Source organism: Turicibacter sp. TJ11, from assembly GCF_021497505.1.
Classification (GTDB): Bacteria; Bacillota_I; Bacilli_A; order MOL361; family Turicibacteraceae; genus Turicibacter.
This window is the reverse complement of record NZ_CP069349.1, coordinates 1,570,344-1,685,686: the sequence shown is the minus strand read 5'-3', so window position 1 is coordinate 1,685,686 and position 115,343 is coordinate 1,570,344. Positions and strand designations below refer to the sequence as shown.

Below are 115,343 nucleotides of genomic sequence, written 5' to 3'. Positions count from 1 at the left end.
ATATGTAATTAGCGCCACCCAATGCAGCAGTGTCACTGCGAAAATGAATGAAAATGAAATTTGAGTAGATGTAGCTACCTGCGCGAGACTGTAACGAGGCTTTTACGCATTAATAGAAAGTAACCAAAGTGCTATTTGAGATTTTAGTAGGACTATATGCAGACAAACTAAGAAAAGAAATGAGCTTATCAAGATAATAACTGATAATAAAAAAGTATTTTTTCTTAATGCTTGCTACCACCGATGTAAGGGTTCATCAACAAATCCTGTGTGAAATGGATATCCTCCATTTATAACTGTGGAAGCATTAAATGGTAAGTAGATGATATAGAAAAAGCGTTGATTCTTTTAAGATTCAACGCTTTTTTAATTTTTTAGTAAAAAATTAGCATTAAATACATTTTTATGTTGTTAATAAATTTTGAATGGAATTTTTTGTCTAAATGATTCATATGATTATTATCAGATACATCTAAATTATTTTCATTGAGGAGGGAGATAATGGATTTTGAGTTTATTAGGACGTATGCACCGATGTATGTAGAGGCTGCTAAGTTAACCATTAGTATTGCTTTTTTTGGAATTCTATTATCTACTTTTTGGGGATTTATTTGTTGTGTCATTCGATATTATAAGATTCCGGTTTTGAATAGAGTGATTGGTGTTTATATTGAGCTTTCAAGAAATACTCCTCTATTAATTCGAGGCCACTGAAAAAGGAGCTTATTATTTTATAAAATAATAAGCTCCTTTTTCTTTATTCTCTATCATATCCATTTTTTGTATGAGATCCAATAAACCTATCTGAAAGATAGCTTGTTTTTCTGTCACTAACTTCACTATTCTCTTCGTATTAACGACAAAAGCTGTTAAATAGGCTTGGATTTTCATGCCGAAAAGTCTCGCGAATTTACATGTTTGAAATCCGTGAGACTGTTTTAACTCGGCATTTTTCGCCTCAATTTTATAACGTTGTTTTTTCCTATCCTTAAATTCATTTGTCTTCTGATAGTCGATGGCTTTTTGATGAATGTCCGATTTAAGGGTCACAGAATAGGTTTTCGACTTAGCCCCTGGTCGATAACATCCATCTCTTAAAGGACAATGCTTACATTTTTCTATCTCAAAGTAATACGTTAAACTTTGATTCTTTTTTTGATTTTTCTTTCCTGTACGGGCTTTTCTGACACTTAAATGTCCAGCTGGACATCTCATTTGTCCCGCATCTTTATTATATTCAAATCCTTCAACTTCTCGTTTTCCACCATTTAAGACGATGGGATTTAACGGCGTTACAGCCGTTATATTTTCTTGCTCCATGTACCCTAAGTTCTCTTTACTTGAATAGGCGGCATCCGCTAAGACTTCTTTCACTTCTATCCCGTTCTTTTTTGATTTTTCAACCAATGTTTTTAAATACTTTCCATCACTGACTTCACCCGTGGTCACTTCAATCGCTGTCATGAGACGCTCCTCCGTGATGGCTAGATGTGTCTTATATCCGGCAAACGCCTCAGTTTTAGATTTATAACCCATTTTAGCTTCTGGATCTGAGACAGAAAGAATGGCTTGGTAGGTTCCATTTTTTAGGATGTCTGACGCTTTTTCTCTCGCTTCTTGAATCTGTCTATTTTTATCTTGATAGCGATGAGAAAACTCTATTAATTCTTGAGTATAAATGACCTCTTCTTCAAGTGAAGCAGTGGAATGAAGCTTTGGAGGAACATGATCCTTCACCTCAGGAACGTAACGATAAAGTTGTTTTCGGATATTTTTAGAAACATCTCTTAAATTCTCAATGGGAGTTTTAACTTTATACTGACTTCGTGTATGTGTGGCATCCAGGATCAGTGTCTTTGATGGAATTAAGTTCTTTTGAATCGCTTGGTTAATCACTTCACCTAATAAATTCTCTAAGATATCCTCCTGATTTAATCTCAGTTTTCTGAACTTAGTTAAGGAAGACGGATGCATGAGTGGATCTTCGGGTCTAAATTCAAAAAGTATTTATAAGCCATATTGACTTGAGCCTCTTGAATGACACGCTCATCCGACAGATTGTAAAGCATTTTAAGGAATAATAACTTAAACATGACTTCAGGAGAATAGGCAGGACGTCCATAATCAATGGAATAACGATCACTTAGTAACGGTGTGACAAATGAAAAATCAATCTGTTCCTCAATTAAACGTAAGGGATGATTTTTGGGAACGATTTTATCGTATAAGGGATGTCCTTGAGAAAGATTTAAGGATAATTGTTCAAAGTCTTTAATCATGATGAGCCTCCAAAAATGTCATTAGTCAAGTCATTATATCACAAATGATAAAAAAACACTGAAACCCTTCAGGCTTCAGTGTTTTCCTTTTTTTGTGAGTTGTTTTTCAGTGCCCTCATTAATTCAGTTGTTTTTCTTATATTTCGGGTTGCCGAAGCTAGGAATCTTTTTAAGTTCTGAAGCATGCGGGGTATTAGGATTAACTTTTTTAGGTGGAAGTTATATGGCTGAGGCCTTTCGTAGTGGGCTTGAAGCTATTCCAATAAGTCAAACAGAATCAGGATTAAGTTTAGGATTAACAAAATGGCAAGTCTTACGATATATTATTATTCCACAAGCTGCTGTTATTGCTTTACCTGCTTTTAGTGCTAATGTCATTTTTTTAATTAAAGAAACATCAGTTTTTAGTGTTGTTGCACTCGGAGATTTAATGTATGTGGCTAAAGGGTTAATTGGTTTATATTACAAAACCGACGAAGCTTTATTCATGTTAGTTATCTCCTATTTACTCATACTGCTACCTATTTCTTTGATTTTAGGTTTGATCGAAAGGAAGGTGCGTTATGCAGGATTGGGGAATTAGCGTTTTATTTGAAGGAAGAAATTTTATTCGTTTATTAGAAGGATTAGGTGTGACATTAGAAATTTCGTTACTTTCTGTTTTAGTTTCAATGATTTTAGGAACTGGGATGGGCGTTTTGATGAGTATAAATTCTAAAGTCATTAGATTCATTTGTCGAATTTACTTAAATATCGTTCGAATTATTCCACAACTTGTGTTACTTTTTTTAGCTTATTTCGGTTTAAGTAAATCATTTGGTGTGAACTTATCTGGTGAATTAGCAGCTGTTTTAGTTTTTTCTTTCTGGGGAATTGCTGAAATGGGGGATCTCGTCCGAGGGGCATTAAACTCGATTCCTAAGCATCAATACGAAACAGGACTTGCTGTTGGATTAAGTCGAAGACAGCTTTATCAGTATATTATCATTCCACAGACTATTAGACGTTTATTGCCACAGACCATTAATTTAATCACTCGAATTATTAAAACGACATCATTGATTGTTTTAATTGGAGTAGTAGAGGTGGTGAAAGTGGGACAACAAATTATTGAAGCCTCTCGATTAACAGTCCCAAGTGCGGCGTTGTGGATTTATGGTGTTATTTTTATTCTTTATTTTATCATCTGTTATCCAATTTCGTTGTTAGCGATGAAATTAGAGAAATGGTGGGAGGTGTAGAAAAAATGTTGAGTGAAACTATCTTAAAATTAGATCATGTGACTAAACGATATGATGAAAATATCATTTTTTCGGATTTATCATTAGAAGTGAAAAAAGGAGAAGTTGTTGTTATTTTAGGACCATCTGGTTGTGGAAAAAGCACTTTGCTTCGATGTATTAATGGACTTGAACAAATTCAAGAAGGAGATATTTTACTAGAAGATGAACGAATTAGTTATGAGAGTCATAATATGTCTTTAATTAGACAAAAAATTGGAATGGTCTTTCAAAGTTATGAACTATTTCCTCATATGGATGTCCTACATAATATTCTTCTTGGACCAACAAAAGCTCAAGGACGCAATAAAGAAGAAGTGATGAAAGAAGCAGAGCAGTTGTTAGCTCGTGTTGGATTGTTAGATAAGAAAAAGGCTTATCCACGCCAGTTATCAGGTGGACAAAAGCAGCGAGTTGCGATTGTTCGTGCGCTTTGTATGAAACCAGAAATTTTATTGTTTGACGAAATAACAGCCGCTCTTGATCCAGAAATGGTTCGGGAAGTTTTAGATGTTGTTCTTTCACTAGCTAAAGAGGGAAGTACCATGGTTATTGTGACTCATGAAATAGGATTTGCTCGTGCGATTGCCGATCGAATTATCTTTTTAGATGAAGGAAAAATTGTGGAGGAAAGTGATCCAGAAACTTTTTTTACAAATCCAAAAACAAAAAGGGCTCAGCAGTTTTTAAATTTATTTAAGTTTGAATAGAAGGGATAAATAAAAATGAAAAAAGGTTTAGTATGTTTAATGAGTTTGTTACTGACATTAGTGTTTGTGGCTTGTCAAACGTCTTCAGTTAGTGATAGTCAGTCTCAAGCAAGAACAGTTGAAGAGATTAAAGAAAGTGGTAAGATTGTGATTGGAGTATTTAGCGACAAAAAACCATTTGGATATGTCGATTCTAATGGAGATTATCAAGGATATGATGTCTATTTTGGAAATCGCATCGCTAAAGATTTAGGAGTAGAAGTAGAGTATGTTCCGGTAGAGGCAGCGAGTCGAGTGGAATACTTAGTTTCTAATAAAGTGGACATTATTTTAGCAAACTTTACTGTTACTGAAGAAAGAAAGGAAAAAGTAGATTTTACACTTCCTTATATGAAAGTCGCTTTAGGTGTAGTTTCTCCTGAAAGTCAACTAATAACAGATGTTGAACAGTTAAATGGAAAAACACTCATTGTCAGTAAAGGAACAACTGCTGAAACATATTTTACAGAAAATTACCCAGACGTTAACTTATTGAAATTTGATCAATATAGTGAAGCTTATAACGCTTTATTAGATGGTCGTGGTGATGCTCTTTCAACAGATAATACAGAAGTGTTAGCATGGGCACTTGAGAACGAAGGTTTTAAAGTTGGAATTGAATCGTTAGGCAATGTCGATACAATTGCTGCAGCAGTTCAAAAGGGAAACCAGGATTTATTAGATTGGATCAATCATGAAATTGTTGAGTTAGGTAAAGAAGATTTCTTCCATGCTGCTTATGAAGAAACATTAGCTCCTGTTTATGGAGAAGCAGCAACGCCTGATAATATTGTTATTGAAAGTGGTATTTTAGAATAAAATGATGATCATAAAAATCCCTTGCATCATAAAGGGATTTTTATTTTTTACTTTTAGAAAAAGAATAAAATCATTTTAAAATACGATAAATTTTAAAACCTAAAATATGGTATAATTTAGGTGATAGTCATGATATGGGATGGTTAGAATGAAAGAGATTAGTAGTTTAAATTTAGAGTTAATCAGAGTATATAATAAGCTTTTGAATAAAGAGTTATCATGTGATGAAGTTGTTTCACTCATTAAGGGAATGAAGTATCAGGGGAAATTTTCATTTGAAGAATTAGAACAATTTATTGCTTTTATTCAAAGTAAAGAATTATATCAAATCGGTGGGCGACTTTTGAACTTTTGTGGATTTGATGCGATAGAAGCATTGAGTCGAGAAAAAAGCTTAGAGTATTTTGAAAAAGGTTTAAAATTATTAGAACAAGTTCAAGATCATCTTGGGATTATCTCTAATTATAGTGGGATGATGTGCACGTATTTTGGACTAGGGATGTATGATGAAAGTTTGAACTTTGGAATGAAGGCATTACGCTTAGCTGAGAAAAGTAAAAATCCATATTTAACGATTCAAGTCTTAGCGAATATTGCAGTTAATTATTTAGAACTTGGCTATGACCTAAATGCAAAACAAGCGTTAGAGGCTATTCGAAAGTTAGATCGTCCAAGTGATGAGTCACATCAAGTGGTGCTAGATATACTAGAAGCTCGATTATATTTAGCCGATAATCATCTAGATGGGGCTATGACATTTATCCAAAAAGCGTTAGATCATTCTTTAAATTTAGAATATCGTTTATTAATTTGTGAATGTTATCGTATTAGAGGAATTATTAACTATCGACTAGAAGATTATGAACAATCGTATATAGATTTTGGTAACGCCATTCACATTGCTAAAAGCAGCGAGCTATTAGAACAATTAGTTCTGACTTATTATGAATGGGGAAAAGTAGAGTATGAACTTAGTCGTTATCAATTAGCAGAAGAACATTTGCTAAAAGCACATCAGTACAGTCAGCAGTTACAAGCACCGCTTCTATACAGTAAGATTTGTAAATCATTAGTTGAACTTTATAAACAGTTAGAGAATTATAAAAAAGCTTTAGATTACTACGAGATTAATTCTAATTTTGAACATCAAATGGAGTTAAAACGTTCAGAAATTTGGAGTAAACGCTTAGCCAAAGAAAAGATCATTAGTGAAGCCAAAGTATTAAAATCATTATATGATGAATTACAGATGATTTCAGAAATTGGTCGTTCTTTCACACAAAAACTGGATTCTAAAAAAATTATTATGCGTGTACAAAAAGAACTTTCAAAACTGATGGATACAACTTTTTTAGTAGTGACACAATTTGATGAATCTAATTACCATTGCCATCATGAGTACTTTGTTTCTATTGTGACAAATGGATTACTAGAGTCAAAGGTCGTGACTAGTAAAGAGGAAAAAAGCTTAGGTGCTTATTGTTTAACTCATCAAAAAGACTTGATTATTTATGATTTTGATAAAGAGTATGAAGCTTATGATTTAAGAAGAAATGTGAGTTTAGATCATAAAGGGGTACGTTCTTTATTATGTTGTCCGCTACTGATTCAAGATAAAGTAACGGGCTACATCAGTGTCCAATCTTATGAAGTGAATCAGTATACCCTACAAGATTTAAGTAAGTTAAGTCTGCTAGCTTCTTATATCGCTATTGCGTTAGAAAATGCTCGATTATATAAACAAACAAATTACTTAGCTCGTTATGATGGTTTGACTCATATTTACAATCGAATGGAAGTATTGAAAAAGGGGCAACAGCTATTTGATCAAAATGATCACACAAAGAAACTAAGTGTCATTATGTTTGATGTGGATTACTTTAAAAAAGTTAACGATACATTTGGTCATCAAGCAGGAGATGAGGTCATTGAAAAAGTCGGTTGTTTATTAAATAAGTATAAAAATAAACAGATGATAGCAGGACGTTATGGGGGAGAAGAGTTTATTGTCTTTTTAGTTAACCAATCCGAGGAGTCAGTTCTGAAATTAGTCGAAGTGCTTAGTGATGAATTACAAAACATTCAATTTAGTTTCTCAGATACATCATCCGTTCCATATCAGATAACAGCAAGTTTTGGAGTTTATCATTATCATTTAGAAGAAGATAAATTAGAACAAGGAATTGCTTTGGCGGATGAAGCTTTGTATCACTCTAAAATAAACGGTCGAAATCAGGTAACGATTTATCAAGTCAGCAGTGACTGATCAATTTAAGATGATTAAGCGTTATATATAAGTCCAGATAAGTTTTTCATATCGGAAAACTTTTAAGCCCTACTAACGGTAGATACATTTTCTTAGAAAATGGTAGGTGACCTGTGCCCTACTAAAGGAGGAGACATGCTGCGCATGGCAGGTGACCCCTGGACGATAGTCTGCCTCAGTATTAAAGTAATTGTTCAACTAAGACTGACATACAATGATGAAATACATTTCTGTTTCTATATAGATAAGATTAAATGAATAGGTGCGTATTAAAGCGTAACTATTTCACAGCAAAAGCTCATGTTACTTAAAAGTTAGATGGATTATAAGAGTTTTATTTGGATTGACAAAGATTAGAAAGGATGATAATTTAAGTTATATAGTATTGAAAACTAAGTTAATTGGAGTGATTAACTTTATTATATGGAGGGGTAGTATGATTAAGGTTGTATCCGATTCATCAACGTTATATTCAGTCAATGAGGCAAAACAAAATCATTTAGATGTTCGTCCATTATTTATTACAGTTAATAATAAAAGTTATAAAGAACTAGAAGAGATTACAACAGAACAATTAGTTCATTTGATTGAAGAAGGAGCTGTTCCAACAACGTCGCAACCAGCGATTGGGGATGTTGTGGAAATGTATGAACAATATCCAAATGATGAAATCATCAATATTACGTTAGCCGATGGATTATCTGGAGCCTATCAATCCGCTTGTATGGCAAAATCAATGGTCGATCACGAAGAAAATATTACGGTGATTAACTCAAGAACACTTTGTGGACCTCAACGTTATCTGGTAGACGTTGCCGTGAAGTTAGCACAGGCAGGAAAAACAAAAGATGAAATTGTCAATGAAATTGAAGCATTAATTGAGACATCGACTTCATTTTTAATTCCTAAAGATTTTGACTATTTAGTTCGTGGAGGACGTTTATCGCCATTAGCCGGAAAAATTGGAGGATTAGTAAAAATCGTTCCTATTTTAACGTTAGCAGAAGACGGAACACGTTTAGATAAGTTCGCGACTAAGCGTACGTTTAAAAAAGCGATTCAGTCTATTTGCGAAGCATTAATAGAAAAAGGTGTAAATGAAGACTATAAGATTTATATTACACATGCTTTTGATGAACAGTTGGCAACTGATGCGAAAGAGATTATAATTAAAAAGATAGAGAATGCTGATACGGAATTGATGTTACTGACACCTGCTTTTACGACACAAGGTGGACCAGGATGTATCTCAATTCAAGTCATTAAAAAGCATGATCTATTAAAATAATTGAAAGTTAGGAATATTTATGGATTATAAAGAGATTTTAGAATTTCATTGTCCACGCTTTGATGAACTACCGACTATTCCTTTATATAAAGATCAAGTCATTGCTTATGTGGAAGAGGTACTTAAACCTCTTAATTTAAATTCAGAAGAAAAGCTACTAACTCCAACGATGTTAAATAATTATGTTAAACAAAAAGTGGTTTCTCCACCAGTTGGGCGTCGCTATACAGAAAAACACCTAGCGTACTTGATTGTTGTTTGTTTATTTAAACAAGTCTATAGTTTAACTGAAGTTTGTGAGATGATTAAAATTCAAGTGGATTTATATTCAACAAAAGAAGCGTATGATTTTTTCTGTGTTGAATTAGAGAAAGCACTCGAATATGTATTTAGTGATCGTCAATCCTTACAACCGAATTCTGCGAAAAACATTACATTTGAAACTGAATTTTTACGATCGGCTGTCATGTCAGTTGCACATAAATTATTTATTCAACGATATTTACTTGAAAAAAGAAATCTAACAAACTAAATGTCAATAAAAATGCCTACTCCCAAAGATTAGGCATTTTTTACTTCACGCTTGTAACCTCATATTCTTCAAATCGATATTTTTGATTCATTGGATTGACTTTACCTTCAGGAACTTCTTCCACAAACATCTCGTAAGGTCTAACAAAAAGTCCACATTCACCATATAATGCGCGATAAAGAACCATGTTTTCTTGAGTTTCTGAATGCTTAACAAAATCTTCAACAAGATATAAATCACCTTTAAAGTGTCTAAAAATCTTTCCTTTTGAGTTTGTAATATCTCTCATTTTAAGATACCTCCTTAAGTACTATTTATTATATCTTAAAAAGATCACTACATTGAGATAAATTTAAAAATAATAAGAAAATCCCTAATCGTATTGGACCAGGGATTTTTTAATTAGTATAATTCAATAAATTTTAAGACAAAGTCACTCGAGTTTTTTGCTGCTAATGGTAAGATTTCTTCATCATGTAAAACTCCTTTAAGTTATAAATTGACGATGGTCCTCAATCATGGTCTCTTTAGTTATAACAGTAATTTCTATAAATATTAACAAACTATTACAAAAACAGACGATTTAATAAGATTTAAAAGAACATAAAAAATAGACCTAGTTTAGACTAGATCTATTTTGATGACTGGCGTGATCGATAGATATCATTTTCAACTTCGATGAATACGTTTGCGATCACTTCATATGTTTTAGCCCATGCCTCCATGATTTCATCGGTTGCTGCTTCACCTAAAACTTCTTTAATAGCTGCTAATAAATGTTTTCCTACGATTGGATAGTGTTCTTCTTTGACACCGCAGTCACAGTGACGAACAGCGATTCGATTAACAACAGGCATCATTGCACCTAAGTTATCAACATTCTGTGCAGCTGCTAATACTGTCATCGCTAACGCTTTTGGTTGTTCACCTGATTTTTGTTTTGACATATCAAATAAAGGAGCTACCTCTGGATTTTGTTCAAACATATTTTTATAAAAAGTGGTTGTGATATCTAAACCGTGTGCCTTTAAGGCAGGGACTGTACTTTTAATCACTTTAATTGTTTGTTGATCTAACATGAATATCTCTCCCTAATAATGAGTTGTTTTATTTACATGTTTAGAATAACATCAATATTTTAAATGTTCAAATGAAATGCACATTTAAAAGTTAATGGTGGATAAGAATTGTTTTATTAGCAAAAATAATCTTTTAATGAAACATAAGATGTGATTCATTTTTTCTGACACCTTTTTGATGGAGGATATTTATCTGTTTTAATATAGTGTATAATGAATTTAAAGGTGGTGTAACGATGCAATTATCTAAGTTTAGTGATTATAGTTTTCGTGCGTTAATTTATTTAGCCAAGCATACGGATCAGTTGTGCACAGTAGAAGAATTAGCAACTGCATTAAATACATCAGAACATCATATGAAAAAAGTCATTCATCAGTTAGCAAAAACTGAATATATCACCTCGATTAAAGGTCGAGGAGGGGGATTAAAGCTTAGCAAAAATCCATCCGATATTAACTTAGGAGAGGTTTTGAAAATGACCGAGGATCATATGAATCTGATTGAGTGCTTTAATCATTCACAAAGTTGTCCCTTGTTATCATCTGGATGTAAACTTAAACGGATTGCATCAAAGGCACTTCATCAATTCATTCACGAATTCTCTCAACATACATTAGATGACTTATTATAAAGAAGAACTCTAGGAATCATGTGATTTCCTAGAGTTCTTTTGCATATCTGAAAAGATTTTTTTGTATACTTTATCGATGAATCAAATTCGAGGTGAAAAAATGTATAAAAAATATTTAACGTTAGCTTTAAATCAACAACATAAGGTGAGTTGTCAATTACCTTTAGTGAAGGATAAGTGCCAAATTGAAGTTAAAATACTTTTAGAAGAAAAATTACTCGATTTATCAGGATTAGACGTAGAGATTAAAACTGCTCTGTTGCAAGATAAAAAAATTTTAAAATCATATGAAGTCATGCCTTCAAAAATTGGGCATCTTTCGATAGAACTGATGAATAATGATTTAGAACTTGATGTTAAAGTGCCGTGTCAATTAAACATTTATGATCAGGATAAGTTATTAGGTAGTGCCTTATTTGATTTAGTCTTTTTCGAACCAGCAGTAAAGAATACTCGAAAAAAAGAATCCGTTCATGTCAAAACAGTACCAACTGCTTCACAAGTGAGAATGATTGCTCATCGAGGACTGAGTTTATTAGCACCTGAAAATACATTGCCTGCTTATGAATTAGCAGGAAAATACGGATACTATGGGGCTGAATGTGATATTCATGAAACAAAGGACAAAGAATTTATTTTATTACATGACGACTTGTTAAATCGGACGACAACAGGTAGCGGGAAGCCGGAACATTACACACTTGAGGAATTGAAGGCCTTGTTAGTCAATGAAGGACATCAAATCAAGAATTATCCACATTTAAAGATTCCAACATTACAAGAGTTTTTAATGGTTTGTAAAAGATCAGGACTTGTTCCCGTTATTGAAATTAAAGATATGAAATCTGATTCTGTGAGTCATTTATTAAAAATCATTCGACAGTTTGAAAATTTAAGTCACGTCATCATCATTTCTTTTTCAAAAGAAATTGTCACCGAAGTTCGAAAGCAAAGTGATGAGATTCAAATTCAGTGGTTAGCTGATCTAACATCTGAAAATATCGATTATTGTGCCAACTATCAAATGGGCATCGATAGTTCTAAAAAGAAAGTGTCTAAGGAAATGATTGATTATGCTCACTCAAAAGGAGTCATGGTCAATACGTGGACTGTTGATTCTGGTGAACAGATGCAAGATTTAATTAAGATGGGCGTTGATTTTATTAGTACAAACATTTTGATGCATCGTCATTTACTCAGAAGTAGTGGGAAAGTTAAGAGTTACATACTAGACAATCGTGTGAGTTATCTAGCTTGTTTACATCCAAGTATTAATAAGGATGGGGACAATCGATGGAAGTGGCATAAAAGTGGAATTTTAGAGATTAAAGGTAATCATGAGGCAAAGAAAATACTACAGCTGAAATTACCTGCGATGAACATAGGGGATGTGGTAAGTGTCTCATTCTTTTATCGATACATAGGTGGGGACGAAGTGTCAGTTGCATTAGAATATATTGAATCCGATGGAATTTCTTTAATTGAGCGTCGAATGAACACAGAATCAGTGGATGATTGGCGATTTTTTGAGAGTCAGTTGATTGTCTTAAACGATGTGACGGGAATGAAAGATTACTATAATCTTTTAATCGGATCTTGGCAAATGAGTTCGTCACATTTCATGATTCGAGATGTCCGAGTTAAAGTGGATTATATGTAAAAATAAAGTTCCAAAAACAGAAGATGATTATATTTGACTGGAAGCTCATAATTTATCTTTGAAGATATATAGAAAGCGAAAAAATTTAAAAGATGATGTAGCAAGCGTAGTTGATTGATGTAAGTGTTGAAGAGTGAATCTTTAACACTTTTTTTGTTTTTGAAACTTAAAAATTTGATTTCGTTTTAATTTATTTTTATTTAAAAAAGACATTTTTTGATAAAAAATTACAAAATATACAGGAAAATACATTAATAATTATAAAATTTTGGTATAATATTCTTGGTTATCAAGGTTATTTTCATATATAACGCAAATATGGTGCGTAAGTTTCTACCCGATTTCCGTAAAAAATTGGACTATGAGAAGAGATAGATCAGGCCATTCGTTCTATCGCAAGGAGGTAACTACATGAAGAAAAATTCGGCTTATGTTTTAATGGTTCCAGGATTCGTCCTACTATTGTTATTTTTAATGTTGCCATTATGTTCAATCTTATGGCCAACAATCTTTACTAACGGATTATCTTTAAATCAGTATATTTCATTCTTCCAGGATGAGTACTATTTAGAGATTTTCTATCGAACGCTGAAAATCTCCTTGATTTCTACCTTGGTTTGTACACTATTTGGAGTGCCGACCGCATATTTTATTTCTCGTTGTTCAACAAAATGGAAGGGTTTATTAATTGCTATTTCAATCTTCCCATTATTAACGAACTCCGTTGTTCGTAGTTTTGCTTGGATTAATATCCTAGGTAAAAATGGGGTTATTAATAATGCATTAATGAGCTTAGGTATTATTGAACAGCCAATTAGTATGCTTTATACTGAGTTTGCTGTCTTAGTCGGAACAATTTATTTATTCTTACCAATTATGATTATTACTTTAGTGGGAGTAATGGATAATATTGATAACGATATGATGGAGGCAGCTGAAAGCTTAGGAGCTAATCGTTTAACAGCTTTTATAAAGGTTGTTTTGCCGATGAGTGTTCCAGGAATGATTACAGGAGCAGTTCTTGTTTTTACTGGATCATTAACAGCATACACAACGCCACAGCTTTTAGGTGGTAACAAAGCATTAGTTTTACCAACTTTAATCTATCAACGTGCCATGGCCTTAAATGATTGGACAGGTGCAAGTGTAATTGCAGCGATTATGATCGTAGCGACACTTATTGTTATGAAGGGATTAAACTTCGTAGCTGCAAGAATAGATAAGCGAGGTGAACTAGATGCGTAAACATAAAATGTTAACATTAATTTCAATGTTCGTTTTTGCTTTTCTGTTTTTTCCATTAGTTATTATTACAGTCACAGCTTTTGGAACAGAAAATACGATTTCATTTCCGATTAAAGGATTTACTTTTGATTGGTTCGTTAAAGCATTAACGTCAAAAACATTTATGGATTCTTTCTATTTAAGTTTTAAACTAGCGTTTATATCAACTTTAATTGCGTTAGTCATTGGAATTCCTGCTGCTTATGGGATGTCACGTTACTCAGTTAGAGGAAAGAAGTTATTAAAAAATTTTTTCTTATCTCCAACAATTGTTCCTGGAATTGTTATTGGATACGCCTTATTCCAGTTCTTAGTGATTAAACTTCAATTACCAGTTTTTCAAGGGTTATTATTTGGACACTTCTTAGTTGTATTACCTTATATTATCCGAATCGTTGGGGCATCACTAGAGCAATTTGACTTCTCAATTGAAGAAGTTGCTTGGAGTTTAGGATGTAACAAGATCCAAACATTCTTCAAGATTGTTTTACCAAACATCTCAAGTGGAATTATTTCGAGTTTCTTATTAGCTTTCATTAATTCATTTAATAATATTCCAGTTTCTATGTTCTTAACAGGACCGGGTATTTCAACTTTACCAACGGCTTTGATGAACTATATTGAATATTATTATGACCCAACGGTATCAGCTGTTTCAGTCTTACTAATGGTGGCAACAATTATTATTATGTTTATTGTAGAAAAAACACTTGGAATTAATTCATTGGCAAAATAGGAGGAGACACCATGGCATTCGTAGAATTAAACGATATTCGCGTCACTTATGATGGAAAAAATGATATTTTAAAAGGATTAAACTTACAGATGCAAGAAGGTGAATTAGTGTCTTTACTTGGTCCAAGTGGATGTGGTAAGACAACAACTTTACGCGTCATTGCAGGTTTTATTGATATAGCAGATGGGGACTTCTTAGTTGATGATGATAATTTTACTAAGATTCCAGTTCATAAACGTAATTTCGGTTTAGTTTTCCAAAGTTATGCCTTATTTCCGCACTTAACTGTAAAAGATAACGTAGCTTTTGGATTGAAGCTTCGTAAAATGGACAAAAAACAAATCGAAGAAAAAGTTGATCACATGTTAGAAGTCTGTGGATTATTAGAGTATAAAGATCGCTTACCTAAACAATTATCAGGTGGACAACGTCAACGTGTTGCATTAGCCCGTGCTTTAGTCATCGAGCCTAAACTATTATTGCTCGATGAACCATTAAGTAACTTAGATGCAAAACTTCGCATTCAAATGCGTGTTGAGATTAAACGAATTCAAAAAGCATTAGGAATTACAACAGTCTTTGTTACACATGATCAAGAGGAGTGCTTTGCAATTTCTGATCGTGTGGCTGTCATGAATAAAGGGATTATTGAACAATATGATACACCTGAAAATATTTATGCTAGACCAAAAACAGAGTTTGTTGCTCGTTTTATTGGCTTTGAAAACTTTATTCCGATGAAGCACCAAGAAGGTAACACATTCTTAAGTGAGAATTTAATATTTACGGTATCAGAATTACCTGAAACGACAACAACACTTGGAACAATTCGCCCAGATGATATCGAGATTGTTAAGGAACAAAAAGAAAACTGTTTAACAGGTGTCGTTCAAGTTCGTACGTTCTTAGGGAAGAGCTATCAGTATGAAGTTCAAACAAAAGTCGGAAAAATTGTTGTAAATCATGATGGAGCAGATGTTTATGAGATTAATGATGAATTAACCTTACATCTTCCGCCTAACAAAATCGTTTTAGTTTAAACAAGTAAAGAGGAGAATGAAAAGTATGAAAAAGGCATGGAAATTAGCATTAGGAGCTGCAATGGCACTAGCACTTGTAACTGGATGTTCAGGAAATGAAACAGAAGGTTCAGGGAAAAAACAATTAGTTGTTTCAACGTGGGGATTAAGTCAAGATGTATGGGAACAAGAAGTTAAAATTCCATTTGAAGAAAAATTTGATTGTGAATTAGTATTAGAAATTGGTGGAACGAATGAACGTTACACTAAATTAGCTAATAATCCAAATGCTTCAGTTGATATCGTTGAGTTATCACAATCAGCAGCAGCTAATGGATATGAAGCTGGATTATTTGAATCAATCGATTATTCAAAAATTCCAAACGCTACTTCATTAATTGAGCCAGCAGCAAAATTAGCTGAAGACGGATTTGGAGCTGCTTATACAGTAAACAGTATTGGGATTATTTATAACCCAGATGCTGTTGGATTTGAAATTAATGACTGGTCTGATTTATGGAATCCAGCATTAGAAGGTAAAATTTCAATCCCAGATATTACAACAACATTTGGACCAGCAATGGTTTATGTAGCTAACGATTTTGCAAATGGAGATATTGAAGCAGATCAAGGTGAAGCTGCATTTAAAGCATTAGAAGAATTAAAATCAAATATTGTTAAGACATATGCAAAGTCAAGTGACTTAGCTAATATGTTTGCTTCAGGTGAAATTGCAGTTGCAGTTGTTGGAGATTTTGGAATCCCTACTATTGAGCAAGCACAACCCAATGTAAAATTCGTTGTTCCTGCATCAGGAACGTATGCTAACTTCAACACAGTTGATATTAATAAAAATTCTCAGAATAAAGAATTAGCTTATGAATATGTGAACTGGCGTTTAAGCCAAGAGCTACAAAGTACAACAGCAGTTAGCTTAAATGAAGCACCAACTAATAAAGATGTTGTCTTAACTGAAGATGTAGCACAAAATAAAACTTATGGTGAAGTAGCAGAGAATGCTAAAGTAATAAACTATTCATTTGTTAATCCATTATTAAATAATTGGATTGATCAATGGAACCGTATTGTTAACCGTTAATTAAAGCGGAGGATTCAATATGGGTATGATCATAAAAAATATTTCAGTCTATCAAACATTTACTCAACAATTTGAAATAAAAGATGTATTAATTGAGAATGGACGTTTCGCTTATATTGCTGATTCATTATCGATAACAAATGAATCAGTAGTTATGGATGGAACAGGAAAATGGATGATTCCAGGCTTAATTGATATTCATATACATATTGAAAGTTCTATGACTTTACCTTCACGCTTTTCCGAAGCAGTTTTACCTCATGGGGTTACGACGGTGGTTGCTGACCCTCATGAGGTTGCAAATGTGTTTGGAATTGAAGGAGTTCAATCATTTTTATCCAATGCGACCGCATTGGATATTTTTTATGGCATTCCTTCTTCAGTCCCTTCAACGTCACCTCAGTTAGAAACAACAGGTGGATTCATAGGAGTCAATGAAGTGAAAACACTTCTTAAAAATCCAATGATTTTATGTCTTGGGGAAGTAATGAACTTTCAACATTTATGTAAAGAAGAAACATCAATGATTAAGGATATTATTAAAGCTTGCCAAGAACTAAAGCCCTTTTTACCAATTGAAGGTCATTGTCCAAAAATTACTGGTCGAGATTTAGCTGATTTTATTGCAGCAGGTGTCACCGCTGATCATACGCAACAAACTCCGGAGAGTATTGTAGAAAAAATTAAAAGTGGGATGTTTTTAGAAATTCAAAAGAAGTCTATGACGAAAGAAACGATTCAAACGCTAATCAATCATCATTTTTATGACTATTTTGCTTTTGTGACAGATGATGTGATGGTTGATCAACTCCTCAAAGGACACTTAAATGAACTGATTAAATTAGCTGTTTCATTAGGGATGTCAGTCGAAAAAGCCATTTATTGTTCCACTTATACGCCTGCTAGACGGATGCATTTAGAGGATAGAGGAATGATTGCTCCTGGGCGTTTAGCTGACTTTATTGTTTTAAGTGATTTAAATCAGTTTACGATTCATTCTGTTTATAAAAAGGGTGAGTGTGTCTGGGGTGAAGATTTCACCTATAAAGAAAAGCACGATCAAATATTTCCCTCCTATTTTTATGAATCAATTAAGTGTAAAAAGGCAACAATTGAAGATTTCAAAATTAAAGTGTCTGGAAAAAAAGCAATCTGTAATGTCATTCAAATACAACCCCATTCAACATTTACTAAACATATCCAAAAAGAAGTTATTATTAAAAAGGGACAACTTGATTATAAGTCGGCTAATCTTTGTTTATTAACGATTTATGAGCGTTATGGAAAAAATAATAATATAGCACATGCTTTATTAGATGCACCTATTCATCAGCGTGGAGCTATTGCAACATCTTGCGCACATGATCATCACAATGTCATGGTGATGGGGAATCATGCAGAGGATATGATGCTAGCTCAACAAACGATTTGTGAGATGCAAGGAGGCTATGTCGTTGTACAGAACGGATGCGTAGTTGCTAAAGCATTTCTAGAAATAGGTGGGATTATCAGTGCTCAACCGATTCAAGTATTAGCTCAACAATTAAAAGAAGTTCGAGTTGCAATGCAACAATTAGGTTATCAACATGATAATGAAATTATGTCTTTTTCAACATTATCTCTTCCGGTTTCGCCTGAATTAAAAGTCACCGATGTTGGAATGATTAATACAAAAACACAAGAAATAATTCCATTAATTGCGGAGGTATATGATGAAAACTTTAATTAAAAATGCTTGGATTTTAACAATGGATCAGGCGTTATCAACCTATCCACAAGGAATGTTAATGATGGAAGATGATCAAATTACTTATGTGGGTGATTATGATGCTTTATTAGCAGAAGATGCGGATGAAGTGATTGATGCGATGGGAGGCCTACTGATTCCAGGAATGGTTAATACACATGCGCACGTTTCAATGATTCCTTTTCGATCATTAGGAGATGACTGTCCGGATCGACTTCGCCGTTACTTATTTCCGCTCGAAATTGAATGTATGAATGCATCATTAGTTTATGAAGCAGCACGTTATGGTATTTTAGAGATGCAACGTAGTGGTGTAACGACGTTTTTAGATATGTACTACTTTGAAGAGGAAGTGGCACGTGCATGCGATGAGATGCAAATGCGCGGAGTTCTTGGAGAGACGGTTATTAACTTTCCAACATGTGATTGTGAAGAAGCATATGGTGGCCTTGACTATAGTGAGAATTTTATTCGTAACTGGAAATCACATGAATTAGTGACACCAATCATTGCACCTCATGCAACGAATACAAATGACGCTTCTGCATTAAAGGCGGCCCACGAAATTGCCAAGACATACGATACGTTAATTTCTATGCATGTCGCTGAAATGGATTATGAAATGAAGGAATTTCGTGAAAATTATAATATGACACCAGTGGAATATTTAGATTCAATTGGTGTGTTGAGTGATCGCTTAGTAGCTGCGCATTGTATTCATGTCAATGAACATGATATGAAGTTAATGGCCGCACGTGGAACAAGTGTAGCACATTGTGTAGGATCGAATATGAAAGCTGGAAAAGGGATTTCACCTATTAAAGAAATGGTGCAGCATGGAATTACAGTTGGACTTGGAACGGATGGGCCAAGTAGTGGAAATACACTGGATTTATTTACTCAAATGAAAACAACAGTTTATGCTCAAAAAACACATTATAAAGATCGGTCATTATTTAAAGCAGAAGAAATTTTAAAGTTAGCGACGATTGAAGGAGCGAAAGTGTTAAAGATGGATGAAAAAATTGGCTCATTAGAAGTTGGTAAAAAAGCGGATCTTGTTTTGATTGAAACAAACTCGGTAAATATGTTCCCAATTTATGATCCATATTCAGCCATTGTATATAGTGCAAATGCTTCAAATGTGGATAGTGTCTGGATTAATGGGGTACGTGTGTTAAAGGAAAAGCAATCTATTTTTAATCAACAGGAGATTAAAGAAGCATTAATGCAAGAAATGAAAATTTTCAAACAACGTGCAATTGAACGTTCAAAAGAATTATAGTTATTGAAAAAGGAGCTTATTATTTTAAAATAATAAGCTCCTTTTTCATTGTCCTCGTTAATCCTCTTTTTAATATATAATAGATGACCTTGCTAACTGAATGATTCGTGTTCTCATTAATAAATATCATTAAAGATTTAGAGTGTAGATAGTTCTTCGTGATTATAGCTGGTTGATGAGTAATTGGCGATGAAATACTTCTTCATATAAAGTGGATAAGTGATTAATTTTGTTGATATAAAGATGAGGAATGGGGTGAGAGAGTTGGATATTGATTGTATCTGAACTGATTTTAAGTTCATCAAATTCATGGATGAGTGCAATTAATTCGTTTGCTAGTTGAAGAATGAGTGCATATTGTTTACATTTCATTAAATCTTCGTCTGTTAAAAGATTAGCATGTTCGTTTTTTATGTTAAAGCGATCAAGAAGTTTAATGGAATAAGCAGCCATTAGTTGCTCTTTCGGTTCAAGTCCGTTAATTTGAAGATTCATCAACAAGTGAAACGTATGTTTATTGATGTTTTGTGCAGAAATAACCTGACCGATTTGATGCAGTTTACTTATTACTTTTAAAGTACTTAAAGAAGAGTGATCGTTTATACCGAGTTGATTAGCAATTGTTAATGTCGACTGCTTAAGTCGATCATTGTAATGTTCATCTAACTTAAAATGAATGAGTAAGTTACAAATAGAATAGTCTAACACAGAATGAGCAGGGAGTTGAAGATTTTTAAATAATAGTCCTTGTCGAATTCCGTACCGGTTAATGATGAGTTCTTTAGAGTCAATGTATCGCATCAGTGATTGAACAGTCATGAGGCAGCCTAAAACAATATCAGCACGTTCCTTTGACATCCCTTTAATCGTTAAACGATCTTTAAGTGGCAAAGGAGCGAGGAGTTCATAGACGGTATTTATATTTTTATTGGATAGTTTATAGTGATGTTGAAGTTTAATCGTATCGCCAGTTGATTGGCGATAGATTTTACTAATCATTCGTACTGTTCCGCCAATCCCAACAATCGGTAGATGAATGGCTTCTTTTAACCAAGGAATCTGCTGATAAGAAGATTGAATAAATTCATTGAAAGTGTCTTCTTTTTCTTTAGTAATTTCCTCTGATAAATTAAATTGTTTACTCGTCGCAATAGCACCTAGTGGAAGACTGACAGCATGTATTAATTTCTTATTTTTCACTAAAACAATTTCCATGCTTGATCCACCAATATCAATTTGAAGGTAATCAGACAAATCAATGGTATGAAGGGTTGCGAGGTAACCATAATACGCCTCGGTTTCTCCAGGAAGAAGTTCAACCGAAATTTGAAGTTGGTTTTGGATACGAGCCAGGAGTTCAGTAGCATTTTTGAGACGACGAGTCGCTTCTGTTGCAATGGCTAGAATTTGATCCACGCGATGATAATCACTTAAATGTTTAAAGTAACTTAAAATATCAAGTAATTGTTTGCTTCCTTCTTCAGTTAACGTTTGATCAGGACTTAAAAATTGACTGATACGAAAAGGGACTTTTTCCTCTTTAATAATATCGTAGTAACGGTCCGAATACAGTGTTGCAATTAAAACTTTAATTGAGTTTGAACCTATGTCGATAATGCTCAATCTTTTCAATCAAATCACACCTTTATCTTTTGATTATGAGTGATATTATTTGATTCTGATTTCAAAATTAATCTTAATCACTCGTTTTGTAGCTGTATTTTATTAGTTAATATGAGTTTTAGTTTATGAATTTTTTAAATCCTAATAAAACTAATCTTTTTTAAAATTTCTCTACATGTGTTAGAAATAAATCTATCTTGTAAAAAATCATGATGACGCTAAGAACTTTTTCTCTAGAAAATTTATCTAGGCTTATATATATAATATAGCAAAAGAGCATAGAATATTAGAAAAGACCGATATGATTTTAATGAAATCAAAAAAAGACGAATGTTTTAACAAAAAGTTAATAAAAATATTACAGAAGATTAATTCATTTGAAGTCGATAATATGATTAAAAATAGGTAGATAGAATAGGGAGAAATAGAGGATGAAGTCGTTAGATCAACCAAGTCATTTTTTTAATCGAGAATTAAGTTTAATCGAGTTTAATCAACGAGTATTAGATCAGGGAAAGAATCATGCGAATCCATTACTGGAGCGTGCCAAGTTTTTATCCATTGTTAGCTCTAATTTAGATGAGTTTTTTATGGTTAGAGTTGCAGGTTTATATGATTTATGTCAAGCGGAACTCAATTCGTTAGATATTTCAGGACGTACGCCGATTCAACGAATGAAAGAATCGTTGTTTAAGACAAGAACACTAGTTAGTGACCTGTATGAGACATATGATCAATTACTAGAGGAATTAAAGACTCATGACATCGAGCTAGTGAAGTATGAGCAGTTAGATGAAAAAACCAAAGGTTATATGGATTATTACTATCAAACGCAGATTTATCCAGTTTTAACTCCAATGGTCATTGATCAAGCACGTCCGTTTCCGTTAATTTTAGATAAGACGTTAAATATTGGACTGTTACTCATAGGTAAACAAGATTATGAACAAGTTTTTGCAACCATTCAAGTTCCATCTGTGTTACCACGAATCGTTCGTGTTCCTACAAAAACAGGATCAGTTCATATTTTACTTGAGGATTTAATTAAACCAAAGTTATCTGAACTCTTTAGCAGTCATGATGTTTTACATAGTTGCTGTTATCGGATTACTAAAAATGCGGCGATGCATGTGGATGAAGAAGAAGCAGAAGACTTATTAGAAACGATTGAAGAATCATTAAAACAAAGAAAATGGGGAGAAGTCATTCGTCTTGAAATTGAATCACAAGCTCCAAGAGAAGTGGTGACGATTCTAGAAGAAGAATTAGAAATAGAAGATGAATATACGTTTCGTGTTCATGGCCCAGTCGATCTCACTTTTTTATCAAAGCTTGCAAGTATTGAAGGTTACGAAGAGTTAAAATTTAAACGTAAGATTCCAAATTCTATTTCAGAATTAAAGGAGCGAGTGATCTTTGATGTCTTAAAAGAAAAGGATATCTTGCTACACCATCCTTTTCAATCATTTGATCCGATTGTAAAAATGGTCCAACAGGCAGCAGATGATCCGAAAGTTTTAGCGATTAAACAAACCTTATATCGTGTGAGCGGAAACTCTCCAATTGTTGAAGCTTTAGCACGTGCCGCAGAAAACGGAAAGCAAGTGACTGTTTTAGTTGAATTAAAAGCGAGATTTGATGAAGAAAATAATATTCATTGGGCACGAAAACTTGAAAAGTCAGGTTGTCATGTGATTTATGGTGTCATTGGCTTAAAAACACACTGTAAAATATTATTAATCGTTCGTAAAGAAAAAGAGGGATTAAGACGTTACGTTCATTTTGGTACAGGGAATTATAATGATGTTACAGCTAATTTTTATACAGATATGGGGATTTTAACATCAGATTATCAATTTGGTGAAGATGCATCGATCTTATTTAACATGCTATCTGGCTACGCGTCGGCTGATCGAATGAAGAAGTTAACGATTGCTCCTCATAAACTGCGTTTAAAGTTTGAAATGCTCATTGATCGAGAAATTAAACATGCTAAAGCGGGAAAAAAGGCACATATTATTGCTAAGATGAATGGATTATATGATAAACAACTCATTACGAAATTGTACGAAGCATCAGCGGCAGGCGTTAAAATTGAATTAATTGTTAGAGGAGTTTGTTGCTTACGTCCACAACTTAAAGGAGTTAGTGATCATATTACAGTACGAAGTATTGTTGGACGATTGCTCGAGCATAGTCGCATTTATTATTTTTATAATGATGGAGATGAGGAGTTTTATATTTCAAGTGCTGATTGGATGTATCGTAATTTAAGTCGACGCGTAGAAACGATGGGAATTGTTGAAGATGAAACCATTAAAGAAAAGATGAAACAAATTTTAGAGATTTATTTAAGTGATAATACGAATGCGTACGAACTACAATCAGATGGAAGTTACAAACTTGTCGCACCGCGTAAACCTGTGATGAATGCTCAATTAGAAATGTGGCAACTCATGAAGGATGATTCAAATAAATTAAAAATTTGTGACGTTTTAGTTCCCATCTCAAGATAAACGTAAGTTTAGGACATCTCTTATGAGAGATAATATTTAAGTTAGACTAGTGGTCGATTCATTTTACTTTAAGATGTCTGAGTAACAATTCGATCATTTGTTTTTAAAAATCGTGTTAGAAATGAATAAATACATATAAAAAAAGCATCGATGATTGAGGAAATGATCGATGCTTTTTTCTGTTCATATTACCTCTTTTTTCTGAATACAGTGATAATAGATGATAGTGAAATGGGGGGATTCGTTTGGAGTGGTTAAAAGTTAAAGATTCAGAAGAACTAAAACAATTAGGAACTTTTAATGAAGTTAGAAGGCAAATTAAGCTTGATGGGGGAAAACATATTCATATTACCGGTCGTAGTTGGAACGAACTAATAGAGGCTATTAGTAGTTTTAAACAAAAACTTGAAACATTAAAAGTAAATGAACATCCATCAGTTGAAGTGAGTAAAGAACGAGTTAATGATCGTGTTAATGACAGTGATTACTTTACTAGTCTTGCTAGTGAGTATATTTTTTATTTAACAGAGTTAGATGGACAGTTACGAATGAATAAACTGAATATTAAAAGTACGCATTTCAGTGATCAACGTCAAGCTAAATCATGGCGAGATAAAATTTCTAAAGTGATTCACCCCGATCTTTGTCATCATCAAAAGGCAAGTGAAGCGATGGCTCAACTGAATGATTTATATAATCAAATGGTTGGGAGGGATTAATTATTACTGTGAAAAATGAGCTTATACCATACCGACAAGGAAAGGATTTAAACTATACAGAACCAGTGCTTGAAAATCAAATTACCCAAAAAGTTAAATCAGAATTACAACGAGCCTGGCGAGATAGTATCCTCATTGATGAAAAAGGATGGATGTGGGTTAAAAAGAACAAATTACACAGTATTATACGAACTAATAAAGCAAATGCACAGTTTTTAGTTATGAGATTATCGAGTGAATTTAAGTGTAACTTTAACGGAGAGCTTTATATCAGAGGATATAAAGTATTAGAACTATTAGCCAAAACAATTGAAGAAAATGGAGCGGGAAAAAAGGGACTGAATTTAGAAGCCTCTAAGAAATTTTATGATGCGATTAATACTTGTGAAAGTGTAAGATTACAACGATTAGAATATGACTACACGTTAAATGAGGCACGTAAAAAATTAAAAAAGAAGCGCCGTACGAAATATAAACTCACGCATGATGAATTAACAGGAGAGCCACTTATTATTAGAAGTTGTGAATTTTCGCATATTCGGAGTCAAGCCATGTATCGTGAACTATCGGATCATATTGATAATGGCTTAATTGTGAATAAGGAAACTCATCGACTGATTACTGAACGTGGAATTAATGACGAAAATGAGTTATTATCATTTTGCAAAGAACAAGGATGGAAAACAGATTGGTATGATGCCTATATCCACAAATTTAAGTGAGGAATACAATCTTTTTTATAACGTAAACTTTTACTTAAATGACTCTTAAAAAGATCAAAACCAGTAAGTAGGAAGAGTTATAAACTCTAAGTAGAGGTGTTACCCTGATAAGATGAATTGAATATGATATGAGAAGTAGAGAAGATGTTCTAATAGATATATATAATAAGTAGAAATTTTATGTAATTATAAAGATATATCTTACGGAATAATCTTCCATATGCTAGAATAAGCGTAAATTTTATAATATAGAGGAGAGATAAAGTTTATGGACCCCGAGCCGACGAGTTTAATTTCACAATTTATTTTGATTTTCGTATTAACCGCGTTAAATGCATTCTTTGCTTCAGCAGAGATGGCGATTGTTTCAGTCAATCGAAATCGAATGAAAATGTTAGCAGATGATGGAAATAAGAGAGCAACCTTACTTGTTCAGTTATTAGAAGAACCAAATAAGTTTTTATCAACGATTCAAGTAGGGATTACGTTAGCAGGATTTTTCTCAAGTGCATCAGCAGCAACTGGCGTTTCAGAGGTGGTAGGATATTACCTATCACAAATTGGAGTTCCTTATGCACAGTCAGTTGCACTTGTTGTGATTACCTTGCTGTTATCTTATTTTACGCTCGTTTTTGGTGAGTTAGTGCCAAAGCGAATTGCTTTACAAAAATCAGAACAGATTGCGATGTTATCGGTCAGACCGATTGTCTTTGTTTCTAAACTAACGAAACCATTTGTTAAATTGTTATCTTTATCAACCAACTTATTACTTCATTTACTCGGGATCAATGATTCTGACTTAGAAGAAAAAGTATCACGTGAAGAAATTAAATCACTTGTAGATGCAGGAGAAGAGCATGGTGTGATTAATCAAATTGAAAAAGAAATGATTAATAGTATCTTTGATTTTGATGATAAGCTAGCTAAAGAAGTCATGACTCCGCGAACGGAAGTCTACATGATTAATATCGAGCAAAAGCTATGTATTAATGAATTGTTAGATGAGAAATATTCACGTATTCCGGTTTATGAAGGTGATATTGATAACATTATAGGTGTTTTATACCTTAAAGACTTTTTTAATGAAGCTTACAAGGTAGGATTTGAGAAAGTTGACATTAGAAAACTCCTTCATACTCCTTCTTTTGTACCTGAATGTAAAAATATTGATCAATTATTTAAAGAGTTACAAAAGTCAAAAAATCATTTAGCTGTCTTAATTGATGAATATGGTGGATTTTCAGGAATTGTGACGATTGAAGATCTTATCGAGGAAGTCATGGGGGATATTAATGACGAATACGATGAAGATGATCCTGCTATTAAAAAAGTAGACAATACGACTTATCTTGTTAATGGATTAATTACCATTAAAGAATTAAACGATAAACTAAATCTAAAAATCGATGAAGAAACAGATGATTATGATACATTAGGTGGGTTTTTAATTAATCAAATAGACTATATTCCTAATGAATCAGAAGAGTGCATGGTTGAAGTTGAAGATGTTTTATTTAAAGTAGAAGGTATCAAAGATAAACGAATTGAAAAAGTAAAAATTTGTTTTAATAAACTTGAGTAGATAAGCTAAAAGACTGTATTAATTAGGATGCAGTCTTTTTTCAGTACGCTAACTAAAAGAGAATACATTGACTAGCTCTAAAGTTTTTTGACGCTAAAACAATAATCTGAATTGATTGGCTTATTTGTAAACAATAAAGATGTCTTGATTTTTTGTTTATCTTTTGAAAGGTTGACGTATGATATAACAAGTCACGATTTTAAAAGATAAATGTATTGATTTTTTATTTGAGTTTGTTATAATAGTCGGAACAGCATTGGTTAACAATAAGATTAAGATTTTAATGAATGAATCATTAGTGAATCAAACGATAAAAATGGAGGGATAACATGACGAAAATTGCAGCATTTTTTGATATTGATGGAACGATTTATCGTGAAGGACTCATTACAGAAGTCTTTAAAAAGATTATCAAATATGAATTAATTGAAGAAGACGTTTGGCATAACGAGGTAAAACCAGTTTATTTAAAATGGGATCGCCGAGAAGGTGATTATGATGAATATTTATTAAAAATGGTAGATGCTTATAAACAAGCGATTTTAGGCGTTAGTAAAGAGCATATTGATCATGTCGCACAAAAAGTGATTAATCAAAAAGGTGATCGTATTTATACGTTTACACGTGAACGAATGAAGTGGCATAAAGAACAAGGTCACATTGTCATTGCGATATCAGGTTCGCCAATGGAGTTAGTTAGTAAAATGGCGATGAAGTATAAGATGGATGACTTTAGAGGAACGATTTATGAAACAGACGAATTAGGTCGTTATAATGGAAATGTGATTCCAATGTGGGATTCGGTTAGTAAACAAAAGGCGATTAATGAACTTCAATCAAAGTATGATATTGATTTAAGCCAAAGTTATGCATATGGAGATACGACAGGAGACTTAACGATGTTTCATGCCGTAGGGACACCTTTTGCGATTAATCCAACAAAAGAGTTAATTACAAAACTCATGGAAGATGAAACATTAAAGGAAAAAATTAATGTCATCGTTGAACGTAAAGATGTTAAATATAAACTAGATATGAACCATATTGAATTAATCTAATCAAAAAGCCTCCTAACTTAGGAGGCTTTTTAATTTTACATCATAACAATTATTCGTGAATGATGATGACTTCAAATGGTTGAAGGATAAAATCATGATAAATATCTTGGTTACTATCGATAAGCTGATACGTAGTTGGAAGAGCTGAAAGAGTGACTTCATGATGATTAAAGTTTTGCAAAAATAAATAGCCATCACGATACGTCACAATGACTCCTTCAGGAAGAGGGATGTCTAGTGGACGGTAAATTTTTGTTTCTTTTAAAAGTTGTGTATAAAATTCATCATAAAAATCATCTTCAAATCTTGTGGCAATATAATACGCGTGTCCTTCTTTAAAGGAGTTAACCGTTAGGGCAGGCTTATTTTGATAAAAATCTTCGTTATAAGTCATAAGAGTTTGAGCCGTACTTGGAATGATTAAATCACATAACTGTGAGCATGTATAAGTTTTGTCTTTTGTTAACCATGAAGATGTCGTTGGTGAAGCACTATTTGTTTCACCATCAAATAAACCATCAATTTCTTCACTTCGAAGACCTAAAACGTCCATTAATCCATGAGGTGTTCCTTCTAAATAGCAAAGATCCGTTTCATTCACAATTCCTGACCAATAAGTCGTGACTAATGTTCCTCCTGCCTCAACGAAGGCTTTTAGTTTTTGTTCAAAGTTGTTGCGAAGTAAGTACATCATTGGAGCAATGACGATTTGGTAAGAAGAAATATCACTGTTCATATCGATAAAATCAATCGAAGTACCGAGCTTCCAAAGGGCTTTATAATGTTGTTGAACGGTTTCTTTATAATGCATTCCAATATTACGAGGACCTTGCATATCATCAATAGCCCAACGATTTTCCCAATCAAAAAGAATAGCAACTTGTGCTTGATTACATGTTTTTGTTAAAGGTGATAGTTGCTCAAGTCGAATTCCTAGCTCAGAGACTTCACGAAAAACGCGCGTATCAGATTTTCCGTAATGATCGATAACGGCACCATGAAATTTTTCAGAGGCTCCACGACTTTTACGCCATTGAAAATATTGAACAGAATTTGAACCATGAGCAATTGCTTGCATAGAAGAAAGCATATGCATGCCTGGTTTTTTTAATTTAGCGACATTTTGCCAGTTCGTCATACTTGGCGTACTTTCCATTAATAAAAAAGGTTTATTTTTAATAGAACGCATTAAGTCATGCATCATGGCTGTATCACAGCCAATGTCTAAATCGGTTGTCCCAGCTTTATGCCAAACAGGATAAGAATCCCAAGAAACAACATCAATTAAATCTTTCGTGTCAAAGTAATTAATGCCATAGAAGTAATACATCATATTGATGGTAACAGGAAGATGAGGATTGTAAGATTTCACACTTTCCTTTTCCCATTTAACAAAATCAAGGGTTTGATGGCTGACAAAACGATACCAATCTAAATTAAGTCCATGTAACATCATCTCTCCATGTAAAGCGGGACTTTCAATTTGATCCCATGAGGTATATCGATGACTCCAAAACGTTGTCCACCAAGCTTGATTTAAGGCATCAAGTGTTTGGTACTTATCTTTTAACCACTGACGAAAAGCTTCCTGACAAAGTGGACAGTGGCATTCTCCCCCGTATTCATTAGAAAGATGCCATAAGATAACTCCTGGATGATTGGCAAAACGTTTAGCTAACTCACCGTTAATTTGTGCGACTTTATCACGATAAATCGGTGAGGTATAGCAGTGATTATGACGAAGTCCAAACAAGTTACGAACGCGATTTTTCTCAACACGTAAGACTTCAGGATATTTTTGAGCTAACCAAGGTGGACGAGCGCCACTTGGCGTTGAAAGAATCGTGTAAATTCCATGATCAAAAAGATTATTAATGACTGATTCTAGCCATTCAAACTGATAAACTCCTTCTTCTGGTTCAAGCATCGACCAGGAGAACATTCCTATACTCACTACATTACAATGAGCTTCTTTCATTAACTCAATATCTTTAGCTAAAATATCTGGGCGATCGAGCCATTGCTCAGGATTATAATCTGCCCCATGTAACAGATCAGCAACTCTTAACTCATTAAATTCCATTTTTAAGTCCCCCTCATGTAAAACATACAACTTCATCTTAACAGATGAAAGCGATTAATTAAAGCGAGTTTTGGTAATATATTCTATTTATGAGTGAATATGATCTATCAGTTCAAATAAAACTTATTGAGAACAGCTATTTAAGCCCGGGAGAAGTCTAAGTTTTAAAAATTTTACTCATTTATAAGCCATCAACACATATTATTTACTAAAGATTATTAGAAAAAATAGAGATTGATGATGTTGATTTGAGTGAATGGGCGATTTATCGAATGACTAATGAAATAATAGTTAGCATCAGTTTAATCATGAATGTTTTGGATTTATTTGGTATAATTAAAATGAGATGTAGTCATTCATTAATGAATTGAAATGGAGTGATTAGATGAGGGAATTAAAAGAAGTTTTATATTCAGAAATAGAAGATTTTCGTGAGATGGGGCATCAGTTTGTAAATGGTGAGTTAAGTGTGATGAAGTTTAAACATGCTTCAGGTGGTTTTGGTGTTTATGCTCATCGTAATAAAGAAGACATGATGATTCGATTACGTATTCCTTCAGGTGTTTTAACGTTAGAAGACATGAAGGTGATTGATCATTTATCCAAAAAATATGGTGTAGAACGTATTCACTTAACAACACGTCAGGCCATTCAGTTACACGGGTTATCGATTGATGAAATCTGTGATTTAATGAAAGAGGCGCTCGATCATGATTTGTATACACGTGGAGCGGGGGGCGATTTTCCACGTAATGTCGCCATCTCTCCTTTATCTGGAGTTGATCCAAATGAAGCTTTTGACGTAACACCTTATGCATTAGCGACAGGAAATTACTTTTTAAAACAAATTTATAAATATAAGTTACCAAGAAAATTGAAAGTATCTTTTTCATGTAGTGATGCAGATGAGGCACACTGCCGTGTTCAAGATTTAGGTTTTTTAGCAGTGACCAAAGATGGAAAACAATACTTTCAAGTTTATTTAGGAGGAGGTCTTGGTCAAAATCCTCGTCTTGCTCTTAAATATGAGCCACTCATTAAACCAAGTGACGTGCTGTACTATGTGGAGGCAATGGTTCAACTATTTATGGCTGAAGGCGATTATGAGAATCGCAATAAAGCGCGTGTTCGTTATATTGTTGAAAAACTCGGAGAAAAAGAAACATTAGCAGCTTATCAAAAATATGTGGATCAGTTAAGGGAAAAAGGTGGTTTAGAGTTAACAGAAATCACAAATTCAACCATCACTAAAACGGCTGAGCCTGAATTACTAGAACATCCACGTTTGTTTGCTCAAAAACAATCAGGATTGTATAGTGTTTATTTACAACCAGTGGGGGGACAACTGGAGTTAGTAGACTTTGAAAAATTAATTTCATTTATTGAGTCAGTTGAAGGTATAGAAGTTCGTTTAGCGATGGAAGAGGGAATGTGTTTTAGAAACTTAACGGCAAAAGAAGCTAAACAATTTTTACAGTTAACGGATGAGATGAGTGGTAACACAAGATTAGAACAAAGTATTTCTTGTATTGGAGTTCCAACATGTCAAGTTGGTTTATGTAATAGTCAATCAACCTTACGTGAGATTTTACAATATTTTAAAGATAGAAATTATAATAAAGATATTTTACCGCGAGTCTTTTTATCAGGATGTCATAATTCATGTGGTGTCCATCAAATTGGATCGATTGGATTTACTGGTAAAAAGAAAAAAGTGGACGGAACTTTGGCTGAATGCTTTACGTTTAGTGTTGGGGGAAAAATTAGTGCTGATGAAACGGTATTAGGACATAGTTATGGGGAAATGTTAGCAACACAAATTCCTGAATTTTTATATGAATTAGCACAAGATATCGAAAAGTCAAATCTTGATTTTGAAGATTATAGAGTTAAAGAAGAAGCAGCCTTTCATGCACTTGTAGAAAAATATCTTGTTTAAGTAAACTCCATACTAATCTACTGATCATTAAAAGTAATCTTATAAACGATATTAAAAAAGGTAAGCCGGCATCATTCTAGAATAATCTAGAGTGTTGCCGGCTTTTATTTTATATAGCTCAGAAGGAGTTAAACACAAGACAAAAGAATAGAACTTAGTAAAATGCATAATCTATCGATAGATATACGCATAAAACATAAGAGAAAAATGATTCACTTTTTTCAACCAACACCGAGTACTTTAGTTTGGAATTACTAAAGTAAAGAATGATAAATTTGTGAGATTTAGATTTATTTTTAATCAGTGATTAAAGGAGGTAGCTGTTAAAAGACGATGATAACAGCGAAATAAAATGGGAAATATGTTAGTAGAAGCCTTATCTACTTTAACCCGAACAAAATGCTGGGTTAGAAAAGATATTTTATTATTAGAATTTACAGTTTCAAATGCTTGTATTATTAGTGGACTTGGTAAACAAAAAGATCAATGGGTTTTAGTCGATACAGGACTTGAAAATTCAGGTGATTTTATTCGTCATGTTGTGGAAGATGAACTAGGTTTGGGAAAAAAGCCAGAAGCTATTATCTTAACACACGGGCATTTTGATCACGTCGGATCCGTATTTGAACTAGCTACTCACTGGGATGTTCCAGTTTATATTCATCCACTAGAACTGCCTTATGTAACAGGAAAAAAAGATTATCCACTAGCAGATACTGAAGTGGATGATGGATGGATTGCTAAACTTTCTAAAAGTTTTCCACATACAAGTATCGATTTAGGAGATCGTGTTCATCCATTGCCAGAAGACGGGACGATTCCCCATTTACCTGAATGGCGCTTTATTTTAGTTCCGGGACATACAGAAGGACAAATTGCTTTATTTAGAGAGCGCGATGGAGTGTTAATTGCATCAGATGCTTTTACAACGGTCAAACAAGAATCTTTGATGTCAGTGTTATCTCAGCATGAAACAGTAAGTGGCCCTCCTAAATATTTTACAACGAACTGGGAAGAGGCTAAAAAATCCATCCAAAAAATTATTGATTTAAATCCACAACTAGCAATTGTTAGTCATGGTCAGCCTATTGAGGGAGAGGAATTAAGAAATCGTCTTCAAGAATTAATGAATCATTTTGATGAGGTAGCTAAACCACATCATAAAAAGACGGTTGAATAAATGAAAAAAGATTAAGTTCGTCGGAGCTTAATCTTTTTGTTTATTAAGATTATTAAAAAAACAAAGAACAAGAGCTACGAGGAATGATGATGCCAATGATAGAATTTATAAAAAACATAAATAAGAAAGAAAAAGAAATATAAATGAAGAATGTTAAATAAAGAAGAGGCAAAGAAACTAAAGTAAGAAAAGAGATATAAAATAAACAGACTTAAACTAATAAAAATATCCATCCGCTTATATTTAAAAACATGAAATGATTCTGTCACATCACTTTCTGATTTAATAACGAGATAAAAAACGAATAATTGATTCACAAGAATCAACGTATTTAAAATAGTCGTTAATAAGAAAGGTGAAGTCGGAGCATTTCCAACTTGTAATATTTCAAATAAAAAAAGTCCAATCATTAATTGGCTAGCAAATGTTAACGTAAAGCTTTGATATTTTTCATTTATTAAAAATAAAGCATAGGTGATCAGTAAATAACTACAAAGATGAATGATTAAGTCTAAGTGAACGATTCTAAGTGAAAAAAACATTAAGATAGTACCGATCAATAAGTAAAGATAGGCTTTTTTCATTTTCATTCCTCCTAAAATCTATCAAGAGATTATGTGTAAAAATATGAAAATATAAAAGTGAGCTAGTGAAGTTAAGTCTGAAAATCTGAAAGGTAAGGGGATAGATGATTAACTTTTTTTGATGAGATTCTATAGTCATTTATCCAAAACATTAATGAATGGACTTTATTTTTCATAGATGTGAGCAGATTTATCATAAATAACGTCTTAAACTCATAGAATAAATTAAAAGAATCATAGATAAGTCTACTGTGACTTTCATAGTAATCACGTGTTAAAATACATCAAACACTTGCTAGAACAACATTTGAAAAGCAAATCAAAAACAACTCATGTAGTATTTGTTTAAAAGAGTTTTGATTCATTTTTGATCACTCCTTTTTAGTTGATGCTATAAAAGACTGAGCGTTCATTAATACTAAGATATACAAACGTAAAAAAACAGTGTCTAGATATAATAAAAATTTTTTTGGAGTAACTATTTTAAGTTAAATCTGCTGAAATCTTTAAGCAATTATGCCTATTCATTCGTTTGATCGGCTATATCAGAAGAATCTCTTTAAGGTGGTTAATAAAAAGGTGTATCTATTTTAATCTTTTAAACATACTATGGTCTCAGGGACCTCTAGCGATTTTAAAAAAATCTAATCGACAATAAAAAATGTACGTTATTATTGTTTAGGTTTGATAATGATTCTTAAAGTTAAAAGTTTTTCACTATTTGTTTTGTCAGTTTAGCTTAATTTTTAACGATGTAAGAGTTGTGTTAATACTTAACTGTTCATTTTTAAATCACTGAGGTTTATTCTGAACAGGTGTCATGGATTTTGATTTTTATAGATCATGAGAACGAAATAATGATAAGTAATTTTGAAAAAATAAAAGATAGATATTTATGGATATCAATGAATATGGAAGATGGTGAGTTCATCGTGGAAAGTATATATCAGTATTATAGTCAGGGAATATGGAAGAAGAGTGAATCTGGTGAAACAGTTGAGATTCAGTCTCCTTATTTAAAAAAGACGATTGGCTTTGTTCAAGCTTTAACACAAGAAGAAGTCGATCAGTGTATTCAGGGGGCAAAAGAAGCACAGAAAAGTTGGGCGAAAAAGAGTATTTATGAGCGTGCTCATTACTTACAGGCATGGGCTGATGAGTTGTTGAAAATGAAAGAGGAATTAGCAACAACTGTGATGCAAGAGGTCGGTAAGGCTTATCAAGATGCAGTCAAAGAAGTGGAGCGAACTGTTGATTTAATTCGTTACACAGTTGACGAGGCGATTCATTCAAGGGGTCAAAGCTTAAATGGTGAGAACTTTCCTGGTGGAAGTCGTTCAAAACTTGCAGTTGTAGAACGAGTACCCCTTGGAGTCATTCTTGCGATTTCACCGTTTAACTATCCTGTCAATTTAGCAGCAGCTAAGTTAGCGCCTGCCCTAATTACAGGAAACAGTGTGATTTTCAAACCTGCGACACAAGGATCAATCAGTGGAATTAAAATGATTGAAGCATTAGCAAAAACAAATCTTCCAGCAGGTGTATTAAACTTAGTGACAGGAAAAGGTTCAGTTATTGGAGATTATTTAGTTGAACATAAAGATATTTCAATGGTGACGTTTACGGGTGGAACAGTAACAGGTGAGCGAATTGCACAAAAAGCAAAAATGATTCCGCTCGTCATGGAATTAGGAGGAAAAGACCCAGCGATTGTCTGTGAAGATGCTAACTTAAAGCTTGCTAGTAAACAGATTGTTTCAGGTGCCTACTCTTATTCAGGACAACGCTGTACAGCTATTAAACGTGTTTTAGTTCATGATTCCGTAGCAGATGAACTACTATCATTAATTAAGTTAGAAGTTGAAAAATTATCAGTTGGTTCCCCAGAAGAAAATGCGACGATCGTTCCTTTAATCGATCAGCAGGCGGCAGATTTTGTTCAAGGGTTAATTGATGATGCTTTACAAAAGGGTGCAACGTTAGTACTCGGTGGTGAACGTAAAGACAATCTGATTTATCCAACGATACTAGATCACGTTACGAAAGAGATGCGTATTGCGTGGGAAGAGCCATTTGGACCTGTTTTACCAATTATTCGTATTTCTTCTTTAGAAGAAGGAATTGACATTGCAAATGCTTCTGAATATGGACTACAGGCTAGTGTCTTTACTCAAAATATTGATCAAGCTTTAACAATTGCTCGAAAACTTGAAACAGGATCAGTGCAAATTAATGGTCGAACGGAAAGAGGACCTGATCATTTTCCTTTTATAGGAGTGAAAAAGTCAGGACTAGGTATTCAAGGAGTCCGTCGTAGTATTGATTCAATGACGCGCGAAAAAGTAATTGTTTTAAATATTAACGAATAACAAAAAAGAGTTTCATTCGATGATCGAATGGAACTCTTTTTATATTTATTTTTGTTTCATAGAGAAAATACAAATCAAACTTCCTGATAAGAAGAACGAAAAGATTAGATAAAATGCCTTTTGTGGGTCGTAAGTCGTTTGATAGGAATTAGCATCGTGTATGATGATTTGGGTTGAAAGCATCGTTGCAAGTGGATACGCCAATAAAATCAATAAAATCCCCATGATAAAAATGAATCCTTGTTTATGTTTGGTTATAAAAGTTTTAATTCTTTTAAAATAGACCACGTCAGTTAATTTATTATTCATTATAAAATCCCCCCTATGAGTTTTATGGGTATTATATCCTATTAGATAGTGTTTAACAACTAGTTGCTATATCATCAAGCAGGTGTCTCTTAACGTTGTAGTCATCATATTTTTCATTAATGGATAAGCCTATTTAAGAGGAGATCTTTCATTCAACTTCTAATAAAGTTCATGACGAGGAATTAGCCGTTAGCTAGTTTATTTCTACTCAATATAATGACTTAAATTCATGCATCACTTAAAAGAAAGGGGTTTAATTTTATTTTTAATTCTATGAAACGTTACAGATGCATATGTTTTAATTGAATTTTAAGAAAGAATACTTGCTAAAAAATGGATATAACTTATAATAATTTTATAATTGAAAGATTAAAAATGAATAAGAAAAGAGGATAGGCGAAAATAGCATCAATGAGAAGGGGGAGAAGCAGAAATACTGCGAATAAGATGGGGAAAAATATACTTCATATAGGGGTTGATATTGGATCAACAACGATTAAAGTCGTGATCTTAGATGATCAGCAAAACATAGTATTTAGTGACTATCAACGCCATTTTGCAGATATTTTAAAGACGCTGAATAAAATATTAGATGAGGCAAAATCAGTGATTCAATCTCACCCATTTACGATGATGATGACAGGTTCAGGGGGAATGTCATTAGCCAAACATTTAGATGTGTCATTTATTCAAGAAGTGGTGGCTTCAACTAAAGTCACGAAGCTTTATTATAAGGAAGTAGATGTCGCCATTGAGCTTGGAGGCGAAGATGCTAAAATCACTTACTTTAAAGATGGCATCGAACAGCGAATGAATGGAACTTGTGCGGGAGGAACAGGTGCTTTTATTGATCAAATGGCATCGTTACTACAAGTTGATACGATTGGTTTGAATGAGCTAGCGAAGAATTATCAAACGATATACCCGATTGCAGCGAGATGTGGAGTGTTCGCTAAAACGGATGTCCAACCCCTTCTAAATGAGGGAGTGGCTAAAGAAGATATTGCCGTTTCTGTCTTACAAGCTGTCGTGATCCAGACGATTAGTGGTCTTGCCTGTGGAAGACCAATTAAAGGAAACGTTGCTTTTTTAGGAGGTCCACTTTATTTCTTATCAGAACTGCGTCAACGATTCATTGAGACGCTTCAACTCAGTGAATCCCAAGTCGTTTTTCCACAACATTCTCAGCTTTATGTGGCACTAGGAGCTGCCTTATCAAGTGTGAATGAAAAAATTCTTGATTTTTCAGAGTTGATGGATCGTTTCAATGCTATAAAGTCAATTGAGGTTGAAGAATCTAACCGATTACAGCCGTTATTTCAGACAAGAGAAGATTACGATGGATTTAAAGCACGTCATCAATCATCATCTGTTTCTCGTGGGAAACTTAAGGGCTATAAAGGGAATTGTTTTTTAGGAATAGACGCAGGTTCAACGACCACAAAAGTTGCGCTCATTGATGAAGCGGGACAGTTGTTGTTCACCCATTATGGAAGTAATCAAGGAAGCCCACTTCAATCAAGTATTTCAGTACTGAAAGAACTTTATCAACAGCTTCCTAAAGGCGCTAAAATTGTAAAATCAACGGTCACTGGTTATGGAGAAGCCTTATTAAAAGCCGCATTAAAAGTAGATATTGGTGAAATTGAAACGATTGCTCATTATAAAGCTGCTGATTACTTTTGTCCGGGTGTAGATACCATTTTAGATATTGGTGGACAGGATATGAAATGCTTGAAAATTAAAGAAGGAAATATTGAAAGTATTTTATTAAATGAAGCCTGTTCCGCTGGGTGTGGTTCTTTTTTAGATACCTTTGCTAAATCGATGAATTTAACGATTGAAGAGTTTGCAAAGTCTGCTATTATGGCTAAGCGTCCGGTTGATTTAGGCTCGCGTTGTACCGTTTTTATGAACTCACGTGTCAAGCAAGCTCAAAAAGAGGGGGCTGAAGTAGGAGATATTTCAGCAGGTCTATCTTATTCCGTCATAAAAAATGCTTTATTTAAAGTGATCAAATTCCGTCATCCGAACGAATTAGGTGAAAAGATTGTGGTTCAGGGAGGAACTTTTTACAATGATGCGGTTCTTCGAGCTTTTGAGCTATTGTCAGAGCGTGAAGTGATCCGTCCCGATATTTCGGGAATGATGGGAGCTTTTGGAGCTGCTTTAATTGCAAGAGAACGTTATGTTCAAGGAGAGCATTCAAGTTTATTAGATGCCCCGGCACTTGAAGTTTTTGAAATGAAAACAAAAGGAACGCGTTGTGGACTTTGTAATAATAGGTGTTTACTCACCGTTCATAAGTTCTTAGACGGGGAAACGTTTATTTCAGGTAATCGTTGTGAAAAAGGAGTAGGAAAATCAAATGGCGATCAAGCGTTACCTAATTTAGTTCGATATAAATATAATCGTTTATTTAACTATAAACCACTAGCAACGAAAGATGCTAAGCGTGGACGTGTCGGAATTCCTCGCGTGCTTAATATGTATGAAAACTATCCTTTTTGGTTTACCTTTTTTACGAATCTACAATTTGAGGTCGTTCTTTCTGATCGATCTTCTAAGGCGATTTATGAAAAAGGGATCGAAACGATTCCCTCAGAATCTGTTTGTTATCCCGCTAAATTGGTTCACGGTCATATGATGAACTTAGTTGAGAAGAATGTGGATTTTATTTTTTATCCATCCCTCACTTATTCTAAAAAAGAAGATCCAAAAGCTAATAATCACTACAACTGTCCAATTGTTATTTCTTATCCAGAGGTCATTAAAAATAATATGGATGAACTGTATGAAAAACAAGTGAAGTATTATCATCCATTTTTACCGTTTGATCATAAAGATAAATTAGCGAAACGACTGTATGATGTGCTAGAGCATTTAGAGATATCTTGGCAAGAAATATACGATAGTGTGAATAAAGCTTGGCGTGAGCTAGAATCATTTAAAGAAGACATTCGTATTAATGGAGAACAAACGCTTCTTTATATGCGATCACATCATTTAAAAGGAATTGTTTTAGCCGGACGTCCTTATCATGTCGATCCTCATATTAATCATGGGATTCCAGAGATGATTAATTCGCTAGGACTTGTCGTTTTGACAGAGGACAGTGTTGCCCACTTAGGAGAGGTTAAGCGACCCCTTCGTGTGGTTGATCAATGGGTTTATCATACTCGACTTTATCAGGCGGCAAGCTTTGTTTCCAAACAAGATGATTTAGAACTAGTTCAATTAAATTCTTTTGGCTGTGGTCTTGATGCGATTACGACAGATCAAGTTCATGATATCTTAGCCAGTCAGTCCAAGATTTATACGACATTAAAAATTGATGAGGGAAGTAATCTAGGTGCAGCCCGCATTCGACTTCGTTCTTTAAAGGCAACCATGTTAGAACGAGAGAAACATCAGTTTGAAAGACATGAAGTTGATAAAGCTTATCATTCCATTGAGTTTACAAAAGAGATGAAACCAAACTATACCCTTTTAGCTCCACAAATGTCACCGATTCATTTTAATCTAGTCCAAGAAGCTTTTCGATACTCAGGTTATCAAGTTGATGTTTTACCAGCAATTGATCATGAAGCGATTAATGAAGGATTAAAATATGTGAATAATGATGCTTGTTATCCAGCTATTTTAGTTGTCGGTCAGATGATAAGCGCCTTAAAATCAGGTAAATATGATGTCAATCAAACAGCTCTTTTAATCACTCAAACAGGTGGTGGATGTCGTGCCACTAATTACATCGGATTTTTACGAAAAGCACTTCAAGATGCTGGCCTAGAACAAGTGCCTGTTATTTCACTTAGCGCGCAAGGATTTGAAAAAAATGAAGGGTTTAAAATCTCCTATCCTTTATTAAATCGAGCGATGCAAGCTTTAGTATATGGGGATTTATTAATGAATCTCCTATATCGAACACGGCCTTATGAAATTGAAAAAGGGGCTGCCAATCAGCTTTACCAAACGTGGGAACAAACGTGTAAAGATGCTTTAAGAAAAGCAAGTCACGGATCATTTAAAGCTAATATTAAAAAGATGGTTCATGACTTTGATCAATTACCACTTTCTAATGTTTTAAAACCACGCGTTGGAGTCGTGGGAGAAATTTTGGTGAAGTTTCATCCAACTGCAAATAATCACGTCGTTCAAGTGATAGAAGATGAAGGAGCTGAAGCCGTTGTACCAGGATTAGTCGATTTCTTACTTTATTGTGCCTATGATACCGACTCTAAGTTATTACTGAGTAGTAAAGTGTCTAAAATCATCGGAGAATCTGTCATTCAAATCATTGAGTGGTATCGTAAACCCATGAAAGAGGCATTAGAGAAAAGTTCCCGCTTCACGTCACCTAAAGGAATTCATGAAATCGCAAAAGGAGCACAACAGTTTGTTTCTTTAGGTCATAAAACGGGTGAGGGGTGGTTATTAACAGGTGAGATGGTTGAACTCATTGAAATGGATGTTAAAAATATCATCTGTATGCAACCGTTTGCTTGCTTACCTAATCACGTCACTGGAAAAGGTGTGATTAAATCTCTTAAGAAGGCATATAAAGAAACGAATATTGTAGCGATTGATTATGATCCTGGAGCGAGTGAAGTCAATCAATTAAATCGAATTAAATTGATGGTTTCGGCAGCCTTTGAGAATATGCCAATTGAAACCGAATTTGAAGTGTATCCGAAAGTAAAAAAAGAAAGACAAGAAGTCAAGGGACTGGTTACAACTTAATTAGAGATAAGTGAGTAACGTTACAATAAAATGATGAAAATTTAATAAACGGGATAATGAAGATTTATCATCAAATCGATGAATTCATGATCGTTTAGATGATCGACAAGAAAGTAGTTAGCATGTTAAGTGTAATTTGATTTCTCTATTGAAGTCACTATTGATTTTGATTAAATCAAAGCGACGAGGCTTATTAAAAGATATAGCGTCTTTTAGTAAGTCTTTTTAACATTGAAAGGAAGTGTATGATGTTGAGGTTTGATACTGAGATGATTTGTTAAAAGCAAGTGATGGAGAAGTTACTAGGGAGGATTAAGTATGCTTAAGTTCAATAAATTACAGCCGACACAATATGTTGTGTTAGGATTTTTCTTGGTTATTTTAACAGGATCGATTTTATTAGTGTTACCTTTTATGCACATGAAAGGTGCTCACGTCAGTTATATTGATGCCTTATTTACAGCCACAAGTGCCGTTAGTGTGACGGGACTCATTGCTGTTGATACAGCCGAACATTTTAATGTGTTAGGACGAATCATCATTGCGTTATTAATTCAAATTGGTGGATTAGGAGTAACGTCAGTAGGAGCAGCGTTTATTTTAATGATGCATAAGAAATTTGGTTTACATCATCGTCTTCTTTTAATGGAAGGTATGAATTTTAGATCACTAAGTGGTGTGGTGCGATTAGTTAAATATGTATTGAAATTTACTTTAATTGTCGAATTGATTGGGATGATGCTTAGTTTTATTGTTTTTTCAAGAGATTATCCCTTTTGGTCAGCTTTAGGAATTAGCGCCTTTCATTCTGTCGCAGCCTTTAATAATGCAGGTTTTGATATTTTAGGAGGGGGACAAAATTTAATTCCTTATCGTGAAAGTATTTTATTAAATTTAACAACAGCAGGATTAATTATTATTGCGGGACTTGGGTATGTGACGACAGTAGAAATTTATGTGAAACGAAATTTTAAAAAGCTAAGCATGAACACAAAAATCGTTGTTATTATGACATTAACATTATTAATCGTAGGAACAATTCTATTAAAAATCACAGAAGGATTTAGTTGGATGGATGCCTTTTTCCACAGTGTTTCCGCTCGTACCGCAGGTTTTTGTACTGTTCCAATTGGAAGTTTTACACATGCTGGATTACTTGTCTTATCTGTTTTAATGTTTATTGGAGCATCACCAGGATCAACAGGTGGGGGAATTAAAACAACGACCTTTTTTACCATTATTCGAAGTATTAGAGGGATTGCGACGAATACACCTGTCACCGCTTTTAAACGTCGAATTCCAGCTGACAGTATTATTAAAGCCTTTAGTATTTTTACTTTAGCGATTATGGTCATTACAACGAGTACGCTTTTAATTTTGATGGCCGAACCGAAATTAACGTTTATTGAAGTATTTGTTGAGGTCGTTTCAGCAGCGGGAACCGTAGGTCTTTCAGCAGGAATTACTTCAGGATTAAGTGTTTTTAGTAAATTGGTGTTATGTCTCACGATGTTTATTGGTCGACTAGGACCACTAAGTATTGCCTGTATTTGGGCTTATCAAAAAGCAGCTCCAAAATTTAATTATCCAGAGGAACGAGTGACGATTGGATAGATGATAAGATCATGGGGGAATGATTTGAGAGTGACTTTTTAGAAATGGTAGAGGGGTTCTTTAGAATAGATAGATGAACTAGTTTCGTATCAAGAAAAAAGGTTTAGTAGGGAGAAGAGGTATGTTTTATTTAAATAGATTAAGGCCGGTACAGTATGTAGCGATTATCTTTTTATTAGTCATTTTAATGGGATCATTGATTTTATTCTTGCCTCTTACTCATCTAGAGGGAAAAGAGGTAACGTACATGGATGCTTTATTTACCTCGATTAGTGCGGTTTGTGTGACCGGACTCGTCGTGGTAGATATCTCGGAACACTTTAATTTATTTGGACGAATCGCGATTGCCATGCTAATTCAAATTGGTGGATTAGGGGTGACGTCAGTAGGGGCGATGTTTATTTTAATTGCTCAACGAAAATTTGGTGTATATCAGCGATTATTATTAATGGAAGGGATGAACTTTAATTCATTAAGTGGAAGTGTTCGATTCATTAAATATGTGTTAAAGTTTACGCTAGTGATTGAACTAATTGGATTTGTTTTAAGTTTCATCGTCTTTGTTCAAGATTATCCGTTTTGGAAGGCACTAGAGATTAGCTCTTTTCACTCGGTGTCTACCTTTAATAACTCAGGATTAGATATTTTAGATGAGTCACATAGCTTATTAACGTATCGGAATAATCTGTTGTTGTATGTTACAACCATTAGTTTGAGTTTAATTGGTGGATTTGGCTTTGTTCCTATTATTGAGATTTATTCTAAACGTCAATTTAAAAGATTTAGCTTAGATACAAAAGTGATCATTCTAATGACTAGTTTATTACTCATAGTAGGAAGCTTTCTTTTAATGATCACCGAGCATTTTAATTTATTAGATGCATTTTTTTATAGTGTTTCAGCTTGTACGGCCGGAATTACAACAATCCCTCTAAATCAATTTTCATCGGCTAGTTTATTACTTTTAATGATTATGATGTTTATTGGATCCTCACCAGGTTCAACAGGTGGTGGAATTAAAACAACAACTTTTTTTACGATTATTACAAGTATTAAAGGAATTGCAACCAATACTCCTGTCACAGCATTTAAGCGAAGAATTCCAATAGATAGCATTATTAAGGCGTTTAGTATTTTTTGTTTAGTGATTAGTATTAACGTAGTGAGTACCGTGGCTATTTTACTTTTAGAGTCTGAATTTAGTTTTACTGAAGTAGTATTTGAAGTGGTTTCCGCCACAGCAACTATTGGATTATCATTAGGGATTACGTCTAAGTTAAGTGATTTAAGTCAACTCATTTTAGGAATCACGATGTTTATAGGACGATTGGGGCCACTAAGTATTGCGTGTATTTGGTCTTATCAAAAAATGGGACCGCGATTTAATTATCCAGAGGAACGAGTGACGATTGGTTAGATGAATGATCCTCTTAAAATAGAAAAAACGTTAATATGAACGAATTGATTCAAAATGACACTGAATAGATAAGTATAACTTTAAAGCATCGAGTCAAACTACTAAAAAGGAGTGTGGCTCGATGCTTTTATATTTTTTATTTAATTTCTTTTTATATGGACTGATTGGCTGGGTCATTGAAGAATTTTATTGTTTAGTCATGACGGGACATTTTCAAGAAGATGGCTTTTTATACGGACCGTTTAAACCGATGTATGCGATTGCCATGTCATTACTAATTTTGATTCAAGAGACATTGAATTTACCAACTGTATTACTCATCGTTTTATGTGCGATTATTCCAACGACAGTAGAGTACCTATCAGGTTTATTAACGAGACATGTTTTTCATGTTGATTATTGGAATTATTATGATTTAAAGTATAATATTCAAGGATTAATTTGTCTTCAATTTTCATGTTACTGGACGATTCTAACTTATATCGGGATTCGCTTTGTGCAACCTATGATCAAATCTCATGTTTATCTTCCTTTTGTTTTAATTTGGAGGATAATCATTCCTTTTTTAGTTCTTGCTTTTTTAATCGATGAAGGATTAACAATTAGAAAACATGTTATAATGAATCAAACTAAGAAATGAGGAATGAGAGATGGCACTTGTTGAACATACCCTACCACCAATTTATGATGAAAATTCTAGAGTTTTAATTTTAGGAACGATGCCCTCACCCAAATCAAGAGAAGATGGCTTTTATTATGGTCATCCACAAAATAGATTTTGGAACATATTAGCCGATCTTTTTAATGAAAAATCGTTAATAACAAAAGAAGAGAAACTGATGTTTTTACATCGACATCATTTAGCACTTTGGGACGTTTTAAAAAGCTGTGAGATTGAGGGTGCAGACGATTCGAGTATTAAACAGCCAGTTCCTAATGATCTAGATATAATTTTAAAAGAGGCTAAGATTGAAGCGATTTTTACAACAGGTAAAAAAGCGACCGATCTTTATATGAAATATATTTATCCAAAAACTAATCTTCCGGCGATTGGCCTGCCGTCTACGAGCCCCGCTAATCGTCGGATTTCTTATGAACAATTAAAAGAGTCATACGCTAAGATTTTAGATTATCTTCCTATAAAAAACTAATTCACTTATTTGATAAAAGAAAAAGGAGCCAATTGGCTCCTTTTTAAATTTTTACATTAACGGCGCAAACACTCGTAAGAAGGCGTATAAGATTTTATGATGCCAAGGAATTGCCTTTAAATCTTCATGAGTGATTTGTTTTGAAACGGTTAATGTTTCAAGATAGTCATCTCGAACGGATAATACGCTTTTTGTTTGATATAACCAAGCACCGCATTCATAGTGTAAATATAAACTACGATAATCTAAGTTAATCGTTCCCACCACGGCATATTCATCATCTACGACAAAGGTCTTAGCGTGAATAAATCCAGGGGTATATTCATAAATTTCAACGCCACTGTCAATTAAAGCACGATAATTAGCACGTGTAACGGCATGAACATACCACTTATCTTCATGATGCGGTGTTAAGATTTTGACTTTAACTCCTCGTTTAGCTGCGTGAGAAAGAGCTGTAATCATTTCATTATCTAAAATTAAATAAGGAGTTGTAATATAAACGTAATCTTTTGAATGATTGATTAAGTTCATATAAACGGTCTCACCAACTGATTCACTATCTAGGGGACTATCCGTAAATGGCTGAACGAATCCATCGCTTTGGATTGGCTCATTTAAGTAGACGTATGGACGATATTGTTCATAATCTTCGTTTGTATGACGTAGGTAATCCCACATCGTTAAAAACATCACCGTAAAACTCCAAACCGCATCGCCTTTAATCACTAAGGCTGTATCCTTCCAATGACCGAACTTGTTGATTGCATTAATATATTCATCCGCTAAATTAATTCCTCCCGTAAAAGCGGTATGCCCATCAATAATACAGATTTTACGATGATCACGATTATTCATTCGAATGGTTAATAAAGGAATGAATGGATTAAAGACACAACATTTAATCCCCATGGCTTCTAATTGTTTGGAGTAATTTTGAGGAAGTAAAAATAAACAACCAAAGTCATCATAAATCACTCGAACATCAACACCTTCAGCAGCTTTTTCCTTCAAAATCTCTAAAATCGTATTCCACATGATACCTTCTTCAATAATGAAATATTCAAGGAAAATATAATGCTTCGCACGTTTTAACTCTTGAATTAAACGTTCAAATTTACGCTCACCTAAATTCAAATACTCACTGCTTGTGTTTTGATAAATAGGACATAGTCCAAAATCTCTAATATAGCGTGATTGATTAGCCGCTCGTTTATCGATAGACTCTAGTTCATTGATGATGGTCGGTGTTTGATTTAAACTTTGCTTTAGTTTTTGATTAATCGGTTGCATTTCATTTAAAAACTTTTTCTTTGTTTGATCACTTCCAAATAAAAGATAAAACAGACCTCCGAAGATTGGAAATAATAAAATAGGAATAATCCAAGCAATCTTATACGCTGGATTAAGTCGATTGTTTAGTAAGTACATCACGACAGAAAAACTTAGTAAAATACAAAAAGCATAAAAATAAACAAAATATTCTTGGAACATAAAGATAACTAAAATTAAGATCAGCGCTTGTAAAGCGATTAACATTCCGCAAAAGCCAATTCGTCCAAAAAGAATTCTTAGTGTTTTTTTCAAAATGTATAACTCTCCTTTAATCACAATGTTACCAAATAATGAAACATATTATAACAAAATCCGACTTCTTGGTAAACTAAAATTCAAACGATAACGTTGCCACCTCTCACTTTTTTACGTTAAAATAAAATCATAAGAAAAGCGGGGGAATTTATGAAAATTATAACGGAACTTAATGAACTAAAACAAATGAAAAAGTTAACCCAAACGGAACAGCATATTGTTGATTATATTTTAACGTACCCAGAAGAGATTGAAAAAATATCATCTCGTCAATTAGCGGAATTAACCTATACTTCTCCAGCAACGGTTGTCCGAATTTGTCAAAAACTTGGATTTAGTGGCTATTCTGAGTTTAAAATTAATTACTTAAAAGAAGTTCATCAAACACCATTAATGAGTCAACTAGCTCGAAATCATTCCATTACAAGTGAAGATTCACTACATAGCCTGATGAATAAAGTTGCTGCTTTAGAAATTAATGCGATTGAACAAACGAAAAAGGCCATTAATCTTGATCAACTCAAACGGGTAGCTCAACTCTTAAAAGAAGCTACGTGTATTAACTTTTATGCGTTTGATCATAATTTGCACTTAGCTAAGATGGCGAGTTCTCATTTTTTATATGCGGGAAAACAAGCCGTTGTTCATGACGGTTCTAATGCTCAGTTTATGCAAGCTTTTGTTGCGGTAGAAGGTCATGTTGCCATTATTATTTCAAGAACAGGAGAAAATCCTGTTTTATATCGCATTGCCAAGCTGTTAATGAAGCGAAATATTCCCATTATTGTTTTAACACAATCCCGTCACTCGAAATTAGCCAAATTAAGTACAGAATATTTATATCTTTATAACGTTCACCGATTTACGGACATGGGACCGATTTTATTTCAAACGTCAGCTCAATATTTATTTGATTTGTTATTTGCGATTTTATTTTCTCAAAACTTTGAAAATAGTGTCAAACAAAATGAAAGCTATGAACAGATGAGCGAGTATTATCAATGTAGAGAACAATATGAGTTGTAACATTGTTTCAAAATAAGAAGTCATTTTCTTTTGATTTTTGAGACGTTCAATCAAAAAGACGAAGAACTATTGAGGCTTGATTTTGATTATGATATAAAAAAATCATCAATCAAAAAGAGGAGAGTTAACTATGACAAAACGTTTCCCAGATGGCTTCTTATGGGGTGGAGCAACTGCTGCTAATCAATGCGAAGGAGCATATAATGAAGATGGAAAAGGCTTATCAACACAAGATGTTGCACCAAGAGGAATTGTTGGACCGATCACGGAAGTTCCAACAGAAGAGAATATGAAGTTAGTCGGGATTGATTTTTATCATCGCTACAAAGAAGATATTAAGTTATTTGCAGAAATGGGATTTAAAGTGTTTCGATTATCGATTGCTTGGTCACGCATTTTTCCAAATGGAGATGAATCAACACCGAATGAAGTGGGATTACAATTTTATGATGATGTATTCGATGAACTTGCTAAGTATGACATTGAACCGTTAGTTACGATTTCTCATTACGAAACGCCGTTACACTTATCAAAAAAATATGATGGTTGGGTCAGTCGAGATCTCATTCAGTTTTATGAAAACTATGTTCGAACGATTTTTACTCGCTATAAAGATAAGGTAAAATACTGGTTAACATTTAATGAGATTAACTCTGTTTTACACGCTCCGTTTTTAAGTGGTGGAATTTATACCGATAAAGAAAAGCTATCCAAACAAGACTTATATCAAGCCGTTCATCATGAGTTAGTCGCAAGTGCATTAGCTGTAAAAATTGGTCATGAAATTAATCCGGAATTTAAAATTGGTTGTATGGTTTTAAGTATGCCAACTTATCCATTAACACCAAATCCAGATGATATCATTGCGGTTATGAAGGCTGAACATATGAACTATTTCTTCTCAGATGTTCATGTTCGTGGGTCTTATCCAGGTTATATGAAACGTTATTTCCGGGAAAACAATATTCACATTAAATTTGCTGAAGGTGATGAAGAAATCTTAAAGCATACCGTTGATTTTATTTCATTTAGTTATTATATGAGTATTTGTGAAACGGCAGATGAAGAGAAAAAAGTTAAAGGATCTGGAAATATTATGGGAGGTGTTCCAAATCCAACTCTAAAAGCATCAGAGTGGGGATGGCAAATCGATCCTCAAGGATTAAGATACGTTTTAAATCAGTATTGGGATCGTTATCAAAAACCATTATTCATTGTTGAAAATGGATTAGGTGCAGTGGATGAATTAGTGGAAGATGAATTTGGAAATAAAACAGTCATCGATGATTATCGTATTAACTATTTAAAAGATCATCTTTTACAAGTTAAAGAAGCGATTGAAGATGGTGTTGAAGTAATGGGATATACGTCATGGGGATGTATTGACTTAGTCAGTGCTTCAACAGCAGAGTTGAAAAAACGATACGGTTACATTTATGTGGATCGTCATGATGATGGATCAGGAACACTCAAACGCTATAAGAAAAAATCATTCTACTGGTACAAAGAAGTTATTGGTACAAATGGTGAAAGTTTATCTGAATAAAGATTTAAGTCCTCTTTGCGAAGAGGACTTTTTTCATTCTAACTTGAGGGGGTGTCGTGTATAATAATAGTAAAGAAAGAGGTGTGAGTCATGAAGTGGTTTAAAAGTTTTATGGAAGATCGAACAGGTGTCGATCACTTATCATTAGCCCTTTTAATCGTATCGTTAATTATTTCATTAATTGGGAATTTGTTAGGTTGGAGTTGGTTAGCTTGGTTTTCTCTCATTCCTTTAGTGCTGTTTTATTTTCGTAGTTTTTCTAAAAATAAATTAAAGCGTCATCAAGAAAATGTGTTGTTTTTAAAGTACTGGTATCCGATTCAGACGAAGTGGGTGAATCAATATCGAATGTTCAAAGCAAAACGTCAATATCGTTATTTTAAATGTAAAGAGTGCGGACAATCGTTACGTGTTCCACGAAAGAAAGGAAAAATTGAAATTACGTGTCCAAAGTGTCGTCATACATTTATTAAAAAAACTTAACTTAGCTGTTGCACCGATGTGCACAGCTTTTTTTTGATTTTACTGAAGTCTATAAATGTAGAAACTTAGGCTATCTTTTAGGAATAAAAGAAAAATTTTATCATAAAGTGATAGAGTTAAAAATGATGATTAGAGTGCTGATCAGTAGGTAATAAGACATCACGTCATTAACTAGTTATTATATATGAGTAAATGCACATATATTCAAGCTAAACGATAATGGTTATCATTTGTATGAAAATATGCTACAATAGACATAACATAATTAAGGACAACTTTTGTAGGAGGAATTTTAATGGGAAATGTTAGACGTATTTTATTTACGATTATGAGTTTATTATTCGTTTTAGTTGGATGTGAGAGTGATTCATCAATGAAAAGTGAGTCAGAAAAACTACAAATTATCACGACTTTATTTCCACAGTATGACTTTGCTCGCGTCATTGCAGGAGATAAAGCAGACGTTACCTTATTATTACCACCAGGAATGGAAGCCCATTCTTATGAACCAACGCCAGCAGATATGATTAAAATTAATAAAGCTGATTTATTTATTTATACAGGTGAATCAATGGAACAATGGGCGCATACGATGATTGAAAGTATTGATAGTGATTCTGTCTATGTATTAGATGTTTCAAATGATGTTTCGTTTTTAGCCCCTAATCAGACAGAAGAGTGTGAAGAGCATGAACACGATCATGATGAAGAAGATGAACACGGTCACGAGGAAGAAGAGGGACATTATCATGCTTATGATCCGCATATTTGGACAAGTCCTAAAAATGCGATGATCATGGTGAATAATATTTTAGAAGCATTATGTGAGATTGATCCGGAAAATTCCACTTATTATGAAGAAAATGCGACAAATTATTTATCAGAATTAGAGGAATTAGATGATGAATTTGAAGAAGTGGTAGACAATGCTAAACGAGATACGATTTATCATGGGGGACGCTTTGCGATGCAATATTTAGCAAATGAATACGATATTGATTATGTAGCGGCTCCATTTGAAGCGGAACCAAGTGCTGCTTTAGTTGCACAAATGATCAGTAACATTAAAGAACAACAAATCCCAGCTATTTATTATGAAGAACTTGTAGACCCTAAGATTGCACAAATGATCAGTGACGAAACAGGCGCACAAATGTTATTATTACATTCATGTCACAATGTTTCAAAAGAAGACTTTGATCAAGGTGTAACTTATTTATCATTAATGAAACAAAATGTTGAAAATTTAAGAATAGGACTGAATTAATATGAGTATTTTATCTTGTCAACAACTTAATGTTTCATATGATCAAACGGAAGCATTAAAAGACATTACATTTGAATTAAATGAAGGCGATTATTTATGTATTATTGGGGATAATGGATCAGGAAAAAGTACGTTAATGAAATCAATTCTAGGATTAGTCACGCCTAAATCAGGAAGTATTCAATATGGTCATCAACTAAGAAGTCATGATATTGGGTACCTTCCTCAACAGACCGTTGTTCAGCGAGATTTTCCCGCTTCTGTATTTGAAGTTGTGTTATCAGGATGTTTAAATAAACGTGGGTGGCGTCCCTTTTATTCATCAAAAGAAAAAAAACGTGCGCTTGAAAATCTACGTAAATTAAAGATTGAGCATTTAAAAAACAAATGTTATCGTGACTTATCAGGAGGTCAACAGCAACGAGTACTAATTGCTCGTGCTTTATGTGCCTCAGAGAAGATTTTATTATTAGATGAACCGGTGACAGGACTTGATCCGGTGACAACTGAAAATCTTTATCAAATCATTGAAGAGTTAAATAAAGAATATAAAATGAGTATTATTATGGTGACTCATGATATGAATAGTGGACTAACGCATGCAACAAAAATTTTAAGATTAAATAAAGAAGTGGTGTTTTATGGAACCCCAGAAGAATATTTATGTTATACCAATGCGTGTGAGCATGTAGGAGGGGTGACGCATGTTTAATATTTGGCAAGAAATGTTTTCTTATAGTTTTATGGTTCGTGCGATTGTTGTTGGAAGTGCAGTTTCCTTATGTGCGGCATTGCTTGGTGTGAGTTTAGTTTTAAAGCGTTATTCGATGATTGGTGATGGATTATCACATGTTGGATTTGGAGCTCTTTCGATTGCCTTTGCGATGAATTTAGCTCCATTAAATGTTGCGGTTCCTGTGGTGGTGATTGCGGCGTTTTTCTTATTACGAATTTCTCAAAATAGTAAAATTAAAGGTGATGCCGCTATTGCTTTAATTTCAAGTACTTCTATTGCCATTGGGGTCACGGTAACGTCATTAACCAGTGGATTGAATGCTGATATTAATAGTTACATGTTTGGAAGTATTTTAGCGATGACACCAGGGGATGTCAAAATTAGTGTCATTTTATCTATCCTTGTATTTGCTTTATTTGTTATTTTTTATGATCGTATTTTTGCAACGACATTTGATGAAACCTTTGCAAAAGCAACAGGGGTGAAAGTTGAACTTTATAATATGTTAATCGCCTTTTTAACGGCAATCACCATTGTTCTTGGGATGCGAATTATGGGAACGATGCTGATTTCAAGTTTAATTATCTTCCCAGCCTTAACATCGATGCGTGTGTTTAATAGTTTTAAACATGTGATTATTTCATCAGGAATTATCTCAGTGGCTTGCTTCTTTGTTGGAATGACCGTTTCTTTTTTATATGCCACTCCAGCAGGGGCCAGTGTGGTTATTGTGAATGCCATCATGTTTATCATCTTTTCGATTATTGGCCAAGTGATTAAACGACATTAAATTTTTATTCACAGCGGGGGAATCCGATGTTAGCATCATTAATGGAATATTATCCTTTTTTAAAAGGACTAGATGAAAAAGCTCTTTCAATCATTGAGTCACATTTAGTTTCAAAGCAAGTTGCTGCAGGTGAGATTCTTATTAATAGCGAATAAGCTTGTTGGAGCTTTTCTATTCTCACTCAGTTATAGTTGGTTAGCTGACCAAGGCTTTTTTAAGTGTGTAAGTTAGGTAAATTGACACTTTTTCATTTATCAGATGGTTATCCATTTGTTTTGAAATTGGATATGTAGGACTAGCTGCGATGGGAGTCATTTTTATGACAGTTGTAATGATTTTACCGATCAAAGGCATTGAAAGAAAATAAGCAAAAAAGATAGTCGTAGATTCTTTTTACGACTATCTTTTTGTTATTTAAAACAGCAGATTTAAGTGGTAAAGATGATAAGGGAGAAGCTTCAGATTGTGTTAGAATAAACCTATTTTTTATTTAATAAAATATAGAGTAGAGGAGGCAATTAAAATAAAAAAAACAGAAAAAAGATTAAAAGTAAAGCAGTAAATGTTTTCAATTTTAATGAAAATAATCTAGGAAATTTACATTAAAACTTTGCTTGAATTATGCTAAAAATTTTAGTACGATGTATATACTAAATCTGCATCTTTTGTGTTTTTTCGATGAAATGCGACTGACAAAAGGTGGAGATTTTTATTCGTAAAGGGGTGATACTGTGCGAGAAGTGATTAAACGTGATGGCAGCCATGTTGCATTTGATGAATCCAAAATTTATCAAGCAATTTTAAAGGCAATGAAATATGGAAGTGGAGTAATCGATAAGGAAATCGCAGAGAAGATTGCCCATGAAATTAATTTAACTTTTGAACATTTACAAACAACGCCGACGATTTTTCAAATCGAGACGTATGTTTATTTAAAGTTGATTGAGAACGGTCATGAATTAACAGCCAAGGCCTATGAAGGGTATCGTGCGATTCAACAGTTTAAGCGTGAAACAAATACAACAGACGATAGTATTTTAAGTTTAATTGATTTAAGTAATGAAGAAGTTATGAATGAAAATTCAAATAAAAATCCAATGATGGCTTCTACTCAGCGTGATTTAATTGCGGGTGAGGTATCAAAGGATATTACACGACGTAAGAAATTACCGGCACGTATTGTGCAGGCCCATGATGAAGGGGTTTTACATTTTCATGATATGGATTATTTCATGCAGTCGATCTTTAATTGCTGTTTAATTAATATTAAAGATATGCTAGATAACGGAACGGTTATTAATAAGCGAATGATTGAAAGTCCAAAAAGTTTTCAAGTTGCTTGTACGGTGATGACGCAAATTATTGCCCAAGTCGCAAGTAGTCAATACGGTGGACAATCGATTGATATTCGTCATCTTGGAAAATACCTTCGTCGTAGTAAGATGAAGTACTATGATTTATTAAAAGATTGCGTTTCATCGCCACAAGAGTTAGATCAAGCGGTTCAAAAATTAATGAATAAAGAATTAGCATCAGGTGTGCAAACCATTCAATACCAAATTAATACATTAATGACAACAAACGGTTAATGACGGCCGCCTTAATTAGGAATAATTAAGTGAACAGGTGGTGAACCTACAAATGTAGGGTGTGTTTCCAAAAAAAGCTGAAAGTCGCGGTTATCCTACTCGTAAAAGTCGAAGTAACTTGTCGTTGGCAATGCTTTGTGCTGAGGTACAAGTTAGAGACTTTCTAGAGAGGATGCGATTTGAAGCTAGATTGAATAAAAAGGTGAGATGAGCTATTAAAAGAATGTAAATCTTAACTAATTGGAAATGCTAACGATGAACGCTAACTCTAAAAAGTTTGAAGTATAACTAGCCCCTAATATTTTCATGTAGATTTAGTCATGGGACGAAAGCTTTTTAGATATGCCAATATCGTGCCAAGCCTCTTATAGAGGAAGGTGTATCGACTATCCCGTTAGGGAGTAGGTTAGAGGTGAAACTCCTTTTTCCGAAGCGCCACCCATCCAGAACGGATGAAGAGATAGTCAGTCTCCTTAGAAATAAGGGATTTGGGAACGCAAAGCCCATTTGTTACATTATTTTTAAATCTAGATGAAGAAGATGAATATGCTGAAGAAGTAGCTCTAATTATTGCGGAGGTTTTAAAACAGCGTATTCAAGGAATTAAAAATGAAAAAGGAATTTATACAACACCAACCTTCCCAAAACTAGTTTATGTTTTACATGAACATAACTGTTTAGAAGGTGGGAAGTATGATTACATTACTGAGTTAGCAGTAGAATGTAGTTCAAAACGTTTATATCCTGATTATATTTCTGCTAAAGAGATGAAGAAGATTTATGAAGGAAATGTATTTAGCCCAATGGGTCAAGGAACGGCCCATGTAAAACCTTGTGAACTGTTATGTGCGTAACAGGTGTGCATTCTACACAGAAGTGGAGCAGTAGGAAATGACTGTTTAAGAATGTGCTAACTGGGAAGCCTAAGTGTTTTGCATATGGTAATCCAGTGCTAAGCCATGTAAGTTATCAATCAATGAAAAACATCATGAAGACTACATGGAAAGTCAATCGACTATCGAAAACGTAGCTCTCTTTGAGAGTGAGTAAGTGAGTAGAGTACAGTGGGAGATGCCCCCATTGGAAGTGCAAGGCGCGTTGATGGATGTGGGAATCCTGAGCGAAGATATAGTCAGAGTGAGTAACCAGTATAGAAATGTACATCTCACTTGTGTCGTAGTTTCCTTTCTCCGTGGAAAGATGAAGAAGGAAATTATAAATTTGAAGGCCGTTTTAATCAAGGGGTTGTCAGCTTAAACTTGCCTCAGATTGGAATTGTGGCAGCTGGGGATGAGGAGAAGTTCTGGAACTTGCTTGATAACCGTTTAGATTTATGTTATGAGGCGTTAATGTGCCGTCACAATGCGTTAAAAGGAACGTTATCGGATGAGTCTCCAATTCATTGGCAGTACGGTGCGATTGCTCGTTTACCGCAAGGTGCGGTGATTGATCCACTACTTATGGATGGATATTCAACGATTTCACTTGGATATATTGGATTATATGAAGTAACAAAACTGATGACAGGTGTGTCACATGTGCATCCTGATGGAGAAGCATTCGCTGTAAAAGTGATGAAACGTCTAGAGGAAGCAACAAAACTGTGGAAACAAAAGACGGGCATTGGATTTGGTTTATATGGAAGTCCGGCTGAATCGTTATGTTATCGTTTTGCGAAGATTGATTTACAAAAATTTGGTGAAATTAAAGACATTACGGATAAAGGATATTATACAAATTCTTATCACGTCGATGTTCGTGAGGAGATTGATGCCTTCTCGAAATTACAATTTGAATCTCAGTTCCAACCAATTTCAACGGGAGGATGTATCTCATATATTGAAATTCCAAATATGTCACATAATTTAGAAGCATTAAAGCAGTTAGTGAATTATATTTATCATAATATTCAATATGCAGAATTCAATACAAAGTCAGATTGTTGTCACGTTTGTCATTATGAAGGTGAAATTATCATTAATGATGACTTAACATGGGAATGTCCGAACTGTCAAAATAAAGATCAAGCTAAAATGAACGTGATTCGTCGAACTTGTGGGTAGACATAAATGCCCCTCATAGCAGAAATGCTATGTAGCAAACTTTGTGAACCTACAAATGTAGGGTGTGTTTCTCAGAAAATGGGGAATGCTAACGATGAAGGCTAAGTTTTTTGTCTTTCAAAATCTAAAATATTCACGAGGTTAGTTTAATGCTAATTTACAAAGCTACCAACTTAGTTAATGGAAAAGTATATATCGGGATGACGACTAAGACACTCGAGCATCGTGCTAAAGTTCATAAAAGAGATAGTCAACGACTTAATACATATTTTTATCAGGCAATACGAAAGCATGGATTCGATAATTTCAAGTGGGAAGTTATCGGTACTGCTGAAACAATCGAGGAGCTTGAAGAAAAGGAACGCTGTTATATCAAGTTATATAATTGTTTTGATAATAAGGATGTTGGCTATAATACTCAAAGTGGTGGAAATAATCTATATGAGATAACGGAAGAACATAGAAGGCAGAGAAGTGAGCGTGCTAAAGGGAAAAATAATCCAATGTATGGGACAGTTAGCCCTATGAAGGGAAAAAAATTTACCGAAAGTCATAAACAAAAAATATCAGAGGCAATAAAAAAAGCTTATCGTCCCCATATGTATGGTGGAACAAATCCATCTGCTAAAAAAGTTAGGAATATATATAAGTCCAGATAAGTTTTTCATATCGGAAAACTTTTAGCTGGACTATAGTCTGCCTTAGTATTAAAGTAATTGCTCAACTAAGACTGATATACAATGATGAAATACATTTCTGTTTCTATATAGATACAGGAGAAGTTTTTGAAACGATGACGGCAGCATCGAAAAAATATCCTGGAATTTCTCGTCAGAGTATTAGTCACAATTGTGCTGGAAGAACTAAGAAAGCTGGTGGCTTTAGATGGGAATATGTGAAAGATGAATAATATGCTAATATCGTGCCAAGTCTGGGTTCCTGCGCTAAGTAGTGAGCTATTCAAGCTCTTAGCTATCCTCCACTGGTAGGGTAATAACTAGTATTAGGGAGGCATCGTAGGATACCCAGGAAGGTGTAGAGACTATTCCGTAAGGAAGTACATTTGAGGTGAAAGTCCTCATTTGGAAGTGCAAAGGGCCTAAACAATTTGGTTGTAGGTTAAGAGATAGTCCACCCTCATTAGAAATAGTGAGATCAGTGATTTAGGAGATAATTTCTGGAATAGAGGAAAAACAGCTGAAATTAAAAGCCGTGTTCTCCATTTATAATATAAATATATAGTTAGACGATGATTAATCTCTAATGTCCTACAAATTAAGGACATGTATAGTTATCTCAAAACTGGGAATAGTGTTACTGAGATTTGATTTATTTAATCATTAAATTTTTCATGAGTAACAGAGCCAACTAAAAACAGAGTCGATGGGGCTCTGTTTTTAGTTGGCTTATCATTAGGTATGTGCACAGTAGATGTGATAAACTAATAATAGTTAGAACAGGAAATGTGGTGATTTTGATGTATTATGCGCAAATTCGAAAATATGATACGGCTAATGGACCCGGTATTCGTTCAAGTTTATTTGTGTCTGGTTGTACACATGGATGTAAAGGATGTTTTAATGAAAAGTACAAACATTTTAAGTACGGTCATCTTTGGACATCAGAGATCGAAGATGATTTTATTAAACATCTCATGAATCCTAATGTATATGGTGTCACGATTCTTGGAGGAGAACCGATGGACCAAGTTCGAGATAATGATCTTCTTAATCTAGTGAAACGAATTAAAACAGAAACAAATCAAAACATTTGGATTTATTCAGGCTATACCTATGAAGAAATTATTGCCCATCCTAAAACACGTGCCATTTTAAGTTATTGCGATGTGTTAGTGGATGGACCTTTTGTTGAAAACTTAAAGAATTTAAAGTTAAGATTTAAAGGAAGTAGTAATCAACGAATCATTGATGTTCAAACATCCATGAAAAATGGGAGCGTCTCTTTATTAGAAATGGATTAAAATAAAGAGACCGATCCTGCAATGATATTAATTTAGTTAATAAAGGAGATCTTAAATGAGTGAATTTATCTATTTTGCGAAGGTAAATCCTAAAGCAATCATTCCATCTAAACGTGTAGAAGATGGAGCATTCGATATTTATGCTTGTTTTGAAGAGGATGCGATGAAAATTGAACCTCATCAAACTGTATTAGTTCCAACAGGAATTGCTTCTGCGTTTTCAAGTGATTATGTGGCAATTATTAAGGAGCGTGGATCAACAGGATCAAAAGGAATTGGACAACGATGTGGAGTCATTGATTCAGGATATCGTGGAGAATGGTTCATCGCATTAACGAATCATAATCAGGTACCATTAGTGATTGCTAAAGAATCTGTAAAAGATCAATTTCAAGGATGTATCGTCTATCCATACGAAAAAGGGATTTGTCAATGTATGATGGTAGAAGTTCCTAAATTAAAGATTGAAGAAATGAGTTATGAACAATTATTAAAAATTGAATCTGAACGTGGAACTGGAGCCCTTGGGTCATCAGGTAAGTAAAAGACAGCTGTTGTTGTCTTTTTTATTTTTACACTTTTTAGAAAATAAGATATAATTTTCACAGAAGGGAGAGTGACTCATGATTGGGATGTCTCAGAATTGGGGATTTTATTTATTAATCTTTGGAGTTTTGCCACTACTTTTTGCTTCACGGTCGTATATTTGGGGACGAGGTGGCTATGCTTTTTTAAACAGGACAAATGTGGAAGTCATGAAAGGCTTATCTATGATATGGATCATCATTCAAAGCTTAAGTCATCAATTAGCTAATCAAACATTAGTGAGCATCCATCTTTCAAAAAGCGAGGTTCTCGCAGCAAGTTTATTTTTATTTTGTTGTGGATTTGAAGTGATGATGGAGTATAGAGGTCGTCGACGCTATTTGAAAAAAGTGATCGTTCATCAAATCATTCGAATTTTTTTAATGTATTTATTGTGTCATGTTATTGGGACAGTCATTTATATTTATAAAGGGGGACACGATGATTTTTTTAGCATGATAAAAAATGCATTAGTCTTTCGTTTCTCAGATGGAAGTCGTACTTGGTTAATTGGAACGCTACTTTATTTTTATATGGTATTTTATATCAGTTTTCAAAGTAAGTATAAGATGAATCTATTAGCTTGGTTTAGCGTTGGTTATATCGGGATTAGTTTTATTTTAAAGTGGAATGCTAGTTTAGCTTTTTGCTTTTTAATAGGAGTATTTACTGCCCAGTATAAAAAATATCTCTTTAAATTCATTCGCCAGAAATTTGTTCCTCTATTTTTTATAGCACTTTTCACCTTTAGCAGTAGCTATCTTCTTTATTTAAAAGGAGCGTTGTTTGTGTTATCTGTACTTCCATATTTATTTTTATTGCTCATGTGTTGTGTACTCATGAAGTTACAGTGTCGCTCTCATTTTTTTAAGATGATGGGATCAAATGCAGTTGAATTTTATTTGATTCATCAATTATTATTGTTAGTCTTTTTTAGTGGTGTAAAGAGAGAAGAAGGAATTTTCTTGATTCTATTTTTGGTTCTTACCGTTATTGGGGCACTCTTTTTGAAAAATATTTCTCATCAAATACTTTTTATCCCTAAATCATCAGCTCATCTAAAATAGATAGTTTTTGTCGAAAATCGAATGTCACGCCATAACTTCTCTTATAATAGGAGAAGGAGGGTGATGTAATGAGTGATGGTTGGATCAAGAGGGCATTGCAGGGGTTGTTAATAGCATATCTTTTATTATGCTTCATGTTAATATTAGGATCTTTTGTCTTTTAAAAACGACTTCAACTCGAAGTCGTTTTTAAATTTTAACGAAGTTATATAAGTTTAGATGAAATTTATTTGAAATGATAAAAATGTGCTATTTCCATACAGTATTCAAAGCATTATGTTATTTTTCATCAAGAGTTCCTAGCAAAATTTATCAAAATATTTCCTAGGAAAATAAATGAGTCGAAAGAAGTGAGTATTATTTTTATGAGTGAAAAATCATTTTTGATTCATGGGTTTCATGCTAAGAGGAAGTAATCCCTTTTTTATGTGAAGAGATAGTCCCAATTGTTGAGTAGCTGCATAGGATATATCGGCAAATCAACGTTTAGGGGGATGTTAGATGAAGAATTGGATGACTTTAATGATAGGTGTGATCATGTTTTTTTATTTTGGAATAACGAGTTATGCTTTAGCTCCAAGTAGTGAGGAAATATATAGAGGAATTGATGTCAGCGAGTGGCAAGGAATGATTGATTTTGAAGCAGTAAAACAATCTGGAATAAACGTTGTATACATCAAGTCAAGTGAAGGACAGTGGCTAGATCCTAATTTTGAAATAAATTATAAAAAAGCAAAAGAAGCTGATTTGAAAATAGGGGTGTATCACTATTTGACGGCGACAACTGTTGAGGAAGCAAAAATAGAAGCTGCCTTTTTTGTTTCAGCGCTCGAAGGAAAGATGATTGATTGTCGATTAGCGATGGATTTTGAATCATTTGGAGATTTATCAATTGCAAGTATTAATCAAGTTGGATTAGTCTTTTTACAAACAGTACAATCACTGAGTCGTAAAGAGGTCGTGGTGTACAGTGACACGTCAAATGCAATGAATATCTGGAATCAATCAATCGCTAATTACCCTTTATGGATTGCTGAATATGGTGTATCTCAACCTCAAAATAATGGGAAGTGGTCATCTTGGGTTGGATTTCAGTATAGTGATGTAGGGATGATCGAAGGAATTAGTGGAAGCGAAGTGGATTTAGATTATTTTACAAAAGACATCTTTTTATCGGATCAAAAAACACCAGTTTCAAGCATCATCACTTCATCACGCACTTACACCGTTAGAAGTGGAGACACCTTATCGGAAATTGCACTGAGATTTGGAGTAAGTGTATCAGATTTAGTAAGACAAAATAACATTAGTAATCCGAATCTCATTTATCCGGGAGAAGTATTAGAGATTTTTAGAAATGAATTTAGTACAACTGACTTTTTATCACGCACTTACACCGTTAGAAGTGGAGACACCTTATCAGCAATTGCACTGAGATTTGGAGTAAGTGTATCAGATTTAGTAAGACAAAATGACATTAGTAATCCAAATCTGATTTATCCGGGAGAAGCATTAGAGATTTTTAGAAATGAATCTAGTACAACTGACTTTTCATCACGTACTTATATCGTTCGAAGCGGAGATACGTTATCAGCAATTGCACTGAGATTTGGAGTAAGTGTGTCGGATTTAGTGAGACAAAATGATATCAGCAATCCGAACCTCATTTATCCAGAAGAAGTTTTGAAGATTAATAAATAATTTATTAAAAATTAGTGATATCCCTCGTCCCAAGTTGTTTATTAAGGCTTTTTAAGATCTAATCACTAAGTCTTTCGTTAACATAGAAATTAGAAAATGTAATAAATTTAATCAAGATGATTGATGTTCATAAAACGACATGATATGATAATATCCCCAGAATATGTGGTAATATTTTTCTATTATGTATTAATTTGTAAACAGGAGGATGAAGGGTTGAAAAAAAGACTCTTAGGGATTAGGTTTGGTTTATTATGTATGGCTTGTTGTTTGATTGCTGGATTGGCTTTCATTTTGTTTTTTAATCAATCAGTTTGTCAGCAATTTTTAGATCTTATCGATAAAGAGCCTAATTATCAATTTACACTAAAAGAGCTAAATGAATATGAGATAGAGATTGAGCAAGAGTTAAATCATGCTGAATCAAGAACTTCATTAGCTAAGTTTTATTATGCACTTGGAAAAGTGGATGCATTACAAGAAGAATATGAACAGTCTAATGTTAATTTATTAAATGCTTTGACATTATCAGATCAACTTGATCTCAAATTAGAATCTAAGATTTATCAAGAATTAGCAATCAATTACACTAAGTTATCTGATGTGGAGCAAGGCTATCACTTTTTTGAAAAAGCAAGTCAAATTATGCATGAATTAAACGATGATGAGGCTAAAATTACGTTATATAGTGTTTTTGCCACAGTATTAGTTGCGAATACAGAGCACCTAAATCTCCCTATTCAATTAGTGAATGAAATTTCTAATTTGGTTGATGATGATTATAATCAGGTGAATGCCCAACTATTACTATCATTAATTTATAAAAAAAGTGGTTTATATGATTTGGCTTTAAATGAATTAATTAAAGCATTAGATAGATGTATGGGGCATGATTATACGACTTTACAGCGTGATATTTTAGGCAAGATGAGTGTTCTTTACTTCATTATCGGAGATTATCAAAAATCAAATGAAACATTAAATACATATTTTACGTTAATTAATCAGCAAGAAGCTATTGAATTTGTTGGCATTCAGCTTAAAAACATCTACTTACTTGATGGCTACGAAGCAGTGATGAAAGAGATCAAACGATTAGAAGAAGAGGCTAGTGATCTTTCTGAAGATGTCAAGAAGCAATACCACATGGTAAAAGATTTTATGTTGACTTATGTCTACTTACAAGAGCAACAGTATGACAAGAGTTTGACATACTTAAACGAACTGGAACAGTTAATAAAAGATGAACAAACTTATGAGTTAATGAATCTGTGGTTAACTAAATTTAGATTAGATATTGATTATCATACAGACGCTAATCAAATCGATTATCTTGAAGCTTATCAACGCTTATTTGAGGAAGTCTCTAATTTAACGGAAATTAGGGAAGGGAAATTTATACTATTAGAAGAGATTATAGATACACTCGCATCATTAGGTGATTATGAGACGATTTATCATTATATGAGTATGCGTCAAATTGTGTTATCCCACGAATTAGAAGGAATATCCTCTCTAACTGAAGATCCTGTAACACTTGAAACGGATGTAAACTTAGATAGAGCATGGAATCCCGTTTTAGTGGTAACCTTTATTCTTTATAGTTGTATTTTAATGGTTATTGGCGGGTTAATTTATGCTTTTTGTCGTCATGTTTATCGAATTCCCGATTTAAAACGGCTTATTCAAGAAAGTAAAGGAATTGATTCATTAACTAAAACGTTGACAAAGAAGGAGCTTTATCAACAGCTTGAGTTTGAACTGGGAGAATCTAAAGAATTTTGTTTTTTAGTTATTGATATTGATGATTTTACCTCTTATAATGAGTCTTTTGGCTATTTAGCAGGAGATGAAATTTTAAAGGAAATTGCGACTCTACTTAAAACATCTTTTCCAAGTGCCTATATTTCACGTCACTTAGGTCAACAGTTTATTGTGGTCATACCGTATGAAAGTGATGAGTGTTTACAAGAAGCAATCACCTCTGTGATGCGAGAGATGGAAACTAATGCAAGTCTAACAGAAAAAAGAGTTCTCACATTATGTATGGGAGTAAGTAAAGGGCCATTAATGAACGTAATGGATATTGATGAGCAAATCAAACTAGCAAGTAGAAAACTTAATATCTCAAAGGTTAGAGGAAAGGGAATTTGTACGATGTAAAAATCACGCTAAGGCGTGATTTTTATTTTGATCATAAAGCTAGTTGTTCATTTTGAACAATTAAAAAATTAATGGTCACTTGATGTACCCAAACATTGTCTATCACTAAGTTTTTAAGATTATGATAAACTATAGACATAGGTTATCATAATCAATTAGTATTGTTTATACAGATGTGTGAATGTCGTAAAAAGATGAATAGCGATAATTCGTGTCTAAAAAAATGAAAGATGAAATGATTGATGCTATTTGATGATAGGGGAAAGTAGGAGGTAAAGTCATGAAAAAATGGGCAGGTTTCATTAAAACATGGATGATGACATATAAGAGTTACTTAGTGATTGCAAGTTTAAGCGGTATTTTATTAACGGTAGTAGGGGTGGGCGTGTTTCATTATCGATTATCTAACATCTTTGACAAAGCGCTCACTTATTATGAAGTGAATGATCTCATGAGTTTTGAAACGATTCGCTATGAACTTTACGCGATGCAAGGAAAGAAATTTGATGAGTTTTTAATTCAAGAAGCAGAAAAAACTTTAAATCAATTTAAAGATAATGAAATCACTTATTATGAGGCCATAGGGACTACTAAGCGGATTGAATCCTTTGCTAATCGATCATCTAATATTGAAATTTATCAAGAGAAAATTGAAAAATTAAAAGAATCGAGAAAGGCATTTGAAAAAGCTGAGGCTTATGCGATAGAAAAAGATTGGGAATCGGCGTATCAATACTATCAACAAGTCATCGATTGGGATCCAAATTATGAAAAATCACAGCAATTAGCACAGTCAGCTAAACGTTGGTGGTTACAAGACATTTTAGTAGACGCTATTACGTCCTATGAAGAGGGAAATTATGAACAAGCATTGTTAAAAATTGATGAAGGATTAGCATTATCACCCGATCATGAAACATTTTTAAATTTAAAGGATGATGTGCATCAAGCGATGATAGACGGTGAAACTGAAAATAAATGGACTGAATTTAAAGATAAAATCACTTCTTCTATTCAATCAGGAATCGAAAGTTTACAAAATATCTTTAATAAGATTTTTAAAACCTCTTAACGATTAACTTTTATTAGCGTGTGGAGTACATGAAGGTTTAAACGAGAATGAATAGGGTGTTAAAAAGATAAATAAGGTACTAAGACGATGATTTTGATATAACATAAATCGTTGATTAATGATTTATTTGGTTAATTTTTATGTATTTTTATAACTTTTGGGTTAACAGATCGAGTTTTATCTGTTATATTATTAATAACAATAAGGGAGTAGTCAACACAAAAAGACCAGTGTGGTGAACATCAACAATCGCGGAGATATCTTTTTAAAAGATCATGAAAAGATAATCCTGGTGTCACCAGAGTTTGTCCTAATTAATGATCTTATTTATCTTGGCATAAATGAGAATATTAAATAGGGGCTCGACGAGACTTATGTTATAGCAACGCCTTTGGTTGGTATAATTTAAGTCTTTTTTTTGGATCTTACTGTGCATGATTACTCCTTTTTTTCATATGATTAAAAGAATGTGAGTCACAGGAGTGTCACTAGACGATAAAAAATGCCGCCTAAAGGATTAGATCATAACAAAAGGAGTGAAAGAATGGAATGGATTACTGAATTCATTACGCAGTATGGATTAATTGCGATGTTTTTATTAATTGCGCTTGAGTATGCCTGTTTACCATTACCAAGTGAAGTCGTTTTACCCCTTTCAGGAGCTCTTGCCGTTACGAGTGGGAAACCACTGATGCTAGTGATTGTTATTAGTGTGGTAGCAGGGTTACTAGGTTCAATGATTTGTTACAGCATTGGATATAGCGGAGGAAATCTTGTCTTAGATAAACTCATGCATCGTTATCCATCAACAAAAAAAGGAATTGAATCAACACGTCGCTTCTATCAACAATATGCCAGTCTTTCAGTTGGAATCGGTCGCGTTATTCCGCTATTTAGAACCTATATTTCATTTATTGCTGGAATTACGAAACAAACATTAAGTTCATTTTTATTGGCTTCCATGCTTGGAATTTTAGTGTGGAACACAGCATTAATTACACTTGGCTACTTGTTAGCGGATCGTTGGCAGTTAGTCATCGGATATTATGAACAAGGGAAATGGTTTATCTTAATAGGAGCTATTTTGATGATGGGGATTATCTTATTTTATAAATTAAGTCAAAAGAAAGTGGGGAAATAATAATGGCTCATTTTTATCAATCGTCTACTGATGATGTTTTAAATACTTTACAAACTTCTGAACAAGGACTCACAGAACAAGAGGTCCTCAGACGTCAAGAACAATACGGATTAAATGCTTTAATAGAAGAAAAGGAAGCCTCTGTTTTTAAAATCTTTATCGATCAATTCAAAGATTTATTAGTGATTATTTTAATTGCGGCTGCCTTCATTTCGATGTTAAGTGATAATATGGAAAGTGCTTGTGTCATTTTAGCTGTTATCATTTTAAATGCGATTTTAGGAACGGTTCAGACCGTCAAAGCCAGAAAGTCACTTCAAAGTTTAAAAGCTTTATCAACGCCACATACGAAAGTCATTCGTGAAGGAAAAAAACAAGAAATTTTATCAACAGAGTTGACGGTTGGGGATATCGTCTTAATTGAAGCGGGAGATGTCATTAGTGCAGATGCTCGCTTACTGCAAGCTTATAGCTTACAAGTGAACGAAAGTTCCCTAACAGGAGAAGCCGTTAGTGTCGATAAAAGTGTCGATGCCATTTTAAGTGATAACTGTGCATTAGGCGATCAGACGAATATGGTTTTTTCAAGTGGACTTGTGACATATGGTCGAGGTGTCGCCGTTGTGACGAGTGTTGGAATGGAAACTGAAATTGGGAAGATTGCGAAGTTAATGAATGAAACAGATGCTCGTAAAACTCCACTTCAACGAAACTTAGATGCCTTTAGTCGCCGTTTATCGATTGCTATCATCGGCATTTGTTTAATTGTTTTCGTTTTAAACCTCATTCAAGGTTCATCAACGATTGATGCGATGATGTTTGCGGTTGCGTTAGCTGTTGCAGCTATTCCTGAGGCTTTAGCTTCCATCGTGACAATTGTTTTAGCGATTGGAACGCAAAAAATGGCAAAAGAAAATGCTATCATTAAAAACATTAATAGTGTCGAGAGTTTAGGCTCTGTTTCAATCATTTGCTCAGACAAAACGGGAACGTTAACTCAAAATAAAATGGTCGCTCAAAGTCTTTACTTAAATGACCAGCTCGTGGATAAATGTCAATTAAATAAAGAGCAAGATCCAGATCGATTACTGATGCTTGCTTGTGCGTTATGTAACGATTCAACCACGACTCAAGCTCAACGAATTGGGGACCCAACGGAGCTTGCTTTAATTGATTTATTAGAAACTTATGGCTTAGATGAACTAGAACTGCGTCAAATGTATGAGCGACTAGCTGAACTACCATTTGATTCAGACCGAAAATTAATGAGTACGCTTCAACTCATTGATGATGAATTAATTATGTTAGTTAAAGGAGCACCAGATGAATTAGTTAATCGTTGTGAACATGTGTTTACGACACAAGGAATTCGTTCGATGTCAGCGGAGGATCATGAAAATTATCAAAAAATGAATGATGAGTTTGCTAATCAGGGATTGCGTGTTCTCGGATTTGCTTACAAAAAATTAAATAAACAACAGTTAGAGTTGAGTGATGAATCAGATTTAGTGTTATTAGGACTTGTTTCTTTAATGGACCCCCCACGCGTTGAAAGTGCACAGGCGGTATCAGATTGTAAACAGGCAGGGATTAAACCGATCATGATTACAGGTGATCATAAAGTCACAGCTAAAAGCATTGCAGCTCAAATTGGAATTTTTGAGGAAGGCGATTTAGCACTTGATGGAAATGAACTTGATGAATTATCAGATGAAGCACTAAAAGAAAAATTACCATATATCTCTGTTTACGCACGTGTCGCACCTGCTCATAAAATTCGTATTGTTAAGGCATGGCAAGACTTAGGTCACATTGTGGCGATGACCGGTGATGGTGTTAACGATGCTCCTGCGTTAAAAAGTTCGGATATTGGAATTGCAATGGGGATTACAGGAACGGAAGTTTCAAAAGATGCGGCCTCAATGATTTTAACAGATGATAACTTCTCAACGATTGTCAAAGCCGTTATGACAGGACGTAATGTTTATTCAAACATAAAAAATACCATTACGTATTTATTATCAGGAAACTTCTCAGGTATTTTATGCGTTTTATTTGCTTCAATCTTCATGCTACCGGTTCCGTTTTATTCGGTTCATTTATTATTCATTAACTTAGTAACGGATAGTTTACCAGCAATTGCAATTGGTATGGAAAAATCAACTCGAAACTTATTAAATGAAAAACCTCGTGATGCTCATGAATCAATTTTGGATCTTGAAACGTTAAAACGAATCGGATCAGAAGGGGTCTTAATCGCAATCGTTACGATGATTGCTTACTTTGTTGGACTTGAACAAAGTCACGGATTAGCAGCAACATTAGCCTTTGCGACATTATGTTTATCACGACTATTTCATGGATTTAACTGTCGTAGCCATCAATCGATTTTTGAAATTGGTTTATTCTCAAATCGTTATAGTATTGGGGCCTTTTTGATTGGATTTATTTTATTAAATGCCATTTTATTGCTTCCACAATTAAATCAGTTATTTATGGTAACTGATATAACGACCCATCAATTAGGATTCATTTATCTATTAGCCTTTATTCCAACCTTAATCATTCAAACTTATCGTGTCATCAAATCGAATAAAGAATAAAGGCTCACGCTCTAAAAATAGGAATGATAAAAGATGGACGCGCATATACTATGAGTAGCGTGATAGGCAGGCGTGAAAACCGTTCATCAACAAAAAAGAGGAAATCGTTTGATTTCCTCTTTTTTTATGTGGATAGAAAATAAACGAGAATTTTTTAATCATTTAGGATAGGAATCGCTAAATGATGTCATATTGTCGATATTTTGCTGAATATAATGTGATAAGGAGCTATTTGCAAAAAGGGGGAATATGAGATGACATCTGAGGAAAAAGAAGCGCGATTTGACACGCTATCACTTTATTTGAAAAAACGTAATCTGATGAAGGGGCGGGAGTTACTATTTGAAAATTTAAGCTTATATGCAGACGATAAAGATTTTTTAAATGACTGTTATCATTTAGGTTTAAAGGATTCGCTGATCTTTCAAAAACATAACGATGAAATTTTAGATTATAAACCAGATCACTGGGACGAAGAGAGATATCCTGATTTATTAGCTGATTTAAAACGGAATTTTTCGCGTAAGAGATATCACTTAGCCATGGAATTAGCCACTTATTTTCATAACAAAAAAATAAAGCAAGATGAACAGGACAATGAACTAGAGATTGAATTAAAACCAACCAAAAAGAAAAAACCAAAAAAACCTAAACGAGTCATCCCGCTTCAAGAAAAATATCTAATCACGGGTATTACCACCACAACGATGCTTTTAATTGGAATGATTATTCAGTTAATTGTTGAACATGAGTCGTAAAGTCAGTCAAATCACCATGCTAAATCGTTAAACGAGAATATATTATAGTGAGATACCGTTCGGCTAGTTTATGAAGCATTCAGGCTTTACACTATCTTAATTAAATCATTGATTCATAACAATAAATGCTATATGGATCACAATCCATGAAAAACTTGATCGTCCTTTCATAAAAGATCGACCATCTAACTAAAAGTTTTTTTATGATGTGAAACTGAGCGGTACTTATATAAAAAGGAGGATTATTAAATGAGTTATGTTTTTAAACAAAGCTTCGTCTCTACTAGTAAATATTCAATTAAATGTCCAAATTCGATGACACCAAAATACGTCGTTTGTCATAATACAGCAAATGATGCCTCAGCAGAAAATGAAATTAGTTACATGGTGAACAATAACAATCAAGTCTCTTATCATCTAGCGGTTGATGATATTCAAGCCATTCAAGGCGTTCCATTCGATCGAAATGCTTGGCATTCAGGAGATGGAGCAAACGGAGAAGGAAATCGTCACGGAATTGCGGTTGAAATTTGTTACTCGAAATCAGGTGGACCAAAATATACAGCGGCTGAAGAAAATGCTGTTTATGTCATGGCACGATTACTTCATCAATATGGGTTATCGATTAATGATTTAAAACAACATGCCGATTTTGCAGCAAGAAATTGTCCTCATCGTATTCGGGATGAAGGACGTTGGGAAAGTGTGAAAGCACGTGTGCAAACGGTCTTAACAGCCATTAAAAAAGGAGAATGTAGTGCTAGTTTATCAAGTGGAACAACGAGTGTTTCATCAAGTAGTTCAACTTCATCACCAACTGTAACAGAATCTAAATTTACGGTAAAAATCATCTGTGACACGTTAAATATTCGAAAGTCCGCTTCATTTAGTAGTGACGTTGTTGGTACGGTTAAAAAAGGAGAGGTCTTTACGATAGTTGAAACATCAAATGGACTCGGACGTTTAAAATCAGGAGCCGGTTGGATTTCAATGGGAACTGCTTACGTTGAAAAAACAACCACATCATCAAGTTCAGAAACGACTTCACCTGGGTATATTGTTGAAATTGTGAAGTGTTCCGTTTTAAATGTTCGTTCAGGTGCAGGAACCAATCATTCTATCGTCACAACCGTTAAAGCTGGAGAATTTTATACCATTGTCGCCGAAAGTAACGGATGGGGAAAACTAAAAAGCGGAGCCGGTTGGATTAGCTTAAGTTATGCTCAAAAAATCTAAAACTTAATGATTGATGAAATAATTAAAAAAGTAATGCTGAGTATTCACTTAGTGTTACTTTTTTGTTTTTTATTCGTCGTTTGATTGACAATTTTTTATAAAATATGACTTCTACTGATAAATAACAAACAAACGAATTGAATGTTTAATTTATATAAAAGTAGTAGATGGACTAGTTCTAAGAGAGTTTATCTTAAGCTGTTAAAGTTTTGATCTCAATACATTTGATCTGAACTTACAGATTAGATTGATTTTTTAGTTTATTTTAAGTCAGTTTTTTATAATAGGTCTATCTTTAGTGACTATCGAATAAAGTAAGAAATGAAAGGTTAGTGTGCCAGTTATTTCTGATTGTTTCAGCTTGATTTTTGTAATAGAATCAGTATAACACCACACAAATAATAGCTATTGTTTGGTGAAAAATAGTTTTGTTTTTTATAGGGAGGGAAGCCAGGTGCTAAAGCAAAAAATCATGAAGTCTTTAAGAACAAATTGGTATTATAGTGTTTGGGTCATCTATTCCTTTTTCTTAACCTTTATCATGCAGTGGATTCAACTAAAATCAATAACAAGTGTTTTTCAATATATACATGAAAGTACCTTTTATTTTATCGTCAATTTTTTCATTGTTTTAACGAGTTTAAGTGTTATTTTAGTGACGAAACGAAAAGTATTTATGGTGTCGCTGATCACTTTTTTATGGGGATTTTTATCACTTGCTAATGCCATTGTGACACATTTTCGTGGAACACCTCTGATGTTTTCGGATGTTTTCTTGATTAAGGAAGCGACTAAATTAATCAATTTATATTTTACACCGACGATGATCACTGGATTTTGTGTCGTTGTAGTCATTTTATTTCTCATCCTAGGATTTTTATTTAAAGTTAAATCAGTCGTCAAAAGAATAGATTACGTCATCTTTGGCGTTATTTGTTCATGTTCCGTTTTAGGCTTATCTATTGTTGAAAAAAATAACTGGATGGAGCCAATGAAGTCAAATGACACGAAAAGCTATGAAACATACGGCTTTGCTTACTCTATTTTAAATTCAATCTATCCTTATTTAACATCTGAGGAGATCGCTTATGATTCAGAAGAGGTGACTGAGCTTTTAGATTCACTTTCCATTCATGAATCAACTTCTCGTGTGTCTAGTGATGAAGAGACGCCATACAATTTAATTGTTGTTCAGTTAGAGTCATTTATGGATCCTTTATTAATTGAAGGAGCTTTATACAGTGAGGACCCAATCGCAACGTTTCGTGCGTTAACAGAGATTTCACCTCATGGATATCTCACGGTTCCGACGTTTGGTGCAGGGACAGTGATGACAGAGTTTGAAGTGTTAACGTCTATTTCAATGTCGGCTTTAAAACCTGGAGAAATTCCATATGATGCGCTTCTTTGTACCACACCCGTTCAGTCGCTAGCCACTATTTTTAACTCACTTGGTTATCAAACGACGTTCTTACATAATTATGAAGGAAACTTTTATAATCGTCATTTAGCGATTCGTAATTTAGGGTTTGATGTCTATGTTCCACTTGAATATATGGCTGGAAATCATGGGATTCATCAAATTGATCAAACCGATGATGGCTTATTATTCGATTATGTCATTAAAACATTAGAACAAAGTGAACAACCAGACTTTGTTTATGCTGTCACAGCGGGAACCCATCAACCTTATAGTCTAACAGATGGTGAGGATTCAAAAGTTACAGTTAGCGGGACGTTAGATGAAGCTGATCGCTTACCGCTTCAGGATTACGTCAATCGCATGTATAACCTAGATCAACAAATCGCAAGACTAGTTGAGTATATTAATCAATCTGAAGAACCGACCTTACTTGTGTTCTTCTCAGACCACTTACCGAATTTATCAGTGGTCACAAATCAAAACACCTATTCTTCAGACTTATATCAAACGCCATACTTAATTTATAGTAACGCAACATTAAAAGAAGCCCTACCATATCAAGACATGACCTCTTATCAACTAGGTGCTTACGTGTTAAATTTATTAGGGATTGAAGAAGGGGCTATGCACAAAATTCATGATTTATATCACGCGTCAGATAATTATCAGGAGACGTTAGACTTAGTACAAAAAGATTTATTATATGGAGAAGGACGTTTTTATGAAGGAAAACTGCTTCCAACAAGCTCGGACCTTTTCTTCGGACTTGGTCAACTTCAAATAGAAAGCATTGAACAAGAAGGAGACATTCTTCATATCTATGGAGAAAGCTTTTCATCAGAAAGTCGAGTGTATCTTGACGGTGAAGCGCTAAGTACAACTTTTGTTTCATCTACTCATCTACAAGTCGTGACTAACAAAACAAACTGTCAAACCATAGAAATCAAACAACATAGCGGACTTGATCAAGAAATTGGACAAGGCGTTCGAGTGTCAGTTGATGAAGTTAAGAAATAAGAAACAGTATAATGAATGTAGTCTAGGAACTATGTCAAAAATATAAAAAATATGACTTAAGATGTATCTAAAGGATGATTTCTGTATACCTACAGGAGTCATCTTTTTTATGTTATAGATAGAAGCAGAAATCATGAGGATATTGATACAGTCTTTGAAACTGCATTGTATTTAGCCCTTAAAAAGAGAGAGTGATAGATGGATCTGAGTCAATATTTTGGACACAAAAAAGTTAAGTTTTAAGCAGCTTGTCGCGCAAGTTGCTCACATTCTTCAGGTGTTAAATAATTAATTGAGCCATGTATTCGTTTTCTATTATACCAGCCCTCTATGTACTGAAATAGAGCCATTCTAGCCTGTTCAAAGGTAACATAAGTAGATTGATACACTTCTTCTTTCTTTAGTGTGGCATGAAATGATTCAATGCAAGCATTATCATAAGGACATCCCTTACGACTAAAAGATTGAACGATATTAAGTTCTGACGTTAAGTGTTTAAATTCTCGGCTTGTATACTGTGAACCTAAGTCAGTATGGAGAATAACTTTATCTTTAGGTCTTTGAAAAGTATAAGCATTTCTTAAAGCTTGAACAATGATTTCCGTTGTCATTTGTTTTGAAAAATGATAACCAATAATTTTCTTTGAATGTAAATCCATCACTGAAGCTAAGTAGCATCAACCTTCTTTTTGAACATAAATATAAGTAATATCTGATACCCATTTTTGATTAATTGAAGTCGTCGAAAAATCCTGTTCTAGAATGTTATCACGTTCTAAAACAAGTTCCTTAGATTGTTTATAGGGGGTATATTTCTTTTGAATAATCGAAGTTAAACCGCCTGATTTCATTAATCGCTGAACACGTTTCAAGCTAACAGAGAATCCTTCTCTAATCAATTGACGGTGTACCTTAATAGCACCATATCGACGGCTACTTTCAAAATAAATCTTCTTAATTCGTTCAAGCAGTTGTTGATTTTCACGTTTCCACTTAGATTCAGTTTGATGCTTGATTGATAATAAGTGCTTCTTGGAATATTCAACACATTACAGAGCTGTTTAATATTATGTTCTGAACGATGTCGATCGATAAACTCACATAACTCAGATTGACTTACTTTCTCGCGAATGGGTCACCTGGCGATTGCCAACGGCAATCTATTCCTCAACTGCTAGGGAAAGTGGTCATAGCCCTTTTTTAAGATTTCATTTTCCTCTTGTAGACGTAACATCTCTTGTTTCATGCGTTTAATCTCTTCAAGTGTAATGTCAGTATCATCTATTGAAGCAATAGGAGAAATTTGTTTAATCCATTTATAGATAGTGACTTCTGATACACCATATTCACGACTAAGTTCTTTGACTGAGCGTCCATTTTTATAAATTTCGACAACCATAGATTTAAATTCAGCATTATATTTTTTCATACAGGCACATCCGTTTATTAAGTCTATTGTAACGACTTAACTTAAGTGTGTCCATAAAACTATACTAGCACCAAGATGTATGAATTGATATAGAAATATTAATAGTTATAACTTAGAATAATGTAGAATTTATGGTTAAAATAGTGTAAGATTAATAATAAATGAAAATAAAGGAGAAAATGAGATGAAAAAGTGGAAAATTATCTTAACTATTGTCTTAGCTTTATTAATTGTTCCTGTGGCAGTAGGGGCTGTCTATATGAATTTAATTTTAGATAAAGTAACTGTTAGTGAAGATGAGTTTGATAAAGATTTCGATTTAAATGTTAACACAAACTTAGAGAACAGCGATGTTAAAAATATTGCTTTATTTGGAGTAGATTGCCGCACAGATGATTACAGTGGTTGCCGCTCAGATGTAATGATGGTATTATCGTATAATCAGAAAGAAAATAATGTAACGGTTACGTCACTCGTGCGTGATACTTATGTTGAAATTGGGGATCGTGGTTTTGATAAGTTAAATCATGCTTATGCTTTTGGTGGAGCAGAATTAGCCATTCAAACAATTAATAAAACATTTGATTTAAATATAGAAGATTACGTAACTGTAGATTTTTGGGCAGTAGAAGCAATTATAGATGCTCTTGGTGGGGTAATGATTGATGTGAGTAGTAAAGAGATGGAATATGTCAATGATTATATGAATGAGTTAAATACTAATTCACCAGATGGACATCTAGTTGATAAGCTAACTAATTCAGGATATCAACGATTAAATGGTAGACAAGCTGTTGCATATATGAGAATTCGACATGTAGGAGATGGAGACTTTGAACGTATGCAACGTCAACGAGAAGTGATGGAAGTTGCGCTTGAAGGAATGAAAACAATATCATTATCTAAAATGTTGACGCTAGTAAATGATTTAATTTCAACTGTAAAGACTAATTTATCTAAGGGAGAAATTATTGATTTAGTAACCAAAGTTGCAACAAAAGGTATACCAAAAATGGAACAATTTCAACTTCCAACACGTGATGAAGGGGTTGGAATGAATATAAATGGAATTTATTACTTTGTACCAAATACATTGTTAGAAAATGTTCGCTTATTCCATGAATCAACTTATCAAGAACAAATATATGAGCCTTCTGATTATGTAATTTCATTAAGCGATAAATTACAACAGTATATTTATTAATTGGTTTTAAAATATAATGGAAAGTTAAGTGGATATATATAAACAGAAATGTAATTCATAGTTTTTTAATTCAAATACTTGTGGTCAAAATTCGTTAAAATGTATGTTAAAATAGTAGATATTAAACATACATTTTAGGATAGAAATTGGGGCAACTATGAATCAGACAGAATTAAAATTAATTGAAACAGCGATGCGTGAAACATCATCGAAACAACTTTATACTCGTTATCAAGTCATCTGTTTACACTTACAAGGATATAAAAATGTAGAAATCGCTAGGATAGTTCCCTTTACTGCTCAGACCATCTGAACACATGTTAGAAATTATAAAAAATATGGACTTGAGGGATTAAAACCACGCCCAAAATCAGGCTGCCCGAAGAAACTTTCACCTGAGCAAGAAGCTGAGTTAATCCATACCATCATCCATAAAACGCCAGATGATGTTGGAATTGAACCGTACATGACTTGGGATTGTAAGCTATTATGCATCTCGGTGAAACAAATATTTGGTGTTTCATTCTCTAAAGCTGGAATGCATGATATGCTGATAAGTCTAGGTTTTAGCTATACACGTCTGACGTATTCACTAGCTAAGGCTAGCCAAGAAAAGAAATAAGACTTTATTCAGACCTTTGAGAAACTAAAAAAATAATTCCTGGGGAGATTGATCATCTTATTTTTTAAGATGAAATTTCAATTAGAGACTGCCTCGTTAGTTAGTCACTGGTTTTTAAAGGGAAAACAAAGGATGATTCCAACCTACGGGAAACATCAGAGTGTTAAGGTAATCGGTGTGTTAAACGACGAAACAGGACATGTTTATGTCCAGGAGGAAGAACGTTATACAGCAGATATCTTTTCAGAAATCCTCAAAAATGTACTGAAATAATATCGAATGGGAAAAATTGTTATGGTTTTAGAGCATACAAGATTGTTATGGTTTTAGAGCATACAAGAATTCATCACGCTAAACTCATCCAACTTTTTTAGAAGAGCATAAAAGTAGATTAAAGGTTGTCTTTTTACCACCTTATAGTCCTGGATTACATCTAATCGAGCGATTATGGGAGTGGCTGAAAAATCTGTCATTCATAACGTATTTTACAAAAGTGTCGCTGAGATCAAAAATCTGTTCAAGGCTTCATTGAGTATATTAATCAGAGACCACTTGAAGTCATTAGAATGTTATGCGAAAAATGTAGATTGTCTAGCTGTTTCTACTATGAAAATAAATCCAAACTCCCTCTGTGAAGGCAGTTTTGAAAAGGCCTCCTTGATGTAGGTCTTTAAAATGAGGAATAAGGGCATACAAAATGAATGGCGTATCTTGTCTGTGTTTTTAATCGATTATGGTAAAATTAGAATCTAACATTCAAGAAGGCGTTTATTTTCGTTTATGGTGGTGCCTCTAGAGCGTGATGGTCTATATAGTAGCATTATTTTCGAAAATTAAAAATAAAGAGGTATGAAGTATGAAAATTATAAGTATAAAAAAAAATATTGATGTAATGAAAAGATATTTTATTACAAAAAGAGTTATGGATATAGTTGGGAGCTTAATTGGACTAGTATTATTTTCACCAATATTTTTAGTAGTGGCACTATTAATTAAAATGGAAGATCCAAAAGGACCCATTATTTTTGCACATAAAAGAGTTGGAAAGAACGGAGAGTTGATACCAGTATATAAGTTTCGGTCTATGTATCAGAACGCTGGTGAAATGATTAAATCGTTTACGCCAGAACAAAAAAAGGAATACGCAGAAACATATAAATTAAAAGACGATCCGCGAATTACAAAAATAGGAAAGTTTATTAGAAAAACAAGCTTAGATGAAATCCCGCAGTTTTTAAATGTATTAAAAGGAGAAATGAGTATTGTCGGACCACGTCCAGTAGTTGAAGCAGAGTTAGAGAAATATGGAGATAAAGTAGATCTATATTTAATGGTTACTCCAGGATTAACTGGAATGTGGCAAGTGCATGGACGAAGTGATACTTCATATGAAGAACGTGTAGCTCTAGATACTTATTATGTCGAAAATAGAAGTATTTTATTAGATATTAAGATTATTTTGGCAACATTTGTTAGTGTAATCAAAGGTAAAGGCTCTTATTAGATTAAAAGAGACAGGTGAATTTGTTGATGAAAAAGGTTAGTATTATTTTACCAATTTATAATGGTGAATCTTATTTGGAAAATTTAAATAGTAAAATACGATCTCAAAAATTTGAAGGAGATATAGAGATTATTGCTCCAGTTAGTCCTTCGAGGGATAATAGCTATGAAGTAGCAAAAGATTTGTTTGATGTTGTATATGAAGTGAAAAATTTTAATCATGGTTTAACTCGTCATGAAGCAGCTTTAAAATCTAAAGGAGATTATTTAGTCTTTATTACGCAAGATATTCTACCTGCGAATGATTATTGGTTAGAGAGTCTAATTGATGGTCTTAAGGGGGAAGTTGTGGCAACATACTCTCGTCAAATTCCTTATAATAATGCGACCTCTATTGAACGATTAACGCGTATATATAATTATCCTAATTATAATCGTCTATGTAATAAGGAAACAATCGTAAAATGGGGGCGTAAAAATATTTATTATTCTGACTCGTCTTCAGCAACAGTAAGAAGTGAGTATATTAAATTAAACGGTTACAACTATGAAGTTAAAACAAATGAAGATGTTGTATATGTGTGTAATGTAATCGAGTCAGGAAAAACAGTCTTATATAACTGTAGTAGTAAAGTACTACATAGCCATAACTTTAATCTAAGAGAGACCTGGGATAGATACACTCAAATTGGAATTTTTGAAGCGGAACATCAAGACTTATTAAGTGTTTATAGTACAAATGGAGAAGGGGTTAAATTAATTAAGTTTATGATAAATGCTTTATTAAAAGAGAAAAGATATTTTGATTTAATAAGATTTCTTTTCGTGGAGTGTCCAATAAAGCTAATCAGTTATAAGTTAGCATTTTATAATTGTAAAAAACAAAAGGAGAAAAAGTTGTGAACATAGATATTTTCCGTGAAGCATTTATTAGATTTAAAGGTAAATTACAAATAATTGATGTTCTATTTATATTTTCATTATTTAGTATTTTTCTTAACATTCCTATTTATCCTATTTTTTTTACAAGTGTAATTATAGTTGGAATTTATTCGTTGTATAAGGATGGATTTAGAAAAAGTCTAAAAGAGGTAAAACTCAATCAATGGCTTTTAGCTAGTTTTCTACTATGGGCAGTTGTTATTACATTAATACGTTTTACAGCTTATCCTAGTATTTTAATTAAACTTATTTTAAACTTAGTATTTTTATTAATTTTTAGCTTAGTTATTCAAAAAAGAAATAATGGGAGTTTAAGAAGGATAGTTGTTAAATCAATTAGATATATTATTATATTAAATTTTATTCAGTTATTGTGGATATACATTCCAAATAATTTGTTTTATGAGGTCCTATTTAATGGAGGGTTTGAGAATTCGATAACTCGTTATGTTATATCAGAGTATTCACATATCATTGGAATTAGTAATAAGAATATTTGGGCAGTAAAATTAGCTCTGTTTCAGATCCTTTATCTATATGATTTAAGTTACCATGAAAAAGTCGGAAAAAGTAATTATATTTTAGTGTTTATTTCTATCTTTAATATGTTATTTTTATTAAGCCGTACTGCTCAAGTAGTGTATATACTAGCATTAGTATATTTTGTGTTCGAGAGAGTTAATAGAGTAATAACAAAAAAAATTAAAATTGTTTTTTATACAATTGGTGGAGTCATCTTATTAGGAATTGGATATATATTTGTTGATAAAATTTTAAATATAAAATTAGATGTAACAGATGGTGGCTATGTTCGATTAATTTATTGGCAAACATTTTTTGAAAATATTACAAATACACACTTTTTAACAGGAAATGGATTACTCTCTGCAAGAGCGTTCTTAGAAGCTTATTCACCTTATTATATAGGTGAAAGCAATATGCATAATGTCTTTTTAAATACATGGTTAGATTTTGGATTAATTGGTTTAATTTTATATACTGGTTTCTTAGGGGGAACATTATATTGGACAAATCAATTTAGAATTAATATTAATTTCATTTTTATTATAGTAGTGCCTTTATTATTTTCCTTTATGCTACAGTACTTAGGATATGATAATGATATTGTTTTATATATTTTATGTGCTTATTTAATTTCTCAGATAAATAATAAGGCGGAAGTCTCTTAAGAAAAGATTAATTATATTAAAGAAATAATGGGGAGAATAAAAATGAAGAAAGTATTAATAGTAGGACCAGATTTTTTTGGATATAATGACAGCGTAAAAAGAGGATTTGAAAAATTAGGTTATGAAACAAAAGTCTATTCTTATTTTGATGGATATCATGGCCTAAAGAATAAAATTATATGTAGTTTATTAGGTAAGATAGGTGTAAATTATTTCAAAAGAAAATATGATGATAGAATAAATTATAAGATTCTAATTGAGGTTGAACAATATCTTCCCAACTATGTGCTATTTATTAAGCCAGAAAAAATTTCAAACAAAACATTAGAGGAAATTAAAGTTCCCAAAATTCTATGGATGATGGATTCACTTTTCAGATATGACAAGATCATAGATAATATTAAATATTATGATTTGAAGTATATGTTTGAAGAAAACGATGTGATACGCTTAGTAGAAATGGGCGTTAAAAGTACATTTCTACCATTAGCTTACGATGATGAAGTTTATCATCCAATTAATAAAATAGAAAAAGATATTGATATCCTATTTATAGGTAGCTTATATCCAAAACGAATTGAATTATTAGAAAATATAATTAATCAATTTCCTAGCCTGAATATTGAAATTTATGGAAAGTATACAAATATCAAACAACCTAATACATATTTAAAATATTTCTTTTCGAAATATAAGAAGTATTTTAAAAATCGTAATGTTATTCCACGAGAGGTAAATCAGTTGTATGCTCGTAGTAAAATTTGCTTAAATATGCATCATTCTCAATCAAATAAAGGATGTAATCCACGCTTTTTTGAAATTGCAGCAAATGGGGCATTTCAACTAGTTGATAATAACCAGTTTATAGTTGAAAAATATGGAGAATATGTTGAATACTTTAGTTCTATAGAAGAGCTCAATCAGCTGATTAGAAAATATATTAAAGAAGAGGAATTAAGAATTTCGAAACAAAAAGATAATCAATTTATTACAATGAATAATAGTTTTGCTGAAAGAGTCAAGGTTATCCATCAACATTTACAGGTAGGAGGAAGCTAGTCTTGAAAAGAAATATGTATACATTCTCACTTATTATGGCTACTTATGGTAGAAAAGATGAGATTAGAGAATTTATCTTGAGTTTATTAAAGTCTAATTATGATTTATCAAAGGTTGAATTAATTATTGTTGATCAAAATGATTCTATTGTTTTAAACGATATTGTTGATGAATTTAAAAATGAATTGGATATTCAGCATATTAGGTCAGATGTTAAAGGGTTATCCTTAAATAGAAATATTGGAATAAAAAAAGCTAAAGGGGATATTATTGCCTTTCCTGATGATGATTGCAAGTATTTCGTGAATACTTTAGAAACTGTTAATGAACTGTTTCAGAGTACAAATGCAGATATATTAATGGGAAAAATATTAGATGAAGCTAATAAAGATTGTATTCGTAAGTGGCCAGAAAAAAGTATAGAGATTAAAAGAAGTAACTTCTACACTAAGATATCATCAATTACCATATTTAAGAAGATTACTTCAAAGACAAAATTATTCGATGAAAATATGGGAGTTGGTACTTACTACGGAAGTAATGAGGATGCAGATACTATCTATAATGAACTTAAAGAAGGAAAAAAGGTTATCTATCACCCAAGTATTAAATTATTTCATCCATCATCAGTCAGGAAATTGCCATTGGCTAAAATTGAATCCTATGGCTTAGGATTTGGTGCCTTATGTAAAAAAAATAAGGATGTATATATGTTGAAGTTATTCTATTCTATTATACTTTATCATTCTTTAAAATATTCATTAGCAGTATTAAAAAATAATAAAGAAGAGCAGGAGATTAGAAAAGCCTATATTAAGTCACGACTTAAAGGGTTTAAATCTTATAATTAACAAAAGGAGAGAGAATTATGAAAGGTATTATTTTAGCTGGAGGATCAGGTACACGTTTATATCCGATTACAAAATCAGTATCGAAACAAGCGTTACCAATTTATGATAAGCCGATGATTTATTATCCATTATCGGTATTAATGTTAGCAGGAATTAAAGATATTTTAGTTATCTCAACTCCGCGTGACATTACGTTATTCCAAGAATTATTAGGAGATGGATCTCATTTAGGATTAACGATTGAATATAAAGTTCAGGAACAACCAAACGGGTTAGCGGAAGCTTTCATTATCGGAGAAGAATTCATTGGTAATGATAAGGTAGCTTTGGTTTTAGGAGATAATATTTTCCATGGGTATGGATTTACTGAGCGTCTTCAAAAGGCAGTTAACCGTGAAGAGTCAACGATTTTTGGATACCATGTTAGTGATCCAAGTGCGTTTGGAGTGGTTGAATTTGATCAAGACTTTAATGTATTATCTATTGAAGAAAAACCAGCTCAACCTAAGTCAAATTATGCAGTTCCAGGATTATATTTCTACGATAATGAGGTGGTTGAAATCGCAAAAAATATTCAGCCGTCTCCACGTGGTGAGTTAGAAATCACAGATATTAATAATGAATACTTACGTCGTGGAAAATTAAAAGTTGAATTATTCGGACGTGGAATGGCTTGGTTGGATACTGGAACTCATCGTGGATTATTAGAAGCGTCTAACTATGTCGAAGCGGTTCAAACTCGTCAAGGTCTATTTGTTTCATGTTTAGAAGAAATTGCTTATCGTCAAGGTTATATTTCGAAAGAACAATTGCTAGAGTTAGCGAAGCCATTATTAAAAACAGAATATGGTCAATATTTAGTTAAAATCGCAGATGAGGTGGCATAATGGGAAACTTTAATTTCATTCAAACGAAAATTCCAGATTTATATATTATTGAACCAAAAGTATTCGGTGATGACCGTGGCTATTTTATGGAAAGCTACAGTCAAAAAGATTTTGCTGACGCTGGGTTAACGATGAACTTCGTTCAAGATAATGAGTCAAAATCTCGTAAAGGAGTTTTACGTGGTCTCCACTTCCAAACACAACATACACAAGGAAAACTTGTGCGTGTCACTCAAGGTGAAGTTTGGGATGTCGCAGTTGACTTACGCAAAGGATCACCGACTTATGGACAATGGGAAGGGGTTTATTTAAGTGCTGAGAATAAACGACAATTCTATGTACCAGAGGGATTTGCTCATGGATTTGTGGTAACTTCGGACGAAGCTGTGTTTAATTACAAATGTACTGACTTCTATGCACCTGAATATGATAGTGGTTTACTTTGGAATGACGAAGAAGTTGGAATTGATTGGCCGTTAGAAGATCTAGGAGAGATTTTATTATCAGAAAAAGATCAGAAACAAAAAACATTAAAAGAATTAATAGACTTACCATTTATTTATGAAGGAGAGAAGAAGTAATGATGGAGAAAAAGATTTTAGTAACAGGTGGAGCAGGATTTATTGGAGGGAACTTTGTTCATTATATGGTGGATAAGTATCCAAACTACATGATTGTGAACTTAGATGCTTTAACCTATGCTGGAAACTTAGAGACGTGTCAACCAGTTGAAGGAAAGCCTAACTATAAATTTGTGAAAGGCGATATTGCGGATCGTGAATTTATCTTTGACTTATTTGAAAAAGAAAAATTCGATATCGTCGTTAACTTCGCGGCCGAGTCTCATGTAGACCGTTCAGTGACAGATCCAGAAATTTTCATTAAAACAAACGTTTTAGGAACACAAGTATTAATGGATGCATCACGTACTTATGGCGTAGAACGTTATCATCAAGTGTCAACAGACGAAGTATATGGAGATTTACCATTAGATCGTCCTGATTTATTCTTTACAGAAGAAACACCATTACACACATCAAGCCCATACTCAGCATCAAAAGCATCAGCTGATTTATTAGTGTTTGCTTACCACCGTACGTTTGGATTACCAATTACAATTTCTCGTTGTTCAAATAACTACGGTCCTTATCATTTTCCTGAAAAATTAATTCCATTAATGATTTCACGTGCGTTAAATGATGAGCAATTACCGGTTTACGGAAATGGAGAGAACGTTCGTGATTGGTTACACGTGTATGATCACTGTGCAGCGATTGACTTAATTTTACACAAGGGTAAAGTGGGAGAAGTTTATAACGTCGGTGGACACAACGAACGTACTAACTTAGAGGTCGTTAAAACGATTTTAAAAGCCTTAAATAAACCAGAAGTATTAATTACTTACGTGAAAGATCGTCCAGGGCACGATTTACGTTATGCGATTGACCCACAAAAATTAGAAAATGAATTAGGATGGAAACCAACGTATAACTTCGATACAGGAATTCAACAAACGATTGAGTGGTATTTAGATAATAAACAATGGTGGGAAAATATTATCTCAGGTGAATATCAAAACTATTTTGAAAAACAATATGGTGATAAATAATGAAAGTATTAGTAACAGGAGTTAAAGGTCAATTAGGATACGACGTTGTTAAAGAATTAGAAAAACGCGGTCATCAACCGATTGGAGTGGACCGTGAAGAGATGGACTTAATGGATAATGAAGCGATTCGTATCTTCATTATGAACTTAAAACCAGACGCCATCATTCATTGTGCGGCTTACACAGCCGTTGATAAAGCAGAAGAAGAGTCAGAGATTTGTTATCAAATCAATGCAGAGGCTGTTAAAGTCATCGCTGAGTGTGCAAAAGAGTTAGATGTTAAAATGATTTATATTAGTACGGATTATGTCTTCGATGGAACTAAAGAGGGGGAATATGTAGAAACGGATATTCCAAATCCAATCAATGTTTACGGAGCAAGTAAACTAAAAGGAGAACAATACGTTCAAGAGTTACTTGAAAAATACTATATCGTCCGTATTTCATGGGTCTTCGGTGTGAATGGAAATAACTTCATCAAAACGATGCGTCGTTTAGGATTAGAACGTGATGAATTAAATATCATCAACGATCAAGTGGGATCACCAACGTACACAGCAGACTTAGCCCCATTATTAGTCGACATGATTGAAACTAATAAATACGGTATTTACCATGCGACGAATGAAGGATTCTGCTCATGGTGTGAATTTGCGAATGAGATCTTCAAACAAAGTGGGATTGAAGTGAAAACAAATCCAATTACAACAGATCAATATCCAACAGCAGCGAAGCGTCCAATGAATAGTCAAATGAGTAAAGACAAGTTAAAAGAGAATGGTTTTAACTTATTGCCAACATGGCAAAATGCGTTAACTGACTATATAAAAAAGATTTAATTACGAAAAAATAAAGTGGAGTAGTGTTGATGAATAATTCAAAATTAGTTTGTGGAGTTATTGTTACATATAATTGTAAAGAAGAGTTCTTAGATACATTCAGTGCAATTTATAGTCAAGTTAGTAAGTTAGTTATTGTTGATAATGGATCAAAAGAGGAAACTTTATGTATTCTGTCAAACTTAGCTAATGAATATCAAATTGAGTTAATAAGGCTATCACAAAATCTTGGAATAGCGGAAGCTTTAAATAGAGGTATAACCTATGCATTAGAAAACCAATATGAGTGGGTTATTACTTTTGATCATGATAGTATTCCAAAAGAAAATATGGTTTATGAGTTATTAAAGGGATATAACTCTTTAGATGTATTAGAGAAAGAGAAAGTTGTAAGCTTAATCCCTATTAATCTAGAGCAAGGAATTAATGAAGAGGAAAATGATACACAGGATCAGCATGTAAAATATGTTGAGAGAGGTATTACATCGGGTAATTTAGTTAAATCAAAGGTTTTTGAGATTATAGGATTATTTGAAGCTAAGTTATTTATTGATTTAGTAGATTTAGATTTTTGTTTTAGATTAATTGAGAATGGATATAAAATAGTTGAAGTAAATACAGCTATTTTATACCATCGTCTAGGAGATTCTTCTCAAGCTAAGCTATTCTTTAAAAATATAACATACACTAATCATTCTCCTTTACGCCGATACTATATGACTCGTAATAGAATATATTGTTGGAATAGGTATGCTACCGTTGTACCCAAATCTATTCGAGAAGATAAAATATCAGCAATAAAAGAGATTATTAAAATTATGCTTTATGAAAATGAGAAAAAAGCTAAATTTAGTATGATATATCAAGGCTATAAGGATGGAAAAAATAATCTATTTGGACCATTTAGACAGAGATAAAAATCATGGATAAATAGAATTAAAATCATTGAATATTTATTGAATTCTATATTAGGAGGAACGTAGGTGAGGAATAAAGTATCCCAATTTTTAGTATTTTTCATGTTGACATTAATGTTATTAAGTAAACATGAAATTCTTGTTAAGGCGAATGATAACTATCTTACTAATTTTAATGAAATAGAAGCTACTATCTCACAGTCACAAAGTAGAGCAATAGGATCAGGATTAGTTCAGTTTTGGCAAGTTGTCCCAGAAGGTCAAAACTATGAAGGAAAGACAACAACTGAGATAATGAATCAGTTAAGATGTAGACCCAACCATGATTTGTATCCAATTGCTAATGGTCTTTCGAGTCATGAAACATATATTAATTCCTGCTATGTTGATGACGCCCTCTATCTAGGTGAAGATATAAATTATTATTACGTATATGTATCAGGATATCATGGAAAAGTAGCTAAAAACAAATCGCACTTCTTTGAGTTAGATTTAGATGGTGATGGAAAAAAATACAAATATGAGATCCAAACTGTAGCTTATTATATTCCTGCATCTAATAAAGCAGAATTGTATTCTAAGAGCTCATTGGTTGAAAATACTAATACATTAGATTACTCTAGTGATTATTTAGATAAGTATAATGACTGGGATGACAATGTTAAATCTATCGCCTATGCAATGGGAACAGTCCAATCACCATCATATTATATAAATGACAATGGTGTACTATACCATTACATAACTAATAATGTTAGAGTAGCAAATAATTATTCAAAAGTTATTGTAGGTCCTGCGCCATCATGGATGAATCTTAATGTACCATACTATAGTTATGATGGAGTTTATTTTTATTATAATTGGAGAGAGATTCAAATTACAGGAATTGGAGCAGTTAATGAAACGAATCCATACTATAATTATTATCAATATCTTCCATTTAGATCTAAAACAAATTATTCTGCTTCAGAGATAGATTCTTTTACAGTTTCTAATGTAGGAAAAACAGGAAAATTGGTTAATACAGGGCAATATTTTGAAGCTGTTGAGGAACTATATGGAATCAACGGATCATTGCAGTATGCTATGGGTATTCATGAAAGTAATTGGGGGAAAAGTTCTTTAAGTATTAATAAAAATAATTTATTTGGAATGAATGCAGTTGATAATAATCCATATGGAAATGGTACAAGTTTTCCTGATGTTGAAAGTGGTATTTATTACCACGCGGATCGATATATTTCTTGGGGGTATACAGACCCAATAGATGATTATCGATATTATGGCTCACATGTAGGTAATAAAGGTGGTGGATTAAATGTTAAATATGCATCTGATCCTTTTTGGGGAGAAAAAATAGCTGGATGGTATTATCGTTTTGAGCAAGCTAGTGGAGTAAAAGACTACAATTATTATACAATTGGAATTAAGACAGATAATTCAATTATTGATGTAAAAAGTTCTGCTAAGAGTTCAGCAACTACTTTATATAAGACCTATAATCAAAAATCTAAATTGACATTAAGAAATTATCCGGTGATTATTCTTGATACCGTGAATAATTATTATAAAATTCAAAGTGATACTCCGATAAATGATAAAGGAGTAGCTCAATATAATGCTAAGTATAATTGGAATCAGTCTATAGGCTATATATCATCTAATGATTCTATATTTCTTCAGAGTGCGCCATATTATGGACAAATAGATTCTCCTGGACAATATTCTATAGTAAATGGAGAGATTCAAATTAAAGGTTGGTCAATCTATGGAAAAGAAATTGATAGGGTAGAGTTGTATATTGACGGAATTAAGGAAGCAGATATACCACGTCTATATCGCCAAGATATTGCAGAAGCGTTCCCATTATACGATACAAGACAAGCTGGCTATGAAATGACTTATAATACGTGGTCATTAGCTAATGGTGAACATGAAATAAAAGTTATAACAGTTGGCAAAGACGGAACAAAATATATACAATCAACAATAATTACCGTACAAAATATAGCACCTTATCAAGGAAACATAGATTATCCAGCTAATAATAGTGAAGTAAGTGGCGTGTTGTATATTAAAGGATGGTCAATTTATGGAAAAGAGATTGATCGAGTAGAACTCTATATTGATGGAGCTAAACAAAGTAATATGAATCGTCTATATCGTCAAGATGTAGAAGAGGCCTTCCCATTGTATGATACGAAGCAAGCAGGTTATGAATTGTATTACAATACAGGAATGCTAACCAATGGTGAACATGAGTTATCGATAGTAACGATAGGAAAAGATGGAAGCAAGTTTGTTCAAACAAGTTTGATTAATGTCTTAAATCCTTATCCATATCATGGGAATATAGATGCCCCAGTTTCTAATTCTATTGTAAGTGGCGAAGTTGAGATTGAAGGATGGTCAATTTATGGAAAAGAAATTGATAGGGTAGAGCTGTATATTGACGGAATTAAGGAAGCAGATATACCACGTCTATATCGCCAAGATATTACAGAAGCGTTCCCATTATATGATACGAAGCAAGCTGGCTATAAATTAACTTATAATACATGGGCATTAGCTAATGGTGAACACGAATTTACTGTTGTTACGACGGCTAGTGATGGGGCACAATATAAAGAATCAATAAGAGTTACCGTACAAAATATAGCACCTTATCAAGGAAACATAGATTATCCAGCTAATAATAGTGAAGTAAGTGGCGTGTTGTATATTAAAGGATGGTCAATTTATGGAAAAGAGATTGATCGAGTAGAACTCTATATTGATGGAGCTAAACAAAGTAATATGAATCGTCTATATCGTCAAGATGTAGAAGAGGCCTTCCCATTGTATGATACGAAGCAAGCAGGTTATGAATTGTATTACAATACAGGAATGCTAACCAATGGTGAACATGAGTTATCGATAGTAACGATAGGAAAAGATGGAAGCAAGTTTGTTCAAACAAGTTTGATTAATGTCTTAAATCCTTATCCATATCATGGGAATATAGATGCCCCAGTTTCTAATTCTATTGTAAGTGGCGAAGTTGAGATTGAAGGATGGTCAATTTATGGAAAAGAAATTGATAGGGTAGAGCTGTATATTGACGGAATTAAGGAAGCAGATATACCACGTCTATATCGCCAAGATATTACAGAAGCGTTCCCATTATATGATACGAAGCAAGCTGGCTATAAATTAACTTATAATACATGGGCATTAGCTAATGGTGAACACGAATTTACTGTTGTTACGACGGCTAGTGATGGGGCACAATATAAAGAATCAATAAGAGTTACCGTACAAAATATAGCACCTTATCAAGGAAACATAGATTATCCAGCTAATAATAGTGAAGTAAGTGGCGTGTTGTATATTAAAGGATGGTCAATTTATGGAAAAGAGATTGATCGAGTAGAACTCTATATTGATGGAGCTAAACAAAGTAATATGAATCGTCTATATCGTCAAGATGTAGAAGAGGCCTTCCCATTGTATGATACGAAGCAAGCAGGTTATGAATTGTATTACAATACAGGAATGCTAACCAATGGTGAACATGAGTTATCGATAGTAACGATAGGAAAAGATGGAAGCAAGTTTGTTCAAACAAGTTTGATTAATGTCCAAAATCCGGTTTTAGTGTTAACTGAAGATATAGCATTAGGAACTAATGTTTATTTAGATGATAATGTTATAGATAAAGGAGAAGAGGAGCTTTCTATAGAGAGTATTTATTTAGGTGAGTTAGAACAACCACTTGAAAGATAAACAATTAAAGATATTTTGAATATTAAAGCATGGTCATATGACCATGGAATTCAAACAATTCAATTCTATATTGATGGAATATTCCAAGGTGAAATTTCACGTGTAAAAAGATCAGATATAGAAGAGTTATATACTGAATATCTTAACATGGATTTAGGATATGAGTTAAGTTATGATATATCCTCTCTTTCAGAGGGTATTCATAGTTTAGAAATAATTACTATAGGTGTTGATGAATCCGAAAAGAGTCAAGCCTTAGAATTTATTGTTTCGAATTAATATTTAAGCTAAAGCTGCAGTAGACATTTGACAACATTTTGAGGCATTATTTAATTTAAGGCTGTTTTTTAGATAAATATTGACACTTAGAATGATTAAGCTTATCAGATTTATTCAGATAGGTCTAACATACAATATGAATTTTTTACGTCAATTTTAATAAATGTTAACACTTTCTTAAAATAGAGCCTGATTTAATTAAAGAAATGTATCTTTTGTTGTTGATGTTGATTATTTTAAACAATAAAAAGGCTGGTTAAAACTAGCCTTTTTATTATTTAGAGATGATAGAGGTGAGAGCAATTAAATTACTAAAAAATTTTATTTATAATATTAGTTATCAGATTTTAACATTAATTTTACCATTAATTACAGCACCTTATTTATCGCGTGTGCTTGGAGTTGAAGGAATAGGGGAATATTCATTTACTTATGCAAACACTCAATATTTTGTATTATTCGGAATGCTTGGAATTACTATGTATGGGAGTAAGTGTATTGCACAATCAAATTTAGATTCAAAAAAGGTAGAAAAAACATTTTGGCAGATTTATTTTTTACAATTCATATTTTGTTTAATTAGTTATCTCTTATTTATAGCGACACTTGGAATAAAGAGTAGCTTATATTTTGCACACTCGTTTTTAGTATTAGCAGCATTATTTGATATTTCATGGCTATATATTGGAATTGAAAATTTTAAAAAAGTAGTTATAAGAAATACCTTAATAAAAGTTATTGGAATTTTATTAATATTTATTTTAGTTAAGAATAGTGAGGATTTAGTTTTATATGCCTATATACTTTCTCTTTCAATGTTAATTGGACAAATTTCAATGTGGATAGATTTCGGGAAAAGTATAAAGTTTGTTAAACCTAATCGAGATGATATTATTAAACATCTAAAGCCCACTCTTCTATTGTTTTTACCTCAAATTGCAAGTAGTGTCTATGTTCTTTTAGATCGTACAATGTTAGGAGTAATGAATACATCAGCTGATGTTGGTGTATATGATCAAGGACAGAAGATTATACGTTTGGCTGTCACACTAATAGGAGCTATTAGTAGTGTTATGATGCCTAGAATTGCTAATATGATGGTAACTAGTGATGAGAAAACAATGAAGAAAGTCATCGAAAAAAGTGCTTTATTTATTTCGGTTATTAGTTTTGGACTTACATTTGGTATAGTAGGAGTTGCTAAAAATTTTGTACCATGGTTTTTTGGTGAAGGGTTTCAAGAGGTAACAACTGTATTTTATTATTCAGCTTGGATTATAATTGCTATTGGTGGTGCCAATTTATTTGCTATTCAATACCTTATTCCAACTAATCAACAAAATAAATATACTATTTCTGTATGTATTGCAGCTGTTGTTAATATAGTATTAAATTTTATATTGTTACCTAGATATAGTTACATTGGAGCTTCTATTGCAACGGTGGCAGCAGAGTTTACAGGGGTTTTTATTCAAATGTATTTTGTTAAGAATCAATTAAATATGAAAGAAATTTTATCAAAAATTCCATACATATTTATTTGTGCACTAATTATGTATATTGTAATTAATGCTATTGGATGTTTATTACCTAATACAATCCTTACTACATTTATTCAAGTTCTGGTAGGTGGAATTATATATATTGTTTTATTGTTTGTAAGTAAAACAATTAAGATAACAGATATCAAGTTAAGTGTATAGAAGGATATATTACTAATCAATTAAGTCTAGCATAAAGTTTAGTGTTGACAATCCACTATTTATTATGAAAAAAAATCCTATTATCGTTCCATTTTCATTGAGTGGATAGGTTACAATTAATTAGACAGTTTTTTTAAGGTCATGTAAAATGATAAATAATATCAATCTAAAGGAGCTTTAACATGATCCAAACAAAAACTCGTAGACCTCGCCGTAAGTATACAGATGAATTTAAAAACCAATTAGTTCAACTTTATCTCAATGGTAAACGTAAATGTGATATTGTTCGTGAATATGATCTCTCACCTTCTTTACTCGATAAATGGATTAAACAATCGACTTCTACCGGTTCTTTTAAAGAGAAAGATAACCGAACAGACGAAGAAAATGAATTGATTCAACTTCGCAAGAAGATTAAACAACTTGAAATGGAAAATGATATTTTAAAGCAAGCCGCGCTGATCTTAGGACGAAGATAAATGTGATTAAAAACAATACTCACAAATATTCTGTTTCAGCGATGTGCGAAGTCCTTAACGTGTCTCGTAGCACCTATTATTACGAATCTAAACCGAAGAAAAATGAGACCCAACTAGTCACTGATATCGTTGAGATTTTTCGATGAAGCCGAAATAACTACGGAACTCGAAAAATTAAACACGAATTAAACAAAATGGGGCAACAAGTCTCACGTCGTTGCATTGGTCGTATTATGAAACAAGAAGGCTTAGTATCAAACTATACAGTCGCTCAATTTAAGCCACATCCAGCAAAATGTAACCAAGATAAGGTTGAAAATATCGTGAATCGTAACTTTGATAAGCAGCCTTATTTAAACGTGGTTGTCAGCGATTTAACGTACGTTAGAGTCGGTCATCGCTGGCACTATCTTTGTGTGCTTGTAGACCTGTTTAATCGTGAAATTATCGGTTATAGTTCGGGTCCTAATAAGGATGCAGAGTTAGTTAAGAAGGCTTTTTGTACAGTCAAAACTAACCTAAGTCAAATCAAGATCTTCCACACAGATCGGGGAAATGAATTTAAGAATCAAATCATTGATGAGATTTTAGATACTTTTAACATTGAGCGATCACTCAGTATGAAGGGTTGCCCTTATGATAACGCTGTAGCTGAGGCAACTTACAAAGTGATTAAAACTGAATTTATAAAGAATCAGAGATTTGAAACACATGAACAATTAGGCTATGAATTATCTGATTATGTGAACTGGTATAATAACCATCGGATTCACTCTTCACTGGGATACTTATCCCCAGTTGAATATCGTCAAAATACCCTTAAAAAAGTTGTTTAATTTAGTGTTGACAATCCATAGAAATTGAGGCAACTATGAATCAGACAGAATTAAAATTAATTGAAACAGCGATGCGTGAAACATCATCGAAACAACTTTATACTCGTTATCAAGTCATCTATTTACACTTACAAGGATATAAAAATGTAGAAATCGCTAAGATAGTTCCCTTCACTGCTCAGACCATCGGAACACATGTTAGAAATTATAAAAAATATGGACTTGAGGGATTAAACCCACGCCCAAAATCAGGCTGCCCGAAGAAACTTTCACCTGAGCAAGAAGCTGAGTTAATCCATACCCTCATCCATAAAATGCCCGCTGATGTTGGGATTGAACCGTACATGACTTGGGATTGTAAGCTATTATGCATCTGGGTGAAGCAAACCTTTGGAATTTCATTCTCTAAAGGTGGAATGCGTGACATGTTGTTACGCTTAGGTTTTAGCTACACACGCCCGACTTACTCATTAGCGAGAGCGAGTCAAGAAAAACAAGAGGGATTTAAACAGGAATTTGAACAATTAAAAAATTTTGATTCGTGGAGAGATTGATCATTTATTGTTTCAAGATGAAAGTTCTATCAGAGATTATCAATCATTAGTCAACAATTGGTTTCCTAAAGGAAAACAACGGATTATTCCTACTTACGGAAATAATAAAAGTGTCAAATTAATAGGAATCCTTAACTATGAGACAGGTCATGTTTATGTCCAGGAGGAAGAACGTTATACAGCAGATATCTTTTTAGAATTCCTCAAAAAAGTACTGAAACAATATCCAACGGGAAAGATTGTCATGATTTTAGATAACGCAAGAATTCATCACGCTAAACTCATCCAACCTTTTTTAAACGAACACAAAAATAGATTAAGGTTAATCTTTTTACCACCATATAGTCCAGAATTAAACTTAATTGAAGGATTATGGAAATGGTTAAAACAATCTGTGATTCATAACGTCTTTGTAACTATTCAGCTACCAAGTAAACGAATTCCGTTTCTTGGTGATTTTGTTAATGATATGTAGCTCTCGTGAATAACTTACCTATTTATAAGATTTACGTTATAATATCCTTACTATTCCAACTTTAGAAGAAGGTGTCATCTTATGTCAGAATCTGAAATCATCAAAGTTTATCATGAAGGAATTCAATCCGTCATTACTTTAGTTCAAGGACTTTCCACTCAAATCTCTGATTTATCTCAAACGGTTGAGAAACAAAATAAAGTCATTTCAGATTTAGATGCTCGCCTTAAAAAACTTGAAAAACAATCAAATAAAACAAGTCAAAACAGTAGTTTGCCTCCCTCAACCGATGGTTTTAAAAAGACAAAAAGTTTACGTCAACCTTCAAATAAAAAACCGGGTGGTCAAGTCGGACATCAAGGTTCAACCTTAAAAATGATAAAAGATCCGGATCGTGTCGTCACACATCATCCGAAAATTTGCCGAGGGTGTGGGTGTTGTTTAGAAAACGTTGAACCTCAAAAAACGATTCGACGTCAAGTTTTTGATTTACCGAGATTAAGGCTTCAAGTCACTGAGCATCAATCTCAAATTAAAGTATGTCCTAACTGTCATTTTAAAAATGAAGGACTATTTCCGAAACATGTCATACAACCGACACAATATGGGCCACATTTAACAAGTGTATTAACTTATTTCAGTCACTATCAATTGATTCCTTTCAACCGTCTGAAACAATTGACTCAGGATATTTTCGGAGCGACCATCAGCCAAGGAACACTGGTGAATATGACGAAACGATGTGATGAGTTGTTGGAAACGACTGAAGCTTCAATCAAAGAAAATCTTTTGGCATCAAGTTATCTTCATTTAGATGAAACAGGCTGTTATATCAATGGAAAGAGACACTGGCTTCATGTGACTTCAAATAAACGATATACTCACTACTTTGTTCATGAAAAACGTGGCTCTCAAGCCATTGAAGCGAATGGAATTCTTCCCTCTTTCAAAGGAACCGTCATCCATGATCATTGGACACCGTATTTTAAATATGATGATTGCACACATGCTTTATGTAACGTTCATCATTTAAGAGAATTCAAAGGCATCATCGACTTTGAGAAACAACAGTGGGCCAAAGACATGACGGAATTATTACTTGAAGCTAAAATTTATTCGGAAGAGACTGAATACCCGTTACCCTTACATCAGATTCAAGAATTTGAGCAGCGATATCAAACAATCATTGAAGAAGGTTATCTAGCGAATCCTTTAAAAGCTCATGAAAAAAATACAGATCCCGTTCGATTACTCAATCGCTTATCTAAACGACAAGAAGAGGTGCTAGAATTTCTATATCAAGTTGAGGTTCCGTTTGATAATAACTTAGCTGAGAGGGATGTCCGAATGACTAAAACGAAACAAAAAATATCCGGATGTTTTCGAACAGAAAAAGGGGCTCATTGTTTCGCCCGAATCAGAGGTTTCATCTCTACTTGTCAAAAGCAAGGATTAAATATTATCGAAAGTATTGAAACCATTTTAATGGGAAATACGATTCAATTTTCATAACATTCACAAGGAGTACTTCACTAAACGAGCACTCCTTTTTGTGATACTCTTTTCTACTAGGCTGAATAGTTACACGTCTTTTATAAAAATATAAATGAGATTAGAAACGCTGTTCAAGGATTTATTCAACATATCAATGAAAGACCTTCGGAAGTGATCCAAAGACTCTGCGAAAAAATGTGAAAAACTTATCTGTTTCTATATATAAGAAACTCTGAGGATTTCTTAAATATAGTAATAGAGATGGAGTAAAAGAGTAATATAATGATATCCATTATAAATCCTAATTTCGAGTTAAAATAAGTGGCTCTTTGTCAAGGAGTGTTTGTGATATTAAGTTTTAATGTACTATATCGGAATAACATAACTAAAATCCTAGTGGCTAAGCTGCTAGGATTTTTACTTTAGGTTTGGTTAGTTTCTGAGTGATAAGAATTCTTGATTTAAAATGATAGAAACTACGATAGCCAAAAGCGATTCGTTTAATGACTTTAATTTTATTGTTAATGCCTTCAATGGGATCATTGGTGTATGAAGTGGTCACTGTTTTTTCAATATAAGACTGATACATTTTAAACGTTTAAAAAGCAGTTTGGAATTCAGGAGAAATCAGAGGGTATTTAGCTTGAAGTAAGTGATGGAATTGTTTTAAGTTTTGGGTTTGGAGAGCGAAGAGTAAATCTTGATAGAGATCATAGGTTGTTTTTAATTCAGGGTAGAAATCAAGAAGGAAGTTTAGGATATCGATCTCACGCATCGGTTGTTTAAAACAGTAAACGGAACGATAAGTGGTCGTATTAAGTAAGATGTAAGACTTTAAAAACAATCTCCAATAACGTTTGAATTTTCGGGCATGTTGTTTAAACTTTTTCATGAATCGAATCCTTGTTTTATTTAACGCACGAGAAATATGTTGAACGAGATGGAATGGATCGAGGACAATTTTGGCCTGAGGAAAAAGCTCCTTAATTAAGCTCATGTAAGGAGCATACATATCAATCACAATATGTTTAACACGAGAACGTGCTTCTTTAGTATAGAGTTTAAAATACGTTTGAAGAGAACTTAGCTGACGATCTTCAATGATATCGAGGATTTGTTTGGTATCAGCGTCACAAAAGATAAAGGACATATGCCCCTGGGCAGATTTAACCGATTTAAATTCATCAAAACAAAGATTTTCTGGAAGATGATTAAAATTTAGTGATTGAGATTCATAAAAGCTATGGATGATACGATTGATAGTAGAATGAGAGACTTGATGACGACGGGCAATATCTGACTCCGAGATTTTATTTTGTGCTTCTAACGCAATGGCATATTTGGTGTGGTAAGAAATGAAGCAATTCTTTTCAACAAGAGATGTTTTTAGAGTGAACGTTGACTGACAATGTCCGCAGTAGTAACGTTGTTTCTTTAAATCTAAATAAGTATCATGGAGTGAAACTTTAGGAATCACAATTCGAGAGGTTTTAAACCCATGTTTTTTGAACTTTGAATCAAATAGTGTGCCACAGTGTTCGCAATGAGTGGGTTGATAAGATAAAATGCCTTTAAAAACAAAGCGAGTGACACCCTCAATCTTCACTTCTTCCAAATAATCTTCCTCAAATGTAATCTGTTTATCTTTAATATTTAAGAGTTTTCTAGTAAAATAGGAGTGAGACATCCAATTCATCCTTTCAATATTGTTTTAGCCGATAACATTGTAACAGGACGGAGACGGGATGTCTCTTTTTTTATGCCATGAAAAAAGGTGTTGCTTGATCAGCAACACCAAATATTATAGAACTCTTTTTTAATGTCGCTAGATAGTGGTGAATATCTATATGATATTGGTGACGTCCGATTAAGCGTTTAGCCTTAAATAAAAATCGATCATCAAAATAAACTTTAATCTGGTCAATGTTTTTACGGACAGTCACCTCTTTTCCGACTAAGTAATCGGGAACAGAATAAAAATTTGAATCGACATGAATGAAGCTATATTTATTCACTTTATAGGTAGCAGTTAAGTAAGTATCTAACGGTAATCGATAGGGAAGTAAATCCTTCTGTTCTTGTGCAAATACAGTCTCTGCAGATTGGTTGGTTCGTTGTTTTATTTTTTGATTTTCACGACTAGTAGCTTCTAAAAGTGCAGTTACCGCATCTGCAATGGTTTTGAAATGATGGGACTTACTATACGCTTTTCGTCGAATTAATTCAACAGAACGCTCCACATGACCTTTTTCATGACCGCTGTAAGGGTTTGTGTATCGCGGCGTATAACCATAATAATTCATTAATTTTTTAACCGCCTCAGTGGAGTGTTTTTCTCTCCCAGCTAGATGTTTAACTTGAACACGTGCATTATCATAGACGATTTCAGTTGGAACCCCTTTGATTTCTTCAAAGAAGCGAGTGTGAATATCGAGAAAAGCCTCCGTATTTTCGTGTGAATAAAGATAAGCAAATCTCTTATCACTATATTTCAAGTCAAACACTCCAATTTTAAAGCGGCGTTCAGTCCCCAATTCGTCAATATAAAGAGTGACATCTCCCCAATCAAACTCGGCCACTTGTCCTGGCTCATAAGCTTGTCTAATAAAGGCCTCTTTTGAACGTTGTGTTTGTTTAGAAACATAAGCACAAACTGAACGGTAGCTAATATCAATATTTTTCGAAATCAGCCATTCATAAATATCTGTATTTTTCATCACGAGTTTACGTTTACCCTGTTGAATCTTTTGTTTATTTTCTTCTAAGTAAGAATAAATTATTGACTCAACATCAGGTGTTAATTTAATCCGTTGACGTTTACTACTATCATACTTAGGCTTAGCAGATGAAAGGATAATAATCTGTTCTTTTTCTTCAGGAGTCGTAGCCAATTCTAACGCCTTCTGATCCTTCTCATATTGCTTGATATATTTACTAACCGTTTTTCGAGTCATTCCTATCTCTTTAGCAATGTCTGTATAAGATAGACCTTTTAGATATAAACGAATCATTTTTTCTTTCTTCTCCAAAGTTAGCACTCCTATCTCCTCCATATCTCTAGTTGATATGGATCATTTTATAAAAGAGATGTTAACTTTTCAAATGCATCCCTGTTAATTATTAGAATACTATAAACAATAGAGGGCTGGTACAATAGAAAACGAATGCATGGATCGATTAATTATTTAACCCCTAAAGAATGTGAGCAACTTGAACGGCAAGCTACTTAAAAACTTAACTTTTTTGTGTCCAAAATATTGACTTAGATTCACCGATTATATCATTTTTGATCTAGATGTAACTATTAGTGAAATAACTTCTTCAGTATAAGACTATTTAGTTAATTTTTAGAATTTGATATGCTCTAGAACAATGTCGAAGTGCAGAGAAATAGAAAATATTTTAGGATTTAAAAATGAAAAGTGTTTGATATTTCATATAGAGATTAATGAATCAGTATAACTCAAAGAAATACGAAAGTATAATTAAGAAAGAAGGTTTATTAGTTTGATAGAATATGTCTTTGAAACAATTTTTATATTAAATATAGAATGCTTTCAAAAATAATGAATTTGTAGTAAAAATTTGTATTTACTAGTTAGAAGAGATATAATAGTTTAGAATTAGGTTTTGTAATGGGAGGTTTTAAGATGCAAAAGAAGGTACTATTATGGATTTTGATTCCTACTATATCTGTTTTCTTATTAATTATGGGTGGAGGCGTGTTTGCAGCTCGTCATTTTTATTCTAAGATGAATACAACGAATCAATTAGTTCATGATGAGGTGGCTGTCAATGATGCAGTTCTAAATAAGGAAGAAGACTTAAATGTCATTAATATCACACTTTTAGGGATTGATCAAGATGGTGATGGATCAAATGGTCGTAGTGATGCAATTAAGATGATCTCTCTTGATATGAATCATCAAAAAATAAAGATGACGTCCTTTCAGCGTGATACGTTAATTTATTTACCTGATCCTGAAAATGATTTTGATAAGTTAAATCATGCGTATTGGTATGGTGGGGCACCATTAACGTTAAAAACATTAAATTATAATTTTGATTTAGATATTACGCGTTATGTAGCGTTTAACTTTGATGCGATTGAAGAGATTATTGATATCATGGGTGGTGTTGATATTGATATTAAGTCTTCAGAGATTAATGTGACGAATGATTATATTAATCATTTAAATAGTTTACATGCAGGTGATACAGACGCGCCTCATTTAACAAAAGGTGGTCTGCAAACTTTATCTGGGCGTCAAGCGATGGCATATATGAGAAATCGTTATGTAGGAAGTGATTTTACTCGTATGGAGCGTCAATCAACGGTGATTCAGGCACTAGTTGATAAGGCGACGACGTTAAGTTATTCAGAGTTACTATCACTTTTAGATGCTTGTTTACCTTATGTTGAGACTAATTTAACGTTAAATGAAATTATTGATTATGGGACAAAAGCTTTAAACTTTGATTTAAGTCAGATTGAACAACTGCAAATTCCAAGTGCAGATAATACTCATAAATCTATTAGTTATAAGGGATACAGTCCACTTTATATTATGAGCAGTTATCAAGATCTTGTAAAAGAGTTACACGCATTTATTTATAATGATACACAGTATCAGCCATCACAAACAGTTATTAATACAGAATCTGCTATTTATGAGAAGTTCGGCTATGTAAAATAAAATAAGAAGGGGCTGTATCAAAATGACTAAAATTTTATAGTCATGGAGCAACATGCTCCTTTTTTTGGCTATTCATCGTAAAAAAATCAGTCTGTAAATTTAATTTTATGGGTTAGACTTAATTTTAAGTACGACGAAAAGAAGGACGTTTCTTTCCTTCAAAATGACAGTCTATTCTGATTTTTTAAGCCACTTTCCCTGGATGAAGTTGTTGTCCGCAACGATGGCTTTGAATTTTGTTATGTAATTTTTGCACATTATATCCAAAACATAGAAGCAATAGTTCGACTGTGACATGGACTTTTCCACGGGTTAAAAATTTTCTGAAGCCGTAATCTTGTTTTAACACGCCAAAAGCACCTTCGACTTGAATCGAACGATTCTTTCTTAACAGAATCCCTTCTTCACTTTGGATATTTTTAAGTGACTCTGTTCTTAGCGAAAGCATTTTTTTAGACACTTCCAATCGTTTTGAGTTTCCTTCTTTCGCTTTTGTACATTTTAAACGCAAAGGACAATCTTGGCAGGTTTCACATTCATAAATCGTGACTTCTTTTCGATAACCGGTCTGACTTTCTCGAATTTTAACTTCGATCGGTTTTAACGTTCTGCCATTTGCGCACGTATAGGTATCGGTGAGTTCATCGTACGCCATGTTTTCTCGTTTCCCCAGTTGAGCTTTATATTTTCTTGTTTTTGAGGTTTCATAGTTGAGGGGCTTAATGAAACCTTTTTGATGGTTTTCCTTCAAATAAGCATAATTTTCTTCACTTTCATAACCCGCATCTGCAATCACTCGTTCATATGTTTTAGATAATCGAGATTCCATGGCTGTCAGAAAGGGAATCAAAGTCGTGACATCATTTGCCGAACTAAAGATTCCAACATGAACAATATACTCCGCTTCAACGCCAATTTGGACATTATATCCTGGTTTTAATTGACCATTTTTCATGTGATCATCTTTCATTCTCATAAACGTGGCATCGGTATCCGTTTTTGAACAACTTGATCGATGAAGACCAATGGTTTCTTTATATGCTAGATACAGGTGTTGTTTTTCAAGATATGCTTCCATTGATTCAACTTGACGTTGTAAAATGGTTTTTCTCTTACCTTTTCCATAAACAAATTCAAGAGATTGTTCATTCACTTTTTGTTGAAGCATCCGTAAACAAGACTCCATCACGGATAATGGGGATTCACCATCAAATGAATAATTAACGAGATACATGTCATTCACTTGTTGAAGGAGTTTTTCTATTTTGACCTGGAGCTTCGCTTCATTTTTAGTCACGGATTTTAACCAAATAAACGAATAGCGATTGGCATTGGCTTCAATTTTTGTTCCATCAATAAATAGGTTTTTAAAATGAATTTCATCTAAGGTGTGAAGACGCTCAATGAATTGATCAAATAAATCTTCCATGACACCATCGCTTAAATGATGTTTTCTAAATCGATTAATCGTATGATGGCTAGGCGCTGGATATCCATTTAATAACCAGATAAAATGAATATCCCGTTGACAAAGTCGCTGAATTTCTCGTGAAGAAAAAGAGCGATTCATGTACGCGTAAATTAAAATCTTAAACATGATCACCGGTGGTACGACAGAATTTCTCCCTTTATCAGAGTAAGTGCTTAATAATTTTTTATCATCTAATCCCTCCAATAATTGATTAAGCAAACGTACAGGATCATGAGGTGGAATATAAACTTGAATATCCATCGTTAAAGAGAGTTGATATCCAGTTGAATAAGTTGTATAATCTTGATGTATATTTTCTTTAGTCAGCATAAATAAAGTATACAAAAAAGCAGTCCTGAATGGGACTGCCTTTTTTTGTATCTTTTAGATTTTTAATTCAAGGGCCATCTATTTTGAGACAGCCCCTTCTATGCCATTAATTCTTTTAAGTAAGCTTGGACTTGGTCTTTTAAGTCGTCGCGGTTTAATGAGAAGTCAATCGTTGCTTTAATGAATCCAAATTTATCCCCTACATCATAGCGTTGTCCTTCAAAGTCGTAGGCATAAACGGCTTGACGATCCATTAAACGATCAATCGCATCTGTTAATTGGATTTCCCCACCAGCACCTGCTTCTTGAGTTTCTAACATTTCAAAGATTTCTGGTGTTAAGACGTAGCGTCCCATCACAGCTAAGTTTGATGGTGCCTCTTCTTGTTTTGGTTTTTCAACCATTCCAGATAATTTCACCATACGTCCTTCTGGTTGATGTGATTTTGAAGGCTTCATAATTCCATATTTAGAAACGTCTTCGTCTGCTACGGTTTGAACGCCCATGATTGAGCAGCCATTTTTCTCATAAGCATTAATTAATTGTTTGGTTGCTGGGTTTTCCTCGTTTACGACGATGTCATCTCCAAGTAAGACAGCAAATGGTTCATTTCCAATGAAAGTTTTGGCACAAAGAATGGCGTGTCCTAAACCTTTTGCTTCTTTTTGACGAATATAGTGAATTTGCGCCATATTTGAAATGTTTTGAACCATTTCAAGCATGTCGTTTTTCCCTTTTTTAGCTAGTGTGTCTTCAAGTTCGTAAGATTTATCGAAGTGATCTTCAATGGAACGCTTTGTTGAACTTGTGACGATTAAGATTTCTTCAATTCCTGAGGCAATGGCTTCTTCGATGATGTATTGAATCGTTGGTTTATCAACGATTGGTAACATTTCCTTTGGTTGTGATTTCGTTGCCGGTAAGAACCGTGTTCCAAATCCGGCGGCTGGAATCACGGCTTTACGTACAGGTTTTCTCATAACTTTCTAACTCCTTCTCTCTTTTCAAAAAGATAGCAGAATTATATCATAACTTTAATGAAATGTACATAATTAGTAATATATTGTTATATTAGGTAGAAAAAAACAATAATGTTGTAAAAATGGATTTACTCTTTAATTGTATCAAACTGATTTAGAAGATAAACTTTTAAAAGGAAAATAATGTTTATTATTAAAATAACTTGTAAAAAAATAATATATAATGTAAAATTTTAATTATGTAAAAGGGAAATTGGGTTATTGGGATAATATTTGGGACAAATTCGATGCTAGATAGGGTTAAATATTAATCTGTTAATTTTGGGAGAATTGCTAGTTTCATGATTTATTATTTAGGGTAGAATTTTTTAATAATTTTAAAATAGTTGAGATTTACTCTAAAAAGGTCACATTTATTGTCTAATAGATGTGGCTTTTTTTATGTTTAAAGGAGGTAATAAAGGTGATGAGAAGAGCGCCCGATGGGTTTGTGATTCTAGTTAAATAAAAGTAGAAATGAGGTAGAAGCATGGAAGAGATGCATTACGAAAATGAAATGACGCTTGAAGATATCTTCAAGGCATTGAGGAAGCGTTGGTTATTAATTGTTAGTGTGACACTTATGTTTTTGATCGGTGGAAGTGTGTTTGTGATCTTCTTTGGGCCTGTTCCACAGTATCAATCGTCAACGACGGTTCTTGTTGATTATCGTGGAAGTGAAAATGAAGTTTTAACTCAAAATGATATCAACTTAAGTCAAAAGTTAGTTCAGACTTATACGGAGATTATTAAAAGCTTAACGATTTTAAATCCAGTGATTGATGAATTAGATTTAGATTTAACAGCTAATCAGTTGTTAAATAAAATTTCGGTTTCTCAGGTCAATGAGACAGAGATTATTAAGATTTCGGTGACGGATCAGGATCCGATTTTAGCACGCGACATTGCGAATACATTAGCCGATGTTTTCTCAAAAGAAATCTTTGACATTATGAAGGTCGATTCAACATCAGTATTAGATGAGGCAGTTTTACCAACGACGCCACTTTCACAGAATAAAGCGACTAAAATTGCGATTGCAGGGATTTTAGGATTAATGGTGAGTGTCGGGTTAGTGTTTTTAATGGAATATTTAGATCGTTCGATTAAAACACCGGATGAAGCCGAGTCAATACTAGGGGTTCCTGTTCTTGGTGTCATTCCAAAATCAAAGGTAGAAAGGAAGGGGTATTAGATGCAGCAAACTCAGATTATGTCTTTAGTGAATCCAAAGTCGTTAGAAGCTGAAGCCTATCGTACTCTTCGTACTAACTTACAGTTTTCAACAGTTGCTGGAGAGTTAAAGAGTATGGTCGTTACAAGTACGAATGCGTCAGAAGGAAAGTCAACGACGATGTGTAACTTGGCGGTTTCATTTGCTCAAACAGGAAAAAAAGTGTTATTGCTTGAAGGCGATCTTCGTCGTCCGCGTTTGCATACTTATTTAGGGTTATCTAATCTTAATGGGGTGTCAAATGTCCTCGCACAAAATGTACCATTTCAAGAGGTTATTCAGTCAACGGCATTAGACATTCATGTTTTAACGTGTGGGCCTATTCCACCTAACCCTGCTGAATTATTAAACTCAAATCGTTTTAAAGAATTACTTGAAGAATTAAAACAACATTTTGACTTAATTTTAATTGATGCACCACCGGTTGGGGTTGTGACGGATGCGGCAATTTTATCGACACTTGTCGATGGAACATTGATGGTGGTTGCCTCTCATCAAACGGATCGAGATCGTGCCGTTCGTGCGATGAAGTTATTACAAAACGTAGGAGCTAAAGTGTTAGGAACGGTGCTGACGATGGTTCCAGCAGATGGTAAAGGTTATTATGGGTATCAGTATTATGAGTATGGGGCTAATCAATCAACGAAAGACACATCGGTGAAAAAGCGTCGTGGAGTGTTTAGTCGACTGTTTTAGGTGTGATGAAATCGTGTCAATTCTAGTTGTGATAATTCTGATTAAATAAGGATGTCATCTTGTAGAAATGACACTGTTTCATGATTTGATAACCGATAGATGATTTAAAGTGGAGGAGGTCGCACATGAGAGAATTAATATTACAGGGACCAATTCTTAAAAAGCGTCGTGTGAAAAAGGGAGTTTTAATAGGGATTGATACGTTGTTAATTCTACTATCGTATGGATTAGCGATGATGTTTCGTTATTACTTAGAAGGAAATCCCCTAAGTGAGACGTTAGCTCTTTTAATGACACACCAGTGGGAAGTGATGTTTGGGTTAGGTGTCTTATTGCTTTGTCAATGGATCATGAAGCAGTATCAAAGTATTTGGACGTTAGCGGGAATTGAGGATTTTATGCTTGGAACGCTGGCGTTTATGGGGGGAACGATCATTAACTTGATGATTTCAATGCTACTTCCTCATCGTGTACCATTACTCGTGACGACACTTGCTGGGATTTTGGCAATGCTACTTTGTAACGGAGTTCGTATTTTGTGGCGTATCATTCGTCGAATGATCATCTCACGTCAATATGAATATCAGCATAAGGTTCAGCGCGTTTTGATTTATGGAGCTGGTATGGGTGGAAGCTTAGTGGCGAATGAATATAAGCGAAACCCTCATTTAGGGAAAAAAGTCATTGGTTTTATGGATGATGATCAAGAAAAATTAGGCACGGTGATTGGAAATACACCGGTATATGGAACACATGAAGACTTAGAACAAATCGTTCATCAACATCAAATTGATGAAGTCATTATCGCCATTGCAAATATTGAGGAAAGTCTTCTAAAAGAAGTTTCACTCACGATTAAACAACTTGGATTAACGGTTAAAATGATGCCGGGGCTTTTTGAACTCATTGATGGTAAGTTTAATCTTAACATGATTCGTGAGGTACAAGTAGAGGATTTACTGGCTCGGGATTCGATTAAGCTTGATTATGAAGGGATTCATGAGTATTTAGAACATCAAGTCGTGATGGTGACGGGTGGTGGAGGATCGATTGGTTCAGAACTTTGTCGTCAAATTGTAAAGTTTAATCCAAAGCAACTCATTATTTTAGATATTTATGAAAATAATGCGTATGATTTACAAAATGAATTGTTACGTCAGTATCCAAACTTAAATTTAGTGACGTTGATTGCCTCGGTTCGAGATCGTCATCGATTAGAAGAGATTTATCAAACGTACCAGCCAAATGTCGTGTTTCATGCGGCCGCACACAAACATGTACCACTCATGGAAGTGAGTCCGTCTGAAGCGATTAAAAATAATGTGCTTGGAACACTCAATACAGCGGAACTGGCGAGTGTTTATGGGGTGAAACGCTTTGTGCTCATTTCAACGGATAAAGCGGTCAATCCAACGAATGTCATGGGAGCGACGAAACGTTTATGTGAAATGATTATTCAGGCGATCAATCCAAAAAGCGAAACCGAGTATGTGGCGGTGCGTTTTGGAAATGTGCTTGGATCGAATGGATCAGTCGTGCCACTGTTTAAAAGGCAAATTGCTAAAGGTGGGCCGGTGACGTTAACGCATAAAGACATTACCCGTTACTTTATGACGATTCCAGAAGCCGCACAACTCGTACTTCAAGCAGGAGGATTTGCCAAAGGTGGAGAAATCTTTGTACTTGATATGGGAAAACCCGTGAAGATTTATGATTTAGCGGAAAATCTCATTAAGTTATCCGGTTATGAACCACATGTAGACATTGAAATCGAAGTCACAGGGCTTCGCCCAGGGGAAAAATTGTACGAAGAGTTATTGATGGATGAAGAAGGATTAACAGAGACGCGCCATCAAAAAATATTTATTGGAAAACCAAGTGAATTTGAATTAACAACGGTGAAATCACAAATTCAAGATCTTTTACAAGTGGCGAAAACAAAAGGCATTCAAGAATTAAAACAGAAATTAAAAGAAGTCGTTCCGACTTATGAAGAACCAAGTCATCATAAAGAATCAATCGAACAAGATCAGGAGATTCATGAAAACACTGTAGTTTGTCGACAATCTAAAGTTGGATAAGGAGGAGAGAGATGAGTGAGCGTATATATTTAGCATCACCGCATATGAGTGAACAGGGGTATGAACAGCAGTATGTGAAAGAGGCGTTTGAAACGAACTGGGTGGCGCCACTTGGTCCAAACGTCACGAATTTTGAACAAGAGTTAGCAGACTATGTTGGCGTTCAGTGGGCTTCAGCGCTTTCAAGTGGAACAGCAGCTATTCATTTAGGATTAAAGGCATTAGGAGTCAAAAAAGGTGATGTCGTTTTTTGTTCGACACTCACATTTTCTGCTTCATGTAATCCGATTCTTTACTTAGGAGCGACACCTGTGTTTATCGATAGCGATGCAAAAACTTGGAATATGTGTCCAAAAGCATTAAAATTAGCGTTTGAAGAGTCAGAAAAAAACAACCAACTTCCAAAAGCAGTGGTGGTTGTTAACTTATATGGGCAAAGTGCTGATTTAGATCCGATTTTAGAACTTTGCCAAAAATACGGTGTTCCGATTTTAGAAGATGCGGCTGAATCACTCGGCGCGACTTATAAAGGACGTATGAGTGGAACGATCGGTGATATCGGAATTTATTCGTTTAATGGGAATAAAATCATTACGACATCAGGAGGTGGGATGCTAGTTTCAAATAATGAAGCCTATACGAAAAAAGCGACATTTTGGGCGACACAGTCACGTGAAAATGAGCGTCATTACGAACATCAAGAACTTGGATACAACTACCGTATGTCAAATGTGGTAGCGGGGATTGGCCGTGGACAGCTTAAAGTGTTAAATGATCGTATTCAAAAGAAAAAAGAAATTTATGAAATTTATCAGGAATCATTCAAAGATATTGAAGAGATTGAAATGATGAATATTTGTGACTTCGGTAAATCCAACTACTGGTTATCAGTCATGACGTTAAAAGAAGATTCAAAAGTGAAACCACTTGATATTATGTTAGCACTTGAACAAGAAAATATTGAATCACGTCCGGTTTGGAAACCGATGCATCTTCAACCTGTATTTAAACAATATCCATTCTTTACAGCAAGTAAAGAAACGCCTGTTTCGGAAGATTTTTTTTATAGAGGAGTTTGTTTACCAAGTGATACAAAGATGACTAAAGAACAACAGCAAAAAATTATTTCTAGAATTAAGGAGTTATTCTAAATATGTATCATAAATATTTTAAAAGAGTCTTGGATATTATTATTTCACTAGGAGCTATTATTATACTCTCCCCAGTTATTATAATTGTCTCAGCGTTAGTTCGTCTTAAATTAGGTAATCCAGTTATTTTTAAGCAAAAACGTCCAGGAAAGGATTGTAAAATTTTCACCATGTATAAGTTCAGGACAATGACAGATGAAAAAGATGGGAATGGAGAACTATTACCAGATGATATTAGACTTACTAAATTTGGAAAATGGTTACGAAGTACAAGTTTGGATGAATTACCAGAGCTATGGAATGTTTTAAAAGGAGATATGTCATTAGTAGGTCCAAGACCACAACTAGTTCGTGATATGGTTTTTTTTGATACCAACCAAATTAAAAGGCAAGAAGTTTTACCGGGATTAACAGGCTTAGCACAAGTGAGTGGTAGAAACTCAATTTCATGGGAACAAAAATTGAATTATGATTTAGATTATATTAAAAAAATCACGTTTGTAGGAGATTTTAAGATTATATTGAGTACAATATCCAAAGTTTTTTTCCGAGAAAATATTCATGCAGATGGTATGCAAACGGCAGAAGACTTCGGAGACTATTTAATCAGAACTCAGAAAATAGATAAAAAAACTTATGATGTTAAAATTTCATTAAGTAAGAAACTGTTAAGTAAATAGTAAAAAGATTAACTTAAAGGAGAATAAATTTGAATAATCAAAAAAATTTAGTTTCAATTGTTACGCCTGTATATAATTCAGAAAAATATATTAAAGATACTATTAAAAGTGTATTATCTCAAACGTATACTAACTGGGAAATGCTAATTGTAGATGATTGTTCCATAGATGAAACAGCAAGTATTATTGCTCAATTTAAAGATCCACGTATTCGTTACATTAAGTTATCTCACAATTCAGGTGCAGCAAGAGCTAGAAACGTTGCTTTAGAAAATATTAATGGTAAATTTATAGCTTTTTTAGATGCTGACGATATGTGGAAACCTGATAAGCTAGAAACTCAACTTAAATTTATGTTAGATAATAACTATGCATTTACTTATACAGCATATGAAATAATTCAAGAAGGAGATAATAAGTTAATAAACGTACCTAATAAGTTAAGTTATAGTCAGTTTATGAAGAATACTATAATTGGAACATTAACAGTAATGATTAATACAGAAATTACTGGAAGTATTAGATTGGTAGACGTAAAGAAAGATCATGACTCAATGACATGGGCTAAATTACTGAGATCAGGATATACCGCATATGGTCTTAATGAATCTTTAGCTTATTATAGAAAAGTGAGCGGATCTATTTCTAATAACAAAATAAAGGCTGCCTTAAATCATTGGAAAAATTGTAGAAATATAGAACGATTATCCGTATGTAAATGTGCTTATTATTTTATTTTTTATGCTGCAAATGCATTTAAAAAACATTTATTTTAATTAATACTACTATGGATAAGTGTAGGTGACTAGCCTAATTAAAGTCTAGATAAATTTTATATGCATATAGTGTTCTATACATTAAGAATTAATATTCTATTTAATTGTATTCATAAAATGGATTGTCAACACTAAACTAAACAACTTTTTTAAGGGTATTTTGACGATATTCAACTGGGGTTAAGTATTCCAGTGAAGAATGAATCCGATGGTTATTATACCAGTTAACGTAATCGGCAAATTCACAGCCTAACTGTTCTTGTGTTTCAAACCTTTGATTGTTTACAAATTCTGTTTTAATCACTTTGTAAGTGGCTTCTGCGACAGCGTTATCATAAGGACAACCCTTCATACTGAGTGATCGCTCAATGTTAAACGTATCTAAAATCTCATCAATGATTTGATTCTTAAATTCATTTCCCCGATTTGTGTGGAAAATCTTGATTTGACTTAAGTTCGTTTGGACGGTACAAAATGCCTTCTTAACTAATTCTGCATCCTTATTAGGACCCGAACTATAACCGATAATTTCACGATTAAATAGGTCAATAAGTACACAAAGATAGTGCCAGCGATGACCGACTCTGACGTATGTTAAATCACTGACAACCACGTTTAAATAAGGCTGCTTATCAAAGTGACGATCCACGATGTTTTCGATCCTATTTTCGTTACATTTTGCTGAATGCGGCTTAAAGTGAGCGACCGTATAGTTTGATACTAAGCCTTCTTGTTTCATGATACGACCGATGCGACGACGAGAAACTTGTTGTCCCATTTTGTTTAATTCGTGTTTAATTTTTCGAGTCTACTGCCCATCAAAGGAGGATACCTTTCCTTCGGAAAGGACGGGGACCCTATAATTATTTCGGCTTCGACGAAAAATCTCAATGATATCGGTAACCAGTTGAGCCTCATCTTTCTTCGGTTTAGATTCGTAATAATAAGTGCTACGAGACACCTGAAGGACTTTGCACATCGCTGAAACAGAATATTTGTACCCACAGGGCATAAATGAGTGTTGTTTTTAATCACATTTATTTTCGTCCTAAGATCAGTGCGGCTTGCTTCGGTGTACCCCTTGCGGGTATAAAATATCATTTTCCATTTCAAGTTGTTTAATCTTCTTACGAAGTTGAATCAATTCATTTTCTTCGTCTGTTCGGTTGTCTTTCTCTTTAAAAGAACCGATAGAAGTCGATTGTTTAATCCATTTGTCGAGTATAGAGGGTGAAAGATCGTATTCGCGAACAATATCACATGTACGTTTTCCATTTAAATAAAGCTGGACTAATTGAGTTTTAAATTCATCTGTATAAGTACGGCGAGGTCTACGAGTTTTCGTTTGGGTCATGTTAAAGCTCCTTTAGATTAATATAATTTATCATTTTACATGACCTTAAAAAAACTGTCTAATTAATTGTAACCTATCTAAAGAAATAAATAGCGTAGATTTATAAACAAGCTGGAATCCTCTTATTCCGATATATAGATAAGGATTCTTTGTCTTAGTTAATATTAACTAATTAGTCAATAAATATATAAGTCCAGATAAGTTTTTCATATCGGAAAACTTTTAGCTGGACTATAGTCTGCCTTAGTATTAAAGTAATTGCTCAACTAAGACTGATATACAATGATGAAATACATTTCTGTTTCTATATATATTAATATTATTTAAAGATTGAACGGTTATAATAAATAATTTAATCAAGGGAGGAATTATGAATTTATTAAATATTAATTCTTACTTTTTAAGCTCTTCCGTACATAATACACTTGAGAAAGTTTTAATGAAAGAATGCTCTAGTATAAAAACCTTTGTTCCAATTCAAAAAGATTATATTATTCGTAAGGAATGTGATTTAAGATACGATAAACATGTTAGTATCGTGAAATGTTTTAATAAGTATGATAGACTCCTATTTAAATATAAAGGTAACAAAATATATCGTCACCTAATAAACCAATATAGATGGAATGAATTTGATATAATACATGCTCATTCTTTATTTACTAATGGATATCACGCCATGAAACTAAAAGAGGTTTATAAAATACCTTATGTAGTAACGATACGTGATACAGATATTAATTTCTTCTTTAAGAAGATTAAATACCTAAGAAGACTAGGAAATGAAATTTTAGCTAATGCAGATGCAATAGTATTTTTATCTCCAATGTATAAAGAAAGGTTGATAACTACATATATTTATGATTCTCTAAAAACAGATATAATAAAGAAATCTGTAGTAATACCTAATCCTATTGATAATTACTGGTTAGATAATTGTCATACTCAAACTAATATAATAGGAGATGTTATAAAAATTATTTATGTAGGGCAAATTAATAAACGGAAAAATTTGTTAAAATCTATTTTAGCCATAGAACGCTTAATAAATCAAGGGTATAAAATAGAGTTCTCGATAGTCGGTAAAGTAGGGCAATCAGATCTTGAGAAGAAGTTTTTAAAGTATAGTTTTATAAATCGAATTTATCAATTATCTAAAGAAGAATTAATTAAACAATATAGAAAAAATCATATTTTTTTAATGCCTTCTATTACTGAAAGTTTTGGATTAGTTTATGCAGAAGCATTATCACAAGGTATTCCTGTAATATATACCAAAAATGAGGGATTTGACGGTCAGTTTGAAAATGGACTAGTAGGGTATTGCGTTGACTGTTATGATGAGGTTGATATTTCAAATAAAATAAAGCTAGCTATAGAAAATTATGATATATTGGTAAAAAACACTACTTTAAGCAGCTTTAAATTTTCTTCAGAAGTTATTTCTAATGAATTTTTAAGTATTTACAACAGTATTATCTTAGATTAAGTATACAAATTCTTTTTTATTTACTAGTGTAATAAGAACTATGAGATATTATAAATATTTACAAAATAAATAAATTCATAATTCAATTAAACTTTACTTAAATGGTAAATATAACGGTGAAATTATTCTTGAATATGATCTCTCTTTGAATTTACTGGAGTAATAAATCAATTTCTATGTATTCTTTTAAAGAGAAGAATGGATCCGATGATTGTTATACCAATTTATATAGTCGGCAAATGCATAGCCTAATTGTTCTGGTGTTTCAAATAAGTGTTGATTAACAAATTCGGTTTTAATTACTTTATAAGTCGCTTCTGCGACAGCGTTATCATAGGGACATCCTTTCGTGCTTAGAGATCGCTCAATGTTAAACGTATCTAAAATCTCATCAATGATTTGATTCTTAAATTCATTCCCTACCAGCGGAGGATACATTTACTTCGTAAATGGCAGGTGACCCATTTCCCCGATCAGTGTGGAAGATCTTGATTTGACTTAGGTTAGTTTTGAATGTACAAAAAGCCTTCTTAACTAATGCTGCATCCTTATTGGGACCGGAACTATAACCAATAATTTCACGATTAAACAGGTCAACAAGCACACAAAGATAGTGCCAGCGATGACCAACTCTAACGTACGTTAAATCACTGACAACCACGTTTAAATGAGGCTGTTCATTAAAGTTACGATCCACGATATTTTTGATCTTATCTTCGTTACATTTAGCTGGATATGGCTTAAATTGAGCGACCGTATAGTTTGAGACAAGACCAACTTGTTTCATGATACGACCGATGCGACGGCGTGAAACCTGTTGTCCCCCCTTTTTCAATTCTTGCTTAATTTTTCGAGTTCCGTAATTGTTTCGGCTTCGACGAAAAATCTCAATGATATCAGTAACCAGTTGAGCTTCATCTTTCCTCGGTTTAGATTCGTAATAATAAGTGCTACGAGGCACATGAAGGACTTTACACATCGCTGAAACTGAATATTTGTGAGTATTGTTTTTAATCACAGTTATTTTGTCCTAAGATCAGCGCGGCTTGCTTCGGCGTACCCCTTGCGGGTATAAAATATCATTTTCCATTTCTAATTGTTTAACCTTTTTGCGTAGTTGGATTAATTCTTGTTCTTCTTCCGAACGGTTATCTTTCTCCTTAAAAGAACCAGTAGAAGTCGATTGCTTAATCCATTTATCGAGTAAAGACGATGAAAGATCATATTCACGAACAATATCACATTTACGCTTACCATTGAGATAAAGTTGAGCTCATTCCCTAGCAGTGGAGGACTTATGCTTTGCATGCTAGGTGACCCATTGATTCTTAAATTCATCTGAGTAAGTACGGCGAGGTCTACGAGTTTTAGTTTGGGTCATGTTAAAGCTCCTTTAGATTGATATGATTTATAATTCTACATGACCTTAAAAAAACTGTCTAATTAATTGTAACCTATCCATAGTGTTTGTAATCTAGTCACTATATATAGGAAAAAAGCTAGTATCATTTTCTCTAGGATTTGATATAAAAAAATTTAATTTGTTATCGATAGTCAACATAGATACTTAACATATTATATAATTTAAATTCATACGGAGGAGATTAAATATTAATAAGATACAATTTAGATTTAATATTACTTCAATACTGTTTCATATTACTATAGTTTCTGCAATATGGTCGAATGCTTTATCTATTACTTACATCTCTAGTATAGGAAATATAACATTGTATAGAATAGTATCCCTGATATGTCTAGTGGCTCTATTTTTAAAAACTTTATTTAAGGGGATAAAGTTATCAAGTCAAATATATGTTTTTATTTTTATCTGGTTATATTTTTTAATATATGGAGGATTTTCTCTCTCATTAGTTCCATCTTTTAAACAGTCTATTGGTCATTATGTCAATTATTTTTATGGAATAGTGTTAGTTTTAATATGTTTATTATATTTGAGAAATTATTCAAATATTAAAAGCTTAATGAAAAATATCCAATTGAACGTTATACTTGTGATATTATTTAGTGTGGAAGAAACTTTGTTTGGTCAGTATTTATTTTCTTATCATCCTATATGGTCGACAAGATTGAATAGCTTAGGATTTCATCATCCTCTTGTTCAATTTTATAATCCTAATGATTTAGCAGTTTTTGTAACAATGTTTTCATTATTGTTAACAGTTTTTTATATAAAATATGAAAAAAATAATAAATTTCTAATTTATTTTATCTACTTAGGATCTATATTAATTACTTTTGTAACAGATGCAAAGATATGTCAAATTATTTTGATAATATTTATTGTCATTTTAGGAGGGAATCAAAAATTAAATAAAAAAAAATATAGTCTAGGTAAGATAATGACTACCTATATTTTTATCTTTTCAATTTTCATGTTACTATTAATTTTTATATCAAAAAATAACTTTATAATCTTTTTTCTGAGTCAATTCTCTGATGGTATTTTAAAATCCAACTCAATGCAAACAAGATTTTATTTGTGGAAAAAAGGATTTGAATTATTTATA

General features: G+C 33.3%; 89 protein-coding genes, 6 pseudogenes and 1 riboswitch (1 of these 96 only partly in view). Of the genes and pseudogenes, 79 read left to right on the top strand and 16 right to left on the bottom strand.

The genetic code is table 11. The features are described 5' to 3' along the window. Positions 1–501: 501 nt before the first annotated feature. A complete protein-coding gene (locus JRC48_RS08080) occupies positions 502–714 on the top strand; it encodes an ABC transporter permease subunit (RefSeq protein ID WP_235069063.1) in 213 nt (70 codons plus the stop codon). A gap of 12 nt (positions 715–726) precedes the next feature. Here the strand turns inward: JRC48_RS08080 and JRC48_RS08075 are convergent, their stop codons facing one another. Together JRC48_RS08075 and JRC48_RS08070 are read right to left on the bottom strand one after the other, a co-directional pair. Continuing rightward, the gene (locus JRC48_RS08075) at positions 727–1,974 is read right to left on the bottom strand and encodes a transposase (protein ID WP_235069061.1); all 1,248 of its coding nucleotides are present in this window, start codon (positions 1,972–1,974) and stop codon (positions 727–729) included. Continuing rightward, positions 1,956–2,279 (bottom strand): transposase, encoded by a 324-nt coding sequence (locus tag JRC48_RS08070; protein ID WP_235069059.1) that lies wholly within the window; start codon positions 2,277–2,279, stop codon positions 1,956–1,958. The genes JRC48_RS08075 and JRC48_RS08070 overlap by 19 nt, the downstream gene beginning before the upstream one ends. Before the next feature lie 94 nt (positions 2,280–2,373). On the opposite strand from JRC48_RS08070, the gene JRC48_RS08065 reads away from it, so the two are divergent. The 7 genes from JRC48_RS08065 to JRC48_RS08035 all read left to right on the top strand — a co-directional run bounded on the left by JRC48_RS08065 (position 2,374) and on the right by JRC48_RS08035 (position 9,213). Continuing rightward, complete coding sequence (locus tag JRC48_RS08065; RefSeq protein WP_370630360.1) at positions 2,374–2,862, top strand: amino acid ABC transporter permease; 489 nt, start codon at positions 2,374–2,376, stop codon at positions 2,860–2,862. After that, positions 2,843–3,520, top strand: coding sequence for an amino acid ABC transporter permease (locus JRC48_RS08060; protein WP_235069056.1), 678 nt, complete (start codon positions 2,843–2,845; stop codon positions 3,518–3,520). The genes JRC48_RS08065 and JRC48_RS08060 overlap by 20 nt, the downstream gene beginning before the upstream one ends. A gap of 5 nt (positions 3,521–3,525) precedes the next feature. After that, positions 3,526–4,269 (top strand): amino acid ABC transporter ATP-binding protein, encoded by a 744-nt coding sequence (locus JRC48_RS08055; RefSeq protein WP_370630359.1) that lies wholly within the window; start codon positions 3,526–3,528, stop codon positions 4,267–4,269. A gap of 15 nt (positions 4,270–4,284) precedes the next feature. Further along, positions 4,285–5,127 (top strand): cysteine ABC transporter substrate-binding protein, encoded by an 843-nt coding sequence (locus tag JRC48_RS08050; protein WP_235069053.1) that lies wholly within the window; start codon positions 4,285–4,287, stop codon positions 5,125–5,127. Positions 5,128–5,275: 148 nt separating this feature from the next. Next, positions 5,276–7,393, top strand: coding sequence for a diguanylate cyclase (locus tag JRC48_RS08045; protein WP_235069051.1), 2,118 nt, complete (start codon positions 5,276–5,278; stop codon positions 7,391–7,393). 436 nt (positions 7,394–7,829) lie between these two features. Continuing rightward, entirely contained in the window at positions 7,830–8,681 is an 852-nt protein-coding gene (locus JRC48_RS08040) for a DegV family protein (RefSeq protein WP_235069050.1), read from the top strand. A gap of 19 nt (positions 8,682–8,700) precedes the next feature. Beyond that, complete coding sequence (locus tag JRC48_RS08035) at positions 8,701–9,213, top strand: DUF1836 domain-containing protein (RefSeq protein WP_235069049.1); 513 nt, start codon at positions 8,701–8,703, stop codon at positions 9,211–9,213. A 40-nt stretch (positions 9,214–9,253) separates the two neighbouring features. Here the strand turns inward: JRC48_RS08035 and JRC48_RS08030 are convergent, their stop codons facing one another. Together JRC48_RS08030 and JRC48_RS08025 are read right to left on the bottom strand one after the other, a co-directional pair. Next, complete coding sequence (locus JRC48_RS08030; RefSeq protein WP_235069048.1) at positions 9,254–9,502, bottom strand: DUF1653 domain-containing protein; 249 nt, start codon at positions 9,500–9,502, stop codon at positions 9,254–9,256. Positions 9,503–9,845: 343 nt separating this feature from the next. Continuing rightward, complete coding sequence (locus tag JRC48_RS08025) at positions 9,846–10,292, bottom strand: globin domain-containing protein (protein ID WP_235069047.1); 447 nt, start codon at positions 10,290–10,292, stop codon at positions 9,846–9,848. 236 nt (positions 10,293–10,528) lie between these two features. On the opposite strand from JRC48_RS08025, the gene JRC48_RS08020 reads away from it, so the two are divergent. The 8 genes from JRC48_RS08020 (at position 10,529) to JRC48_RS07985 (ending at position 19,754) form a co-directional block, all read left to right on the top strand. After that, positions 10,529–10,924 (top strand): Rrf2 family transcriptional regulator, encoded by a 396-nt coding sequence (locus JRC48_RS08020; protein WP_235069046.1) that lies wholly within the window; start codon positions 10,529–10,531, stop codon positions 10,922–10,924. A 100-nt stretch (positions 10,925–11,024) separates the two neighbouring features. Then, positions 11,025–12,584: a glycerophosphodiester phosphodiesterase family protein gene (locus tag JRC48_RS08015; RefSeq protein ID WP_235069045.1), complete on the top strand. Its 1,560-nt coding sequence runs from the start codon at positions 11,025–11,027 to the stop codon at positions 12,582–12,584. A 281-nt stretch (positions 12,585–12,865) separates the two neighbouring features. Further along, a riboswitch (purine riboswitch) is annotated at positions 12,866–12,966 on the top strand. Between the two features lie 29 nt (positions 12,967–12,995). Continuing rightward, entirely contained in the window at positions 12,996–13,829 is an 834-nt protein-coding gene (locus JRC48_RS08010) for an ABC transporter permease (protein WP_235069044.1), read from the top strand. Further along, positions 13,822–14,604 (top strand): ABC transporter permease, encoded by a 783-nt coding sequence (locus tag JRC48_RS08005; RefSeq protein ID WP_235069043.1) that lies wholly within the window; start codon positions 13,822–13,824, stop codon positions 14,602–14,604. Before JRC48_RS08010 ends, JRC48_RS08005 begins: the two co-directional genes overlap by 8 nt. Positions 14,605–14,615: 11 nt before the next feature. Next, entirely contained in the window at positions 14,616–15,644 is a 1,029-nt protein-coding gene (locus JRC48_RS08000; protein WP_235069042.1) for an ABC transporter ATP-binding protein, read from the top strand. A 25-nt stretch (positions 15,645–15,669) separates the two neighbouring features. Beyond that, positions 15,670–16,722, top strand: coding sequence for an ABC transporter substrate-binding protein (locus JRC48_RS07995; protein ID WP_235069041.1), 1,053 nt, complete (start codon positions 15,670–15,672; stop codon positions 16,720–16,722). Between the two features lie 19 nt (positions 16,723–16,741). Next, complete coding sequence (locus JRC48_RS07990) at positions 16,742–18,451, top strand: adenine deaminase C-terminal domain-containing protein (protein ID WP_235069040.1); 1,710 nt, start codon at positions 16,742–16,744, stop codon at positions 18,449–18,451. Next, positions 18,435–19,754 carry an amidohydrolase gene (locus tag JRC48_RS07985; protein ID WP_235069039.1) on the top strand — a complete coding sequence of 440 codons (1,320 nt, stop codon included), beginning with the start codon at positions 18,435–18,437 and terminating at the stop codon, positions 19,752–19,754. Before JRC48_RS07990 ends, JRC48_RS07985 begins: the two co-directional genes overlap by 17 nt. Before the next feature lie 162 nt (positions 19,755–19,916). Here JRC48_RS07985 and JRC48_RS07980 read toward each other — a convergent pair whose 3' ends face one another. Beyond that, positions 19,917–21,386 (bottom strand): Ppx/GppA family phosphatase, encoded by a 1,470-nt coding sequence (locus JRC48_RS07980; protein WP_235069038.1) that lies wholly within the window; start codon positions 21,384–21,386, stop codon positions 19,917–19,919. 422 nt (positions 21,387–21,808) lie between these two features. Between JRC48_RS07980 and ppk1 the strand changes: the two genes are divergently transcribed. The 5 genes from ppk1 to JRC48_RS07955 all read left to right on the top strand — a co-directional run bounded on the left by ppk1 (position 21,809) and on the right by JRC48_RS07955 (position 27,974). Further along, complete coding sequence (gene ppk1 / locus JRC48_RS07975; RefSeq protein ID WP_235069037.1) at positions 21,809–23,893, top strand: polyphosphate kinase 1; 2,085 nt, start codon at positions 21,809–21,811, stop codon at positions 23,891–23,893. A 245-nt stretch (positions 23,894–24,138) separates the two neighbouring features. Then, entirely contained in the window at positions 24,139–24,612 is a 474-nt protein-coding gene (locus tag JRC48_RS07970; RefSeq protein WP_235069036.1) for a hypothetical protein, read from the top strand. A gap of 8 nt (positions 24,613–24,620) precedes the next feature. After that, positions 24,621–25,334: a hypothetical protein gene (locus tag JRC48_RS07965; RefSeq protein ID WP_235069035.1), complete on the top strand. Its 714-nt coding sequence runs from the start codon at positions 24,621–24,623 to the stop codon at positions 25,332–25,334. 268 nt (positions 25,335–25,602) lie between these two features. Further along, positions 25,603–26,916 (top strand): hemolysin family protein, encoded by a 1,314-nt coding sequence (locus JRC48_RS07960; protein ID WP_235069034.1) that lies wholly within the window; start codon positions 25,603–25,605, stop codon positions 26,914–26,916. 329 nt (positions 26,917–27,245) lie between these two features. Next, positions 27,246–27,974 carry an HAD family phosphatase gene (locus tag JRC48_RS07955; protein ID WP_235069033.1) on the top strand — a complete coding sequence of 243 codons (729 nt, stop codon included), beginning with the start codon at positions 27,246–27,248 and terminating at the stop codon, positions 27,972–27,974. Between the two features lie 49 nt (positions 27,975–28,023). Here JRC48_RS07955 and JRC48_RS07950 read toward each other — a convergent pair whose 3' ends face one another. Then, the gene (locus tag JRC48_RS07950) at positions 28,024–30,057 is read right to left on the bottom strand and encodes a beta-galactosidase (protein WP_235069032.1); all 2,034 of its coding nucleotides are present in this window, start codon (positions 30,055–30,057) and stop codon (positions 28,024–28,026) included. 385 nt (positions 30,058–30,442) lie between these two features. Between JRC48_RS07950 and JRC48_RS07945 the strand changes: the two genes are divergently transcribed. Together JRC48_RS07945 and JRC48_RS07940 are read left to right on the top strand one after the other, a co-directional pair. After that, complete coding sequence (locus tag JRC48_RS07945; protein WP_235069031.1) at positions 30,443–31,996, top strand: nitrite/sulfite reductase; 1,554 nt, start codon at positions 30,443–30,445, stop codon at positions 31,994–31,996. A 352-nt stretch (positions 31,997–32,348) separates the two neighbouring features. Further along, a complete protein-coding gene (locus JRC48_RS07940) occupies positions 32,349–33,176 on the top strand; it encodes an MBL fold metallo-hydrolase (protein ID WP_235069030.1) in 828 nt (275 codons plus the stop codon). A gap of 74 nt (positions 33,177–33,250) precedes the next feature. Here the strand turns inward: JRC48_RS07940 and JRC48_RS07935 are convergent, their stop codons facing one another. After that, complete coding sequence (locus JRC48_RS07935) at positions 33,251–33,760, bottom strand: hypothetical protein (RefSeq protein ID WP_235069029.1); 510 nt, start codon at positions 33,758–33,760, stop codon at positions 33,251–33,253. Between the two features lie 932 nt (positions 33,761–34,692). Here JRC48_RS07935 and JRC48_RS07930 point away from each other — a divergent pair. Next, positions 34,693–36,129, top strand: coding sequence for an NADP-dependent glyceraldehyde-3-phosphate dehydrogenase (locus JRC48_RS07930; protein ID WP_235069028.1), 1,437 nt, complete (start codon positions 34,693–34,695; stop codon positions 36,127–36,129). A gap of 45 nt (positions 36,130–36,174) precedes the next feature. Here the strand turns inward: JRC48_RS07930 and JRC48_RS07925 are convergent, their stop codons facing one another. Continuing rightward, positions 36,175–36,438 carry a hypothetical protein gene (locus JRC48_RS07925; RefSeq protein WP_235069027.1) on the bottom strand — a complete coding sequence of 88 codons (264 nt, stop codon included), beginning with the start codon at positions 36,436–36,438 and terminating at the stop codon, positions 36,175–36,177. A 447-nt stretch (positions 36,439–36,885) separates the two neighbouring features. On the opposite strand from JRC48_RS07925, the gene JRC48_RS07920 reads away from it, so the two are divergent. The 5 genes from JRC48_RS07920 (at position 36,886) to JRC48_RS07900 (ending at position 45,360) form a co-directional block, all read left to right on the top strand. After that, entirely contained in the window at positions 36,886–41,178 is a 4,293-nt protein-coding gene (locus tag JRC48_RS07920) for a 2-hydroxyacyl-CoA dehydratase (protein WP_235069026.1), read from the top strand. Between the two features lie 318 nt (positions 41,179–41,496). Continuing rightward, a complete protein-coding gene (locus JRC48_RS07915) occupies positions 41,497–42,792 on the top strand; it encodes a TrkH family potassium uptake protein (RefSeq protein WP_235069025.1) in 1,296 nt (431 codons plus the stop codon). 121 nt (positions 42,793–42,913) lie between these two features. Beyond that, positions 42,914–44,209: a TrkH family potassium uptake protein gene (locus JRC48_RS07910; RefSeq protein ID WP_235069024.1), complete on the top strand. Its 1,296-nt coding sequence runs from the start codon at positions 42,914–42,916 to the stop codon at positions 44,207–44,209. A gap of 121 nt (positions 44,210–44,330) precedes the next feature. Then, a complete protein-coding gene (locus tag JRC48_RS07905) occupies positions 44,331–44,849 on the top strand; it encodes a putative ABC transporter permease (RefSeq protein WP_235069023.1) in 519 nt (172 codons plus the stop codon). 10 nt (positions 44,850–44,859) lie between these two features. After that, a complete protein-coding gene (locus JRC48_RS07900; RefSeq protein ID WP_235069022.1) occupies positions 44,860–45,360 on the top strand; it encodes a DNA-deoxyinosine glycosylase in 501 nt (166 codons plus the stop codon). A 51-nt stretch (positions 45,361–45,411) separates the two neighbouring features. Here JRC48_RS07900 and cls read toward each other — a convergent pair whose 3' ends face one another. After that, positions 45,412–46,947 carry a cardiolipin synthase gene (gene cls / locus JRC48_RS07895; RefSeq protein ID WP_235069021.1) on the bottom strand — a complete coding sequence of 512 codons (1,536 nt, stop codon included), beginning with the start codon at positions 46,945–46,947 and terminating at the stop codon, positions 45,412–45,414. Positions 46,948–47,100: 153 nt separating this feature from the next. On the opposite strand from cls, the gene JRC48_RS07890 reads away from it, so the two are divergent. From JRC48_RS07890 to JRC48_RS07790, 22 genes are all read left to right on the top strand, one after another. Further along, entirely contained in the window at positions 47,101–47,976 is an 876-nt protein-coding gene (locus JRC48_RS07890; RefSeq protein WP_235069020.1) for a MurR/RpiR family transcriptional regulator, read from the top strand. Positions 47,977–48,106: 130 nt separating this feature from the next. Continuing rightward, positions 48,107–49,522, top strand: coding sequence for a glycoside hydrolase family 1 protein (locus JRC48_RS07885; protein ID WP_235069019.1), 1,416 nt, complete (start codon positions 48,107–48,109; stop codon positions 49,520–49,522). 90 nt (positions 49,523–49,612) lie between these two features. Then, a complete protein-coding gene (locus tag JRC48_RS07880; protein ID WP_235069018.1) occupies positions 49,613–50,005 on the top strand; it encodes a zinc-ribbon domain-containing protein in 393 nt (130 codons plus the stop codon). Positions 50,006–50,300: 295 nt separating this feature from the next. Next, a complete protein-coding gene (locus tag JRC48_RS07875; protein ID WP_235069017.1) occupies positions 50,301–51,272 on the top strand; it encodes a metal ABC transporter solute-binding protein, Zn/Mn family in 972 nt (323 codons plus the stop codon). A 1-nt stretch (position 51,273) separates the two neighbouring features. Then, on the top strand, positions 51,274–51,984 hold the full coding sequence (locus tag JRC48_RS07870) for a metal ABC transporter ATP-binding protein (protein ID WP_235069016.1): 711 nt from the start codon (positions 51,274–51,276) through the stop codon (positions 51,982–51,984). After that, positions 51,977–52,798 carry a metal ABC transporter permease gene (locus JRC48_RS07865; protein WP_235069015.1) on the top strand — a complete coding sequence of 274 codons (822 nt, stop codon included), beginning with the start codon at positions 51,977–51,979 and terminating at the stop codon, positions 52,796–52,798. The genes JRC48_RS07870 and JRC48_RS07865 overlap by 8 nt, the downstream gene beginning before the upstream one ends. 26 nt (positions 52,799–52,824) lie before the next feature. Further along, positions 52,825–52,953 carry a hypothetical protein gene (locus JRC48_RS12690; protein ID WP_255703582.1) on the top strand — a complete coding sequence of 43 codons (129 nt, stop codon included), beginning with the start codon at positions 52,825–52,827 and terminating at the stop codon, positions 52,951–52,953. Positions 52,954–53,529: 576 nt separating this feature from the next. Then, positions 53,530–54,387 (top strand): anaerobic ribonucleoside-triphosphate reductase, encoded by an 858-nt coding sequence (nrdD, locus tag JRC48_RS07860; RefSeq protein WP_235069014.1) that lies wholly within the window; start codon positions 53,530–53,532, stop codon positions 54,385–54,387. Positions 54,388–54,875: 488 nt separating this feature from the next. Then, complete coding sequence (gene nrdD / locus JRC48_RS07855; RefSeq protein ID WP_235069013.1) at positions 54,876–55,241, top strand: anaerobic ribonucleoside-triphosphate reductase; 366 nt, start codon at positions 54,876–54,878, stop codon at positions 55,239–55,241. Between the two features lie 315 nt (positions 55,242–55,556). After that, positions 55,557–56,450, top strand: a complete 894-nt coding sequence (gene nrdD / locus JRC48_RS07850; protein WP_235069012.1) for an anaerobic ribonucleoside-triphosphate reductase — start codon at positions 55,557–55,559, stop codon at positions 56,448–56,450. A gap of 149 nt (positions 56,451–56,599) precedes the next feature. After that, entirely contained in the window at positions 56,600–57,109 is a 510-nt protein-coding gene (locus tag JRC48_RS07845; protein ID WP_235069011.1) for a GIY-YIG nuclease family protein, read from the top strand. A gap of 818 nt (positions 57,110–57,927) precedes the next feature. Beyond that, a complete protein-coding gene (nrdG, locus tag JRC48_RS07840; RefSeq protein WP_235069010.1) occupies positions 57,928–58,431 on the top strand; it encodes an anaerobic ribonucleoside-triphosphate reductase activating protein in 504 nt (167 codons plus the stop codon). 55 nt (positions 58,432–58,486) lie between these two features. Continuing rightward, the gene (locus tag JRC48_RS07835) at positions 58,487–58,975 is read left to right on the top strand and encodes a dUTP diphosphatase (protein ID WP_235069009.1); all 489 of its coding nucleotides are present in this window, start codon (positions 58,487–58,489) and stop codon (positions 58,973–58,975) included. 79 nt (positions 58,976–59,054) lie between these two features. Beyond that, positions 59,055–60,083 carry an acyltransferase family protein gene (locus JRC48_RS07830; protein WP_235069008.1) on the top strand — a complete coding sequence of 343 codons (1,029 nt, stop codon included), beginning with the start codon at positions 59,055–59,057 and terminating at the stop codon, positions 60,081–60,083. Between the two features lie 501 nt (positions 60,084–60,584). Continuing rightward, positions 60,585–61,784 carry a LysM peptidoglycan-binding domain-containing protein gene (locus JRC48_RS07825; protein WP_235069007.1) on the top strand — a complete coding sequence of 400 codons (1,200 nt, stop codon included), beginning with the start codon at positions 60,585–60,587 and terminating at the stop codon, positions 61,782–61,784. Between the two features lie 216 nt (positions 61,785–62,000). Next, complete coding sequence (locus JRC48_RS07820) at positions 62,001–63,947, top strand: GGDEF domain-containing protein (RefSeq protein ID WP_235069006.1); 1,947 nt, start codon at positions 62,001–62,003, stop codon at positions 63,945–63,947. Positions 63,948–64,227: 280 nt separating this feature from the next. Further along, positions 64,228–65,019, top strand: a complete 792-nt coding sequence (locus JRC48_RS07815; protein WP_235069005.1) for a lipopolysaccharide assembly protein LapB — start codon at positions 64,228–64,230, stop codon at positions 65,017–65,019. A gap of 544 nt (positions 65,020–65,563) precedes the next feature. Further along, positions 65,564–66,160 (top strand): DedA family protein, encoded by a 597-nt coding sequence (locus JRC48_RS07810; protein WP_235069004.1) that lies wholly within the window; start codon positions 65,564–65,566, stop codon positions 66,158–66,160. Between the two features lie 2 nt (positions 66,161–66,162). Next, positions 66,163–68,763, top strand: a complete 2,601-nt coding sequence (locus JRC48_RS07805) for a cation-translocating P-type ATPase (RefSeq protein WP_235069003.1) — start codon at positions 66,163–66,165, stop codon at positions 68,761–68,763. 254 nt (positions 68,764–69,017) lie between these two features. After that, positions 69,018–69,521 carry a hypothetical protein gene (locus JRC48_RS07800; protein WP_235069002.1) on the top strand — a complete coding sequence of 168 codons (504 nt, stop codon included), beginning with the start codon at positions 69,018–69,020 and terminating at the stop codon, positions 69,519–69,521. A 249-nt stretch (positions 69,522–69,770) separates the two neighbouring features. Beyond that, positions 69,771–70,757, top strand: coding sequence for an N-acetylmuramoyl-L-alanine amidase (locus JRC48_RS07795; RefSeq protein WP_235069001.1), 987 nt, complete (start codon positions 69,771–69,773; stop codon positions 70,755–70,757). 454 nt (positions 70,758–71,211) lie between these two features. Beyond that, a complete protein-coding gene (locus JRC48_RS07790; protein ID WP_235069000.1) occupies positions 71,212–73,197 on the top strand; it encodes an LTA synthase family protein in 1,986 nt (661 codons plus the stop codon). A 239-nt stretch (positions 73,198–73,436) separates the two neighbouring features. Here JRC48_RS07790 and JRC48_RS07785 read toward each other — a convergent pair. Further along, a pseudogene (locus JRC48_RS07785) lies at positions 73,437–74,626 on the bottom strand (IS3 family transposase). 184 nt (positions 74,627–74,810) lie between these two features. Here JRC48_RS07785 and JRC48_RS07780 point away from each other — a divergent pair. From JRC48_RS07780 to JRC48_RS07695, 19 genes and pseudogenes are all read left to right on the top strand, one after another. After that, a complete protein-coding gene (locus tag JRC48_RS07780) occupies positions 74,811–75,830 on the top strand; it encodes an LCP family protein (protein ID WP_235068999.1) in 1,020 nt (339 codons plus the stop codon). Positions 75,831–75,987: 157 nt separating this feature from the next. Beyond that, a pseudogene (locus tag JRC48_RS07775) lies at positions 75,988–77,087 on the top strand (IS630 family transposase). Positions 77,088–77,308: 221 nt separating this feature from the next. After that, positions 77,309–77,956, top strand: a complete 648-nt coding sequence (locus tag JRC48_RS07770) for a sugar transferase (RefSeq protein ID WP_235068998.1) — start codon at positions 77,309–77,311, stop codon at positions 77,954–77,956. A gap of 26 nt (positions 77,957–77,982) precedes the next feature. Then, the gene (locus JRC48_RS07765; protein WP_235068997.1) at positions 77,983–78,858 is read left to right on the top strand and encodes a glycosyltransferase; all 876 of its coding nucleotides are present in this window, start codon (positions 77,983–77,985) and stop codon (positions 78,856–78,858) included. Beyond that, positions 78,855–80,087: an O-antigen ligase gene (locus JRC48_RS07760; protein WP_235068996.1), complete on the top strand. Its 1,233-nt coding sequence runs from the start codon at positions 78,855–78,857 to the stop codon at positions 80,085–80,087. Before JRC48_RS07765 ends, JRC48_RS07760 begins: the two co-directional genes overlap by 4 nt. 42 nt (positions 80,088–80,129) lie before the next feature. Further along, positions 80,130–81,146: a glycosyltransferase gene (locus tag JRC48_RS07755; RefSeq protein WP_235068995.1), complete on the top strand. Its 1,017-nt coding sequence runs from the start codon at positions 80,130–80,132 to the stop codon at positions 81,144–81,146. Between the two features lie 2 nt (positions 81,147–81,148). Continuing rightward, a complete protein-coding gene (locus tag JRC48_RS07750) occupies positions 81,149–81,997 on the top strand; it encodes a glycosyltransferase family 2 protein (RefSeq protein WP_235068994.1) in 849 nt (282 codons plus the stop codon). Between the two features lie 17 nt (positions 81,998–82,014). After that, a complete protein-coding gene (gene rfbA, locus JRC48_RS07745) occupies positions 82,015–82,884 on the top strand; it encodes a glucose-1-phosphate thymidylyltransferase RfbA (protein WP_235068993.1) in 870 nt (289 codons plus the stop codon). Continuing rightward, on the top strand, positions 82,884–83,465 hold the full coding sequence (gene rfbC / locus JRC48_RS07740) for a dTDP-4-dehydrorhamnose 3,5-epimerase (protein WP_235068992.1): 582 nt from the start codon (positions 82,884–82,886) through the stop codon (positions 83,463–83,465). The genes rfbA and rfbC overlap by 1 nt, the downstream gene beginning before the upstream one ends. After that, complete coding sequence (rfbB, locus tag JRC48_RS07735; RefSeq protein WP_235068991.1) at positions 83,465–84,493, top strand: dTDP-glucose 4,6-dehydratase; 1,029 nt, start codon at positions 83,465–83,467, stop codon at positions 84,491–84,493. The genes rfbC and rfbB overlap by 1 nt, the downstream gene beginning before the upstream one ends. After that, complete coding sequence (gene rfbD, locus JRC48_RS07730; RefSeq protein ID WP_235068990.1) at positions 84,493–85,332, top strand: dTDP-4-dehydrorhamnose reductase; 840 nt, start codon at positions 84,493–84,495, stop codon at positions 85,330–85,332. The genes rfbB and rfbD overlap by 1 nt, the downstream gene beginning before the upstream one ends. 29 nt (positions 85,333–85,361) lie before the next feature. Continuing rightward, positions 85,362–86,249 carry a glycosyltransferase family 2 protein gene (locus JRC48_RS07725; RefSeq protein WP_235068989.1) on the top strand — a complete coding sequence of 296 codons (888 nt, stop codon included), beginning with the start codon at positions 85,362–85,364 and terminating at the stop codon, positions 86,247–86,249. 66 nt (positions 86,250–86,315) lie between these two features. Then, on the top strand, positions 86,316–90,014 hold the full coding sequence (locus JRC48_RS07720; RefSeq protein WP_235068988.1) for an Ig-like domain-containing protein: 3,699 nt from the start codon (positions 86,316–86,318) through the stop codon (positions 90,012–90,014). Between the two features lie 15 nt (positions 90,015–90,029). Next, on the top strand, positions 90,030–90,293 hold the full coding sequence (locus tag JRC48_RS07715; RefSeq protein ID WP_235068987.1) for a hypothetical protein: 264 nt from the start codon (positions 90,030–90,032) through the stop codon (positions 90,291–90,293). A gap of 293 nt (positions 90,294–90,586) precedes the next feature. Beyond that, positions 90,587–91,996: a flippase gene (locus tag JRC48_RS07710; RefSeq protein WP_235068986.1), complete on the top strand. Its 1,410-nt coding sequence runs from the start codon at positions 90,587–90,589 to the stop codon at positions 91,994–91,996. 182 nt (positions 91,997–92,178) lie between these two features. Continuing rightward, a pseudogene (locus tag JRC48_RS07705) lies at positions 92,179–93,311 on the top strand (IS3 family transposase). Positions 93,312–93,346: 35 nt separating this feature from the next. After that, entirely contained in the window at positions 93,347–93,865 is a 519-nt protein-coding gene (locus tag JRC48_RS12685; protein ID WP_255703580.1) for an IS630 family transposase, read from the top strand. A 7-nt stretch (positions 93,866–93,872) separates the two neighbouring features. Continuing rightward, positions 93,873–94,340, top strand: a complete 468-nt coding sequence (locus JRC48_RS12680; protein WP_255703578.1) for an IS630 family transposase — start codon at positions 93,873–93,875, stop codon at positions 94,338–94,340. A gap of 81 nt (positions 94,341–94,421) precedes the next feature. After that, positions 94,422–95,852 (top strand): IS66 family transposase, encoded by a 1,431-nt coding sequence (locus JRC48_RS07695; RefSeq protein ID WP_235068985.1) that lies wholly within the window; start codon positions 94,422–94,424, stop codon positions 95,850–95,852. A 382-nt stretch (positions 95,853–96,234) separates the two neighbouring features. Here JRC48_RS07695 and JRC48_RS07690 read toward each other — a convergent pair. Beyond that, a pseudogene (locus JRC48_RS07690) lies at positions 96,235–97,521 on the bottom strand (ISL3 family transposase). Between the two features lie 70 nt (positions 97,522–97,591). Beyond that, entirely contained in the window at positions 97,592–98,863 is a 1,272-nt protein-coding gene (gene istA / locus JRC48_RS07685; RefSeq protein ID WP_235068984.1) for an IS21 family transposase, read from the bottom strand. A 621-nt stretch (positions 98,864–99,484) separates the two neighbouring features. Between istA and JRC48_RS07680 the strand changes: the two genes are divergently transcribed. Further along, positions 99,485–100,531: an LCP family protein gene (locus JRC48_RS07680; RefSeq protein WP_235068983.1), complete on the top strand. Its 1,047-nt coding sequence runs from the start codon at positions 99,485–99,487 to the stop codon at positions 100,529–100,531. A gap of 184 nt (positions 100,532–100,715) precedes the next feature. Here JRC48_RS07680 and JRC48_RS07675 read toward each other — a convergent pair whose 3' ends face one another. Then, complete coding sequence (locus JRC48_RS07675; protein WP_235071016.1) at positions 100,716–102,332, bottom strand: IS1182 family transposase; 1,617 nt, start codon at positions 102,330–102,332, stop codon at positions 100,716–100,718. 98 nt (positions 102,333–102,430) lie between these two features. Then, positions 102,431–103,312 carry a UTP--glucose-1-phosphate uridylyltransferase GalU gene (galU, locus tag JRC48_RS07670; protein ID WP_235068982.1) on the bottom strand — a complete coding sequence of 294 codons (882 nt, stop codon included), beginning with the start codon at positions 103,310–103,312 and terminating at the stop codon, positions 102,431–102,433. 529 nt (positions 103,313–103,841) lie between these two features. Here galU and JRC48_RS07665 point away from each other — a divergent pair. From JRC48_RS07665 to JRC48_RS07640, 6 genes are all read left to right on the top strand, one after another. Beyond that, positions 103,842–104,546: a YveK family protein gene (locus JRC48_RS07665; protein ID WP_235068981.1), complete on the top strand. Its 705-nt coding sequence runs from the start codon at positions 103,842–103,844 to the stop codon at positions 104,544–104,546. After that, entirely contained in the window at positions 104,547–105,281 is a 735-nt protein-coding gene (locus JRC48_RS07660; RefSeq protein ID WP_235068980.1) for a CpsD/CapB family tyrosine-protein kinase, read from the top strand. Between the two features lie 125 nt (positions 105,282–105,406). Beyond that, a complete protein-coding gene (locus JRC48_RS07655) occupies positions 105,407–107,362 on the top strand; it encodes a nucleoside-diphosphate sugar epimerase/dehydratase (protein WP_235068979.1) in 1,956 nt (651 codons plus the stop codon). 11 nt (positions 107,363–107,373) lie between these two features. Next, the gene (locus JRC48_RS07650; RefSeq protein WP_235068978.1) at positions 107,374–108,513 is read left to right on the top strand and encodes a DegT/DnrJ/EryC1/StrS aminotransferase family protein; all 1,140 of its coding nucleotides are present in this window, start codon (positions 107,374–107,376) and stop codon (positions 108,511–108,513) included. A gap of 2 nt (positions 108,514–108,515) precedes the next feature. Further along, positions 108,516–109,193, top strand: coding sequence for a sugar transferase (locus tag JRC48_RS07645; RefSeq protein ID WP_235068977.1), 678 nt, complete (start codon positions 108,516–108,518; stop codon positions 109,191–109,193). A 29-nt stretch (positions 109,194–109,222) separates the two neighbouring features. Further along, entirely contained in the window at positions 109,223–109,969 is a 747-nt protein-coding gene (locus tag JRC48_RS07640; protein ID WP_235068976.1) for a glycosyltransferase family 2 protein, read from the top strand. Between the two features lie 136 nt (positions 109,970–110,105). Here the strand turns inward: JRC48_RS07640 and JRC48_RS07635 are convergent. Further along, positions 110,106–111,323 (bottom strand): annotated as a pseudogene (locus JRC48_RS07635) (IS3 family transposase). Between the two features lie 370 nt (positions 111,324–111,693). Between JRC48_RS07635 and JRC48_RS07630 the strand changes: the two are divergent. Further along, positions 111,694–112,812: a glycosyltransferase family 4 protein gene (locus JRC48_RS07630; protein WP_235068975.1), complete on the top strand. Its 1,119-nt coding sequence runs from the start codon at positions 111,694–111,696 to the stop codon at positions 112,810–112,812. 186 nt (positions 112,813–112,998) lie between these two features. Here the strand turns inward: JRC48_RS07630 and JRC48_RS07625 are convergent. Next, a pseudogene (locus JRC48_RS07625) lies at positions 112,999–114,082 on the bottom strand (IS3 family transposase); the annotation flags it as partial. Positions 114,083–114,542: 460 nt separating this feature from the next. Here JRC48_RS07625 and JRC48_RS07620 point away from each other — a divergent pair. Beyond that, positions 114,543–115,343, top strand: the 5' portion of a protein-coding gene (locus tag JRC48_RS07620; RefSeq protein ID WP_235068974.1) for an O-antigen ligase. The gene runs 336 nt beyond the window's last position; only the first 801 of its 1,137 coding nucleotides appear in the window; the start codon lies at positions 114,543–114,545; its stop codon lies beyond the right edge, outside the window.

Bases quoted from the DNA above. Each gene is read 5' to 3' on its own strand.
- JRC48_RS08080 (WP_235069063.1), top strand. From the start codon at position 502: ATGGATTTTGAGTTTATTAGGACGTATGCACCGATGTATGTAGAGGCT.
- JRC48_RS08075 (WP_235069061.1), bottom strand. From the start codon at position 1,974: ATGCATCCGTCTTCCTTAACTAAGTTCAGAAAACTGAGATTAAATCAG.
- JRC48_RS08070 (WP_235069059.1), bottom strand. From the start codon at position 2,279: ATGATTAAAGACTTTGAACAATTATCCTTAAATCTTTCTCAAGGACAT.
- JRC48_RS08060 (WP_235069056.1), top strand. From the start codon at position 2,843: ATGCAGGATTGGGGAATTAGCGTTTTATTTGAAGGAAGAAATTTTATT.
- JRC48_RS08055 (WP_370630359.1), top strand. From the start codon at position 3,526: ATGTTGAGTGAAACTATCTTAAAATTAGATCATGTGACTAAACGATAT.
- JRC48_RS08050 (WP_235069053.1), top strand. From the start codon at position 4,285: ATGAAAAAAGGTTTAGTATGTTTAATGAGTTTGTTACTGACATTAGTG.
- JRC48_RS08045 (WP_235069051.1), top strand. From the start codon at position 5,276: ATGAAAGAGATTAGTAGTTTAAATTTAGAGTTAATCAGAGTATATAAT.
- JRC48_RS08040 (WP_235069050.1), top strand. From the start codon at position 7,830: ATGATTAAGGTTGTATCCGATTCATCAACGTTATATTCAGTCAATGAG.
- JRC48_RS08035 (WP_235069049.1), top strand. From the start codon at position 8,701: ATGGATTATAAAGAGATTTTAGAATTTCATTGTCCACGCTTTGATGAA.
- JRC48_RS08030 (WP_235069048.1), bottom strand. From the start codon at position 9,502: ATGAGAGATATTACAAACTCAAAAGGAAAGATTTTTAGACACTTTAAA.
- JRC48_RS08025 (WP_235069047.1), bottom strand. From the start codon at position 10,292: ATGTTAGATCAACAAACAATTAAAGTGATTAAAAGTACAGTCCCTGCC.
- JRC48_RS08020 (WP_235069046.1), top strand. From the start codon at position 10,529: ATGCAATTATCTAAGTTTAGTGATTATAGTTTTCGTGCGTTAATTTAT.
- JRC48_RS08015 (WP_235069045.1), top strand. From the start codon at position 11,025: ATGTATAAAAAATATTTAACGTTAGCTTTAAATCAACAACATAAGGTG.
- JRC48_RS08010 (WP_235069044.1), top strand. From the start codon at position 12,996: ATGAAGAAAAATTCGGCTTATGTTTTAATGGTTCCAGGATTCGTCCTA.
- JRC48_RS08005 (WP_235069043.1), top strand. From the start codon at position 13,822: ATGCGTAAACATAAAATGTTAACATTAATTTCAATGTTCGTTTTTGCT.
- JRC48_RS08000 (WP_235069042.1), top strand. From the start codon at position 14,616: ATGGCATTCGTAGAATTAAACGATATTCGCGTCACTTATGATGGAAAA.
- JRC48_RS07995 (WP_235069041.1), top strand. From the start codon at position 15,670: ATGAAAAAGGCATGGAAATTAGCATTAGGAGCTGCAATGGCACTAGCA.
- JRC48_RS07990 (WP_235069040.1), top strand. From the start codon at position 16,742: ATGGGTATGATCATAAAAAATATTTCAGTCTATCAAACATTTACTCAA.
- JRC48_RS07985 (WP_235069039.1), top strand. From the start codon at position 18,435: ATGAAAACTTTAATTAAAAATGCTTGGATTTTAACAATGGATCAGGCG.
- ppk1 (WP_235069037.1), top strand. From the start codon at position 21,809: ATGAAGTCGTTAGATCAACCAAGTCATTTTTTTAATCGAGAATTAAGT.
- JRC48_RS07960 (WP_235069034.1), top strand. From the start codon at position 25,603: ATGGACCCCGAGCCGACGAGTTTAATTTCACAATTTATTTTGATTTTC.
- JRC48_RS07955 (WP_235069033.1), top strand. From the start codon at position 27,246: ATGACGAAAATTGCAGCATTTTTTGATATTGATGGAACGATTTATCGT.
- JRC48_RS07950 (WP_235069032.1), bottom strand. From the start codon at position 30,057: ATGGAATTTAATGAGTTAAGAGTTGCTGATCTGTTACATGGGGCAGAT.
- JRC48_RS07945 (WP_235069031.1), top strand. From the start codon at position 30,443: ATGAGGGAATTAAAAGAAGTTTTATATTCAGAAATAGAAGATTTTCGT.
- JRC48_RS07940 (WP_235069030.1), top strand. From the start codon at position 32,349: ATGGGAAATATGTTAGTAGAAGCCTTATCTACTTTAACCCGAACAAAA.
- JRC48_RS07935 (WP_235069029.1), bottom strand. From the start codon at position 33,760: ATGAAAAAAGCCTATCTTTACTTATTGATCGGTACTATCTTAATGTTT.
- JRC48_RS07925 (WP_235069027.1), bottom strand. From the start codon at position 36,438: ATGAATAATAAATTAACTGACGTGGTCTATTTTAAAAGAATTAAAACT.
- JRC48_RS07920 (WP_235069026.1), top strand. From the start codon at position 36,886: ATGGGGAAAAATATACTTCATATAGGGGTTGATATTGGATCAACAACG.
- JRC48_RS07915 (WP_235069025.1), top strand. From the start codon at position 41,497: ATGCTTAAGTTCAATAAATTACAGCCGACACAATATGTTGTGTTAGGA.
- JRC48_RS07910 (WP_235069024.1), top strand. From the start codon at position 42,914: ATGTTTTATTTAAATAGATTAAGGCCGGTACAGTATGTAGCGATTATC.
- JRC48_RS07905 (WP_235069023.1), top strand. From the start codon at position 44,331: ATGCTTTTATATTTTTTATTTAATTTCTTTTTATATGGACTGATTGGC.
- JRC48_RS07900 (WP_235069022.1), top strand. From the start codon at position 44,860: ATGGCACTTGTTGAACATACCCTACCACCAATTTATGATGAAAATTCT.
- JRC48_RS07890 (WP_235069020.1), top strand. From the start codon at position 47,101: ATGAAAATTATAACGGAACTTAATGAACTAAAACAAATGAAAAAGTTA.
- JRC48_RS07885 (WP_235069019.1), top strand. From the start codon at position 48,107: ATGACAAAACGTTTCCCAGATGGCTTCTTATGGGGTGGAGCAACTGCT.
- JRC48_RS07880 (WP_235069018.1), top strand. From the start codon at position 49,613: ATGAAGTGGTTTAAAAGTTTTATGGAAGATCGAACAGGTGTCGATCAC.
- JRC48_RS07875 (WP_235069017.1), top strand. From the start codon at position 50,301: ATGGGAAATGTTAGACGTATTTTATTTACGATTATGAGTTTATTATTC.
- JRC48_RS07870 (WP_235069016.1), top strand. From the start codon at position 51,274: ATGAGTATTTTATCTTGTCAACAACTTAATGTTTCATATGATCAAACG.
- JRC48_RS07865 (WP_235069015.1), top strand. From the start codon at position 51,977: ATGTTTAATATTTGGCAAGAAATGTTTTCTTATAGTTTTATGGTTCGT.
- JRC48_RS12690 (WP_255703582.1), top strand. From the start codon at position 52,825: ATGTTAGCATCATTAATGGAATATTATCCTTTTTTAAAAGGACTAGAT.
- JRC48_RS07845 (WP_235069011.1), top strand. From the start codon at position 56,600: ATGCTAATTTACAAAGCTACCAACTTAGTTAATGGAAAAGTATATATC.
- nrdG (WP_235069010.1), top strand. From the start codon at position 57,928: ATGTATTATGCGCAAATTCGAAAATATGATACGGCTAATGGACCCGGT.
- JRC48_RS07835 (WP_235069009.1), top strand. From the start codon at position 58,487: ATGAGTGAATTTATCTATTTTGCGAAGGTAAATCCTAAAGCAATCATT.
- JRC48_RS07830 (WP_235069008.1), top strand. From the start codon at position 59,055: ATGATTGGGATGTCTCAGAATTGGGGATTTTATTTATTAATCTTTGGA.
- JRC48_RS07825 (WP_235069007.1), top strand. From the start codon at position 60,585: ATGAAGAATTGGATGACTTTAATGATAGGTGTGATCATGTTTTTTTAT.
- JRC48_RS07815 (WP_235069005.1), top strand. From the start codon at position 64,228: ATGAAAAAATGGGCAGGTTTCATTAAAACATGGATGATGACATATAAG.
- JRC48_RS07810 (WP_235069004.1), top strand. From the start codon at position 65,564: ATGGAATGGATTACTGAATTCATTACGCAGTATGGATTAATTGCGATG.
- JRC48_RS07805 (WP_235069003.1), top strand. From the start codon at position 66,163: ATGGCTCATTTTTATCAATCGTCTACTGATGATGTTTTAAATACTTTA.
- JRC48_RS07800 (WP_235069002.1), top strand. From the start codon at position 69,018: ATGACATCTGAGGAAAAAGAAGCGCGATTTGACACGCTATCACTTTAT.
- JRC48_RS07795 (WP_235069001.1), top strand. From the start codon at position 69,771: ATGAGTTATGTTTTTAAACAAAGCTTCGTCTCTACTAGTAAATATTCA.
- JRC48_RS07780 (WP_235068999.1), top strand. From the start codon at position 74,811: ATGAAAAAGTGGAAAATTATCTTAACTATTGTCTTAGCTTTATTAATT.
- JRC48_RS07770 (WP_235068998.1), top strand. From the start codon at position 77,309: ATGAAAATTATAAGTATAAAAAAAAATATTGATGTAATGAAAAGATAT.
- JRC48_RS07765 (WP_235068997.1), top strand. From the start codon at position 77,983: ATGAAAAAGGTTAGTATTATTTTACCAATTTATAATGGTGAATCTTAT.
- JRC48_RS07755 (WP_235068995.1), top strand. From the start codon at position 80,130: ATGAAGAAAGTATTAATAGTAGGACCAGATTTTTTTGGATATAATGAC.
- rfbA (WP_235068993.1), top strand. From the start codon at position 82,015: ATGAAAGGTATTATTTTAGCTGGAGGATCAGGTACACGTTTATATCCG.
- rfbC (WP_235068992.1), top strand. From the start codon at position 82,884: ATGGGAAACTTTAATTTCATTCAAACGAAAATTCCAGATTTATATATT.
- rfbB (WP_235068991.1), top strand. From the start codon at position 83,465: ATGATGGAGAAAAAGATTTTAGTAACAGGTGGAGCAGGATTTATTGGA.
- rfbD (WP_235068990.1), top strand. From the start codon at position 84,493: ATGAAAGTATTAGTAACAGGAGTTAAAGGTCAATTAGGATACGACGTT.
- JRC48_RS07725 (WP_235068989.1), top strand. From the start codon at position 85,362: ATGAATAATTCAAAATTAGTTTGTGGAGTTATTGTTACATATAATTGT.
- JRC48_RS12685 (WP_255703580.1), top strand. From the start codon at position 93,347: ATGAATCAGACAGAATTAAAATTAATTGAAACAGCGATGCGTGAAACA.
- JRC48_RS07695 (WP_235068985.1), top strand. From the start codon at position 94,422: ATGTCAGAATCTGAAATCATCAAAGTTTATCATGAAGGAATTCAATCC.
- JRC48_RS07680 (WP_235068983.1), top strand. From the start codon at position 99,485: ATGCAAAAGAAGGTACTATTATGGATTTTGATTCCTACTATATCTGTT.
- JRC48_RS07675 (WP_235071016.1), bottom strand. From the start codon at position 102,332: ATGCTGACTAAAGAAAATATACATCAAGATTATACAACTTATTCAACT.
- galU (WP_235068982.1), bottom strand. From the start codon at position 103,312: ATGAGAAAACCTGTACGTAAAGCCGTGATTCCAGCCGCCGGATTTGGA.
- JRC48_RS07665 (WP_235068981.1), top strand. From the start codon at position 103,842: ATGGAAGAGATGCATTACGAAAATGAAATGACGCTTGAAGATATCTTC.
- JRC48_RS07660 (WP_235068980.1), top strand. From the start codon at position 104,547: ATGCAGCAAACTCAGATTATGTCTTTAGTGAATCCAAAGTCGTTAGAA.
- JRC48_RS07655 (WP_235068979.1), top strand. From the start codon at position 105,407: ATGAGAGAATTAATATTACAGGGACCAATTCTTAAAAAGCGTCGTGTG.
- JRC48_RS07650 (WP_235068978.1), top strand. From the start codon at position 107,374: ATGAGTGAGCGTATATATTTAGCATCACCGCATATGAGTGAACAGGGG.
- JRC48_RS07645 (WP_235068977.1), top strand. From the start codon at position 108,516: ATGTATCATAAATATTTTAAAAGAGTCTTGGATATTATTATTTCACTA.
- JRC48_RS07630 (WP_235068975.1), top strand. From the start codon at position 111,694: ATGAATTTATTAAATATTAATTCTTACTTTTTAAGCTCTTCCGTACAT.